Origin of the sequence: Sphingomonas carotinifaciens, from assembly GCF_009789535.1 — a bacterium.
GTDB lineage: Bacteria > Pseudomonadota > Alphaproteobacteria > Sphingomonadales > Sphingomonadaceae > Sphingomonas > Sphingomonas carotinifaciens.
The window spans coordinates 282,088-395,148 of the sequence record NZ_WSUT01000005.1 but is presented as its reverse complement, the minus strand read 5'-3'; the positions used below and the strand labels follow the sequence as shown (position 1 = coordinate 395,148).

Here is a 113,061-nt window from a genome sequence, read left to right as displayed (position 1 = left end):
GCGTGCCGAGGGACGCCGCGCCCTTCGCCCGCGCGCTGACCCATGGCAGCCAGGCGGCGGAGAATTACGAGCGGCTGGAGTTTCTGGGCGACCGGGTACTCGGCCTCGTCATGGCCGAATGGCTGTGGGAACAGTTTCCGGATGAGCCAGAGGGGCAATTGTCCAAGCGGCTGAACGCGCTGGTGACGGGTGCGGTGTGCGCCGACGTGGCGCGCGAACTGGGCGTGCGCGACCATCTGCGGCTGGGCAAGCAGGCGCGCGACGACGGCGCATCGGAAAGCGACAATGTGCTGGGCGACGTGATGGAGGCGCTGATCGGTGCCTGGTACCGCGAAGCCGGGCTGGAGGCGGTGCGCGCCTTCATCCACCAGGCCTGGGGCGACCGGGTGCATGCTCATGCCAAGGCGCCGCAGCATCCCAAATCGGCGTTGCAGGAATGGGCCGCGGCGAGCAATCGCAAGCCGCCCGAATATGAGGTGACCGACCGGTCGGGGCCGCAGCATGCGCCGCGCTTCACGGTGACGGTGCGGGTCGGCAAATCGGCCGAGGCGACGGCGAGCGGAGCGAACAAGCAGGAGGCCGAGACGGCGGCGGCCAAGGCGTTGCTGGCGAAGGTGCGCGGGTAGGTGGGGGAGCGGCGATTTCGTCCTCGGTCGGTTCGTGTCTGGAGCGGGTGAGGAGGCCGCGTTTCGTGCGCCAACCTGTCTCTCGACACACCGTCTCGATACGCGGCGGCGCCGCTACTCGACGGTTACTCGAGACGAACGGATGGATGGGGGGATCACGCCGGTGCCGCTCGGGACGAGCCGCTTATTCTCTCACCGGACGATTTCTGCTAACGGAGCGGCATCTCTTCCCCCGGAAAGCCTAGAATGACCCAACATTGCGGCCTCGTCGCCGTCGTCGGTGCACCCAATGCCGGCAAGTCCACGCTGGTGAATGCGCTGGTCGGCCAGAAGGTCGCGATCGTCAGCCCCAAGGCGCAGACGACGCGCGCCAAGTTGCTGGGTGTCGCGATCGAGGGCGATGCGCAGATCCTGCTGGTCGACACGCCCGGCATCTTCGAGCCGAAGCGGCGGCTGGACCGGGCTATGGTGGCCGCGGCCTGGGGCGGGGCGGAGGGCGCCGACATCCTGGCGCTGGTGGTCGACGGCAAGGGCGGTCTGGGGTCCAAGGTGACCGACATCGCCGAGGCGATCGCCGACCGGCCGGAGCCCAAGCACCTGATCCTGAACAAGGTCGATCTGGCGGACAAGGCCAAGCTGCTGGTCCATGCCGAAAAGCTGAACGCGCTGGTCCCCTTTGCCGAGACATGGTTCGTCAGCGCGGCGACGGGCGACGGCGTGGCCGAGTTGAAGCGTGCATTCGCCAGGCTGGTGCCGGAAGGGCCGTGGCATTATCCGGAGGATCAGGTGTCCGACGCGACCGAGCGCGCGCTGGCCGCGGAGGTGACGCGCGAGCAGCTCTACCTGCAACTCCATGCCGAATTGCCCTATGCCAGCGCGGTCGAGACCGAGGCGTACAAGGAGCGCGAGGACGGGTCGGTCGAGATCCACCAGCAGATCCTGGTCGAGCGACCGACGCAGCGTGCGATCGTGCTGGGCAAGAGCGGCGCCCGGATCAAGGAGATCGGCGCGCGCGCCCGCACCGAACTGGCGCAGTTGCTGGGCCATCCGGTGCATCTGTACCTGCACGTCAAGGTCCGCCCCGGCTGGGACGAGGACCGCGACGTGTATCGCGACCTGGGGCTCGACTGGGTGGAGTGACCCGTCAGCCGAGCAGCGAATCGACCCAGTCGGGGACGAGCACGCTTGCCGGCCCCAATCGGCTTTCGGCGAACCGGTCGCTGCCGGCCGAGCGTTCGAGATTGAGTTCCAGCGTGTCCGCGCCGTACGCGCGGGCAAGCTGGACGAAGCCGGCGGCGGGATAGACCGCGCCCGACGTGCCGATCGACACGAACAGGTCCGCGCCCGCCAGAGCCGCCTCGATCCGGTCCATCGCATAGGGCATCTCGCCAAAGAACACGATGTCGGGCCGCAGCGCGGGGGCGCCGCAGGCGGGGCAGGGGGTGCCGGGTGGCAGATCGCCCTGCCAGTCGCTGCGTTCGTCGCAGGCGGCACATAGCGCCGAGCGCAGCGCGCCGTGCATGTGGACGAGCCGGCGTGTTCCTGCGCGTTCGTGCAGGTCGTCGACATTCTGCGTGACGATGAGCAGGTCGCCCGGCCATGCCGCGTCGAGCCGGGCGAGCGCGCGGTGTGCGGCATTGGGTGCGGCCTCGCCAAGGGCGGCGCGGCGCGCATCGTAGAAGCCGTGCACGAGCGCGGGATCGCGGGCCAGCGCCTCGGGCGTGCAGACCTCCTCGATCGTATAGCTTTGCGGCACGCCGAAGCGGTCGCGCACGTCCCAATAGGTGACGCCGGCGGTGGAGCGGAAGGTGGGAATGCCCGACTCGGCGGACAGCCCGGCCCCGGTCAGGACGACAAGCGATGGCGTGGTCATGGGAGGAGGATATCCAGGTCGCAACCGCGAGGAAAACGCGAATGCGGCCCGATTTCCGTGCATTGTACGATTGCGTACATACCCCTTGGCTGTGCCGCTTTGGTGCAGGGACTGTGACCTGGTTCATTGCTGCACGCCGGTGCGGTGGATAAGCCGGCGCCAGATTTTGCCGCCTTTGTTGCTTGTTCGCGGAGTTTTGCATGAACCCCTATTCCGAAGCGCAGTCGCTGCTGATCCGCGCACGTGAGCTGATGGACGGTGCCGGTGACACGCTGGTCGCCGCACAGATCGAATTGCCGCTGGAGTCGCTGGACCGCCGGCTGGAAGCCGAAGCCGGCGACGTGGCGCGCGGCTGAAAGCCGGCCGGCCGATCCTCTCGCCCCCTTGCGCGGGCGCCGCGTTCTGGCAGAGCGGGGACATGACCGATCATTCCATACCGTCAGTCGCCCGTGCACCCCGGTGGGAGCGTCGGGCATGACCGCGATCGGCATCTATGGCAGCGCCGGGCGGATGGGCCGCGCGATCGCCGACCTGATCGAAGTGGAAGGCGCGACGCTGGCCGGTGGGGCCGATTCGCGTGACGACCCCTTGCCGCTGGCGCGCGCCGCCGACGTGCTGGTCGATTTTTCCACCGCCGGTGCGCTCGACGCGCATCTGGCGGCGGCGCGCACCGCCGGGACCGCGATCGTGATCGGCACGACGGGGCTGAGCGCGCAGCAGCATGCCGCGATCGATGCGGCGGCGGCCGAGATCGCGGTGTTGCAGACCGGCAATACCTCGCTGGGCGTCACGCTGTTGTCGATCCTGGTGCGCGAGGCCGCAGCGCGGCTGGGCGCGGACTGGGATATCGAGGTGCTGGAAATGCACCACCGCCACAAGGTGGATGCGCCGTCGGGTACCGCGCTGTTGCTGGGCGAGGCGGCGGCGGCGGGACGGGGCACGAGCTTGAGCGAACTGCGCGTCGACGGGCGGGCGGGCCTCGTTGGCGCACGGACCGAGGGGACGATCGGCATGGCGTCGTTGCGCGGCGGATCGGTGGTCGGCGATCACAGCGTGATCTTCGCCAGCGAGGGCGAGCGGATCGAATTGAACCACCGTGCCGATGCGCGCTCGATCTTTGCCAAGGGCGCGGTGCGCGCCGCGCTGTGGCTGGCAGGGCAGGCGCCGGGGCGGTATCGCATGGGCGACGTGCTGGGCCTGTGAAAAAGGCCGACGTCGTCGAGTTCTACGCGCGGCTGGCGGAGGCGAACCCGCATCCCGAGACCGAGCTGGAGTTCGTCAATCCCTACACGCTGGTCGTTGCGGTCGCGCTGTCCGCGCAGGCGACCGATGCGGGGGTGAACCGTGCGACGCGCGGCCTGTTCGCCACCGTCGATACGCCGGCCCGGATGCTGGAACTGGGCGAGGCGGGGTTGAAGGAGCAGATCAAGACGATCGGCCTGTTCAACACCAAGGCCAAGAACGTCATCGCGCTGTCGCAGATGCTGGTCGACGAGTATGGCGGCGAGGTGCCGGCGGATCGCGATGCGCTGGAACGGTTGCCCGGCGTCGGGCGCAAGACCGCGAATGTGGTGATGAACGTGGCGTTCGGGGCGGAAACCTTTGCGGTGGACACGCATATCTTTCGCGTCGGCAACCGCACCGGGCTGGCGCGCGGCAAGACGCCGTTGGCGGTGGAGCTGAAGCTGGACAAGGCGACGCCGCAGCCCTTTCGCCTGCACGCGCATCACTGGCTGATCCTGCACGGCCGCTATGTGTGCAAGGCGCGGCGGCCGGAATGCTGGCGCTGCATCGTCGCCGACCTGTGCGCGTACAAGCCCAAGACGCCGACGCCGGAGGCGGCCGGCACGAAATCGGCATGAGCGAGGATGACGGCATGGTGAAGCTGACCCGCCGGGGCTTTCTGGGTGCGGCCGGTGCGGTGGCGGTGCCCGGCTGGGCGCAATCGGTGTCGGCAGGGATCGCCGCGCCCTTGCCGACGGTAGCGGGCGAGGCGATCACCCTGACGGTCGCGCACCAGATGATGCAGGTCGACGGACGCGCCATGCACGGCATCGGCATCAACGGCAGCGTGCCGGCGCCGCTGATCCGGCTGCGGCAGGGGCAGACGGCGCGGCTGACCGTGGACAACCGGCTGGACGAGGAAACCTCGCTGCACTGGCACGGGCTGCTGGTGCCGTTCCAGATGGACGGGGTGCCGGGGATCAGCTTTCCCGGCATTCCGGCCCGCAGCCGCTTCACCTACGAATTTCCCGTCATCCAGGCGGGCACATACTGGTATCACAGCCATTCGGGGTTGCAGGAGCAGATGGGGCTGTACGGCCCGATCGTGATCGATCCCGAGGAGGCGGATCCGGTCGCGTTCGACCGAGAGCATGTGATCGTGCTGTCCGACCATAGCGCGATGCATCCGCACGCGATCTTCGCCAGGCTGAAGGCGCAAGGGGGGTATTTCAACTATCAGAAGCAGACACTGGCCGGGCTGATCGCGGGACGCGACCAGTCGGCGGGCGAGCGGTGGATGTGGGGCGGGATGCGCATGGACCCCAGCGACGTGTCCGACGTGACGGGGTCGACCTACACCTATCTGGTCAACGGCCATGGACCGGCGGACAACTGGACCGCGCTGTTTTCGCGCGGAGAGCGGGTGCGGCTGCGCATCGTGAACGCCAGCGCGATGACGATCTTCAACGTGCGCATTCCCGGGCTGAAGCTGACGGTGGTGCAGGCGGACGGGCAGGATGTGCGCCCCGTCGCGGTGGACGAGTTCCAGATCGCGGTGGCCGAAACCTATGACGTGATCGTCGAGCCGGATGCGGCGATGGCCTATACGCTGGTGGCCGAAGCGTGGGACCGGTCCGGCATGGCGCGGGCGACGCTGGCGCCGCGGGTGGGCATGGCGGCGGCGGTGCCGGCGCTGCGCCGGCGGCCGCTGGCGACGATGAAGGACATGGGGATGGGCATGGATCACGCGGCGTCCGCCGCGCCCTGCGCGCCCGAGCATGCGGCGATGGGGCACTGCGCAGGTGGAAATGGCGCGGGTGGGCATGGCGCCCCCGCGCCGATGCGCCATGCGATGCGCGACTTCGCCAACGCGCCCGAACTGCCGCGCACGCCGACGGTGCAGACGGTGGCGCCGATGCCGGTGGACCGCACGGGCGAGCCGCCGCAAGGGCTGGCGGATGCCGGGCACCGGGTGCTGGTCTATCGCGATCTGGTCGCGCTGGGCCGCAATCCTGACGTGCGGGTGCCGTCGCGCGCGCTGCGCATCCACCTGACCGGCAACATGGAACGCTATATGTGGGCGTTCGACGGGGTGAAGCTTAACAAGGTCAAGGCGCCGATCCCGTTCCGGCATGGCGAACGGGTGCGGGTGACACTGGTCAACGACACGATGATGGCGCACCCCATCCACCTGCACGGCCATTTCTTCGAATTGGTCACGGGGCACGGCGACCATGCTCCGCGCAAGCATACGGTGAATGTGGCGCCGGGGGGCACGGTGACCTTCGACCTGACCGCGGATGCGGTGGGCGACTGGGCGTTCCACTGCCACCTGCTCTACCACATGCATGCCGGCATGATGCAGGTGGTGACGGTCCGGCATGATGCCACGATGGAGCATGGCGCATGAGCCTGGTGCTGCTGGGCCTGCTGATGGCCGTGCCGCAGGACTGCCCGCCGGAACATGCGGCGATGGGGCATTGCAAGGCGGCGCCTGCCACGCCCGCACCGGCCGCGACCGAGCCATGTTCGCCGGAACACGCCGCGATGGGGCATTGCAGGGCGGCACCGGCCGTGCCTGCCCCACCTGCCGCGCCCTGTGCGCCCGAGCATGCGGCGATGGGACATTGCACGCCTGCCCCTGTCCGCTCAGGCGGGCACGGCGCGATGGATCATGGCGCGATGGGGCATGGTGCGAGCGTGGAGGCGCCGCCGGTAGTGGGCGATGCCCCGCCGCCGCCGGTACCGACGACACGCGCGGCGGATGCCTTTTACGATCCCGTCGCGATGGCGCGGGCGGAGCGGCAGATGCGGCGCGAGCATGGCGGCATGGCGATGCATCAGGTGATCCTGAACATCGCCGAAGTGCAGGTGCGGAACGGCCGCGACGGCTATCGCTGGGACGGCGAGGGCTGGTTCGGTGGGGATATCCACCGGCTGGTGGTGAAGAGCGAGGGCGAGGGGGACTTCGGGCGCCGCGTCGATGCGGCCGAGGTGCAGGCGCTGTATGCGCGCGCGGTCGATCCATACTGGAACCTGCAGGCGGGCGTGCGGCAGGATGTCGGCGCGGGGGCACGGCGGACCTATGCGGTGCTGGGGGTCGAGGGGCTGGCGCCCTATTGGTTCGATGTAGAGGGCGCGCTGTTCCTGTCCGATCGGGGCGACGTGCTGGCGCGGGGCGAGGCGTGGGTGGACCAGCGGATCACGCAGCGGCTGATCGCGCAGCCGCGGGTGGAGTTCAACCTGGCGGCGCAGGACGTGCCCGCCAGCCGGATCGGCGCCGGGCTGTCGAGCGCGGAAGCGGGCCTGCGCCTTCGCTACGAGATCGCGCGCGAGTTCGCGCCCTATGTCGGGGTGTCGTGGGAGCGGCGTTACGGGGCGACGGCGCGGTATGCGCGCAGCGATGGCGGCGGCACGGGCGGCTTTGCGCTCGCGCTGGGGGTGCGGGCCTGGTTCTAGGCGCGGTGGCGGCGATCTGCTAAAGGCGGGCCCGGACTCGATCAGCGCGAAGGAGGGCGACGATGACCAATCCGTATCCGTCCATGCCCGGCGTTCGACGCGGCGGGTGTTTCGCACACCCCTGACGCCTGCGGCTCGCGCGCGCGCCGCCATTCCGTTCCGCTGATCCAGGGACCGCGCCGATGGGTGCGGAATTATCATGACCGATGAAGACGATGACCTGTTTCCGCGCGCGTCGGTGTTGCGGCGCGTGCTGGGGTTCACCTTTGCATTGTGGCGGCGGGCGCCGCGGCTGGCGGCGGCATGTGCGCTGGCGATGATGCTGGGCACGCTGACCGAGATATTCGTGCCGCTGTTCGCCGGGCGGATGATCGATGCGGTGGGGCAGGGGGCGCGGGGGGCGGCGATGTCGGCCTTTGCCGCGATCGTCGCGCTGGGCGGGGCGATGGTCGTTTTCCGTCATCTGGGATGGTGGGCGATCACGCCCCTGACGCTGAACATGATGCGCGACGTGACGGTGGAAGCGTTTGCGCGCGTCCAGCGGCTGTCGAGCGACTGGCATGCCAATGCGTTTTCGGGGTCGACGGTGCGGCGGATCACGCGCGGCATGTGGGCGCTGGATACGCTGAACGACGTGCTGCTCCTGTCGCTGCTCCCCTCGGTGACGGTGCTGGCGGGAACGGTGCTGCTGCTGGGGCTGCACTGGCCGGTGCTGGGTGCGGTGATGGGGGTGGGCGCGGTCGCCTATATCGCGCTGACGGTCGGATTGGCGACGCGGGTGCTGGCGCCGATCGCGCGGCTGTCGAACCAGTGGGATACGCGGATCGGCGGCGTGCTGGCTGATGCGATCGGCACCAATGCGGTGGTCAAGGCCTTTGGCGGCGAGGCGCGCGAGGAGGAACGGCTGGCACACACCGTCGCCAAATGGCGGCGGCGGACGCGCCGGACCTGGATGGCGTTCACCTGGGCGGGATCGGGGCAGCTGGCGCTGCTGTGGGTGATCCGCGTCGCGGTGACGGGCGTGGCGCTGTGGCTGTGGGGGCAGGGCCGGGCGAGCGCGGGCGACGTCGCCTATGTGCTGACCAGCTATCTGGTGCTGAACGGCTATCTGCGCGACATCGGCCAGCACATCCATCAGTTGCAACGGTCGGTGAACGAGATGGAGGAACTGGTGCAGCTCCATGACGAGCCCGCAGGCGTTGCCGACCGGGCGGGTGCGCAGCCGATCCGGGTGAGCGACGGCGCGATCCGGTTCGAGGGGGTGACGTTCCGCTATGCCGGGCAGGACAGGCCGCTCTATGCCGCGCTGGACGTGGCGATCCCGGCGGGGCAGCGCGTCGGGCTGGTGGGGCCGTCGGGATCGGGCAAGACCAGCTTCGTCAAGCTGATCCAGCGATTGTACGACGTGGATGCGGGGCGCATCACCATCGACGGGCAGGATATCGCGCACGCCACGCAAAGGTCGCTGCGCGGCCAAGTGGCGATCGTGCCGCAGGAGCCGGTGCTGTTCCACCGGACGCTGGCGGAGAATATCGGTTACGGCCGGCCGGAGGCGAGCATGGCCGAGATCGAGGAGGCGGCGCGGCTGGCCAACGCGCACGACTTCATCATGCGGCTGCCCAAGGGATACCGGACGCCGGTCGGCGAGCGCGGGGTGAAGCTGTCGGGCGGCGAGCGGCAGCGGGTGGCGATCGCCCGCGCCTTTCTGGCGGATGCGCCGATCCTGGTGCTGGACGAGGCGACGTCGAGCCTGGATTCGGAAAGCGAGGCGGCGATCCAGCAGGCGATGGAGCGGCTGATGGTGGGGCGCACCGCGATCGTGATCGCACACCGGCTGTCGACCGTCAGGGCGCTGGACCGCATTCTGGTGTTCGACCACGGGCGGATCGTCGAGGACGGGCCGCATGAGACGCTGATCGCCGCCGAGGACGGGCGGTATCGGCGGTTGTTCGAGCGGCAGGCCGGCGCGGGGGTGGCGGAGATTGTGGGGTAGGGGGGTGTTGGTGGGGGTTCGGCACCCTCTCCCCTCCGGGGAGAGGGAGGGGCCCGCCGCGCGAGCGGTGGGAGGGTGAGGGGCTGCCAGGCAGCGCTGCACTGCTGGTCTGCCCCTCACCCTTCCCACTGCCTTCGGCAGCGGGCCCCTTCCCTCTCCCCGGAGGGGAGAGGGCATTTGAGGTTAGAAGGGGGGATCTTCTTCCGCGGTGGCGGGCTTGGCGGCCGTTTTCTTTGCCGCTGGTTTCTTGGCTGCCGGCTTCTTCTCCGCCGTCTTCTTGGCCGCAGCCTTTTTCGGCGCGGCCTTTTTCTTCTTGGGCGGCGCGGCGGCGGCGCGGGCGTCGATCAGCTGGGCGGCTTCCTCCAGCGTCAGCTGGTCCTTGTCGACGGTCTTGGGGATCGTCGCGTTGGTTTCGCCGTCGGTGACGTAAGGACCGTAGCGGCCCTCCATCAGCTTGATCTCGGCCTCGGTGCGGGGATGCTTGCCTAGGATCTTCACCGGCTCGCGCGCGGCGCCGCGGGCGGGGCGACCGCCACCGGCCGCGGCATCCGCCAGCTTGGCGACGGCGGCGTTCATGCCGGTTTCGAACACCTCGGCGGTGGACTGAAGCCGGGCATATTTGCCGCTGTGCGCCAAATAAGGGCCATAGCGGCCGATCGAGGCGGTGATCGGCTCGCCCGTTTCCGGGTGGTTGCCGATGGTGCGCGGCAAGCTGAGCAGCTTCAGCGCCCATTCCAGATCGAGATCGACATCCTTGGGGATGGAGGCGCGCTTGGCCTCCTTGCCCTCGCCGAGCTGGATATAGGGGCCGAAGCGGCCGGACTTACGCTCCACCGGCAGGCCGGTTTCGGGGTCCTTGCCCAGCGTCTCGGGGCCGGTGTCCTCACCGGCCGCCTCGCCCCCTTGCGCGAAGCGGCGGGTGTATTTGCATTCGGGATAGTTGGAGCAGGCGATGAACGCGCCGAAGCGGCCGCCGCGCAGCGCCAGCTTGCCCTCGCCGCAATTGGGGCAGAGACGCGGGTCCGAGCCGTCCGCCTTTTCCGGAAAGAGGTAGGGGGCGAGGAACTGGTCCAATTCGGCGGTGATCGCCGAGGGCTGCTGCTCCATCACCTCGTTGGTGCGCGGCTTGAAGTCGCGCCAGAACGCTTCCAGCACCGCCTGCCACTGCGCGCGGCCGCCCGAGACGTCGTCGAGTTCCTCTTCAAGTTCGGCGGTATAGTCGAAGCCGACATAACGCTCGAAAAAGCGTTCAAGGAAGGCGGTCACCAGCCGGCCGCTTTCTTCCGCGAAGAAGCGGTTCTTCTCGACGCGCACATAGGCGCGTTCCTTCAGCGTCTTGATGATCGAGGCATAGGTGGAGGGGCGGCCGATGCCGAGTTCCTCCATGCGCTTGACCAGCGAGGCTTCCGAGAAGCGGGGCGGCGGCTGGGTGAAATGCTGCTCGGCCTTTACGTCCTTCTTCGCGGGCGCATCGCCGTCGCGCAGGCGGGGCAGGCGGCGCGATTCCTCGTCCGCGGCATCGTCCTGACCCTCTTCGTAGAGCGCGAGATAGCCGGGGAAGAGCACGACCTGTCCGGTCGCGCGCAGCACGTGGCGGCCGGTGCCGTCGGCCATGTCGATGGTGGTGCGCTCCATCCGGGCCGACGCCATCTGGCTGGCGAGCGCGCGCTTCCAGATCAGGTCGTACAGGCGGCCATGATCGCCCGAGCCGGCCCGGTCGCGGGAGAAGTCGGTGGGGCGGATCGCCTCGTGCGCTTCCTGTGCGTTCTTCGCCTTGGACTGATATTGGCGGGGCTTGTCCGGCACATAGCTGGCGTCGTAGCGCTCGGCGACGGCCTTGCGCGCGGCCGAGATGGCGCTGCCGTCCATCTGCACGCCGTCGGTACGCATATAGGTGATCGCGCCGTCCTCATAGAGTTGTTGCGCGATCCGCATCGTGTGGTCGGCGGAGAAGCCGAGCTTGCGCGCCGCCTCCTGCTGGAGCGTCGAGGTGGTGAAGGGCGGCGGCGGGTTGCGCGTCGCGGGCTTGGTCTCGACCGACTGGACGGAGAAGCGGCCCGCCTCGACATCGGCCTTCGCGCGGGTGGCGTCGCCTTCATTGCCGATCGACAGGCGGTCGAGCTTCCTGCCCTCCCACTGGACCAGCCGCGCGGTGAAGGGGGTGCCGTCCTGCTCCATCTCGGCGGTGACGGACCAGTATTCCTGGGGGCGGAACGCCTCGATCTCGCGCTCGCGCCCGACGATCAGGCGCAGCGCCACCGACTGGACGCGGCCCGCCGACTTGGCGCCGGGCAGCTTGCGCCACAGCACCGGCGACAGGGTGAAGCCGACCAGATAATCGAGCGCGCGGCGGGCGCGATAGGCGTCGATCAGGTCGGTATCGAGTTCGCGCGGATTCTGCATCGCGTGCAGGATCGCGGGCTTGGTGATCGCGTTGAAGGTGACGCGCTCCACCGCCTTGGGCAGCGCCTTGCGGTTCTTCAGCACCTCGCGCACGTGCCACGAAATCGCCTCGCCCTCGCGATCCGGGTCGGTGGCGAGGATCAGGCGGTCGGCCTTCTTCGCCTCGTCGGCGATCGCCTTGAGCTGCTTGGCCTTGTCGGCGTAATTTTCCCATTCCATCGCGAACCCTTCATCGGGGTTCACCGAGCCGTCCTTGGGCGGCAGGTCGCGGACGTGACCATAGCTGGCGAGGACGCGGTAATCGCCGCCGAGATATTTCTCGATGGTTTTCGCCTTGGCGGGGGATTCGACGATGACGAGCTGCATAAGCGGGGCGTGGTGTCCTTACGTGTACGCGCGAGGATGGGGAGGGGGAGACGGTGGCGTCAAGTCGTGGCGGCGCGGGCGGTTCCCGCCATGACCGGACAGGCACCACGCGGAAGTGGACACTACGTCCCCCCGCCCGTGTCCACTTCCGATCGCGGCGGGAGCGGCCCGGACGAAGAGGGGTAGTGCGGACCGGGTTCGTTTCATGCGCACCATATAAGATGAAGCGGGGCGTGTAGGACAGCGCCGATCGATCCGGTGCGGGGCATGACAGATGTGGCGGGGATCGTTAGCGTCCCCGGCATGGCGTATCTTTACCTGTTCATCGCGATCCTGGCGGAGGTGACCGGCACTTCCTTCATGAAGCTGTCGGAAGGATTTACCCGGCCGGTGCCGTCGCTGGTGACGGCCTTGGGCTATGCGATCGCCTTTTACTTCCTGTCGCTGACGCTGAAGACGATCCCGACGGGCATCGCCTATGCGATCTGGTCGGGGGTGGGGATCGTGCTGATCTCGGCGGTGGCGTGGGTGTTCCAGGGGCAGAAGCTGGATGCGCCGGCGATGATCGGCATGGCGCTGATCATCGCCGGGGTGGTGGTGATGAACGCCTTTTCGCGCGCCGGGGGGCATTGAGGAGTTGCCCTCTCCCCCCTTGGGGAGAGGGCGTTTTAGAGTTGCAGGCTGACGCGGGCGCCGGCGTGGCGTTCCAGGCGGCCGGCGAGTTCCAGTTCGAGCAGCACCGTCTGGACGATGGCGGGGGCCGCGTTCGCCTGGCGGATGAGTTCGTCGATCGCGACGGGGACGGGGCCGAGCAGCGCGGTGACGGCGCGGCGGTCGGCGTCGCTGGCGTCCTGCGGGGGCGGGCCGGTGTAGCGGCTGGTGGGTGCCTCCACCATGCGGGGGTCGAGGGGGCGGATCTGTTCGAGGATGTCGGCGGCGGACTGGATGAGGATGGCGCCGTCGCGGATCAGGAGGTTGCAGCCTTGCGCGCGGGGGTCGAGGGGGCTGCCGGGGACGGCCATGACGTCGCGGCCCATCTCGGTAGCGAGGCGGGCAGTGATGAGCGAGCCGGACTTCGGCGCGGCCTCCACGACGACGGTGCCGGTGGCGAGGCCGGCGATGATGCGGTTGCGCGAGGGGAAGTGGCGGGCGCGCGGCTCGGTGCCGGGGGGCTGTTCGGCCAGAAGGAGCCCGCGGGTGGCAACCGCCTGTTGCAGGTCGGCATTTTCGGGCGGGAAGGCGATGTCGATGCCGCTGGCGATGACACCCACGGTGCCGGTGTCGATGCTGCCGGCATGAGCGGCGGTGTCGATGCCGCGGGCGAGGCCGGAGACGATCGTGACACCCTCCTGCCCCAGGGCGAGCGCCAGTTGGCGCGCGAAGCGGCAGGCGGCGGCCGACGCGTTGCGCGCGCCGACGATCGCGACGCAGGGGCGGCGCGCGAGCGACAGGTCGCCGCGGACGATGAGCGCGGGCGGCGCGGTGTCGATATGGGCGAGCAGGCGCGGATAATCTGGGTCGCCGAGGAAGAGGTGGCGCGCGCCGAGCCGGTGGACCTCCGCGATCTCGCGCTCGACCTGCGCCAGCGGGGGCGGGGCGGGGGCGGCACCCCCGCCGCGGCGGGCAAGGGTGGGAAGCGCGTCGAGCGCGGCCTGCGCGGTGCCGAAGCGGGCGATCAGCTGCGCATAGGTGACCGGGCCGATGCCGGCGGTGCGGATGAGGCGAAGGCGGGCCCCGACCTCGTCAGCCACGCGCGCGGCGGCCGATGCGCGGCTCCGTTCCGGCGAGCAGGCGCTCGATATTGGCGCCGTGCTTCCACACGACGATGAGCGCGAGCGCGATCAGCAGCATGACCAGATCGAAGCGACCGAAGATGGCGGCCGCGACCGGCGCGCTGATCGCCGCCGCCATGCCGGCCACCGCGGAGATGCGCAGCGTGGCGAGCAGGCCGAGCCAGACACAGGCGAAGACGAGGCCGATCGGCCAGTGGAGCGCGAGCACGACGCCCATCAGCGTCGCCACGCCCTTGCCCCCGCGAAAGCGCAGCCAGACCGGATAGCAATGGCCGATGAACGCGGCGGCGGCGGCGAGCGGCGCGTCACCGGGCGAGACATGCGCGACGATCGCGACGGCCGCGAACCCCTTGACGAGATCGAGCAGCAGCGTGGCGGCGGCCAGCCCCTTGCGGCCGGTGCGCAGCACGTTGGTGGCGCCGATATTGCCCGATCCTATCTGGCGCAGGTCGCCCGCGCCGGCGAGCCGCGTGAGGATGATTCCAAAGGGGATCGACCCCAGCAGGTAGCCGAACAGCAAGGCCAGCACGGGCGGAGCCCAGACGATTTCGGTTGGCAACGATACCTCTCTTCCGATGCCGGAGCATAAGGGGGGCGGTCGGCGCTGTCCAACAACCTCCATCAGAATGGCGGCGATCTTGCCGGGCGGGCGCGCGAGCCGGTAGGAGCGGCGGCCATGAGCGACGCGCGGCCGATCCTGTTCTTCGATTCCGGTGTGGGCGGATTGTCGGTGGTGGCGCCGACGACCGAGCTGCTGCCGCGTGCGCCGATCGTCTATGCGGCGGATTCGGCGGGCTTTCCGTACGGGACGAAAAGCGAGGCGGAAATCGCGGCGCGCGTGCCCGCGCTGCTGGGGCGGCTGGTGGAGCGGTATCGCCCGCGGCTGGTGGTGATCGCGTGCAACACCGCGTCCACCATCGCGCTCCCCGCGGTGCGCGCCGCGCTCGACGTGCCCGTGGTGGGGACGGTGCCGGCGATCAAGCCGGCCGCGGCGATGAGCGAAAGCCGCGTCATCGGCGTGCTGGGCACCGAGGCGACGGTGCGCCAGCCCTATGTCGACGATCTGGCGGCGCGCTTTGCGGGCGACTGCACGGTGCTGCGCCATGGATCGGCGGCGCTGGTGATGCTGGCGGAGGGGGCGCTGGCGGGCGTGGCGCCGTCCCCCGAAGCGGTGGCGGGCGAGTTGCAGGGCTTGTTCGGGCAGCCCGGCGGCGAGCGGATCGATGTGATCGTCAATGCCTGCACGCACTTCCCGCTGCTGGAAGGGGACATGGCGGCGGTGGCGCCGGCGGGGGTGCGCTTCGTGGATGGCGGGCCGGGAATCGCGCGGCGGATCGCCTATCTGACGGACAGGCAGGACTGGCCGGAGGCGCCGGTGGCGGGACGGCTGGTGTTCACCCGACTCGGGGCGCGCGAGCGGGCGATCGCGGCGACGCTGGCGACCCGTGGTTTTCCCGTGGTGGAGGCGCTGTAACGGCGCCTTGTTGAAAACTCGCGAAAGAGCGAGTTTCAAGGCGGTGCCAGCCCGCTCCCCCACCCGGCCACCCATCAAGGATACTGTGTGGGTGGCCGGGTGGGGGAGCGGGCTGGCGCCGTCAAACGCGCCCCGGCGCGTTTCAAACGACCCCTTGGGACAATTTGTCCATGCGATTCGGGGCGGCTCGATCACTGTGGGCGGGTCTATCCGCTGGCCTTGTTAACCGGCGTCGCTTACATGTCGGTTCATGAGCATCGACGGCACGGACGTGCGCGTGGACTATTCGCGCGTTTTTACCCAGGCAATCGACCGGCTGCACGCCGAGGGCCGCTACCGCGTCTTTATCGACATCCTGCGCAACAAGGGCGCGTTCCCCAATGCGCGCTGCTTTGCCGGGCATAACGGGCCCAAGCCGATCACGGTGTGGTGTTCCAACGACTATCTGGCGATGGGGCAGCACCCCAAGGTGATCGCCGCGATGGAGGAAGCGCTGCACGATGTCGGCGCAGGCTCGGGCGGCACGCGCAACATCGGCGGCAACACCCATTACCATGTCGATCTGGAAGGCGAGCTGGCCGACCTGCACGGCAAGGAGGCCGCGCTTCTGTTCACCAGCGGCTATGTCTCGAACGAGGCGACGCTGGCGACGATCGCCAAGATCCTGCCGGGCTGCATCATCTTTTCGGACGAGCTGAACCACGCATCGATGATCGCGGGCATCCGCAATTCGGGGTGCGAGAAGCGGGTGTTCCGCCACAATGACGTGGCGCATCTGGAAGAATTGCTGCGCGAGGCGGATCCGTCGGTCCCCAAGCTGATCGCGTTCGAGAGCGTCTATTCGATGGAGGGCGATGTCGCCCCGATTGCGGCGATCTGCGACCTGGCGGACCGGTACAACGCGCTGACCTATCTGGACGAGGTGCATGCGGTGGGCATGTACGGCGCGCGCGGCGGCGGCATTTCCGAGCGTGACGAGGTGGCGGACCGGCTGACCATCATCGAGGGAACGCTGGGCAAGGCGTTCGGGGTGATGGGCGGATATATCGCGGCGGACCGGATGATCGTGGACGTGATCCGCTCCTATGCGCCGGGGTTCATCTTCACGACCTCGCTGTCGCCGGTGCTGGTTGCGGGCGTGCTGGCCAGCGTGCGGCACCTGAAATCCTCCAGCGTCGAGCGCGAGGGGCAGCAGGCATCCGCCCGGATGCTGAAGGCGATGATGCGCGAGGCCGGCCTGCCGGTGATGCTGGGCGACACGCATATCGTGCCGGTGATGGTGGGCGATCCGGTCAAGGCCAAGAAGATCAGCGATATCCTGCTGGCCGAATACGGCGTCTATGTGCAGCCGATCAATTATCCGACCGTGCCGCGCGGCACCGAGCGGCTGCGCTTCACCCCCGGGCCGGCGCATACGCCGGCGATGATGCGCGAACTGACCGATGCACTGGTGGAGATCTGGGGGCGGCTGGAATTGCGGATGGCGGCCTGATTCTTCTCGGGCTTGAGAGAAGGTTTTCGCGCGGGGGCGCGGAGGTGTTCCACCGAGGGCAATCATACCGCTACATCGTCGGGTCGTGATGATGGGGGTGCGCTTGCGCGCACGAGACACCTCTGCGCCTCCTGCGCGAACATCATTTCTGCTTCGCGTTGCGCGCCCTCTCCCGCTGGGGCGGGATTGGGTCAGCGGGTCAGCAGCGCCATCAAGATCGTCAGGGTGCCGAGGCCGAGCGACAAGGGGATGCGCAGGCCCATCCAGCCGGTGGGCGCCTCACCCGTGGTCGCCAGATGGCGGTCGACCAGCAGGGTCAGGAACACCGCGCTGCCGAGCAGGACCAGTGGCCATGTCGTCGACAGGCGGAAGACGGCAAGCAGGAACAGCGCAAAGGCGACGAGCGAGGGCGTGACCGCAGCGAGCAGCAGCGGCGTTTGCCGCGTTTCGCGACCGAGCGCGAGCGTCCACCACAGGCCGCCCAGGAAGCTGAAGATCAGCGCCGTATAGGCGAAGGTGACGATCGGCCAGGCGGGGTCGGGGATGACGATCTGCGCCAGCACCAGGGCCAGCGGCGGGAGCAGGCCGGAAAAGCCGAGCAGGCGTGCCGGGGCGGAGACATGCGCCATCAGCCGAGCGTGACCTGTCCATCGGTGCCGGGGACGGGCAGCGGCGCACCGAATCGGACGGTGCGGATGTCCGCATAATCGCCGTCGATCGGCTCGGCATGGATGTGGACAACCGCGCGGGCACCATCGACCACCCAATAAGTGGGGATGCCGGCCGCGGCGTAGAGCAGGCGCTTCAGGCTGAGGTCGCGGGCCTGTGTCGTTTCGGATACCTCGACCACCAGCAGCAGCACATCGGGACGGGTGGGTTCCCTGTCGCCCAGCGGACGGTGCGCCAGGGCGGCATCGCATGCGACAATCGTGCTGTCGTCGACCTGCACGCTGGTTTCGGCCAGAACGGTCAGGCTGCTGCCGCGTGCCGCCTGCCACAAGGCGCCGATCACCATGGCCTGCCGGGTGCTGTGACCGCCCAAAGGAGGATTCATCCGTTCCAACTCTCCCGCGACCAGTTCGACCTTCATGCCCTCGAAGGCGCCGGCTTCGCCCATGCGCAGGAACTCCGCCGCGGTGAAGCGGGCGCGGGTGTCGGGGGCAAGGCGGACGGGCAGGTTCACGGGGCGTGATCCTATCGCAGCAGGCGGACGCGGCAATAGCCTTCACCGGGCTTGACCGTCAGGCATTCCTTTTGCCCGGCAAGCCATTTCAGTCCGGTCGCGTCGCCATCGGTGGGGCGCAGCATCAGATCCTCGCCGTTGCGGGTGAAGGCAATACCATCGTCCTTCGCCACGCCGGCGAACTTGCCCTTGTTGTCGAGGTCCCACTGCATCTCCAGCCGGTATTTGCCGGGCGAGGTGCCGTGGCGGACGACGAGGTACATGCCCTCCACCCCCCTGTAGCGGCCGACCAGATCGGCCTGATGCGTCTCGACGCTGTTGCGCGGCGAGCCGGAGAAGGTGGTGGAGTCGCCTGCCGGCGTGCGCGTCTTGGGCTGAACGGTGCCGGACGCGGTGATGTTGGTGGCGGCTTCGTTGTCCGCGGCGGGGCCGGAACAGGCCGCACCGGCACAGACGACGGGGACCAGCAGGGAAAGGGAAAGCAGACGAAGGATCATGGCGAGGCAACCCGTGACGGGGGTGTGCCGTTCCCGGGCATGACTTCGCGGTGGCAATATGCGCGCGGGGGGCGTAAAGGCGCGCGCATTCCATTTTCGCTGTCGCCCGGAGCCTTTCGACCCATGCGCATCGCCATCGCTTCCGATCATGCCGCTGCCGGGTTGAAGGCGGTGTTGGCGGGATGGTTGCGGGAGCGGGGGCATGACGTGATCGACCTGGGGGCCGATGGCAGGGCCAGCGTGGATTATCCGGATTATGGCTATGCGGTGGCCGAGGCGCTGGCCGAGGGACGGGCCGAGCGCGGGGTCGCGCTGTGCGGGTCGGGCGTCGGCATTTCGATCGCCGCCAACCGGCACCCCGCCTGCCGCTGCGCGCTCGTGTCCGAGCCGCTGACCGCCGCCCTGTCGCGCCAGCATAACGACGCCAACGCGATCGCCATGGGCGCGCGCCTGATCGGCGAGGAGATGGCCAAGGCCTGCCTCGACGCTTTCCTGTCCACCCCCTTCGAGGGTGGACGCCACCAGCACCGTGTCGACAAGCTGTCGAAGGAGTTCGCATGAGCACGCAGCCCCAGGATATCGCCGCCGTCCAGCCTGATGGCTTCTTCACCCGCAGCCTGGCCGAGGCGGATGCCGCGGTGTTCGCCGGCGTGCGCCACGAGCTGGAGCGCGAGCAGACGCAGATCGAGCTGATCGCGTCCGAAAACATCGTCTCCAAGGCGGTGATGGAGGCGCAAGGCTCGGTCTTCACCAACAAATATGCCGAGGGTTACCCGGGCAAGCGCTATTACCAGGGCTGCGCGCCGTCCGACGAGGTCGAGCAACTGGCGATCGACCGCGCCAGGCAGCTGTTCGGCTGCGACTTCGTCAACGTACAGCCGCATTCGGGCGCGCAGGCGAACGGCGCCGTCATGCTGGCGCTGGCCAAGCCCGGCGACACGATCATGGGCCTGAGCCTGGATGCCGGCGGCCACCTGACCCACGGCGCGCGCGCCGCGATGTCGGGCAAGTGGTTCAACGCGGTGCAGTACGGCGTCGACCCCGAGACGCACCTGATCGATTACGAGCAGGTCGCCCGCCTGGCGCGCGAGACGAGCCCCAAGATCATCATCGCAGGCGGCTCCGCCTATCCGCGGGTGATCGACTTTGCGAAGTTCCGCGCGATCGCGGACGAGGTCGGTGCGTATTTCATGGTCGACATGGCGCACTTTGCCGGGATCGTCGCGGGCGGGCTGCACCCGACCCCCTTCGGCCATGCGCATGTGGTGACGACGACCACGCACAAGACGCTGCGGGGACCGCGTGGCGGCATGATCATGACCAATGACGAGGCGACCGCCAAGAAGATCAACTCGGCGGTGTTCCCCGGGCTGCAGGGCGGACCGCTGATGCACGTGATCGCGGCCAAGGCGGTGGCCTTTGGCGAGGCGCTGCGCCCCGATTTCAAGACCTACATCGCCGCGGTGGTGGAGAACGCCAAGGTGCTGGCCGCGACGCTGCAGGAGCGTGGCGCGAACCTGGTGGCGGGGGGCACCGATACGCATCTGGCGCTGGTCGACCTGACGCCGCTGGGCATCACCGGCCGCGACGCGGACGAGGCGCTGGAGCGTGCGGGCATCACCTGCAACAAGAACGGCATTCCCAACGACCCGCTGCCCCCGGTCAAGACCAGCGGTATTCGCGTCGGCAGCCCGGCGGGCACGACGCGCGGCTTCGGTCCGGCCGAGTTCCGCGAGATCGGCCACATGGTCGCCGACGTGCTGGACGGATTGAAGGCCAGGGGCGAACATGGGGACCCGGAGGTCGAGGCGGACGTTCGTACCCGCGTGCGCGCCCTTTGCGCACGGTTCCCGATCTATCAGGGGTAAGAGAATGGCCGATTTCGACAACAAGGCACGTCAGGTTCAGGACCGGGTGAAGAACACGCCGGGCCTGGGCAAGAGCATGGCGAAATGGGGTGCGCTGGGCGCCGTGGTGGCGATCCCGATCCCGTTCGTCGGCCCGCTGTTGGGTGCCGCCGCGGGTGCCGGCTATGCCTATATCAAGGCGACGAAGAAGGGCTGACGATCCGCGATGCGCTGCCCCTTTTGCGGCCATGAAGACAGCCAGGTGAAGGACAGCCGCCCCACCGAAGACGGGGCGGCGATCCGGCGCCGGCGGCAGTGCGAGGGGTGCGCAGCGCGGTTCACCACGTTCGAGCGCATTCAATTACGCGAACTGGCGGTGTTGAAGAGCGAGCATCGGCGCGAACCGTTCGATCGCGAAAAGCTGCTCCGATCGATCTCGATCGCGGCGCGCAAGCGGCCGATCGAGCCGGTGCGGCTGGAAAAGCTGGTATCCGGCATCCAGCGGCAACTGGAGACGAGCGGCGACGGCGAGGTGTCGTCCAAGCGGATCGGCGAGATGGTGATGGAAGGGCTGAAGGGCCTCGATTCGGTCGCCTATATCCGGTTTGCGAGCGTGTACCGCGAGTTTGGCGAGGCGAAGGATTTCGAGGCGTTCGCGGGGACTGTGGAAGAGGTGGCGCGGGGGGAGTGAGGGGACTCCAGCATGTCCTCTGCCTTCGATGAACCATCCCCGTTCGTGCTGAGCCCTTCGACTGGCTGGCAAGCCAGCCGCTCAGGATAAACTTCAGTGCTTCGCGCTGAAGTCGAAGCACAGCCACCGACGCTTGGCCTTCGACTTCGGCGCCAGGTGCCGAAGTTTATCCTGAGCTTGTCGAAGGGCTCAGGCCGAACGGATGTTGCGTCTCATTCCATGCACCACGGACCGAGGTGCATGGAGGGTGGAAGCAGCCGATGACCTTTTGGGCATATCTCCTGCGCTGTAGCGATGGCAGCTATTATGCCGGTCATACGGACGATCTGGAGCGGCGTATCGGGCAGCACCAGAGTGGCGACATGCAGGGATATACGCAAAGGCGCCGCCCCGTGAGGCTTGTTTGGTCGCAGGATTTTGCCCGACGTGATGAGGCGCTGGCTGCCGAGCGACAGATAAAGGGCTGGTCGCGGCGCAAAAAGGAAGCGCTGATCGCCGGTGACTGGGCGGACCTGCACGATGCGGCGATCCCGCCGGGGGAGCGTGCCCTTCGACTTCGCTCAGGGCGAACGGCAGGTGGGGCAGACCGCACGGATCTGGAGAATGATGAACGATGACGGACGAACGGTGATGGGGGTGATGAGGACATGGAATTGAACGTGCAGGATAGGACCACCCCGCCCCCCGTCGTCGTGCTGGTGCGGCCGCAGCTGGGCGAGAATATCGGCAAGGCGGCGCGGGCGATGTTGAATTTCGGGCTCCTGGAGATGCGGCTGGTGGCGCCGCGGGACGGGTGGCCCAACCCGGCGGCCGGGCCGGCGGCGTCGGGGGCGGACGTGGTGCTGGAGCAGGCGCGGGTCTATGAGAGCGTGGCGGACGCAGTGGCGGATTGCTCGCAGGTCTATGCCACCACGGTGCGCAAGCGCGGCGTGACCAAGCCCGTCGTGACGCCGGAGGTCGCGGCCGGGGAAATCCATGCCGGGCCGGGACGCTCGGCGATCCTGTTCGGGCCGGAGCGATCGGGGCTGGAAACCGACGATGTGGCGGTGGCGCGGACGATCATCACCGTGCCGATCAACCCCGAATTCGGCAGCCTCAATCTCGCGCAGGCGGTGATCCTGGTGGCGTATGAGTGGTCGAAGGGCGTGGCGCTGGCGCAGCCGCCGGAGACCGAGTTGCCGCCGGTCGCACCGCAGGGCGAGCTGGACGGGATGATCGGACAGCTGGAGGAGATGCTGGAAGGCGTGGGGTATTTCTTCCCGCCCGACCGGGTGCCCGCGACCAAGCGGACGCTGCGCACACTGCTGACCAAGCCGGGCTGGTCGAGCCAGGAGGTGCGGACGCTGCGCGGGGTGTTGTCGACGCTGGCGCGGCCGCGGGGGCGGTAGAGCCGGATGACATGAGGTTGAACACTCTATCCGTTCGTCTCGAGTAGCCGTCGAGTAGCGGCAAAGCCGCGTATCGAGACGGTGTATCGAGAGATGGGTGGGCGCGCGGGGCGGTCTCTCGATACGTCATCTCGATACGCTGCCTGATGGCAGCTACTCGATGACTACTCGAGACGAACGGGGTGCGTGGGTGGAGGCTATCAGCGGCGGTCGAAGGCGGCGAGTTCGTAGGCGATCGAGGCTTCGACCAGCGTTTCCCACAACTCCGCCACGACCTGTTCGGGAACGCCGAGCCGTACCGCCTCGGCACGGGCCTGGTCGATTACCTGGGCCTTGCGCGCCTCGTCTCGGACATGGCCGCGCTCGGGCTTGATGCGGGCGGCGGCGTCCATATAGGCGAAGCGGCGGGCAAGCAGCGCGACCAGATCGCGGTCGAGCTGGTCCACGCCGGCGCGGACCTCCGCCATGGTGGTGCAGTCGGGGCCGGAAAGGATCGTGGTCATGGCCGCGCGCTGTGAAGCGTGGCGGCGGCGGTGTCCATTCTTGACTCTCGGGCGGCCAGCGGCTAGGCGCGCGCCTTCGCAATCGCCCCCGCACCCCGGTGAAGCGGAGGGCCCGCGCGTGTCTGCATCGTCAGGTTCGTACGGCGCGATCTACCGGGAATACCGTTGTTAGCTGTTGCCAAGGAATACACATGTCGAAGCGTCATAGCGCAAAGTACAAGCTCGACCGCCGGATGGGCGAGAACATCTGGGGTCGCCCGAAGAGCCCGGTCAACAAGCGCGAATACGGCCCCGGCCAGCACGGCCAGCGCCGCAAGGGCAAGATGTCGGACTTCGGCATCCAGCTGCGCGCCAAGCAGAAGCTGAAGGGCTATTACGGCGACGTCACCGAGAAGCAGTTCAAGGCGTCGTACATCGAGGCCGCCCGTATGAAAGGCGACACCGGCCAGAACCTGATCGGCCTGCTGGAGCAGCGCCTGGACATGATCGTGTACCGCGCCAAGTTCGCGCCGACGATCTGGGCCGCGCGCCAGCTGGTCAGCCATGGTCACATCCGCGTCAACGGCGTGAAGTGCAACGTCGCGTCGCGCCGCTGCTTCGTCGGCGACGAGATCACGCTGGGTTCCAAGGCGCAGGAAATGGCGCTGGTGATGGAAGCGCAGCAGCTCGCCGAGCGGGAAGTGCCCGATTACGTCGCCGCCGACGGCACCGCCAAGGTGACCTTGGTTCGCGTGCCGACGCTGGACGAGGTGCCCTATCCGGTGAAGATGGAGCCGAACCTGGTCGTCGAGTTCTACTCGCGCTAAGCTTCGGACAATCCGGACGGAATATGGAAGGGCGGTCCCGCTGGGGCCGCCCTTTTCCTTTGGGCGGAGTGCTGGACGCGTACGCGGCGGGTTGGCAAGAAGGGCGCCGATAATCCGATACGGGGGTCCCGCATGCGCCAAGCCATTCTTGCCACGTTGCTTTTGTCCGCCGCCGGGGTGGCGACCGCGCAGACCAAACCGGCGATTTCGGTGGAAACGCTGAAGACGGTGACGCAGACGCTGGCCTCCGACGCCTATGAGGGCCGCGCCCCGACGACGCCGGGCGAGGACAAGACGGTTGCCTATATCGTCGAGCGCTTCAAGGCGGCGGGGCTGAAGCCGGGCAACAAGGGAAGCTGGTTCCAGGACGTGCCGATGGTGGAGATCACCGCCACCGACGTGCAGCCGATGACCTTTACCGGCGGCGCCACGCCGCTGTCGCTGGCGTATCGCACCGACATGGTGGCCGGCACGTACCGCGTGACGCCGGGAATCGCGGTCAAGGACAGCGAGGTCGTCTTCGTCGGATACGGCATCACCGCGCCGGAAAAGGGCTGGGACGATTATGCCGGCGTCGATGTGCGCGGCAAGACGGTGGTGATCCTGGTCAACGATGCCGACTGGCAGGTGCAAGGGCGCGAGGGGCCGTTCGAGGGTCGCGCGATGACCTGGTACGGGCGCTGGCCGTACAAGTTCGAGAATGCCGCCAAACATGGTGCCGCGGCGGCGATCATCGTTCATCAGACCGAGCCGGCGGCCTACCCCTGGGCGGTGGTGCAATCGTCCTGGACGGGGCCGCAACTGGAACTGGACGAAGCGGGCGACCACATGGACCAGAGCCAGGTGATCGGCTGGATCCAGCAGGCCTCCGCTCAGGCGCTGTTCCGCTCGGCGGGCAAGGATCTGGATGCGCTGACCCGGGCGGCGCAGGCCAAGGGGTTCAGGGCGGTGCCGCTGGGCGTCAAGATGTCGACCGGCTTTGCCAACACGATCCGGCGGCAGGCGTCGAAGAACGTCATCGGCGTGCTGCCGGGGACGACCGCACCGGGCGAGACGGTGCTGTATTCGGGGCATTGGGACCATCTGGGCCGCTGCGACGCGGTGGATGGCGACGATATCTGCAATGGCGCGGCCGACAATGCGACGGGGATCGCCGGGCTGGTCGCGCTGGCCGAGGCGCAAGGGAAGGCGGGGCCGGCGAAGCGGTCGATCGCGTTCCTGGCGGTGACGGCGGAGGAAAGCGGGCTGCTCGGCTCGCGCTATTATGCCGAGCATCCGGTCTTTCCGCTGGGCCGGACCGTGGGCGGGGTGAACATGGACGTGCTGAACGTCGTGGGGCCGGTGAAGGACTTCGTGCTGACGGGTGCGGGCAAGTCCGAGATCGAGGACCTTGCCAAGCCCCTCGTCGCCGCGCAGGGCCGCACGATCAGCCCGGAGGCCAATCCGGAGCGGGGCAGCTATTACCGGTCGGACCATTTCTCCTTCGCCAAGCTGGGCGTGCCGATGCTGTCGGGCGGATCGGGGCAGGATCAGGTGGAGGGCGGGGTCGCCGCCGGCCATGCCGCGCGCGAGGATTATGTCGCCAACCGCTACCACAAGCCGTCGGACGAATATGATCCCAACTGGAACTGGGGTGGTGCGATCCAGGACCTGAACGTCTATTACGCGCTCGGCCGCAAGCTGGCGGACGATACGGGCCTGTGGCCCAACTGGTATCCGACCGCCGAATTCCGCGCCATCCGTGACCAGAGCAGGGCAAAGACCAAGTGACCACCACGACACCGCCACCCGCCGAATGGGCACCGCATGCCGCCGTCTGGATCGGCTTTCCCAGCCATGCCGAGCTTTGGCAGGAGGATCTGGAACAGGCGCGAAAGGAAGTCGTCGCCTTTGCCGCCGCCGTTCATGCCGACGGGCGCGGCGAGACGGTGATCCTGGTCGCCGCGGACGGCGAAGCGGCGGAGGCGGCGCGCGCGCTGGCGCCGTTCGCCGAGGTGGTGGTGCAGCCGTTCGGCGACATCTGGCTGCGCGATACCGGGCCGATCCTGTTGGGCGACGGATCGGCGCGGCTGTTCGGCTTCAACGGCTGGGGCGGCAAGTACGACCTGCCCGGCGACGACACGGTCGGCGAGCGGCTGGCCGAGGATCGCGGGCTTGGCGCCACGCGCTGCGACTGGATTTTGGAGGGCGGTGCGATCGACGGCGACGGCACCGGCACGGTGGTGACCACGCGCCAGTGCCTGCTGAACCCCAATCGCAACCCCGAACTGACGCAGGAGGGCATCGAGCGGCGGCTGGCGGACGATCTGGGCCTGACCCGCGTGGTGTGGCTGGGCGACGGGCTGCTCAACGATCATACCGACGGGCATGTCGACAATCTGGCGCGCTTCGTGGGTGCGAATCGCGTGGCGATCCCGGAAGCGTCGGAGAACGACCCCAACTGGCAGGTGTATAACGCTGCACGTCGCGACGCGGCGGCGGCCGGGCTGGAGGTGGTCGCCGTGCCCTCGGCGGGCCGTGTCCTGCGCGACGGGGAGGTGATCCCGGCGAGCTACATGAACTTCTATATCGGCAATGCCGCGGTGGTGGTGCCGGTCTACGGCACCGAGAACGACGCAGCGGGCGTGGTGGCGATCCAGGCTCTTTTCCCGGACCGCGAGGTCGTGGGGTTGCGGGCAGATGCTATTCTGACCGGGGGTGGCAGCTTCCACTGCATCTCGCAGCAGGTGCCTCGCTAAATTTGTTCACGCGAAGACGCGAAGGCGCGAAGAGGTGGCTGCGCTGGCGAGCGGGAGACATGTTTGCTGCGTTGCTGGAGCCAGGTCGCTCCGCTTTCGCAACCTCTTCGCGGCTTCGCGGCTTCGCGTGAGTCTTCTCCCGTTTTGATCCACGCGGAGACGCGGAGGCGCGGAGGATGTTGCGTGAGCCATGCGGTTTCGCTTTTGCCATTGGTCGGGCTTGTCTTCCGATCGAGAGGGCGCGGGCGGCGAGCGCAACTCTCCGCGTCTCCGCGTCTCCGCGTGAACAAATAGCCGATCGGCACGCGGGCGGATGACGAATCGGGTCGCGGACCCTATGTGGGCGGCCATGACCGAGATCTCCGTCGCTGCGCTGCAGCTCGCCTTCTCCGATGATATCGATGCCAACATCGCCAATGTGTCGCGCCTGGTGCGCGAGGCGGCGGGGCGGGGGGCGCAGGTGATCCTGCCGCCCGAACTGTTCGAGGGCGAATATTTCTGCCGCGTCGAGGACGAGGGGCTGTTCGCCAACGCCAAGCCCGTTGGCGAGCACAAGGCGGTGCTGGCGATGCAGGCGCTGGCGGCCGAACTGAAGGTGCATATCCCGACCAGCTTCTTCGAGGCGGACGGGCCGCATCATTACAACTCGCTGGCGATGATCGGGCCGGACGGCCGTGTCGCGGGTATCTATCGCAAGAGCCATATCCCGGACGGGCCGGGATATGAGGAGAAATTCTATTTCCGCCCCGGCAACACCGGCTTCAAGGTGTGGGACGGGCCGGGCGCGACGCTGGGCGTGGGCGTGTGCTGGGACCAGTGGTATCCCGAAACCGCGCGTGCGATGATGCTGATGGGCGCGCAACTGCTGTTCTACCCCACCGCGATCGGCAGCGAGCCGCATGACACCTCGCTGGATACCGCGCGGCTGTGGCGGCGCGCGATGGTGGGACATGCGGTGTCCAACGTCGTGCCGATCATCGCGGCCAACCGGGTGGGCACGGAACACGGCCAGACTTTTTACGGCACCAGCTTCATCTGCGACGAGCGCGGCGACATTCTGGCCGAACTGGACCGCGAGGAAGAGGGCGTCATCACCGCGACGCTGGATCTGGACCGGGTGAAGCGGCACCGCGCCGCCTTTGGCTTCTTCCGCGACCGGCGGCCCGAACTCTATGGACGGCTGGTTCAGGATATCTGATTTCGGCCGATGTCCACGGCGCGGGCGAACACCGCGTCGAACATTTCGGGGGTCAGGCGGCCGGTATTCTGATTGTACCGGGAGCAGTGATAGCTGTCGATCAGCACCATGCCGCTGGGCATGCGGTGTTCCGCCAGATGCCCGAAGCGGGCCTTGGGCAGGCGGCCGCCGAGTGCCTTGACCGCGGACTGGTGCGCGATCTGGCCGAGCGCGATCACCACGCGCAGCTTGGATAGCGCCGCGACCTGGTCTTCCAGAAAAGTGCGGCAGGTACGGACCTCGTCGGGGGTGGGCTTGTTCTCGGGCGGCAGGCATTTGACCGCGTTGAGGATGATCGCGCCGGTCAGGCCGAAACCGTCATCGACATGGCCGGCAAAGGTGCCGGTCGTCAGCCCGTGCCGGGCCATGGTGTCGTAGAGCAGCGGCCCGGCGCCATCGCCGGTAAAGGGGCGGCCGGTGCGATTGGCACCGTGCTTGCCCGGCGCGAGACCGACCACGCCCAGCCACGCGCCCGGATCGCCGAAGGCGGGGACCGGGGCGTTCCACCAGTCGGGATGTTCGGTGCGAAGGTCTGCGCGCACGCTCACGAGGCGGGGGCAGCGCGGGCAATCGTGCGGCGGCTCGGTCTGCGGGAGTGCGGCGGCGGGCGGGGTGGGATAGGGATCGGACATGGTGACCACAACCTATGCCATCGCGCTCGGCTCCAATCGACCCGGCCGTCACGGAACGCCGGCCGACGAGGTCCGTGCGGCGGTGGCGGCGCTGGGGGATGGTGTGCGCGGCGTGTCGGCGATCATCACCACCGCGCCGCTGGGGCCGTCGATACGCGCTTTTGCCAATGCGGTGGTGCTGGTGGAAAGTGCGATGGCGCCGCCGGCGATGCTGCGGCACCTGAAGGCGATCGAGCGGGCGTTCGGGCGGCGGCGGGGGCGGCGCTGGGGCGCGCGGGTGATCGATCTGGACATCGTGCTGTGGTCGGGGGGGCGCTGGCGGTCGGCGGGGCTGGTGGTGCCGCATGCCGGCTATGCGACGCGGGACTTCGTGCTCAGGCCGCTGGAGCAGGTGGCGGGGGCGTGGCGCGCGCCGGGTACGGGGCGACGCGTCCGCCATCTGGCACATATGGTTGACCGCAGGCGTCCACGCCCCTAACTGCGCTGGCACCCGATGGGGGTCCGTAGCTCAGTCGGTAGAGCAAGCGACTTTTAATCGAGAGGTCCCGGGTTCGAGCCCCGGCGGACCCACCACGGGTAAGGGGTGCATCGGCAGATGGACGGCGAGCGCAACTACGACATCGTGATCGTCGGCGGCGGGCATGGCGGCGCACAGGCCGCGATCGCGCTGCGCCAGGCCAAGTTCGAGGGCAGCATTGCGGTCGTCGGCGACGAGCCCGACCTGCCCTATGAGCGACCGCCGCTGTCCAAGGAATATCTGTCCGGCGAGCGCGCGTTCGAGCGCATGTTGCTGCGCCAGCCGCAATTCTGGGACGAACGCGCGGTGACGATGATGCCGGGGCAGCGGGTCGTCGGCGTCGATGCGGGCGGCCACCGCGTCACCACCGCGGGTGGCGACAGCATCGGTTATGGCCGGCTGATCTGGGCGGCGGGCGGCGCGGCGCGGACGCTGACCTGTCCGGGAGCCGATCTGGCCGGGGTATATGGCATCCGCACGCGCGGGGATGTCGACCGGATCCGGGAGGCGCTGGATGGGGTGACACGCGTCTGCGTCGTGGGCGGCGGCTATATCGGGCTGGAAGCGGCGGCGGCCCTAGTCAAGTTCGGCAAGCAGGTGACGGTGCTGGAGGCGCTGCCCCGCGTGCTGGCGCGGGTGGCCGGCGAGCCGTTGTCGCGCTTCTACGAGGCGGAACACCGCGCGCACGGCGTCGACCTGCGGCTGAACGCGGGCGTGGCGGAGATCGTCGGCGAGAACGGCCGGGTGCGCGGCGTGCGGCTGGCGTCGGGCGAGGCGATCGCGTGCGAGATGGTGATCGTCGGCATCGGCATCGCGCCGGCGGTCGCGCCGCTGCTGGCGGCGGGTGCCGCGGGCGGCAACGGCGTGGATGTGGATGCGACCTGCCACACCACGCTGCCCGATATCTATGCTATCGGAGACTGTGCGGCACATGCCAACGCCTTTGCGGCGGGCGCGCAGATCCGGCTGGAGTCGGTGCAGAATGCCACCGACCAGGCCAATGTCGCGGCGCAGGCGATCATGGGTATGCCGGTCGCGTATCACGCGGTGCCGTGGTTCTGGTCCAACCAATATGATCTGCGGTTGCAGACGGTGGGATTGTCGACCGGATATGATCTGGCGGTGGTGCGCGGCGACACGGCGTCACGCAGCTTCTCGGTCGTCTACTTGCGCGGCGGGCGGGTGATCGCGCTCGACTGCGTCAATGCGACACGGGATTATGTGCAGGGCCGCAAGCTGGTGGCGGCGGGAGCGGCGGTGCCGGCGGCACGACTGGCCGACGCATCATCGCCGCTGAAGGATATCGTCGTCGCCGCGTGACGGCGGCAACCGGACAGGAATTGCGTGGGGCGCGCCAGGCGCGGCCCCCACGGCAATTGGACAGGGTTCAGGCGGCGCGCGAGACGGCGGCGGTACGAACGTCGTCGTTGGCAGCGGTAACGAGTGGCGCGACGGTCGCGACCTGGGTACCCAGAACCGCATTGCGGCGAGCGGCGAAAAGCAGAGCGATCAGGCTGAACATAATGGCCTCCATGGAGAAATGCTGCGATGCAGCGTGCTGCCTCCATGTGGCGCGGGTGGGCGATTGCAGCAAATGCAAGCTTTGCCGGTGCAGTTGCAAGAATCGAAGTTAAGTAGCTGGTAAGGCTGTCGGGGTGCTTGCCGATCGTGCGTGGCACCACGTCGCCCCGTTCGTGTGGAGACAGCGCCGCACGCTCTCGCTCCGCGGCTTTGCCGCTACTCGGCAACTGTTCGGGACGAACGGGGGTGGGTGAGGAACAGCCTTATAGGCTCAGACCCTAGCGCGCGGTGTTGCGGCCTTGCAGCGAAGCGCCGGCCGCCTGCTGATTGGCTTCATCCACGGCGGCCCATTCGGCGGCGGTGCGGCAGACGCGCTTGCTCAAGCGCGATCCGACCGGCGTTTCGCGGCGGCAGATCTTCTTTTCCGCCGGTGCCGGGTCCTTGGCGGGGGGGCGGCATCCTGCGGTGCCGAGAACATGGCGAGGGCCAGAAACATCACGGTCATCATCGATCTCCCATCGAACTGAAGCGGCAGGATCGTTCGCTTTACCTGATTGTGCAACCCGCTGGTCGGCCAGGGCGCCTGCGCACTGATCGCGATCAGTGCATTTGTCGGGAAACGTACAAAGCGTGGGTCGTTACTGCACGATAATAAACGTGGAAGATCAGCATGTTAACCAAGGTAAACGTTGTTCTTGATCCCGACGCCACGCAAGGGGAGGTGGCCTGGTTCTCGCCCGAGCGCCGCGCCGCATTGCTGGCGCTGCTGCGCGCGCTGGACGCGCGTGACTATCGCTTCGTGACGGCGACGCCCGCGACGCATGCCCGCGTGCTGAAGCGCCCGACGCGCCGGATCGCCGGATCGCTGCGCGACATATTGGGCTGGAGCCTGCCATTCACGCGCGACGTGGTAGATGCCGACATGATGGCGCTGCTGGAGGCGGCGGGCGCGGTTCGGCCCCTGGGTGGGGAGCGTTATGCACCGACCCTGCGTGCGTCGACGGTGGAGGGACATCTGTTCCTGCATTCCGCCTATCCGACCCTTGCCGAGGATTCGGTGTTCCTGGGGCCGGACAGCCACCGTTTCGCGCAGTTCATCGCGGCCGGCATGGCGCCCGATGCGCGACGGGTGCTGGATTATGGGGCCGGGGCGGGCGTGGGCGGCATCACCGCCGCGGCGCAGACCCGGGACGGGCATCTGACGCTGGCCGACATCAATCCCAAGGCGCTGTTCCTGGCGGGCATCAATGCGGAGCATGCCGGGTTGCGACATGCCTGCATGCAGGTGCAGGCGCCGCGCGATCTGGATGCCGGATATGACCTGATCGTCACCCATCCGCCGTTCATGATCGACGAAGGCCGACGCGCCTATCGCGATGGCGGCGACCTGTTCGGGGCACGGCTGTCACTGGAATGGGTGATGCAGGGCAGCGCGCTGCTGGCACCGGGCGGGCGCCTGATCCTGCATACCGGCGTGTCGATCGTGGAAGGGCGCGACGTGCTGCTGGATGCGCTGCGCGAGCGCCTGCCGGCGACGGGGTTCGAACTCGACTATCGCGAACTGGACCCGGACATCTTCAGCGAGGATCTGGACCAGCCCGGCTATGGCGAGGTGGAGCGCATCTCGGCGGTCGGGCTGATCCTGTACCGGACGGCGTGACGGCTGCCGCCCTCCCGGATGCGGGAGGGCGGCAACGGGTCAGGCGGTGACGGCGCGCGAGCGGGCGGCGAAGCTCTTGCGCAGCTTCTGCAGCTTGGGCGGGATCACCGCCATGCAATACGGGTTCGAACGGCCCGAGGTTTCCCAATAGTCCTGATGGCAATCCTCCGCCGGATACCACTCGGCCATCGGTTCGATGGTGGTGACGATGGGCTTGGGCTGGTCGGCCTGGTTCCGCTCGATCGCCGCCTTCATCGCCGCTTCCTGTTCGGGCGAGGCGGGGAACATGGCCGAGCGATACTGGGTGCCGACATCATTGCCCTGGCGGTTCAGCTGCGTCGGATCATGGGTGGCGATATAGATGTCGAGCAGATCGTCGAGGGCAAGCTGTTCGGGATCGAAGCCGATGCGGATCGCCTCGGCATGGCCGGTATCACCGCCGCACACCTGCTTGTAGGTCGGGTTGGCGACGCTGCCGCCGATATAGCCGCTTTCGACCGACTCTACGCCGATCACGTCCTTGAACACCGCTTCGGTACACCAGAAACAGCCGCCGGCGAGTGTCACATAGTCGGTCATGGAATAACTCCTTGGTCTTTGCGCTTAGATAAGAAGCCGCTACCGCGAGGCAATCCATGGACGGCCAAGGGAGTGACGGGCGGATGAGCGACACGCGGTTGAGCGGCAAAGTGATGGTCACCGGCGGCGCAGGCTATATCGGCAGCCATGCGGTGCTGGCGCTGGCCGATGCCGGCTACGACGTGGTGGTGGTCGACAATCTGGTCACCGGCTTTGCCTGGGCGGTCGATTCCCGCGCGACGCTGGTCGAGGCCGACGTGTCCGACATCGAGACGATCCGCACCACGATCCGCGAACACGGCGTGCGCGCGATCATGCACTTTGCCGGATCGGTGGTGGTGCCGGAATCGGTCAGCGATCCGCTGAAATATTACCGGAACAACACCGCGGCGAGCCGCGCGCTGATCGAGGCGGCGGTGGCCGAGGGCGTGCCGCACTTCATCTTCTCGTCGACGGCGGCGACGTACGGCACGCCGGAGCGGGTGCCGGTGCAGGAGGGCGATCCCAAGGCGCCGATCAATCCGTACGGCATGTCGAAGCTGATGACCGAGATCATGCTGAAGGACATCGCGGCCGCGCATCCGATCAACTATTGCGCGCTGCGCTACTTCAACGTGGCGGGGGCCGATCCGGCGGGCCGTTCGGGGCAGTCGACGGTGGGGGCGACGCACCTCATCAAGATCGCGGTCGAGGCGGCGACGGGCAAGCGCGGCCATGTCGGCGTGTACGGCACCGATTTTGCCACGCGCGACGGGACGGGCGTGCGCGATTACATCCACGTATCGGACCTGGCGGCGGCGCATGTCGCGGCGCTGGAACTGCTGGTGGCGGAGCCGAGCGAGAGCCATACCCTGAACTGCGGTTATGGTCGCGGCTTCTCGGTGCTGGAGGTGCTGGACGCGGTCGACCGGGTGACCAACATGACGATCGAACGCCGCATGGAAGGGCGCCGCGCGGGCGATCCGGCAGAGCTGGTCGCCGACAACGGCGCGATCCTGGCGGCGCTGCCCTGGCGGCCGGAGCGCGACAATCTGGACGGGATCGTGCGCGATGCGCTGGCTTGGGAGCGCAAGCTGGCCGAGATGGGCAAGTAAGATGCGGCTGCGCTCGCTGTTGTTCGTGCCCGGCGATCGCCCCGATCGCATGGCCAAGGCGTGCAACAGTGGCGCGGACGCGCTGATCCTGGACCTGGAGGATGCGGTCGCCCCCGCCGCCAAGCCGGCGGCGCGGGAGGCGGTGGCGGCGTTCCTGCGCGAACCGCGCGATGGCCGGCCGGCGCTGTTCGTGCGGATCAATCCGCTGGACGGCGAACTGGCGGAGGATGACCTGGCCGCGATTTTGCCGGCGGGGCCGGGCGGGCTGGTGCTGCCCAAGGCGGAGGGTGCGCGAACGCTGGCGGCGCTGGATGCGCGGCTGAGCGGCGAGGTGGCGATCCTGCCCATCGCGACCGAGACGCCGGCGGCGATCTTTCAACTGGGCAGCTATGCCGGGGTGACGCCGCGGCTGGCGGGGCTGACCTGGGGGGCGGAGGACCTGCCCGCCGCGATCGGGGCGGCGACCTCGCGCGAGGCGGATGGCGGCTATACCGCGCCCTATCAGATGGCCCGGTCGCTGACCCTGTTCGGGGCGCATGCCGCGGGCGTGCCGGCGATCGAGACGGTGTATCCGGACTTTCGCGACCTGGACGGGCTGGCGGCCTATGCCGCGCGGGGGCGGCGCGACGGCTTTACCGGCATGATGGCGATCCATCCGGCGCAGGTAGCGGTGATCAACGCCGCCTTTACCCCGAGTGCGGAGGAACTGGCGGCGGCGCAGGCGATCGTCGATCTGTTCGCCGCCAATCCCGGAGCAGGCGCGCTGCAACTGAACGGGCGGATGGTGGATGCGCCGCACCTGAAGGCGGCGCGCGCGCTGCTAGAGCGGTTTCCGACTGATCTGCGTCATCATGATTGCATCAGGAAGGCTGCTGGCTAGGAGCGGCGCGAAGCAGGGGCTGGTCGGCCCCTGCGAGCGTCGCGACGACGTCCAGCGGCCTTCCTGATGCAACCCCTTCGGGGCGGGCCGATTTTTGGCCCAGGGCCACGTCGCTCGTCGGTCACGATGCCCCGGCATCGCTCCGCTACTCGCTTCTTGCCCTGAACCAAAATCGGCTCCGTCACGATGGCGCAGATCGGTCGGAAACCGCTCTAGCGCTCGCCGCCGATTGAGGCGCGGGCGCGCTCGGTCGCCCACCACCAGGCGAGCGCCCACAGCGTGCCGAACGACCAGCCGGCGAGCACGTCGGTCGGCCAGTGGACACCCAGATAGATGCGGCTGAGCCCGATCGCGCCGACCAGCAGCACGGCGACCACGACGGTGTAGGTGCGCGCCGCCGACTGTCGCAGCACCTGTGTCGAGAGGGCGGCGACCGTCAGATAGACAGTGGCGCTGTTGGCGGCGTGGCCGCTGGGGAAGCTGGCATTGGTCACAGTGACGAGATGGTCGACCAGATCGGGGCGGGCGCGACCGGCCCATGCCTTGATCGCATCCACCGCCATGCCGCCACTGATCGAGGCGGCGAGGACCGCAAGGGCGGTCAGCCACAGACGCTGGACGAGCAACAGCCCGGTGACCGCGATCACCACGAGGGTGAGGATCACGCCGCCGCCAAGCGCGGTGACGTCCTTTGCAACGCGCGGCAGCCATGACGGCCCACCCCATGCCCGCAAGGAGACAAGGATCGCGTGATCGAAGGCGAAGGACCAGCGATCCACCGCCAGCCCGACCAGAAGGACGAGGGCGAGCGCGACGGCGGCGGCGGCCATGCCGGCCAGGGCGGGGGGCAGGGTGCGGGCGCGGCGGATCATGCGGCTCCAACCCCCGTTCCGTGCGTTGAGGATGCAATCATGACAGGAGAGCGATCATGGCCGATCCCCAGTTCCCAGCCAATGACGACCAGACCACAGGCGAGAATGTCGCGAGCAAGAACGAGCCCGCTGAGCGCGAAGGCGGCGAATCGCTGGAAGAACAATTGACCGAGGATCTGAGCGTGCAGGGGGGCGAGTGATGGCGCCTCCGACCCGGCCCAACGACGATGACGGCGAACGCGCGGTGACCGGTGCGCCGATCGGCAGCAGCGCGGGATCGCGCGAAGCGGTGACGGGCGACGAACAGGGACCGGGCGAGGTCGGCGGGACGGACGACTATCCCGCGGATGGCAGCACGCCGGCGCGGGGCGACTCGGTGCCGCGGAACGATTGACGATCACGGATGCGCGGCGCGGCGCAGGCGGTCGTTGATCGCCTCGCCGATGCCGTCCATCGGGATGGGCGCAACCGCGATGCGCATCGATGCGGCGGCGTCCGCGCGGTGGAGTGCGGCGAACAGATTGGCCGCGGCCTCCAGCGGGTCGCCGGTGGCCGACAGCGTTTCATCGCCACCGACCGGACCATAGCCGATCAGCCATTCGTCCGCGTCGGCCCCGACCGCATTCAGGCGGAGCGGCTTGGCAGGGGCGTAGTGGCTGGCGAGCTGGCCGGGCGCGGTGATGACGGCGGGATGCTCGGCGCCGCGGCTGACGCTGCCCAGCACGCTTTCCAGCATGGCGGCGGTGACGGGGCCGGGGCGCAGGATGGTGCGACCGGCGACGATGGTGGATTCCAGGCCGGCAGGGGTGGCGCCGTCGTCGAGGATCAGGGCGGCGGCGCCCAGGCTGGCGGCAACGTGTTCGGCGGTGGTGGGGCTGATGCCGCCGCTGGCGTTGGCGGAAGGGGCGGCAAGGGGGACGCCGCAGTGGACGAGCAACGACTGCATCGCGCGGTGGCGGGGGACGCGAAGCGCCACCGTGTCGAGCCCGGCCGTCACCAGTGCGGACAGCGGCCCGCCGGCCCTGAGCGGGCGAACCAGAGTGAGCGGGCCGGGCCAGAAGGCGGTGGCGAGCGCATGCGCCTCTTCATCGAAACCGGCGAGGGTTTCGGCGGTGGCGAGATCGGGGACGTGGACGATCAGCGGGTTGAAGGACGGTCGCCCCTTGGCCGCATAGATGCGCGCGACCGCGGCGCCGTCGGTGGCGTTGGCAGCAAGGCCGTAGACCGTCTCGGTCGGCACCGCGACCAGCCCGCCGGCCGCGACGACTCGGGCGGCCTCGGCCAGGGCGGCCATGCCGTAGGGTAAGATGCTGGGATTTGGAGAGGCCATGGCGGGCGGCTATATCGGGTTCCAACCAGAGCGATAAGAGGATGCCGATGCCCTTCACCCCGATCACCGCCGAGCAGCGGTTCGTGCTGGACCATGTCGTGCGGGTGCGCGAGCTGGCCGCGACCGAGCGGTTCGCGGCGGCGAGCGACGATGTGATCGATGCCGTGCTGGAAGGGGTGGGCGCGTTCGCCGCGGGCGAATGGGCGCCGCTGCTGCGTGCAGGCGACACGGTGGGTGCGCGCTGGACGCCCGAGGGCGTGCGCATGCCGGACGGCTACGCCGAGGCCTACCACGATTATGTGGACGGCGGCTGGGGCACGATCGGAGTGCCCGAAGCGCATGGCGGCCAGGGCCTGCCCTTTGCGATCCAGACCGCGGTGCTGGACACGCTGGGCACCGCCAACATGGCGTTCGCGCTGTGCCCGACGCTGACGGTGGGCGCGATCGAGGCGCTGGCGCATCATGGCAGCGCGGAGCAGCAGCGGCTGTACCTGCCGCATCTGGCGACGGGGGCATGGACGGGAACGATGAACCTGACCGAGCCGCAGGCGGGATCGGACGTGGGCGCGCTGCGCACCACCGCCACCCCGCTGGGCGACGGAACATGGCGCATCAAGGGCACCAAGATCTTCATCTCGTTCGGCGACCACGACATGGCCGAGAACATCGTCCATCTGGTGCTGGCGCGGACGCCCGATGCGCCGGTGGGCACCAAGGGGATCAGCCTGTTCCTGGTGCCCAAGTTCCGGCTGGACGAGGACGGCCGGCCGGGTGCGGCGAACGACGTGCGGGTGGTGTCGATCGAACACAAGATGGGGCTGCATGCATCCCCCACCTGCGTGCTGTCGTTCGGCGACCATGACGATTGCGTGGGCGAGCTGATCGGGCCGGAGCATGGCGGCATGCGCGCGATGTTCACGATGATGAACAATGCGCGGCTGAACGTCGGATTGCAGGGCGTGCAGGCGGCGGAAGCGGCGACGCAGGCCGCCGTCGCCTATGCGCTGGAACGGGTGCAATCGGCCCGCGCGGGCGGCACCTCGCGCGATGCGGTGCGGATCGTGGAGCATCCCGACGTGCGGCGCATGCTGATGCGGATGAAGGCGCAGACGCAGGCCGCCCGCGCGCTGGTCTATTATGCCGCGGGGCAGGTGGACCGGGCGGGATCGGGCGATGCGCGGGCGCGGGGCCGGCTGGAGCTGGTGACGCCGCTGGCCAAGGCGCATGGCACGGACCTGGGCAACGAGGTCGCCTCGCTGGGCATCCAGGTGCATGGCGGCATGGGTTACATCGAGGAAACCGGGGCGGCGCAGTTCTTTCGCGACGTGCGCATCACCTCGATCTACGAGGGCACCAACGGCATCCAGGCAGCGGATCTGGTCGGGCGCAAGCTGGCGCTGGGGCGCGAGGCGAGCGGGGGCGGGGTTTTTGCCGAACTGATCGCCGACATGCGCGACGAGGCGCAGGACGCACGGCTGATCGCCCTGATCGATGCGTGCGAGGCGACGGGGCAGGCGCTGGCCGACGCGTCCACCGACGATCGGCTGGCGGCGAGCTATCCCTTCCTGACCATGGTGTCGGTCGCGACCTGCGGCTGGCTGATGGAGCGGCAGGGGCGGGCGGCGACCGACGATGCGCCGTTCATGCGGATGAAGCGGGCGTGCGTGCGCTTCTATCTGGAGCAGATCGTGCCCGAAGCACTGGGGCTGGTCGCGGCGGCGCAGGCCCCGGCCGATGTGCTTTATGCCGTGGAGGCGGAGCTTTTTGCGGAATAACAGATAGATAGACATCCGAAACTGGGTAAATCTTGATCGAGTTTAGTTCTTAACGGCTAGTCCGGTTGCGCGATTTGGCGGCCGGGTGAAACGGCATAGCGTGGCCCCTGCAAAGGTTTTCGAACCATGGATGCGGGGAGTGCAGATGAAGGTCGTCCTGTTCTGCGGGGGGATGGGCACGCGGATGCGCGATTTCGCGCCGACGACGCCCAAGCCCCTGGTCCATATCGGCGAGCGGCCGCTTCTGTGGTACATCATGAACTATTATGCCCATCACGGGCACCGCGAGTTCGTGTTGTGCCTGGGATATGGCGTCGAGGCGTTCCTGACCTATTTCCGGCAGTCGGGGGCGGTGCCGATGCCGACGGTGGCGGGCGATGCGGTGGGCCATACGTTCCGGCTGGTCGACGAATGGGGCGACGTGCTGACGGTATCGCTGGTCGATACCGGGCCGCTGACCAGCATCGGGCAGCGGCTGAAGGCGGTGCAGCGCTATGTCGCCGGCGAACCGGTGTTCCTGGCCAATTATGCCGATGGCCTGTCGGACGCGCCGTTGCCCGATATCGTGCGGGTGCTGGAGGGGCGCGCGGATACGGTGGGCGTGATGATCGCGGTGCGCCCGACGCAGAGCTTTCATTACCTGCACCACGACCATGACGGCGTGGTGACCGGGATCGAGGCGGGAACCGGCATCGACGTGCGCATCAATGGCGGCTTTTTTGCGTTTCGCGCCGAGATCTTCGATTATCTGGGCGATGACGACGATCTGGTGGAAGGGGCGTTCGACCGGTTGATCGGCGAGCGGCGGCTGCTGGCGTTTCCTTATGACGGTTTCTGGCGGGCGTGCGACACGTTCAAGGACGTGATGGCGCTGGAGGCGGCGCGGCTGCCGGAACCGGCACCCTGGGAGGTGTGGCGCGGGGAAGCGACGGCGGACCGGCGGGAAGCGGTGGGCTGACCATGCTGGGCCTGGCGCTGGGCGCGGACCTGGCCGCACCGTTGCGGGTGCTGTGCCTGGGGGCGCATTCGGACGATATCGAGATCGGTTGCGGCGGCCTGTTGCTGACGCTGGCGGCGCGGCAGCGGGCGCTGGCGGTACGCTGCGTGGTGTTCAGCGGCGGCGACGACCGTGTGGCGGAAGCGCGGGCGAGCATCGGCGACCTGCTGGGCCAAGCCGCCGTGGTGGAGCCGCATGCCTTTGCCGACGGGTTGTTCGCGCACCGGGCGCCCGCGATCAAGGCGGTGTTCGAGGCGATCAAGCGCGAGGCGGCGCCCGACCTGATCCTGACGCATCATGTCGGCGACCTGCACCAGGACCATGCGCTGATCGGCACGATGACGCGCAACACGTTCCGCGATCACCTGATCCTGGGCTATGAAGTGCCGAAATATGATGCCGACCTGCATCCGACCAACGCCTATCTGCCGCTGAGCGCGCAGGTGGCGGAGCGCAAGGCGGCGCATATCCATGCATCCTTCCCCAGCCAGCAGGGCCGGCGATGGTTCCGGCCGGAGACGTTCCTGTCGCTGGCGCGGCTGCGCGGCATCGAGTGCAATGCGCCGGAAGGCTTTGCCGAGGGCTATCATGTGCCGAAGGCGGTGCTGGCGGTGTAGGGCGCGACGGCTGCCGGATTTGCTTTCGACAAGTGCGGCGGGGCGCGCTACCGGCAGGGCATGTTCGATCTCGACGCTTATCTCGCCCGGATCGGCCTGCCTTCGCGGGTCACGCTCGATGTGGAGGGCCTGGCGCGGTTGCAGCGCGCGCATCGCCTGTCGATCCCGTTCGAAAATCTGGACGTCGTGCTGGGCCGCGCAATCGCCATCGACAGCGACGGCGTGTTCGCCAAGCTGGTGACCGGGGGGCGCGGCGGATATTGTTTCGAGCAGAACCGCCTGTTCCTGGATGCGCTGGCGGCGCTGGGCTTTGCCGCCCGGCCGCTGCTGGCGCGGGTGTGGCTGGGCGCGGGAGAGGTGCCGCCGCTGACCCACACGTTCAGCCTGGTGACGATCGGCGAGCAGGAGTGGATCGCCGACCCCGGTTTTGGCGGCAGCTATGCGCCGCCGCTGCCATTGGTGGAAGGCGCGGAAGGGATCGCGCCCGATGGCGCACGGTTCCGGCTGGTGCGCGACGTGCAGCATGGCTGGATGCTGCTGCGCGACGGCGATGCCGCGACCACCGACGGGCGCGGGGGTGGCGAGGGGTTCCAGCCGCAATACAGCTTCACCACCGAGCGGGTGTGGGATGCCGACCTGGCGATGGGCAATCACTGGGCATCGACCGCGCCGGGCAGCCGGTTCACCAGCCTGCGGATCGCCAGCATCGTGCTGCCGCATGGTTTCGCGTCGTTGACCGACCTGCATTATCGGCGGCGGGCGGGCACCGAGCAGGCCGAAGGGGCGATCACCGACCTGCGCGTGTATCGCATGCGGTTGAGCCTGATGTTCGGGATCAACCTGGGTGCCGACGAAGTGGCGGCGCTGTTTCCGGGGTGAGGTTTAAGGCTCCCTCTCCCCGGCCGGGGAGAGGGAAGGGGCCCGCTGCCGCAAGGCAGTGGGAAGGGTGAGGGGCAGACCAGCAGTGCTGCGCTGCTTGGCGCCCCCTCACCCCCCCATCGCTGCGCGACGGGCCCCTCCCTCTCCCCGAGGGGGAGAGGGCGTGTTGGTTTATGCCCGTTCGCGCTCCATCAGATCATTCAGGTCCAGGCCGAGCAGCGTGATGTGGTCGCGGATGCGGGGCCACTGGGTGTTGACAAAGGTGTCGCGCTCGGCGGCGCGCAGGCGCTCGGCCGCGCCCGCCAGCACGAACATGCCGACGCCGCGCCGGACCTCGACATAGCCGTCGTCCTGAAAGCTCTGATAGGCCTTGGCGACGGTGAGCGGGTTCGCGCCATTCGCGGCGGCGAAGGCGCGGACCGAGGGCAACTGGTCCCCCGTGCGATAGGTGCCGTTGAGGATGCCGGCGGCAATGGTGCCGCGCAGGCGGATATAGACCGGGCTGTCCTCGCCGCTAAGTGCTGTCATGCTGAGTTAATACAGCATGCGAGCGGGTGAGTCGATGGTCAATCACCCCATTGTGAGACGAGGCGTTCCATATCGGGGCGGGGGCGTTCGTCGAGCGGGCGGCCGGGGGTGCCGATGAAGAAGAAGCCGACGATGCGCTCGGGCGCCTGGCCGAAGGCGTCGCGCACCACCGCCGAAAAGGCCGGCCAGCCGGTCAGCCAGCCGGCGCCGTAGCCGAGCGCGTTCGCCGCATGGAGCAGGTTCATGCCGACCGCGCCAGCGGACAGCTCCTGTTCCCACATCGGGATATGGCTGTCGGGCCGGGGGGCGGAGAGCAGCACGACCAGCGTGGGTGCCTGATGCGCGAACTGGTCGAGGGCGGCGATTTCGGTGGCGGACGCCTGCGGGCGCTCGGCACGGTAGGCGGTGGTGATGACCTGCGACAGCCGGGCGCGCTGGTCGTCGCCAACGATGACGAAGCGCCAGGGGGCGAGCTTGCCGTGATCGGGGGTGCGTGCGGCGATCGCCAGCATCTGCGCAAGGCCGGCGGCATCGGGACCGGGGCCGATAAGGTCGCGCGGCTTGGCCGAGCGGCGGGTGGCGAGAAAGGCGAGAGGGTGCGAGCGATCGTTGAGCATGTCACATCCTTACCGATCTACGCACGATGTTTACAGGCGCGGCTTTGCCGGCAGGTTTACAGGCGCGGCTTTGCCGCTAGGGTTCGGGCGTCCGGCGCGTGGGGAGCGTGCCACCTGAATGGAGTGATCGCCCGTATGGCGAGTGCGTATGTGGCCGCAAGCCGCGGCAAGACGTTTCTGGGCCACCCACGCGGCCTGTTCCTGCTGTTCTTCACCGAGATGTGGGAGCGCTTTTCCTATTATGGCATGCGCGCCATCCTGGTCTTCTACCTGACCAAGCATTTCCTGTTCACCGACGAACCCGCCTTCGGCATCTACGCGGCCTATACCTCGCTGGTGTACGTCACGCCGGTGATCGGCGGCTATCTGGCGGATCGCTATCTGGGCGCCAGACGTGCGGTGCTGGCGGGCGGGATATTCATCGCCTTTGGCCATATCCTGATCGCGCTGGTCGAAGGGCCGCAGGGCGCGCAAGGGGGCTATCTCAACGGCTTCTACCTGGCGCTCGCCTCGATCGTGGTGGGCACCGGTTTCCTGAAGGCCAATATCTCGGTGCTGGTCGGGCAGCTTTATGCGCGCGACGACGCCAGGCGCGATCCCGCTTTCTCGATCTTCTACATGGGGATCAATGTCGGCGGTTCGCTGGGGCCGATCGTGTGCGGCGTGCTGGGCGAGACGGTGGGCTGGGCCTGGGGCTTCGGTGCCGCGGGTGTCGGCATGGTGCTGGGCCTGGTCGCGTTCATCTCGCTGAAGCACGAACTGCACGGCGCGGGCGAGGCGCCGTCGCTGCCGGTGCTGAAGGAGCGGGCGGTGCTGGGGCTGAGCCGCGAATGGGCGATCTACGCCGTCGGCATCCTGGCGGTGCTCGGGCTGTGGGTGCTGATCCGCTATCAGGAGGCGGTGGGCACGCTGCTGCTGGTGTTCGCGGCCGGCACGGTGGCGTTCATCCTCTACAAGGCGGTGTTCACGCTGGACAAGGTGGACCGCGACCGCATCTTCGGCGCGCTGTTCCTGATCGCGCTGTGTCCGCTGTTCTGGGCGCTGTTCGAGCAGGCGGGGTCGTCGCTGAACGTCTATACCGACCGGTCGGTGGATCGCACGATCCTGGGCTGGGAGGTGCCGGCATCGGCCTTCCAGTCGGTCAACGGCATCTTCATCATCCTGCTGGCGCCGGTCTTCGCCTGGCTGTGGACGGCGCTTGCCAAGCGGCGGCTGGACCCGAGCGCGCCGCTGAAATTCGGTATCGGCCTGATCGGGGTGGGTGCCGGCTTCCTGGTGCTGGTGGCGGGTGCCGCGGCCTATGCGGGCGCGCCGACGCCGGTGATCTTCATCTTCCTGGTCTATCTGATCCACACCATGGCGGAGCTGTGCTTCTCGCCGGTCGGGCTGGCGGCGATGACGCGGCTGTCGCTGCCCAGCATGACCGGGCTGATGATGGGTACCTGGTTCCTGGCGACGGCGGCGGGCAACTTCATCGCCGGCCTGATCGCGCAGGCGAGCGGCGGCGAGGGGGCCGGACCGGAAAAGGTGCTGGAGGTCTACGGTCGGATCGGCTGGTTCTCGATCGGGGTCGGCGTGGTCGTGCTGGTGATCTCGCCGCTGGTCGCGCGGCTGATGCATCTCGATCTGTTGAAGGAGGATGCCGGGCACGGACTGGCCGGCGAGGACGCGCTGGCCGAGCCGGCGGCGGCGGGGATCGATACGCGGGTGGAGAAGGCGCCGCGGCGGTGAGGCATGGGGGTGGGGCATGGCGCCCCACCCCGCGAACCGTCAGAGCCGGGTCATCGACAGGGCTTTTTCGCCGTAGCGCGGGCCCGCGGTGCCGCCGCGGGGGGCGGCCTCTTCGAGGCGTCGCAGGTCTTCGGCCGAGAGCGTGAGTTCGGCGGCGGCCATCGAATCCTCCATCGTCCGGCGCTGCTTGGCGCCGGGAATAGGGACAATGTCGTTACCTTGTGCGAGCAGCCAGGCGAGCGCGACCTGTGCCGGGCTGGCGCCGTGGGCGTCGGCGATGCTGCGCGCGACATCGACGATCTTCAGGTTCTGCCCAAAATTCTCTTCCGAATAGCGGGGGTCGTTACGGCGATAATCCCCCTCGGGCAGGTCGTCGCGCGTCTTGATCTGGCCGGTCAGGAAGCCGCGGCCGAGCGGGCTGTAGGGCACGAACCCGATGCCGAGTTCGCGCAGGACGGGGAGGATGTCGCCCTCCACATCGCGCTCCCACAGCGAATATTCGGACTGGACCGCGGCGATCGGATGGACGGCGGCGGCGCGGCGGATGGTGTCCGCACCCGCCTCCGACAGGCCGAGGCGGCGGACCTTTCCTTCCTCGACCAGCCGCGCCATCGCGCCCACCGTATCCTCGATGGGCACGTTCGGGTCGACGCGGTGCTGGTAGAAGAGATCGATCGTCTCGACGCCGAGGCGGCGCAGCGAGCCTTCGCAGGCGCGGCGGACATTGTCGGGGGTGGAATCGACCCCGGTCATGCCGTTCTCGTCATAGCGGAAGCCGAATTTGGTCGCGATGACGACGCGGTCGCGCCGGCCGCGGACGGCGCGGCCGAGCAGTTCCTCGTTGACGAGGGGGCCGTAGATTTCGGCGGTGTCGAACAGGGTGACGCCGAGATCGATCGCACGCTGGATCGTCGCGATGCCCTCGTCCACATTCGCCTCGCCATACATGCCGCGACCGATGCCGGCCATCGGCATGCAGCCGAGGCCGAGGGCCGACACCTCGAATTCCGGGCCAAGGCTGCGATATTTCATGGATGTCCCTCATGGTCGGTCGTGCCGCTGAGGTGCGAAACGGTTGCGGTGGCGGCGAGGTCCATGCTGACATTGCCGAGCGTGCGGAAGATGTCCGGAAAGGTCTCGATCGCGATGAGCAGCCCCAATGGTGCGATGGGCACGCCAAGCGCCTGACAGACGGGGGCGATCGAGGCGTAAAAGGTGATCTGCGCCGGCAGGCTGACCGAGCCGAGCGAGACCAGCACGCCGACGAACACCGCCGAGGCGAGCGCGCCGGGAGTGATCGCGATGCCGAACCAGTGGGCGATATAGACGGCGATGCCAATATTCATCGCCGGCTGCGTGCCGCGCAGGATCGCGACCGCGAGCGGCAGCACCATGCCCGCGGTGGACTCCGCAATGCCGAGGCGCCGGGCGCCCTGAAGCATCGCCGGCAGGCTGGCGAGGGAAGATTGCGTGCTGATCGCCACCGCCTGCGCCGGCGCCAGCGCACGGGCGAAGCGGACGATACCGATGCGACCGCCGACCAGCGCCAGGGCATAGGCCATCAGCATGACGAGCACACCGATCGCCGAGACGATCAGGACATAGTGCGCCAGCGCGCCGAAGGCGGCGGTGCCGGCGCGGGCGCCGACGACGAGGGCGAGCGCGAAGACGCCGATGGGGGCGAGGCGGAGGACCCATTCGATCAGGATCAGCATGGCGTCGCGGATCGCGGTGAAGAAGTCGATCAGGCGCGCGCGCGGCGCTTCGTCGAGGCGGGTGATCGCAAAGGCGAAGGCGAGGGTGAAGACGATCAGCGACAGAAAGGCGTTGTTCGCCGCGGCGCTGACCACGTTGGTCGGCACGATCGATGCGATGAACTCGCCCAGCGGTGGCGGCGGCGCGACGGAGGCTGCATCGGTGAGAGCGGCGCGCAAGGCTGCGGCGGCGGCCTGCGGCACCGGGAAGAGGTCGAGGAGGAGGGGGCCGGCGAGGGCGGCCATGGTGCCGGTGGCGGTGACGGTCGCGACGAACAGGATGATCGCGCGTGCCGCGATCCGGCAGGCGCGGGCGGCCTGCGCGGTGGCGGCGACGCCGGTGACGAGGAGCGAGACGACAAGGGGGACGACCGTCATCTGAAGCGCGTTGAGCCACAGCGTGCCCAGCGGTTGGCCGATCGCGACGGCATAACCCGCGGCGACGGGTGAGATGCCGGCGATGGCGACGCCCGAAAGCAGGCCGATGACGAGGCAGAGAAGGATCAGGGGGGCTCGCGACATGCTCGCTCTTTGCAGGATTGGCGGCTAACGCACCGCAACGAGGATCAACCCCTAGCTCCGCGGACGGGAGGCGGCATGGCAAGAAAATATTTCGGCACCGATGGTATTCGCGGGGCGACCAACAGCGGCGCGATGACCGCGGCGATGGCGATGAAGGTCGGCATGGCGGCCGGCGCCTATTTTCTGCGCGGCGACCACCGCCACCGGGTGCTGATCGGCAAGGATACGCGCCTGTCCGGCTATATGCTGGAATCCGCGCTGGTCGCGGGCTTCACCAGCGTCGGCATGGACGTGATCATGGTCGGCCCGCTGCCGACCCCTGCGGTCGCGATGCTGACCCAGTCGATGCGCGCGGATATCGGCGTGATGATCTCCGCCAGTCATAACCCCTTTGCCGACAATGGTTTGAAGCTGTTCGGGCCGGACGGCTACAAGCTGTCGGACGAGGCCGAGGAGGCGATCGAGGCGATGATCGACGGCGAGGTGCCGCTGGTGCCGTCGAGCCAGATCGGGCGGGCGCAGCGCATCGACGACGCGCAAGGGCGCTATATCCATTTCGCCAAGTCGACCTTCCCCGAAAAGCTGCGGCTGGACGGTTTGCGCGTCGTGATCGATTGCGCGAACGGTGCGGCGTACAAGGTGGCGCCGGCGGCGCTTTGGGAACTGGGCGCGGACGTGGTGGCGATCGGCGTCAGCCCCAACGGCACCAACATCAATGCCGGCGTCGGATCGACCGCACCCGCGACGCTGGCCGAGACGGTGGTGGCGAGCGGCGCGGACATCGGCATCGCGCTGGACGGCGATGCGGACCGGCTGATCGTGGTGGACGAACAGGGCCGCGTGGTGGACGGCGACCAGTTGATGGCAACGATCGCCACCAGCTATGCGCGCGCCGGGCGGCTGGCCGGCGGCGGGCTGGTCGCCACGGTGATGTCGAACCTGGGACTGGAGCGGCATCTGGCGGCGCAGGGGCTGGGGCTGGTGCGTACCAAGGTCGGCGACCGGCACGTGCTGGAGGCGATGCGCGCGCGTGGCTTCAACGTCGGCGGCGAGCAGTCCGGGCATATCATCCTGTCCGACTATGCGACCACCGGCGACGGGCTGGTCGCGGCGTTGCAGGTGCTGGCCGAGGTGAAGCGCGCGGGCGCGCCGGCAAGCGAGGTGCTGCACCGGTTCGAGCCGTTGCCGCAGCTGTTGAAGAATGTCCGCTTCGCCGGGGGCAAGCCGCTGGAGGCGGACAGCGTGACGGCGGTGATCGCCGAGGCGGAGGCCGAGTTGCAGGGTCGCGGCCGGCTGGTGATCCGGCCGTCGGGCACCGAACCGGTCATCCGCGTGATGGCCGAAGGCGACGACCGTGCGCAGGTGGAGCGCGTGGTGGACCGGATCTGCGATGCGGTGCGCGTGGCGGCGGGCTGAGACGCCTGCCGCTTGCGGGCGGGATGGGGGAAGGGCATGGCGGGAAACATGATCTCCGCTGCGTCCCTTCCCCGCATCCTCGTCGTCGCCGGGTCCGATTCCGGCGGGGGCGCCGGTATTCAGGCGGATATCAAGACGATCACGATGCTGGGCGGTCATGCGATGACCGCGATCACCGCGATCACCGCACAGAATACGGTCGGCGTGCAGGACGTGCATCCCGTGCCCGCCGACATGGTGGTGCGGCAGATGCGGTCGGTGCTGGACGATCTGGGCGCGGATGCGGTGAAGATCGGGATGATCGGGTCGGCTGCGACCGTGCATGCGGTGGCCGATGTGCTGGAGCCGCTGAACCTGCCGGTCGTGTTCGATCCCGTGATGATCGCGACCAGCGGATCGGTGCTGGCCGATGCCGAGACGATCGCGGCGTTCGCGCGCCTGATGCGCCTTGCCGCGCTGGTGACGCCCAACCTGCCCGAACTGGCGGCGCTGGGCGGCGAGGCGGCGGTGCGCGCAAGCGGCGCGGCGTTGCTGGTAAAGGGCGGGCATGGCGAGGGACCGGTGATCGAGGACCGGCTGGTCGCCGCCGATGGCGCGGAGACGCGCTGGACGCACCCGCGGATCGATACGCGGCATACGCACGGCACGGGGTGCACGCTGGCGAGCGGCATCGCGGCCGGGCTGGCGGCGGGGCTGGCGCTGGACCGGGCGTGCGACCGGGCCATCGCCTTTGTGCAGGCGGCGCTGGCCGCGGCACCGGGGCTGGGCGAGGGGCATGGGCCGATGGGACATGCGCTGGGCACCGTACCCTTTGACGCGGTGGGGCCGCGCTGATGCCCAAGCGCAACCATGATGCGGCGTGGGGGCCACTGGTCGCGGGTGTCGACGAGGCCGGGCGCGGGCCGCTGGCTGGGCCGGTGGTGGCGGCGGCGGTGATCCTGCCGGCCAAGGGCGTGCCGCGCGGGCTGGACGATTCCAAGAAGCTGACGGCCAAGGTGCGCGCCGAGCTGAGTGCGCGGCTGCACGAATGTGCGCGGGTGGGGATCGGCATCGTCGAGCCCGAGGAGATCGACCGGCTGAACATCTATTGGGCGACGATGAAGGCGATGACGCTGGCGGTGGACGCGTTGTGCGCGGATGGCGGCTGCGCGCCCGGCCATGTGCTGGTGGATGGCAACCGCCTGCCGCGCTGGAGCTATGTCGCGACCGCGATCGTCGGTGGCGACGCGAAATCGCCGGCGATCGCCGCGGCGTCGATCGTCGCCAAGCACCGGCGCGACACGATCATGATCGCCGCGTCCGAATCACATCCCGAGTATAACTGGCACTCGAACAAGGGGTACGGGTGCCGCCATCACATGGCGGCGCTGCGCGAATATGGGCCGACGCCGCTGCACCGGCGCAGCTTTGCGCCCGTGGCGCAAGCTTCTCTGCCGCTTTGAGTCCGTAGCGACACACCCCCATCCGTTGGGGTGATGGCCAAAGCCTGACTCAACATGTGGCCCCAAACACCTTTCGTTCTGTCGCGACTCGCGGGAATCCGCCGAGTCGCGTATTGAATCAGCGCTTGACGGATGACTCCGCAAAGGTCGATCTGACCCCAGTTGAAAGGGGTAACCATGGGTTTGGTGCAGGCGATCGCACGGCCGAAGAGGCGCGAAGAGGCCGACGTGCAGGTGCTGCCGCTGGACCAGATCCTGATGGGCGACTGCATCGCGGCGATGCGATCGCTGCCGGCGAAGTCGGTCGACATGATCTTCGCCGACCCGCCCTATAACCTGCAACTGGGTGGCGAGCTGTTCCGCCCCGACGGCAGCCATGTCGATGCGGTGACCGACGATTGGGACAAGTTCGACACCTTCGCCGCCTATGACGCGTTCACCCGCGCCTGGCTGGCCGAGGCGCACCGCATCCTGAAGGATAACGGTACGATCTGGGTGATCGGCAGCTATCACAACATCTTCCGCGTCGGCACCGCGGTGCAGGATCTGGGCTACTGGATCCTGAACGACATCGTGTGGCGCAAGGCCAATCCGATGCCCAATTTCAAGGGCACGCGCTTCACCAACGCGCATGAAACGCTGATCTGGGCGTCGAAGGGCGAGAAGGCGAAATACACCTTCAACTATCGCAGCATGAAGACCCTGAACGACGAGATCCAGATGCGGTCGGACTGGGAGTTTCCGATCTGCGGCGGCGGCGAGCGGTTGAAGCGGGACGGGGTGAAGGTGCACCCGACGCAAAAGCCCGAGGCGCTGATCTACCGCATCCTGCTGGCCTGCACCAAGCCGGGCGATGTGGTGCTCGACCCGTTTTTCGGCACCGGCACAACCGGCGCGGTGGCCAAGCGGCTGGGGCGGCGCTGGATCGGGATCGAGCGCGAGCCGGGCTATTGCGCCGCCGCCGTCGCGCGCATCGCGGCGGCGCTGCCGCTGGACGAAAGCGCGCTGGCGACGATGCAAAGCCCCAAGGCCAAGCCGCGCGTGGCGTTCGGCGTGCTGGTCGAGAATGGCTATCTGGCGGCGGGTACGGTGCTGACCGATCACAAGCGGCGGTTCCGCGTGACGGTGCGTGCGGACGGGTCGCTGCTGAGCGCGTGCGGGCGCGAGGGATCGATCCACCGGCTGGGATCGGCGTTGCAGGAGACGCCGGCGTGCAACGGCTGGACCTTCTGGCATTATGAGGACGGCGACGTGCTGAAGCCGATCGACACGCTGCGCCAGACCTATCTGCTGGCGACGCAGCCATAAGTGCGAGGATTGCGCCGGCGACGTTCGCCGGGCAGTATGACCCGATGCAGTCGAGCATGACCTTGCGAATTACCGGGCGGCGATATGGCGCCGACCGTGATGTCGCGCGCCCGGATCGCCGCCGCACCTAGCGTCGCCTCGCATCCCGGCCGTGATTGCCGAACCTTTGCGGGGCCCAGCGTCAAGCTTCTTCAAAGGTCGCTCATGTCCGTTCCGTTATGCGCCGAGCGCGCGTCCCTGCCTGTCCGTTATCCCGACGATACGCTGCTGACGATCACCGGGCTGACTATCGCCTGCCCCTCCACCTTGCTGCGCGTGCTGGACGCGGTCGTCGTGCTGGGCGGGGTGCCGACCGAGATTCGGGTGCGGCGGGGCCGCGCATCCTTCCGGCTTCATCTGCTGGTGGCGATCCATGTCGGTGGCGAGCGGATGCGCGATCGCCTGGCCGCCATTGTCGGCGTCCGCTGCGTCAGCGTGGCGCGAGGTTTTCATTGTTCGCGCTTTGTGGAAAGCGCAAAACCATGACCAGCCTGCACCTGCGCCCCATCCAGTTCGTCGATACGCCGATCGGCCATGACGGCCGGGTGGCGCGTCTGGCCGGTGGATTGCAGTGGTTTGCCGCCTATGAAGTGCGCGAGGGCGGCGGGCGGCGGGTGGTTCCGGTGGCCGACTTCGCGGCCGAATTGGGCGGCGATGCGCGCGCGGCGAGGCTGCATGCCGCGATCACCGCGCCGCGCGCGCCGCTGGTGCTGGGAACACGGACACTGCGTTTCGACCAGCCGCAGGTCGCCGCGATCCTGAACGTCACGCCGGACAGTTTTTCGGATGGGGGTCGGCATCATGACGATCCGGGGGAAGCGGCGGCCAGCGGGGTGGCGATGGCGGCCGCGGGGGCGGCGCTGATCGATCTGGGCGGCGAATCGACGCGGCCGGGGGCGACCACCGTGTGGGAGGGGGACGAGACCCGGCGCGTCGTGCCGGTGGTGGAGCGGCTGGCGCGTGCGGGTACGCTGGTGTCGATCGACACGCGCAAGGCCGGGGTGATGGAGGCGGCGCTGGGGGCGGGGGCGGGGATCGTCAACGACGTGTCGGCGCTGCTCTGGGACGACCGCGCGCTGGAGGTGGTGGCGAAGAGCGGTGCGCCCGTCATCCTGATGCACTCGCCCGATCCGGAAAAGGGCGGGCATGGCCGCCCCGCATACCGCGACGTGGTGACCGAGGTGTTCGACTGGCTGGAGGCGCGGATCGCGGCGGTGGCGGCGGCGGGCGTCGACCGCGCCCGTATCCTGGTCGATCCCGGCATCGGCTTCGGCAAGTCGCTGGTGGAGAATCTGGCGCTGGTGAACGGGCTGGCGATGCTGCACGGACTGGGATGCCCGATCATGCTGGGGGCCAGCCGCAAGCGGATGATCGGCGCGTTGTCGAACGAAGCGCCGGTGACCGAGCGGCTGGGTGGCAGTGTCGCGCTGGCGCTGAAAGGTGCGGAGCTGGGCGCGCAGCTGATCCGGGTGCATGACGTGGCGGAGACGGTTCAGGCCTTGCGCATCTGGCGGGGTTTGCGCGATCAGGCGCTCGTCGGCGGATAAATCGTCGATAACCTGCATCAATTCGGGGTGGCGTGCGTTGCCCCGGCTTCAGCGAAAGGAAACCGCCCTTGATCGTCGATGCCGTTCCACGCGTACGCGTCATCATCACCGAAGTCTGGCGTCCGCTGCTCGGCCTGTTCGTTTGGGACGTGATCGTAACGGCGGCCTATTATCTGATGCCGATCAAGGCGCCGTCGCTACCGTTGACGCTGTTCGGCTCGGCCTTGGCGCTGTTCCTGGGCTTCCGCACCAATTCGGCCTATGCGCGCTGGTGGGAAGGCCGGGGCCTGTGGGGCCTGATGATCAACGCATCGCGCAACATCGCGCGCTCGACCCGCAACTTCATGCCCGATCCCGAGGCGCGCGACCTGAAGCGGTCGATCGTGCTGCGCCAGATCGCCTATGTGAACGCGCTGCGTTGCCAGTTGCGCAAGCAGCCGGTGGACGAGGCGGTGCTGAAATTCCTGTCGCGGGGCGAGGCGGAGCCGGCGCTGGCCCGCGTCAACACGGCCAACGGCCTGCTCGACGGCACCGGCCGCCGCATCGCGGACGCCAGGGCCAAGGGCTGGATCGACACCATCCAGCAGACGCAGATGGAGGCCGTGCTGGTCGACATCGCGAACGCGCAAGGCGGCATGGAGCGGTTGAAGAACACGCCGCTGCCCAATCAGTACCGGTTCATGCCGACCTTCTTCACGCGGCTGTTCTGCGTGCTGTTGCCGATCGGTCTGGTCGAGACGCTGGGCTTCGCCACGCCGATCGGGTCGACGATCGCGGGCCTGATGTTCCTGGCGACGCTGCAGATCGGCGACGATCTGGTCGATCCGTTTGCGGATACCGTCCACGACCTGCCGCTGAACGCGATGTGCCGCACGATCGAGATCGACCTGCTGCAATCCATCGGCGAGGAAGCGCCCGAGCCGATGAAGCCAGTGCACGGCATTCTCTGGTAAGGGACGGCGCCCGAAGCGTCGGGCGCGCTATCCGGCCCACCACCTCCGTTCGCTCAGCGCGAACGGGGAGGGGGCGCATGCCGGCGGGTGAGCAGTCCGCTCAGGCGGCGTGGTCGATGCCGAGTTCGCCGAGCTTGCGGTACAGCGTCGAGCGGCCGATGCCGAGGCGGCGGGCGACCTCGGTCATGCGGCCGCGATAATGGCTGATGGCGAGGCGGATGACATCGGCCTCGATCTCGTCGAGCGGGCGCAGGTTGCCGTCGGGATGGAACAGGCTGACCCCGCCGCTGGTCACCCCGGACTGGGGCGCGGCGGGGCGGCGTTCGCCCAGGCTGGCGATCTGCGGGAAATCGGCGCGAGTGAGCATGTCGCCTTCGCACACCACCGCGGCGCGGAACAACGCGTTCTGCAACTGGCGGACATTGCCGGGCCAGTCATAGCGTGCGAGCAGCGCCAGCGCGTCATCGGTGATGCCGAGCGCGGGCAGACCGGGTTGCTGGGCGATGCGGGCGAGCAGATGGCGGGTAAGCGCCGGAATGTCGTCGACCCGGTCGCGCAGCGGCGGGATGGTGACCTGTACCGCGTTCAGCCGGTAATAAAGATCCTCGCGAAAGCGTGATGCCTCCACCGCGTCGAGCAGGCGCGCATCGGCCGCCGCGATCACCCGGACATCGACGATGCGCGGGTGGCGACCGCCCATCGCATGAACCTCGCCGGTTTGCAGGAAGTGCATCAGCCGCGCCTGCGCCTCCAGCGGCATTTCGCCGATATCGTCCAGGAACAGCGTGCCGCCATCGGCCTCGATGAACTTGCCGATCTTGCGCGAAAAGGCGCCGGTGAACGCGCCTTCCTCATGCCCGAACAGCTCGCTTTCGACCAGATTGGCGGAAATGGCGCCACAGTCGACGGTGATCATCGGCGTGTTCGCACGCGGGCTGGCGGCGTGCACCGCCTCTGCCACCACCGCCTTGCCGACGCCGCTTTCCCCTTCGAGGAGGACTGGGACGCGGGCGCGCGCCGCCTTGGCCGCGATGGCGAGCGCGGCGCGGAATTCGGGCGCGGCGCCGACGATCTCGTCAAAGGCGAGCAGCGCCGGGATCTTCTCGGTCAGCGGACGAAGCTCGCCGCCGGTGGTCGCGGCGACCGCGGCATCGAGCGCGGCCAGCAGCCGTTCGGGGGCAAGCGGCTTGACCAGAAAGTCGGTGGCGCCGGCCCGCATCGCGTCCACCGCCTGCGTAACCGAACCGTTGGCGGTCAGCATCAGGATCGGCAGCGTCGGGCGATGACGGCGCAATTCGGTGATGAAGGGCGCCGCGTCGGCATCGTCCGACCAGTCCATCAGGATCGCATCGAGCTGCATCCCCTCCTGCGTGCCGAGCGTGGCCAGCGCCATGTCGGCATCGGCCGCGAAGATCGCCCGCCAGCCGCGACGCTGGGCAAGGGCCGCCACCAGCCGGCGCTGGGCCGGCTCGTCGTCGATCAGGAGTAGCAGGCGCTGTCCGTTGCGCGTCATGATCGATCCCGTATCCCGTTGGTGGAGCCCCGAACTAGGGGGCAGCCTTTAAAACCGCCTTAAATCGGGACAGTCTACCCTTAAAAAACGCTTGCGGACGTATGGTACGGATATGTGCCGGGTCTTGAGGCGCGGCGATGGTCTGGTTAAGCTGGCCTTCGGCGACATAAAATAACGGGATGAGGCCATGGCCGGCAACGGAGACATGAAGGCGCACGTCGGGACCTATCATGCGATGATCGGCCTGTTGAAATGGGGTTCGGTGGGTGTGGCGATCCTCGTCGCGCTCGTGATCTGGCTGATCTCCTGATGAACGCCCCCGCCGGGGGCTCCCCGAAGATCGCGGTGCTGCGCGAGCGGGCCGAGGGCGAGACGCGCGTGGCCGCGACGCCCGAGACGGTGAAGAAGCTGATCGCGCTTGGCGCACGCGTGGCGGTCGAAACCGGTGCGGGTGCCGGGGCGACCCTGGCCGACACCGCCTATGCCGAGGCCGGGGCGGAGATCGGCGAGGCCGGGGCGGTGGTCGCGGGTGCGGACATCGTGCTGGGCGTGCAGGGCCCCGATCCGGCGCTGCTGACGGGTGCGGCGCCCGGTGCCTGGGTCGTGGCGGCGCATGATCCGTTCGGCGCGCGGGCGCGGCTGGATGGCTATGGCGCGGCCGGGCTGGAGGCGCTAGCGATGGAGTTCATGCCGCGCATCACGCGCGCGCAGTCGATGGATATCCTGTCGTCCCAGTCGAACCTGGCCGGGTACAAGGCGGTGCTGGAGGCGGCGAACGCCTATGGCCGGGCCTTTCCGATGATGATGACCGCGGCGGGCACGGTGGCGGCGGCGCGCGTGTTCGTGATGGGCGTCGGCGTGGCGGGATTGCAGGCGATCGCCACCGCGCGACGGCTGGGCGCGCAGGTGTCCGCCACCGACGTGCGCGCCGCCACGCGCGAGCAGATCCAGTCGCTGGGCGCGAAACCGATCTTCGTCGAGCAGGTGGCCGGGATCGAGGGCGAGGGCACCGGCGGCTATGCCGGCGAGATGAGCCCGGAATATCAGGCCGCCCAGGCCGAACTGGTGTCGGGCCATATCGCCAAGCAGGATGTGGTCATCACCACCGCGCTGATCCCCGGCCGCCCGGCACCCCGGCTGGTCAGCGATGCGCAGGTGGCGAGCATGCGGGCCGGATCGGTGATCGTCGACCTGGCGGTGGAGCAGGGCGGCAATGTCGAGGGCGCGGTCGCCGGCGAGGTGGTGGTGCGCCATGGCGTGTCGATCATCGGCTATCCGGCCCTGGCGCGGCGCCTGCCGGCGGATGCTTCCGCGCTGTTCTCGCGCAACCTGTTCAATTTCCTGTCCGCCTTCTGGGACAAGGAGGCGGGGCGGCCGGTGCTGCCCGATGGCGACGAGATCGGCGACGCGATCCGCCTGACGCGGGGCGGGCGGGTGGTGCACCCGAGGCTGGTGTCGTGATGCCGCGGCACGGCCCGCCATCTCCCATCGCGCATCGTTCCGGGGAGGAATAGTTGGACTTCATCTCGATCGTGTCGGTGTTCGTGCTGGCCTGTTTCGTCGGCTATTATGTGGTGTGGTCGGTCACGCCGGCGCTGCATACGCCGCTGATGGCGGTGACCAACGCCATTTCGTCAGTCATCATCGTCGGCGCGCTGATTGCGGGCGCGGCCGCCGGGTCGCCGGGGGCCAAATGGCTGGGGCTGGCGGCGGTGGTGCTGGCGAGCATCAACATCTTTGGCGGCTTTGCGGTGACGCAACGGATGCTGGCCATGTACCGCAAGAAGGAAAAGGCGGGCGCGAAGTGAGCGGGCTCGGCATGGGGGGCGGCATGGGCGAACGCGCGGTGCACGACCTGGCAGCCAACCCCTGGGTGTCGCTGGCCTATCTGGTCGCCGGGGTCTGCTTCATCCTGGCGCTGCGTGGCCTGTCCAGTCCGGAAACCAGCCGACAGGGCAACCGGCTGGGCATGATCGGCATGGGGATCGCGGTCGTCACCACGCTGGTGACGCACGAACTGGCCAGCCTGCCCGAGATACTGGCGGCGATCGCGATCGGCGGCGGTATCGGCTTCGTGGTGGCGCGGCGCATCGCGATGACGGCGATGCCGCAACTGGTCGCGGCATTTCACTCGCTGGTGGGTCTTGCGGCGGTACTGGTCGCGGCGGCGGCCTATCTGAACCCGCAGGCGTTCGGCATCGCCGATCTGGTGGTGCCGCTGATCGGACAGCCCTTTGCCGTCATCCATCCGGTCAGCCGGATCGAGATGGGGCTGGGCGTGGCGATCGGTGCGATCACCTTTTCGGGCTCGATCATCGCCTTCCTCAAGCTGAACGGCAATATGGGCGGCAAGCCGATCCTGCTGCCCGGCCGGCACGTCATCAACCTGGCGCTGCTGGGCGGGACCCTGGCGCTGATCGCGACCTTTGTCGGCAACCAGAGCCCGTGGATCTTCTGGACGATCACCGCGCTGTCGTTCGTGCTGGGCTTCCTGCTGATCGTGCCGATCGGCGGCGCGGACATGCCGGTGGTGGTGTCGATGCTGAACAGCTATTCGGGCTGGGCGGCGGCCGCGATGGGCTTCACACTGCACAACACCGCGATGATCGTGACGGGCGCGCTGGTCGGGTCGTCGGGCGCGATCCTGTCGTACATCATGTGCCGGGCGATGAACCGCAGCTTCCTCAGCGTGATCGCGGGCGGCTTTGGCGCGACGGCCGCGAGCGGCGGCGATGCGGGCGCGATCGACCGGCCGTGGAAGCGGGGCAGCGCGGAGGATGCGGCCTTCCTGATGGCCCAGGCGGAGCAGGTCATCATCGTGCCCGGATACGGCATGGCGGTGGCGCAGGCGCAGCACGCGCTGCGCGAGATGGGCGATCTGCTGAAAAAGGAGGGGGTGCGCGTCAAATATGCAATCCACCCCGTCGCGGGCCGCATGCCGGGGCATATGAACGTGCTGCTGGCCGAGGCGAACGTGCCCTATGACGAAGTGTTCGAACTGGAGGACATCAACGCCGAGTTCGCGCAGACCGACGTCGCCTTCGTGATCGGTGCGAACGACGTGACCAATCCGGCGGCCAAGACGGACAGGACCTCGCCCATCTACGGCATGCCGGTGCTGGACGTGGAGCGGGCCAAGACGGTGCTGTTCGTGAAGCGGTCGATGGGCGGCGTCGGCTATGCCGGTGTGGACAACGAGGTCTTCTACCGCGACAATACGATGATGCTGCTGGCCGATGCCAAGAAGATGGTTGAGGAGATCGTCAAGGCGCTGGGATAGCAGCGGCACGGACGCGGCATCGTCTCCCGGATGCCAGCGACCGTCAGGCGATGCGCCGGCCCGCGGATCCATGCGGCGGCGTGGGCGAAGGCGCGCGTTTGCGTGGTCGAGCGGGGGTGACGTGCAGGACGAGATGGGGTTTGGCGGCGGGTTTGCCGTGGTGGTGGTGGGCGCGGGTGCGCGCGGGCATGAGATCGAGGAGGCGATCGGGCTGGCGGGCGGGCGGATGCTGCGGCGGATCGCGTGGGAGGCGATGCCGGCCGAGCTGATGCGGCAGGTGGCGCAGCCGGTGCTGGTCGCCGATGCCCGCGGGGTGGGCGAGGACCTGCTGGCCGCGATGCTGCCGCGGCTGGAGGCGACCGCGGCGGCGCTGGACCTGCCGGTGATCGTCTGCCTGGATGTGGCCGAGATCGACGTGGTTGCCGCCGCGCTGCTGGGCGTGCAGGCGCAGTTGCTGTGCGGGCCGAGCGTCGCCGACCTGATCGGCGCGCTGGTGCTGGCGCGCGGATCGGGATCGACGCCGATGCTCAATGCCTATGCGCGCGAGGGCGAAGGCGAGCGGCTGCGGCGCCTGAATGCCGAAGTGGCACGGATCGCCCAGGCGCTGGCCGAGCTTGCCCGGCGCGAGGCGGATGCGCCGGCCGGCGGGGCGGCGGACGTGGAGGATCGCCACAGCGCCTTTCGGGCGGAGCCGGCACGTCCTGCGCCGCGGGCCGATCCGGGGGACGCGGGGGCGGTGCGCGCGATCATCCGGCGGCGGCGGATGCGGGATGCGCTGTTCCCTGGCAATCTGTTCGAAGACCCGGCCTGGGACATGCTGCTGGACCTGTATGCGGCGCGACTCGAGGGGCGGCGCGTGTCGGTATCGAGCCTGTGCATCGCCGCTGCGGTGGCGCCGACCACGGCACTGCGCTGGATCGGCAAGCTGACCGAGGCCGGATTGTTCGTGCGCAAGCCCGATCCTGCGGACCGGCGGCGCGCGTTCATGGCGTTGTCCGACGCGGCGGCGGCGAAGATGCACGATTATCTGGCCGCCGCCAACGGGTCCGATCCGGTCTGATCCCCCCTCCCACGCCGACGAATGACTTGGAGGTGGCTTTGTCGGGGCGGTGACAAGCATGATGTAAACACAACATCACCGCGTCTGTTCTTGTCCAATGTTGTTGTTGAGAGTGTATCGCAGCCATAGTTCTTCTGCTGCAAATTCTTATCAAGAAGAAAGGCTGTGATAGTCATTATCAACTACCATGATAATGGATCGCAACTGTTGATTTTGCTTGTTGCAGGGAACGAAACGGGCGTAACGATCATTTCAGCAACAACGACATCGAGACAGGAGCTTATCATGCCGCTCACCACTGCCGGCGCCGCAGCCTGCGCCAAGTGCAAGTTCTTCGACACCGACTCCGCCCGTTCGGACGCGTCGCTGGGCCTGTGCCGCTACAACCCGCCGATCAGCCAGCCGAGCGGTGAAGCCGCTGGCGTCTGGCCGAAGGTGGAAGCCAGCGACTGGTGCGGTCACTTCGAGGCGGTCGCCGCCTGAACGGCGCGATTACGCTGAAATGATCGACGGATGACGCCGGTCGCGACTTTGGTCGCGGCCGGCGTTGTCGTGTCTGGGGGGCTGACCGGAAATAATGTGGCGGTGTTGCCATGCCGGGGGGGGGGGCAGGAACACCGTGTTCGCGGGATTCTCGTCGGGGCGCCCACCACAACCCGGCATCGGGACAATCCGCATATCGTCGCAGGAACTTGAACAGCGAGGGATGGGGCTTCATGCCCTGCATCCGGACCCGCCCTGCAACGCCGCGTCCGGGGCCGGAACCCAGAGCCTGATGACAATTGTAACCGTTCGCGGCGAATAGAGATTGCGTAGTTCCGCAGGACCGGATCGAAGTGAGCCGGTGAACATGCTGGACTCATCGTATCGAGCTACCGTCCCACGTGCCAACGTGTCTCTCGATACACCGTCTCGATACGCGGCTTTGCCGCTACTCGACGGCTACTCGAGACGAACGGATAAGGGATCGGTCCGATGTCATCGCGGGCTGACGGATCGGCGATCGGATCATCTCTGCGTCCTCCGCGCCTCCGCGCGAGCATCATTCTTCGCGTCTTCGCGTCTTCGCGTGAAACCACGTAATCTGCATTTACGAAACACGGCCCGGCCTTGCCGATCATGCTGCGGGGCAGCATAAACGGCACCATGCGGATCGCGATCATCGATACCAGTACGACTCGCGCCGCGATCATTTCCGATGGCCTGCGCGAGGCGGGGCTGACCGATCTGGCGGTGATCGATCCGCGCGGGCCGCTGGTGGCGCAGGTGGAGGCGGCCCGGCCCGAGGTGGTGCTGATCAACCTGGAAAATCCCAGCCGCGATATGCTGGAGGATTTTTTCGCCATGTCGCGCGCGCTGGCGCGGCCGATCGCGATGTTCGTCGACCAATCCGATGCGGAGGCGACGATGGCGGCGGTGGATGCGGGCGTGTCGGCCTATATCGTCGACGGGCTGGCCAAGGCGCGGATCAAGCCGATCCTGGATCTGGCGGTGCGGCGGTTCCAGGCATTCTCGCGATTGCAGGACGAGTTGGCCGAGGCGAAGAGCGCGCTGGCCGACCGTGCCGCGATCGACAAGGCCAAGGCGATCCTGATGAAGCGGCGCGGGATCGACGAGCCGGCGGCCTATGCGCTGCTGCGTGGGCATGCCATGTCGTCCAACCGGCGCATCGCCGAGGTGGCGGATGCGATCATCACCTCCGACGCGCTGATGGGAGAGTTGCCGTGACGCTGACGCCCGTGCGCATCGGGTTCCTGCCGCTGGTCGATGCCGCACTGCCCATTCTGGCGCGCGAGCGGGGCTTTGCCGAGGCGGAAGGCCTGGCGATCGATCTGGTCCGCGATGCGACCTGGGCGGCGGTGCGCGACCGCTTGCTTTACGGACATAGCGATGCGGCGCATCTGGTCGCGCCGCTCGCCATCGCGACGGCGCTGGGGCGGGACCGGCCGGCGGTGCCGATGGCGGTGCCGTTCGTCCTGGGGCTGAACGGCAATGCGGTGACCTTTTCCACCCGGCTGGCGGAGGAAGTGGAGCTGGGCGACACGCTGGGCGATCCACACGCGATCGGCGCGGCGTTGAAGGTGGTGGCGTTGAAGGTGGCGGGGGGGACGCGGCGACTGCGCTTCGGCGTGGTGCATCGCCATTCCAGTCACAACTACATGCTGCGCTATTGGCTGGCGGGGGTCGGCATCCGGCCGGATACGGATGTGGACATCGTGGTGACCAGCCCGTTGTTCGCCGCCGATGCGCTGGCGGCGGGGGATGTGGACGGCATCTGCGTCGGCGAGCCGTGGAATTCGATCGCGGTGGATCGCGGAGTCGGGCGGATCGCGCTCGCGACGGCGCAGATCTGGCGGCGGGGCGTGGAAAAGGTGCTGGCGATGCGCGCCGATACCGCCGAGCGCGATCCCGACAGGGTGGCGCGGCTGATCCGCGCGCTGCACGGAGCGGCCGAATATTTCGTGCGCGCCGACACGGTGGAAGACACCGCCGCGCTGCTGGCGCAACCGCGCTATCTGGATGCGCCGGCCGATGCGGTGCTGCGCGCGATCACCGATCGCATCCGTCTGTCGCCGGGGGCCGAGCCGGTGCGGTACCCCGACTTCATGTTCCAGCACCGGGAGGCGGCTAACTTCCCGTGGCGCAGCCAGGCGGCGTGGCTCTACAGCCAGATGGTGCGGTGGGAGGGCATCGCGTTCGATGAGGGCGATGCGGCGGTGGCGGCGGGGACGTTCCGGCCGGATCTGTACCGTGCGGCGCTGGCCGGGTCGGGGGCGGTGTTGCCCGGGGCAAGCTCCAAGCTGGAGGGGGCGCTGGCCGAGCCGATCGGGGCGGGCGCGACGCAGGGGCGGTTGATGCTGGGGCGGGACGGCTTCTTTGACGGGCGGGCGTTCGATCCCGACGATGTGGCGGGGTATTTGCGTTCGTTGCCCTGATCGGTCAGCATTGAGGATTTTTGTTCGCGCGGAGGCGCGGAGGACGCGGAGATCATCGTCCAGCCGCTGCGGCTCGCACGTAGCGGGGGTTTGAGTGGGAGCGCGAAGGATGCCTCCTGCGCAACACCCCTGCGTTCTCCGCGCCTCCGCGTAAACATCGTTTCTTCCCTTTTGCGGTTCGGCGCTTGCGAGGCTGTGAACTTCACTTTGATCCGTTCGTGCTCAACCTGTCTCTCGATACGCCGTCTCGGTACGCGGTTTTGCCGCTACTCGACGGCTACTCGAGACGAACGGATAAAGGTTCGACCTTAGCGGCGTTTCATTCTCCGGAAGCGGGACGGCAATGCTGCGACTGCGAAAGGGACTTGCGCTGCCTCGGCGAATCAGGCACCTTCCTGTCGTCCGGCAATGGCGTCGGGCACGAAATTACCACGCGATGTCGCCTCCAGCGTCGGGGGCGCCGCGTGACGGTGGATACGGCATGAGGCCGGTCCACCCTACGGCAACGAAGCCGCCAGGATGCGCCAGCGATGGCCGCCGTCCTGGCGGCTTTTTCTTTGTCCTCGGCACAAGGGGAAGCGCGCATGGCGACGGCATATTGGAAGGACGATCAGGCAAGGCAGGCAGCGGGGGCCGGCGGCTTCTGGGCCAGTGGGCACACGCCGACGCTGATCGCGGCGTTCCTGTATTTCGATCTGGCGTTCATGGTCTGGGTGTTGCTGGGGCCGTTGGCGCCGGAGATTGCGCGGTCGTTGATGCTGACGCCGGCCGAGAAGGGGCTGATGGTGGCGACGCCGACGCTGGCGGGGGCGATCCTGCGGGTGGTGAACGGCCTGTTGGTCGACCGGATCGGGCCGAAGCGGGCGGGCGCGATCAGCCAGGTGATCGTGATCGTCGGGCTGGCAGTGGCCTGGGCCTTTGGCGTGACGAGCTTTGCCGGCACGCTGGCGTTGGGCGTGGTGCTGGGTTTTGCGGGTGCGAGCTTCGCCATCGCCTTGCCGCTGGCCAGCCGCTGGTATCCGCCCGAGCATCAGGGCAAGGCGATGGGGCTGGCGGGCATGGGCAATTCGGGCACGGTGCTGGCCGCGCTGTTCGCGCCCGCGCTGGCCGAGCTGTTCGGCTGGAACGCGGTGCTGGGCCTTGCCTGCATCCCGCTGTCGATCGTGCTGGTCGTCTATCTGCTGATGGCCCGGGATGCGCCGAACGCACCGCCGCCCCGCAGCCTGGTCGAATATATGAGCCCGTTGCGGCAGGCCGATGCGTGGTGGCTGATGGGCTTCTACGCGGTGACGTTCGGCGGGTTCGTGGGACTGGCCGCCAGCCTGCCGATCTACTTCACCGACGCGTTCGGGTTGAGCACGGTGCAGGCTGGCTATGCGACCGCGGGGTGCGTGTTCGCTGGGTCGCTGGTGCGGCCGATGGGCGGGGCGATGGCCGATGCGATCGGCGGCGTGAAGGCGCTGACCGGGGTGTTCGCGGTGGCCGCGCTGGCGCTGGTCGGCGTGGCGCTGGCGGGCAGCTTTACCGCGGCGCTGGCCTGTTTCGTGCTGGGGATGCTGGCGCTGGGCACGGGCAACGGCGCGGTCTTCCAACTGGTGCCGCAGCGCTTTGCCGCGGAGATCGGGGTGATGACCGGGCTGGTCGGCATGGCGGGCGGGGTGGGCGGTTTCTACCTCGCCTCGTCGCTGGGGCTGGCCAAGCAGATGACGGGCAGTTTCGCCCCCGGCTTCCTGATCTTTGCCGCGCTTGCGGTGGCGGCGCTCGCCGGGCTGACGCTGGTCAAGCGCGGATGGCGGGCGAGCTGGGGCACCGCCGCCGGCGTGCGGATCTGACCGACTTTTCGAGGATGGATGCTATGGAATATTCTCCTGTAGTGGCCGCGCCCACCGAATTGCGCGAACGTCTTGTCGTCATTGGCAACGGCATGGCTGGGTGCCGGGCGGTCGAGGAAGTGCTGGCGCGCGATCCGGACCGGTACCGGGTGACGATCTTCGGCGCCGAGCCGCTGGTGAACTATAACCGGATCATGCTGTCTCCGGTGTTGGCGGGCGAGAAGACGTTCGACGAGATTGTCATCAACGGGACCGACTGGTACGCGGATAACGGCATCACACTGATATCGGGCGACCCCGTCACCGCGATCGATCGGGAGGCGCGCACCGTGACCTCGCGAGGCGGCGTGACGGTGGATTATGACCGGTTGCTGATCGCGACCGGATCGGACCCCTTCATCATCCCGGTGCCGGGCCGCGACCTGCCCGGCGTCATCAGCTTCCGCGACATGAAGGATGTGGATCACATGCTGGCGGCCGCTGCGCGCGGCGGCAGTGCGGTGGTGATCGGCGGGGGCTTGCTGGGGCTGGAGGCGGCGCACGGCTTGTCCCTGCGTGGCATGCAGGTGACGGTGCTGCACATCATGCCGACGCTGATGGAGCGGCAGCTGGACGAGGCGGCGGGTTGGCTGCTGAAGCAGGCGCTGGAGGCGCGCGGGCAGGTGGTGCTGACGGGGGCGGATACCGCCGCGATCCTGGGCGATACCCATGTTACCGGCGTCGCGCTGAAGGACGGGACGGAGATCGCGGCCGACCTCGTCGTCATGGCCGTGGGCATTCGGCCGTGCACCGCGCTGGCCCACGAGGCGGGGTTGGACGTGGGTCGTGGGATCCGGGTGGACGACCATATGGTCACATCCGACCCCCGCGTGCTGGCGGTGGGCGAATGCGTCGAGCATGACGGGCAGGTCTATGGCCTGGTCGCGCCCTTGTGGGACATGTGCCGGGCGCTGGCCGACGGGTTGACCGATGCGCATAGCGGCTATCGGCCGTCCGCGACCTCCACCAAGCTGAAGGTGGCCGGGCTGGACGTGTTCTCCGCGGGCGATTTCTCGGGCGGCGACGGGGCGGAGGACATCGTCCTGCGCGATGCGGCGCGCGGTATCTACAAGCGCGTCGTGGTGCGCGACGATCGCATCGTCGGCGCGGTGCTGTACGGCGATACCGCGGACGGGAACTGGTATTTCGACCTGTTGAAGCGGCAAGAGGATGTGGCCGACATCCGCGACGCGCTGATCTTCGGCCAGGCCTTCGCCTCGGGAGGGGGCCAGGCGGACCCTAAGGCGGCCGTTGCGGCGCTTTCCGACGATGCGGAAATCTGCGGCTGCAACGGCGTGACCAAGGGCAAGGTGGTGGCCTGCATCGCGGCCGGTGCGCACAGCGTGGATGCGGTGCGCGGCACCTGCAAGGCGTCGGCAAGCTGCGGATCGTGCACCAACATCGTCGAAAGCCTGCTCGCGCTGACGCTCGGCGAGGGCGCGGTCGAGGCGGGGCCGAAGACCATGTGCAAATGCACCAGCTTCGGCCATGACGATGTGCGGCGCGAGATCGTGGCGCAAGGCATGCGATCGATCCCCGAGGTGATGCACAAGCTGCACTGGTCGACGCCCGATGGCTGTTCGTCGTGCCGGCCGGCGCTGAACTATTATCTGCTCTGTGCGCTGCCGGGTGAATATAAGGACGACCAGCAGAGCCGCTTCGTCAACGAGCGGATGCACGCCAACATCCAGAAGGATGGCACCTATTCGGTGGTGCCGCGCATGTGGGGCGGGCTGACCAACCCCCGCGAGCTGCGCGCGATCGCCGATGTCGTGGAGAAGTACGACGCGCCGATGGTCAAGGTGACCGGCGGGCAGCGGCTCGACATCTTCGGGATCAAGAAGGAGGACCTGCCCGCGGTGTGGGCGGACCTGAATGCGGCGGGGATGGTTTCGGGCCATGCCTATGGCAAGTCGCTGCGCACGGTGAAGACCTGTGTGGGCAGCGAATGGTGCCGGTTCGGCACGCAGGATTCGACCGGCTTCGGCGTGAAGATCGAGCGAGCGACCTGGGGGTCGTGGATGCCGCACAAGTTCAAGATCGCGGTGTCGGGATGCCCGCGCAACTGCGCCGAGGCGACGATCAAGGACTTCGGCGTGGTGTGCGTCGACAGCGGTTACGAATGCCATGTCGGCGGCAATGGCGGGATCAAGGTGCGCGCCACCGACCTGCTGTGCAAGGTCGCGACGGAAGCCGAGGCGATGGAGATGTGCGCCGCCTTTATCCAGCTCTACCGCGAGGAGGCACGCTATCTGGAGCGGACCGCGCCGTGGATCGAACGGGTGGGCCTTGCCTATGTCCAGTCGCGGCTGCTGCCCGATGCAGGCGCGCGCGGCGAACTGGCGGCGCGGTTCTTCTACTCGCAGAGCTTTTCGCAGGACGATCCCTGGGCCGCGCGCGTCGAGGGGGCCGAGCGCGAGATCCATGCGCCGATGGCGCGCTTCACCCCCGTTCCCGTGCTGGAGGAAATGGCATGATTGGCGAATGGCTCGATATCGGCTGGGTCGACGAGATTCCGGTGCGGGGAAGCCGCACCGTGCAGGTGGAGGGCGGCGACGACATCGCGGTGTTCCGCACCAGCGAGGGCAAGGTCTTCGCGCTGCTCGACCGGTGTCCGCACAAGCATGGGCGGCTCTCCCAGGGCATCGTGCATGGCGGGGCGGTGGCGTGTCCGTTGCACAACTGGCGGATTTCGCTGGTGACCGGCGAGGCGCTGGGCGAGGACCGGGGGTGTACGCCGGTCGTGCCGGTGAAGGTTTCCGGGGGGCGGGTTTTGATCTGTCGGGCCGCTACGTTGAAGGCGGCGGCGTGAGCAACCGCCTTGCAGGGTGCCGCCCGTGACGGCCCCTCACCCTCCCATCGCTGACGCGACGGGCCCCTCCCTCTCCCCGGAGGGGAGAGGGGTCAGGACAACCTGTGCTTATTGCGGGGTGGGGTGCGGGATCGTGGCCACCGTTACCGGCGATAGGCAAGTCGCCATTGCGGGCGATCCGGAGCATCCGGCCAATCGCGGGCGGCTGTGTTCCAAGGGGACGCATCTGGGGGAGACGGTGGGGCTGGAGGGGCGGTTGCTCGCGCCGATGATCGGCAGGCGGCGGGCGTCGTGGGACAAGGCGCTGGATCTGGTCGCGCGGCGGTTCCGCGAGACGATCGCGCGGCATGGACCGAACAGCGTCGCCTTCTACGTCTCGGGCCAGTTGCTGACCGAGGATTATTATGTCGCCAACAAGCTGATGAAGGGATTCATCGGATCGGCGAACATCGACACCAATTCCAGGCTGTGCATGTCGAGCGCGGTGGCCGGGCACAGCCGCGCGTTCGGCGAGGACGTGGTGCCGGCCAGCTATGACGATCTGGACGCGGCCGAGCTGATCGTGCTGGTCGGATCGAACACGGCATGGTGCCACCCGATCGTCTATCAACGTATCCGCAGTGCCTGCGAGGCGGGTGCGAAGCTGGTGGTGATCGATCCGCGTCGGACCGAGACGGCGGAGGAGGCGGACCTGCACCTCGCCATCCGGCCGGGCAGCGACGTCGCCTTGATGAACGGCCTGCTCCACTGGTGCCGTGAAGCGGGCGTGGTGGACGCCGCCTATCTGGCCGCGCATGTCTCGGTACCCGAAGATTTCTGGGACCGGACCGGAGAGGGTAGCGACCTGTGGTCGGTGGCGCGCACCTGCGATGTGGCGCCGGCGGACCTTCGGCGTTTCTTCGAGATGTTCGCCGCGACACCGCGGACGGTGACGATGTTCAGCCAGGGGGTGAATCAGGCGCTGGCGGGCACCGATCAGGTGAATGCGATCCTGAACGTACATCTGGCGACGGGGCGGATCGGCAAGCCGGGGGCGGCGCCCTTCTCGATCACCGGCCAGCCCAATGCGATGGGCGGGCGCGAGGTGGGCGGGCTGGCCTCGACGCTGGCGGCACACCGAGACTTTGCGGAGGCGAACCGGGCGGCCGTGCAGCGTTTCTGGGCGTCGCCGACGATTGCGGAGAAGCCGGGGCTGAAGGCGGTCGACCTGTTTCGCGAACTGGGCAATGGCCGGATCAAGGCGTTGTGGGTGATGGCGACCAACCCGGCGGTGTCGATGCCCGATGCGGGTGCGGTGCGCGCGGCGCTGGCGGCGTGCCCGTTCGTGGTGGTGAGCGACGTGGTGGCGGAAACCGACACCAGCGTGCACGCGCAGGTCCGCCTGCCCGCCGCCGCCTGGGGCGAGAAGGATGGCACCGTCACCAATTCGGACCGCACGATCAGCCGGCAACGCGCGCTGTTCCCGCTGCCCGGCGAGGCGAAGCCCGATTGGTGGATCGTCAAGGAGGTCGCGCGGCGCATGGGTTGGGGCACCGCCTTCGCCTATGACCGGCCCGCCGAGATCTGGCGCGAGCATTGCCGGCTGTCGACCTATGCGCCCGATGGCCAGCGGCTGTTCGCGCTGCCGGGGCAGGCGGCGAAGGGCAATGCCGATTACGAGGCGATGGCACCGTTCCGCTGGGGCGGCACGCCCTTTGCCGATGGGCGCTATCCGACGCCGGACGGTCGCGCGCGGCTGGCGCCGGTGGTGCAGAAGGCGGTGGCGCCGCCGCTGAAGGACTGGCCGTTGACGCTCAATACCGGGCGTTACCGGGACCAGTGGCATACGATGACGCGTACGGGGCTGTCGCCGAAGCTGGCGCGGCACCGGGAGGAGCCATTGGTCGAGGTGCATGGCGACGATGCCGCGCGCGAAGGGCTGGTGGATGGCGGGCTGGCGCGCGTCTGCACGCCGCAGGGGGAGAGCCTGTACCGGGTGCGGGTGAGCGAGGCGCAGCGGCCGGGCGAGATCTTCGTGCCGATCCACTGGACCGACCGGACGGCGAGCGGCGGGCGCACCGGGCTGCTGCCGCGACCACTGGTCGATCCGGTGTCGGGGCAGCCGGGGTTCAAGGCGTCGCCGGCGGCGATCGCGGCGGTGGCGTGCCGGTGGCGCGGCTTTCTGATCGTCGCGGGCGAGGGCGAGCGACCGGAGTGTTTGTGGGCGACGCGGGTGGCGGTGCCGGCGGGGGTGCTGTGGGAGTTGGCGGGGGACGGTGATCCGGCCGTGCTGGAGGCGGTGTTGCCGAAGGGGGCGCGGATCGAGGCGGCGGATGCCAGCCGGGGCACGAAGCGGGTCGCGGTGCTGGTCGACGGGCGGTTGGTCGCGGCGCTGTTCGTGACGGAGACCGGGCTGTTGCCGTCGCGCGACTGGCTGATCGAACAACTCGGCGCGGCGCAGGCGGCGCCCACCGTGCTGGCCGGGCGGGCACCGGGCCTGGCGGTCGATCGCGGGCCGATCGTGTGCGCCTGTTTCGACGTGGGATTGAAGACGATCGTCTCGGCGATCGCGGCCCAAGGACTAGGCGATGTCGCCGCGGTCGGCGCGGCGCTGGGCGCGGGCACCAATTGCGGGTCCTGCCGCCCCGCCATCGCCAGGATATTGAGCCAAGGAGCGACGCATGCCGCATGACGATTTCACCCCCGGCACCGTCTGGCTGGTCGGGGCCGGTCCGGGCGATCCGGACCTGTTGACCCGCAAAGCGGAGCGGCTGATCGCACGCGCCGATATCGTCTTCTTCGACGCGCTGGTCGGGCCGGCTGTGCTGGATCTGGTGCCCCCCGGGGTCGAGCGGGTGAGCGTCGGCAAGCGATCGGGGCGGCATTCGAAGGATCAGGGCACGATCGACGAACTGATCGTGGCGGCGGCGCGGGGGGCCAAGCGGGTGGTGCGGCTGAAGGGCGGCGATCCGTCGATCTTCGGACGGTCGACCGAGGAGATCACGGCGTGCCGGGCGGCGGGGATCGCGGTCAGAGTGTGCCCCGGCATCACCGCGGCGAGCGCGGCGGCGGCCTCTGGCGTCGCCTCGCTGACCCTGCGCGGGCTGGCGCGGCAACTGACCTTTGTGACCGCGCATGCAAAGGCTGGCGAGGCGCTGGACCTGGACTGGGCGGGGCTGGCGGGGGCGGACCGGACGCTGGCGGTGTATATGGGGCGTGCGGCGGCGGCCGAGGTGTCACGCTCGCTGATCGCGGCGGGGCGGGCGGCGGACACGCCGGTGATGATCGCGGTGAACGTGTCGCTGCCCGACGAGCGGATCATCCGCGGGCGGCTGGATGCGCTGGCGTTCCTGGCGGCGGCGATCAGTGATCGTGATCCAGCGCTGTTGTTGATCGGGGAGGCGGTGGTGGGAACGGCTGTGGCGACGCACGTGGAATATGAAGTGGCATAGTCGCCCTCACCCTTTCCCTCCCCCGGCGGGAGCATCGGGTGAACAGTGCCCCGCACTGTTCAGGTCATGCCGGGGGCATGACCGACCCGATGCTGGAGGGAGCGGCGAAGCCGCGGACGGGTGAGGGCGGGAGGCTACAGTCCCAATGCCTTCAGTATCTTTTCCCAGCTGACATATTTGAAGTTCTGTGTGTCTGGCGCGTTGTCGCCGTCCTGTGCCACGAACAGGCCGCGGGGATAGTCGGGTCCGAAGTCGCCGAGCGCGAGTTCGATGCCGTCGGTCTCGCTGGTGCCGTCTATGGCGCCGCCGTCGATGCGGAAGCGGCCGGCATAGGTGACGCCCGGCAGGCGGTAGAGCGTATAGGCGTTGTCGCCCTGGCTGGAGGCGACGAGATAGCCGCCGTTGCGCCCCTGCGGTGCCAGCGCCAGCCCCTCGGCATCGGCGAACAGCGTCCTGCCATCGACCTGCGCGATGGGCGTGCCGGTGACGGGGGCCGCCGGATCGGCGGCAAAGCGCCACAGCCCGACATCCTCCTCCGCGACGTAGAGAAGGCCGGTGCGGTCGTCGACGACGCAACCCTCCGCCTGGGTGGCGACCTTCATGCTGCGCACCGTTTTTACCTGGGGGGTGGCGCCGGCGGTGTCGATCGCGACCTGGTCGATGCGGCCATCCTTCAGGACGACGAAGCCGAACAGCGCCTTGTCGCTGGCCCGCGTCCACAGGCACATGCCGTAGGCTTCGCCGGCGCCCACCGGATAGCGGCCCAGCGGTTGCAGGCGGGCGGCGGCGGTGTCGAGCAGGAACAGCGACACATGCGCGGTCGCCACGTCCGCCCGGTCGCTGGCGGCGACGACGACGCGGCCCCCCAGGTCGCGCAGATCGACATTGTTGAGGCGCGCGGCGGGGGTGAAGGACAGGCGTTTGCCCTTCATGTCGTAGACGTGGATACCCGCCTTCTTGTCGGTGCCGATGACCAGGCTTTTCGCCGGATCGGCGGCGTTGCGCCAGATGGCGGGGTCGTCGGCGGCGTCGGCGGCGGTATCGACCGGATCGGTTTCCGCGGTGGCGGGAACGTTCGGAGCGACATCGCTGGCCGGCGGCACGGTGGCGCAGCCGGCAAGCAGCCCGGCGAGCAGCAGCGCCCTCACAGCTTCACCCGCACGCCGCCGAAGATCGTGTAACCGAACTTCTCATATTCATAGACGCGCTGGCGATTGCCGTAATAGCGCACGCCGGGCGAGTTGGTCAGGTTCTTGCCCTCCACGAACAGGTTCAGCGCCTCGTTGAGCTGGATGCTGCCCGTCGCGTCGAGCTGGCCACGACCCTCCCAATAGAGGTCGAGTTCGGGGGCGTCGGCGTTGATCTCGTCCAGATAGTCCGAACGCTTGGTGTAGGCGACGCGCAGGTTGACGGGGCCGCGCTCGTAAAAGAGCGAGGCGTTCCACATGTGTTTGGACTGGCCCGGCAAGCGGAAGACGCGGCGCCCGGCATAGGCCTGCGCCAGTTCCGCCTCGCCCTGGGTATAGGTGTAGTTGGCGAAGATGCCGAAGCCGCCGAGGACGCCGGGGAGGAAGGCGAGCTGCTGCTGCCAGTTGACCTCGACGCCGTAGAGATGGCCGTCGGGCGCGTTTTCCGGGGTGGTGATGAACGCGCTGGGGGCATCGCCGAACGGGCCGCGGCGGGTGACGGTGTAGCGATAGTCGGTCAGGTCCTTGTAGAAGCCGTTGACCGCGATGATGCCGAGCGGGCGGATGTAATATTCGAGGCCGGCATCGATATTGTTGGCGAGGACCGGGCGCAGGTTCGGGTTGCCGGCCTCGACACGCACGGTGTTCCCCTCCGTCTCGTTGAGGAGGCGGGGCGCGATCTCCGGGAAGTTCGGGCGGTTGATCGCGCGGGTGAGCGCGAGGCGGCCGATGACGTTGGGGGTAAAAGCCTGGCGCAGCGTCAGGTTCGGGAAGAAGTCGGTATAGCCGTTCTTGCCGATCGCGGCGCTGGCCGGCGTCGTTGCGCGAAAATCGGTGGTCTCGACGCGCAGGCCGGCGATCAGCGTGGTCGGGCCGAATTCGAACTTGCCCATGCCGAACACGCCCATGATCTTTTCATTGGCGCGGTAGTCGGCCGCGATCGAGTCGGGCAGGCGACGCTGCGAGGCGGCCTTGGTCCGGTCGAAATAGGCGTCGGCGGCGCCGGTATCGATGCGGTTGCCCAGCACATAGTCGAAGTTGCGCGATTCCTCGTCGGACAGGAGGCCGGTCAGCGTCTCGGTCGGGGCGGCCGTGGCGCGGCGGTCGCGGAAGCGTTCCTCGTCGGCACTGATGTTGCGTTCGCGGTACTTGCCGCCGGTGCTGAGCGTCGCGACGCCGTCGCCCATCGGTACCGGCAGGTCGAAGCGGGCCGAGGCGCTGAACTGGTCGTTCTTCGTCGTGTTCGACCGGTAGGTGTTCTCGTAGAAGCTGTAGCGGTCGGTTTGCAGATGCTCGTTCGAGGTGAACAGCGAATAGCTCGGCAGGTCGGCATTGTTGCCGAAATCATAGGAAAGCCGCGGACGCAGCGACGAGCGGAACAGCAGCTCGTCACGGCGCGGATAGGTTTGGGCGGACTCGGTATAGGCCGCGTCGAAGCGGAAGGTGCCGTCGCCCAGCCGCTGTTCGCCGCCGGTGGTGACCGACCAGATCTCGTTCACCTGCACGCGGTGGCGTACCTGCTTGGTCAGGCGCGTGTTGGTGAAGGTGGCGGCGGTGTCGGTCGAGCCGGGCTGGAGCGTGCCATCGGTCCAGATGATGCCCAGGCGATCGCGAAACTCGTCATCCTTGAACCGGGCATAGGAGCCGCGAACCCACAGGCGGGTGGCGTCGGACGGGCGCCATTCGAACGCGCCGGTGCCGGCGATCCGCTCGCGCTTGGTGTCGTAATCCTTGAACAGCGTCTCGGTGACGCGCAGCAGGTCGCCGACATAGTCCCAGCCATTCTCGACATTGTCGGGGCGGCGATGGGTGCGCGAATAGCTGCCCGAGACGAGCACGCCGAACTGCTTGTCCGCGCCGAACCGGTCGCTGACCGATCCGGAGGCGCGGTAGTCGCTGCCCTTGCCGAACTGGTTGTAGCTGGCGCCGGCCATGCCGGTGAGCGCGAAGCCGCGGCGATCGAAGGGCGAACGGGTGGTGATGTTGACCGCGCCGGCGATCGAGTCCGCTTCCTGATCGGGGAGCAGCGACTTGGACACTTCGAGATTGGCGACGATGTCGGAGGGCAGGGTGTCGAGATCGACCGCACGGGTGCTGGGATCGACCGAGGCGATCTGCACGCCGTCCACCGAGATGGCCGACCATTCGCTGGGCGCGCCGCGGACGTTGATGTAGCGGCCCTCGCCCTGATCGCGCTCGATGCCGACGCCGGGGGCGCGTTGCAGCGCCTCGGCGATGTTGGGATCGGGGAAGCGGCCGATCGCGTCCGCCGAGATGATGGTGACGGTGTTGTCGGCCTGACGCTGCTGGTTGAGCGCGCGGGCGGTGTTGTCGAGCAGCGAGGCGCCGACGACGACGATCTCGTTATCAGCGGTGCCGGCGGCGGGCAGCGTGATCTCGACCCGGGCGCCGCGATCGGCGGGGGTGATAAGGCGCGTCTGGCGGGGGCGGCCGAGATAATCGATCAGCAGCGTCACGTCGCCCTCGGCGGGCACGGAGACGGTGAATTCCCCCTGCAGGCTGGTCGTCGCTTCGATCCCGGTGCCCTCCACGACGATGCGCGCGCCGGGCAGGGCGACGCCGGCGGCGTCATAGACACGGCCCGAGATGGTGGGGCCAGCGACGGGCGCGGCGGCGGCGACGGGCGTTGCATCCGGCGCGGCCTGAGCCGGTGCGGCGGCCAGGGTGATGGCGAGAAGCGAGGCACCCGCAAACATGCGGATACCGGGCGTGGCGGCGTTCATGATGTCCCCCCTGGGCGCTTGATCGTGAGTGCCGGCGCATGGGGCGCCGGTCGCTGAAGGAGGGCTTTGGGGGAGCGATGTTACAGGGGCGCGCCAATTTGGTGACGGGTCGGTGATGGATTCGTGACGGGGGTGTTACGGGCGCTCGAAGCCCTCTCCCCCCTCGGGGAGAGAGGACGTCTGGCATCACGCCAGCTTGATCTGGCGGCCTTCGCGGGCGGAGCGGTAGATCGCCTCGATCAGGCGGAGGTCGGCCAGGCCTTCCTCGCCCGCGACGATCGGCTGGCGGCCGGTCAGCGCGCATTCGGACAGGTGATCGAGCTGACCGACGAATTGATTGACCGGGCCGGGGGGCACGTCGCGCACCGCTTCCTTGCCGTCCTTGCGGATGCGCATGCGCTGCCCCTCGTAGGAGGTGGCGGGTTCCAGGTCGATCCAGCCATCGGTGCCGACGACGCGGTAGCGATTATGGTTCGAGCTGTAGCTGGACACGCAATCGGCGATCGCGCCGGAGGGGAAGCGCAGCATGAAGTTGATCTGATCCTCCACGGTGCGGAAGCGTGGATCGCTCTTGTCGGTGGATTCGACCGCGGTTACCGATACGGGTTCCTCGCCGGTGAGGTAGCGCGCGGCGTTCAGGCTGTAGATGCCGATATCCATCAGCGACCCGCCGCCCGCCAGCGCCTTGTCCAGCCGCCATTGGTTCGGCTGGGCGTTGAAGCCGTGTTCGGCGGTGACGATGCGGGTGCGCCCGACATGCGCCTGCCTGGCCAGCTGGATCGCAAGAACGTTGTGCGGCTCGAACCGGGAGCGGTAGCCGATCATCAGCTTGCGGTTGGCGCGTTTGGCGGCGGCGATCATTGCCTCACACTCGGCGGCGCTGACCGCCATCGGCTTTTCGCACATGACGTGCTTGCCCGCCTGGCTGGCGCGGATCGAGTATTCGGCATGCATGTTGTTGGGCAGGACGACATAGACGATGTCGATATCGGGATTGTCGCGGATGCGATCGTAGTTCGCGTAGCTGTAGCGGTGCGTCTTGGGGATGCCGTATTCGTCGCCGTAGCGGGCGAGCTTTTCCGGCGTACCGCTGACCAGGGCGACGAGGCGCGAGGACCGGCAATTCCTGAACTGCGGCATGATCTGGCGCGTGGCATAGCCGCCAAGGCCGACAATGGCGTAACCGAGCTTGCGACCGGGGGCCTGGGCCAGGGCGCCGGATGCCGCGCCCGCCAGGCCGAGGCCCATCAGATTGAGCGCGGTGCGCCGATTAAAATCCTCTCCGATCATGGACTTGTCTCCCATTTTCCCACCCGTGCACAGCCTGCACGGGTGGGGGGAGCTTGTCCATTGGCAAGGGCGGGTCAGTCCAGGTCTTCGACCTGATCCAGATAGTCGCCATACCCTTGCGCCTCCATCTCCTCGCGGGGCACGAAGCGCAGCGCGGCGGAGTTGATGCAGTAGCGCAGGCCGCCCCGGTCGCGCGGGCCGTCGGGGAAGACATGGCCGAGATGGCTGTCGCCATGCGCCGAGCGGACCTCGGTGCGGACCATGCCGTGGCTGCGGTCGTGCAGTTCGGTGACATGGGCGGGCTCGATCGGCCTGGTGAAGCTGGGCCAGCCGCAGCCGGACTCATATTTGTCCGACGAGGCGAAGAGCGGTTCGCCGGACACCACATCGACATAGATGCCGGGCTTCTTGTTGCCCAGCAGCGCGCCGGTGCCGGGGCGTTCGGTGCCGCTCTGCTGGGTGACGTAGAATTCCTCGGGGGTCAGCCGGGCGATCGCCTCTTCGGTGCGGGCATAGCGGGTCATGCGAACGTCTCCTGTTCCTACGGTTCGAGCATCGCGAGCAACGCGGGGCTCAGCCATTCGTCCCATGTCCCGCGCCGCCGCATCACCAACCGCGCGGCAAGCGCGTGGCGGATGGCAAAGGCGGCGCCTGCGTCCGGGCCCAGCACGGTCAGCGCGGTGGCGAACGCATCCGCCTCCATTGCGCTGGGGTGGATCACGCTGGCGGCGGCGACGCCGTGCGCGGCCGGGCGGCCGGTGCGGGGGTCGAGATTATGGTCGCCACGGATGTAGGTGCCCGAGGTGGCGACCGCCAGATCGTGGAGTGCGATGCGCAAGGGGGCAAGGGGGGCGCCGGGCGGGTTTTCGAGATCGACCCACCAGGGGTCGCCATCGGGGCGGATGCCGGTGCCGCGGAGTTCGCCGCCGATTTCGACAAGGGCATGGCCGATCTGGCAGCGGCGCAGGACGTTTGCGAGCGCGTCGACGGCGTGGCCCTTGGCGATGCCGGACAGGTCGAGCGCGAGGCCGCCGGGCTGGCGGAGGCGGCGGGCGGCGGCGTCCCAGGCGAGGTGGTGCCAGCCGTTGCAGGAGCCGGACGCCCGGGTGGGGCCGTGGCCATGGGCGTTGACCAAGTGGCCGATGGCGGGGTCGAAGGCGCCGTCGCTCGACCCGGCGATGCGCAGGGCGGCGGCGATGACATGGGCGAAGTCGGGGGGCAGGTCGATCCAGTGGCCGGCGGGCGCGCGGTTGAAGCGGGACAGGACCGAGTCCGCGTCCCAGTGGCTCATTTCCGCAACGATGCGCGCCAGCGTCTGCGTGATCGCCGCGGCGATCGGGGCGGGGTCGGCACGACCGGCGTAGAGGACGCGCCAGCGGGTGCCCATGGTCGGGCCCTCCAGCGTGACGATCGGTGCGGATGCGTCACGCGTGGCGAAGGCGGCGGGGTCGATACGGGTGGGGAGGGCGATGCGCATGTCGACCGTCGCCCTGCCCCATCCGCGCCTTACGGTGCCATCACTTCCAGCGTGGTGACATAGCCCAGCCGACGCTCGGTGGCGCGCGGCGTGGTGGTGTTGTTGTCGGTCGCGGTGGCGTTCAGCCAGTACATGCCCGCGGCCGGCCAGGTCACGGTCAGCAACCCTTGCGCATCGGTGGTCAGGTCCATCGCGTTTTCGGAGTCGCGGTAGCGCTTGCCGCCGGGAATGACGGTGACCTTGAGGTTGGCGGCCGGCTTGCCGTCGACGAGGAAGCGGAACTTCGCGGGCTCGCCCGCGACCAGCTCGTCCGGGTGGGTGACGGGGGACAGTTCCAGACCCTTGCCCGTCGGCTTGAACACGGTCGTGGTGGGTGCCCCGGCGGTGACGAAGATCTCGTTGCGGTTGACGATCTCCGTCACCTTCACGTCCGTCGCGTTCGCCGGAATGTCGGCGACGGTCAGCGGCGGCGGCATGTCGGGGCGGGGCGGGCCGCGGCGGCCGATGCGCTTTTCCTCGCCATTCACCTTGAAGCTGCCCATGACGGCATTGTTCTCGCTGCCGATCTTCCAGGTGCCGGGCTTGTCCAGCTTCACGTCGAAGACCGAGCGGTAGCGGCCGGTGGCGCCGTTCTGAAGCTGGCCGGGGGTGCCGTCCGGTTGCCAGACCTTCATCGCATCGAGCCGCATCGGCTGGTGATCGAAGAAGAACAGGTCGTTCGACACCGCCGCATCGACCGTCACCCAACTGTCGGTGCCCGAGAAGATGGTGCCCGACGGGAGCAGCCAGCCGCGATGCGCGGACACGGCGGCGGGGATAGACAGGAGCGCGGTGGCGACAAGCAGGAAGCGCTTCATGGGAAACTCCTTTAGCGGGCGGAGAGGGCAACGGTGCCGAGTTCGGACGTGCCGCTTTTCTGCGCGGTGCCGTTCGGTACGGTGACGGGGATGCTGACCAGTTCGCGGCCGCCGGTTTCGCGCGCGGCCTCGACGTTCAGGACATATTGGCCGGGCTTCAGATCGGCGGGCAGCGGGATGCGATACTGGCCGGGGGCGCGGGTGGCACCGCTGACGCCGTTCGCGGGCATCGCCATGCTGCGCCCGCCCTTGCGCCACCAGGACCGCAGGTCGGCGAGCCATTTGGTGCCGGGCTCGTTGCCGCCCTTCTTCACGTCATACCATAGCGCCACCGTGCGCGCGGGGCCGCCGGCGGCCGGCTCCAGCCAGACCGCGACATAGGGCTTGTGATATTCGGCGACGTTCAGGCGCGGAATGGTGACGGTAACCGTACCGGCGGTGGCCGGCGCGGCGACCATGCCGATGCCGAGCAGAAGCGGCGATGGACGCATGGATAAACCCCCTCAGTGAATGAACAGGATGGCGAGAAGTGCCGGCACGATCAGCCCGGCGGCGACCAGCGGCCAGGTGGACGGCCGGTGGCGGGCATGGAGCTGAAGCAGCAGCAGCCCGGTCAGCGTGAACAGGATGCAGGCAACGGCAAAGACATCGATGAACCAGAACCAGGCGGTGCCCGCGTTGCGCCCCTTGTGCAGGTCGTTGAGGTAGGAGATCCAGCCGCGATCGGTGATCTCCGCCGTGATCCGGCCGCTGGCGCGGTCGATCGACAGCCAGGCGTCGCCGCCGGGGCGGGGGAGGGCGACATAGACCTCCGCATCCGACCATTCGGCGGCGTGGCCGGCGGGATCGAGGCCGACCGCGCGCTTGGCGGCAGCAGCGACCTTTGTGGGGAGCGGCGCATCCGGGGCCGGGGGCGGCACCGCCAGCGCGCGCACGATCAGCGGCGGCAGCGGTGCATTCCGGGTGGTGACCACCGGCGTCGCCGCGATCGAGGCGGCATGGTTGAGCGTGATGCCGGTGATCGCGAACAACAGCATCGCAACCAGCGACACGGCAGCGCTGATCCAGTGCCAGGTATGAAGCTGTTTGAGCCACCAGCCGCGCCATTTGCGCTTCGCCGGGCGGGACGCGCGGGCCGCCGGCTGGGGAGCGGCCGGCTGGGGAGCGGCCGAAGGGGAAAGGCGAAGCTGATCCACGCCGCCTGCCTAAGCCGCGGCATGGTGCAATGCAAGGCTAATGCGAGTGATTATCACGGCTATGCAATCGTGGCGCATGTCTGCCCTTCGAAGCCGAAACGGAGCAATTATGCGCTTTCCGCCGGGCCACTACTTGAATGCACCCATGTTGCGGTGCAACATAAGGGATTGTTCGAGGAGGCGTCATGGGCGTGCAGGAAACGATCATGGCGGTGGCATTGGTATCGGTGGGCAGCATGCTGATGTGGCTGGAAGCCGCGTGGCGCAAGCGTTCGTAACATTCGCAACAGTAAAGAGGCTGGACTTCCGACTTGATTCAGGTCATGAGCGACACTCGCATTTTGGGAGTTCTAATCATGTTCGGTAAGATCCTTACCGCTGCTGCCGCAACCGTGCTCGTCGCGGCTCCGGTTGCAGCCGCTCCGGCCAACTCGGCCGCCAGCCTGTCGGTTGCCAAGTCGGCTCGCGCCGCTGCTCCGGCTGCCAAGAAGAACGAGCTCGCCGGTGGTGGCGTGATCGTTGCCGTGCTCGCCGCTGCTGCGGTCGTTGCCGGCATCGTGATCGTTGCCGACAGCGACGACGACTCGGACAGCAACTGAGCTGTTCCGCGCGGGCGGGCCTCCCGCTTCCAAGACGCTGAGCCGCCGCGCGGTCGATGGGGAGTCCTTCGGGGCTCCCCATTTTCGTTTGGGGGCGGGCTCGCGGCGTTGTCGCCTAATGGGATGGTTGGGCCGGGTGCTTCGGCACGAGCGGAGGTGGTGGGCTGGGTATGACACGCAACGCTTCAACCCTGATCCACATCCACCCCGTCCGTTCGCCTCGAGTAAGGATCGAGCTTGTCGAGAGCCTGTATCGAGAGGTGCCTGCTTGTGGCGAGGGTCTCTCGATACGCCGTCTCGATACGCAGCTTTGCTGCTACTCGACGACTACTCGAGACGAACGGATAGAGGGACAGTTGATGGCATTCCGCGTCAGCGCGTCGCGACCAGTCTGATCGGCTCTGCACGCCTCGGCACAGGCGGAGTCGCCGCCTGACCAAGCTGGAAGCGGGCGACCTCGCGGGCCAGTGCGTCGGCTTCGGCGGCGAGATCGCGGGCGGCGGCGGCGTGTTCGACCATCGCCGCATTCTGCTGGGTGACGCCGTCCATCTCCGCCACCGCGGTGTTCACCTGGGCCAGTCCCTGCGCCTGTTGTCCCGCCGCCTCGGTGATCTGGGCGACCAGCGCGTCGACATCGGCGATATGCGCGATGATGCGCTCCAGCGCCTCGCCGGTGCTGTTGACCCGGTCGACGCCGACACGCACCTGTGCCGAGGCGCCGGTGATCCGTGCCTTTACGTCCTTGGCCGCGTCGGCCGAGCGTTGTGCCAGCGCGCGCACCTCCGATGCCACCACCGCAAAGCCGCGGCCGGCCTCTCCGGCGCGTGCCGCCTCGACTCCGGCGTTGAGCGCGAGCAGATTGGTCTGAAAGGCGATGCCGTCGATCACCGCGATGATGTCGACGATCTCGGTCGAGGCGCGGGCGATGCCGTCCATCGCGGCCATCGCCTCGCGCACGATCGTGCCGCTGGTCTGTGCCTCACCGCGGGCCTGGCCGACCGCGCCGTTGGCGCGCGCGGCGTCCTCGGCGGTGCGGCGGACGGTGCTGGTGATCTGGTCCATCGCCGCGGCGGTTTCCTCCAGGCTGGCGGCCTGTTGCTCGGTGCGCTGGGACAGCGTGTCGGATGCGCCGCTGACCCCGGAGGAGCCGGTGTTGATGCGGGCGGCGGCATCCGCGACCTGGCCGAGCGTTGCGGAAAAGCGGGTGCGCATCGATTCGAAATCGGCGGCGAGCGCTTCGTAGCCGGGGGGCAGGTCATCCAGCGTGGCGGTGAAATCGCCGCCCGCCAGCCGTTCCAGCACGCGGCCGACCTGTGCGATCACCGCCTCGCGCCGGGCTTCCTCGGCCTGGAAATAGGCGGACAGGGCGACGTCCATGTCGAGCAGCGACGCCTTCACCAGCGTGGTCGCGGTGCGCGACGCGGCAAGCGGATTGAGCATGCCGCGGCGCAGGATCCTGGGCAGGATGTCTTCGAGGATGCGGGCATAGCCGCTGATGTACCAGGTGGGGGACAGGCCGATGCGGGCGTGGACGCTGCCGATGCGTTCGGCGCGGATGCGGTACTGGTCGTCCAGTGGGCCGGAGAAGAGGGTGAGCCAGTGGTCGAGCTGCTTGTCGCGGGCATGGTCCATCGCGGCGGGCGAGCCGAAAAAGGCGGCTGCCCTGGGCGTTGCGCGGATATGGTCATACAGGCGGCGCAGCGCGGCGGGGGCGTGGCGCGCGACGATCTTGCGGACCGCCGGAAAGGCGCGGTAGCTGCCCGGCGTATAGCCGAAGGCGGCGAGTTTTTCCGTAAAGCTGGTGATCGGCTCGGACATGGTTCCTCCTGCCCGCATCGCTAGGCGCAAGAGGTGAAATCCAAGATAATAGAGCGCGTTGTTCCGGTTCTATCGGACCAGAGACGCACCCATTTCGGATCGATGGGCCATGGGTAGCGGGCGGCGCCACCGCGGGCGTGCGGCCGCGGCCCGGGCCTGGAAGATCGTGTAGCCGCACAGGAAACCGTAAAGGCCCAGCCCCTCCACCTGCCAGAAGGGCATGGTCGCCATGTTGAGGAGGAAGAAGGCGAAGTGCGCGGCGACCAGCTTGATGCGCTCACCCGCGGCGCGAAAGGCGGCGGCGGCCATGACGATCCACAGCAGCACCATCGCGGCGACCCCGAACAGGCCGAGTTCGTAGAGCGTGCCGACCAGCGTGTTGTGCGGATAGACCTTGAACAGCCCTTCCCAGCTTTCCGGGCCGAAGCCGACCAGTGTCTGGACGGCGCCGCCCTCCTTCCACGCGTACAGATAGCTGCTCCAGATCAGCGGGCGGGCCGACATGACCTGGCGATCGGCATAGTCGAATTCGCGGGGGGGTTTGATGAGCTGGCCGGGGTGGGAGAGGAAGGTGACGAGGTCGGCGAACTTGTCGGCATAGAGGATGGCGGCGAGGGACAGGACGACGGTGCCGCCGACGAGTGCGCTCGTCGCCATGAAGGCGCGCTGTTCGCGCCGGACGCTGACCGTCATGCCCATGAAGAAGGTGGCGGCGGCGAGCGGGGCGAGGGCGAGGATCGAGGTGCGGTATCCGGCGAGCTGGATGCCGATCAGGGTGACAAAGAGGAAGGCGATGCGGATGGCGGGGCGGACCGAGCGGGCGAAGCAGCCGACGGTGAAGCCCGCCACCAGTGCGACCGAGAAGGCGCCTTCGTGGTTATAGCCGCCGATCCAGACCAGACCGTCGCCGGTTTCCGACCCCTTGGGCAGATGCAGCACCACTGACAGCGCCTGGAAGACGAGCAGCGGCAGGAAGGCGACCAGCGCCCAGCCGATGAAGCGCCCCTCCGGATCGAGGCGCAGCGCCTGGAACACGGCAACCGCGATGACGATCAGATAGGCGTATTTGACCGCGGTGTTGATGCCGCCGGCGGGATCGTGGTTGAGCACCGCGCTGACCATCGCGACGGCGATGATGAGATAGATCGGCAGCAATTGCCGGATGGCGAGATTGGCGGGGCGGACGATGAAGGCGAGCCCGATCGCGGTGACGCCGATCGACAGGAGCGCATTGCCCGACAGCCCGGCGCCGAGCCGCTTGAACATGTAGATGTGATAGGCGCCCGCGATGTAGCGGAGCCAGAGCGCGATGATGACGAACTTGCCCGGCACGCTGGCCGTGTTGCGGATCGCCATGACCAGCGGCACGATGAGCAGCAGCGTGACGGGGACGAGGACGCCGAGGCCGAAGGCGGGGCCGTAGCTGGAGAGGGTGGCGTTCATTTGTACCGCCCCTCCCCTTCAGGGGAGGGGTTGGGGGTGGGGCCTGTCCGCAGGCGCAGCGTTTGGGGGGGCGCCCCACCCCAACCCCTCCCCTGAAGGGGAGGGGCTTTTTCGTGCCTACCCCGCATAATAGCTGCTGTATTCGCGCAGATAGTAGCTGGCGTCGCCGAAGCCGGAGCGGGCGTGGTCGCGCATGTCGATCAGGGTCATGGCGACGCCCAGGACGTTGGCCTGGACGTCGTGGAGTTGGCGCAGCGCGATGCCGGCGGCCTTGGCGGGGGTATTGCGCCAGCGGACGAGGAAGACGACGCCATCGGCCATGCTGGCCAGGACGCGGGCCTCGTCGACCGGCAGGACGGGGGGCGTGTCGAGCAGGATGAGGTCGTAGCGTTCGCGCAAGTGTTCGAGCAGGTCCGCGAAGCGGGTGGTGTCCGACAGGCTGATGCCATCGGCGTTCGGGCGCTGCGGCAGCAGGTCGGCGTTGGTCAGCGCATCCTTGATGATCGCCTGATCCAGCGTGGCATTGCCGTCGATCACCTCGTCCAGCCCGACCTCGACCCGCTCGGCGAATTCGCGGCTGAAGGCGCGGCGGCGGGCGTCGCAGTCGATGAGGAGGACGCGTGCGCCGGCACTGGCGGCCGCGCGGGCGAGCGCCATGGCGGTGGTCGTCTTGCCCTCGCCCGGCACCGAGGAGGTGATCGCGACGACGCGCATCGGCGAGCCGGACTGCGCGAACTGGATCGAGGTGCGCAGCGTCCGGAACGCCTCGGCAAAGACCGATTGCGGGCGTTTCAGCAGCAATTCCGCCGGCGGCGCGGGCAGGCCGCCCTTGCGATAGGCGGGCAGCGTGCGCGCATCGGGGATGGAGGCGAGCGTGGGCAGGCCCAGCGTCCGTTCGACCGCCTCGCCGGTTTCCAGCCCGCGTTCGAGCAGTTGCAGGAGAAGAACGAGCAGGGCGGCGACACCGAGGCCGCCGACGATCGCCATGGCGGCATACATCAGCGCCTTGGGGCTGCTGGGCCCACCGGGAACGCGCGCCTTGCTGACCACATAGGAGTCGGAGCGTTCGAGGCCTGCCTGCGCCACCGTCTGGCGATACCGGTCGAGAAAGGCCTGGTAAAGCGTGCGGGCGGATTCGGCGTTGCGCTCCAGCTCGTTCAGCCGGACCGAGGCTTCGTTGTCGCCGGCCAGGCGGCCGCGCGCCGCGGCGATCGATCCGGACAGCGAGGCGGCGCGCTGTGCCGCGATCGTTGCCTGGTTCGAGACGTTGGCGACGACGCGGCCGACCTCCGCCTTGATCTGTTCGTCGGTGGAGGCGAGTTCGCCGCGCGCCCGCACCAGTTCGGGATGGATCGGGCCATAACGCTTTTCCAGCGCGGCGACCTCGCGCGCGGCCTGGGCGCGTTGCGAGCGAAGGGCACTGACCACGGGCGAATCGAGCGACTCGCCCAGTTCCTCGCCGCTGCGGCCGCGCGCCAGTTGCGCGCGCGCGGTGGACAGGCGCGCCTGGGCGGCGGCGTTCTCGGCCTGTGCCTGGGCGAGTTGGGTGGACAGGTTGGACATCTCCTCCTGCGTCACCGTGCTGGCGCTGGAGAGGGCGAACAGGTTGTGCGAGGCGCGGTAGTCGGCGACCGCGCGTTCGGCGCCGAGCACCTGGACGCGCAGTTGCTGGAGCCGCTGTTCGAGGAAGGTGCGGGCGCGGGCGGTGGCCTGGGTCTTCACCCCGGTCTGGCCGGCGACATATTCCTCGATGATCGCGTTCGTCACCTTGGCGGTCTGGATCGCCTCGTCCCCCTCGAAGGTGACGCTGATCGCGTAGGACAGGCCGTCCCGCTTCACCAGCAGGTTGCCGAGGATGGTGCCGATCGCGCGCTGGCGGCCGATCAGGTCGGGCTGGCCGGCGGGGGGCGCGGGCTGATCCTCCAGCGCCTTGTTGAAATTGGGGTCGCGTTCGAGATGCAGCCGGTCGACGACGCGGCCGATCAGCTCGGGCGAGCGCAGGATCTGCACCTCGGTATCCACCGCCGCCGAGTCGGGATCGACCGTGGGGGTGATCGCATCGACGTTGATGACCTTTTCACGGCTGCGATCCAGCGCCACCTGCGCGGTGGCGGTGTAGCGCGGCTCCGCCGTCAGATAGGCGGCGGTGGCAAGGACGATGGCCGCCAGCACCGAGGCTGCGATCACCATCCAGCGGCGCCGGATGATGCCGAAGATGCGATGCAGGTCGATCAGCGCGGCCCGATCCACCTGCGGATCGGGGGCGTCGTGGCGGGGACCCTGGGGCCGGCGGACCATCGCGTCCATGGGGCCTTACGCCGCCGTCGCCATGAAGGCGCGGACCGCAGGCGCGATATCCGGCCGCTGGAGCGCCAGCGCGATCGTCGCGGTCACGAAACCGGCCTTGTCGCCGCAATCATAGCGCGTGCCGCGAAAGGTGACGCCGTGAAATGCCTGTTGCCCGATCAGGCGGGCGAGCGCGTCGGTCAGCTGGATCTCGCCGCCCGCACCCTCTTCCTGGCCGGCGAGGATATCCATGACCTCGGGCTGGAGGATGTAGCGGCCGATGACGCCGAGATTGGAGGGCGCATCGGCAGGGGCGGGCTTTTCGACCAGCCCCTTCACCTCGGTCACCGCGCCGAAGCGCTCGCCCGGCGTGACGATGCCGTATTTGGCGGTATCCTGGGGTGCGACCTCCTCGGTGCAGATCAGGTTGCCGCCGCGTTCGTTATACGCCTCCACCATCTGCTTCAGGCAGCCGGGGCGACCGACCATGAGATCGTCGGGGAGCAGCACCGCGAACGGCTCGTCGCCGACGACACGGCGGGCGCACCAGACGGCGTGGCCGAGGCCGAGCGGTTCCTGTTGCCGGATGACGGTGATGTCGCCGGGCGAGATGCGGGTATCGTCCAGCACGCCAAGCGACTTGCCGCGGCGGCTCATCGTTTCCTCAAGCTCGAAGGCATGGTCGAAATGATCCTCGATCATCCCCTTGCCGCGGCTGGTGACGAAGATGAACTGTTCGATCCCCGCCTCGCGCGCCTCGTCCACCGCATATTGGATCAGCGGGCGATCGACGACGGGCAGCATCTCCTTGGGCATCGACTTGGTCGCAGGCAGGAAGCGCGTTCCCATTCCGCCGATCGGGAAGACCGCCTTGCGTAGCTTTCGCATGTTCCACCCTCTTCATGATTGCGCCGTGCCCGAGCGCCAAGGGCGCGGGGGCACGGGCGGGAAACCAGCGTCGGAAACGGGGAGATGACTGACGTGGACACCGGGCCGGATCGGCGCGCGGCAACCGCTCTTCATGCCATGTCCTCGTCTGACACGGCCATGCTGCGCCGCTGCGCTGCATCGCAGCAAGATGCCGGCGTTGAACTGTGTGCAAAGCGCGCCCGGAAGAATAATCTTCAGGTAATTCAAAGGCGAGGCGGCGCACCGGCAAATTGAATGCCACCGGCGACACCGGCTTTACCCTGACGACGGACCAGTGGCGTACCCTTTGGCACCTGAATATCATGCGTGCCGATGACGAGGCGGACCGGTCCGTCATGCACGTCGAAAATGGGGTACCCCGTCGTGCTGCGCACCACCAGATGGTCGATACGGATCACCGGCGGCTCGGCACCGGGCGACTTGGCGCCCATCAGCATGAAGTGGACGGTGTCGCCGATGCCGCCGGTCTTACGCGGTTCGATGCTGGTCAGCCGGGTGGCATGGATGCTGGACCACAGCCGGTAGTTGCGCGCGTTGCGCCCGCTGACGCAGTCGTCGAGCAGGGTTTCGGTCGATTTCAGGTCGAAGCCGCCATCGCTATTGTCCCAGGCGGCGCATTTGCGGAAGATCAGCCGGGCATTGCCCCGTTCCGACGAAAAGCCGTCGCCGTTCCAGTAGCGCTTCTCGCCACGCTGCCAGCAAAAGCCGCGCATCGTGCAGCGTTCGAGCCGGAAATCATGCGCTTCGCCCATGAACGCGATGCCGACGGGCAGGTCGTGCGCGCCGGTGGTGCGGATGCCGCTGGCGTGCACATCCTCGAACACGCCGTGATGGCTGTTGTAACGGATCCGCGCGAAGCTGCGCGTCAGGCCGGTGGCGCGGGCGCCGCGGACGTGGAGGCCGACGCAATCGGCACGCGCATCGCGGCTGATGGCGCCGTTTTCGATGACGCGGTAGCCGCCGGTGACCGCGATATCCTCGATCCGGACATTGCTGACGGGATCGCGAAAGACGAACAGGCCGTTGCCGACATCGCTGGCATGGGTGCCGACGAACCGCTGGCCGGAGCGGACGATATAAACGGGTTCGCCGTCCGCCATGATGCGGGGGCCGGAGCTGCGGCGAAGGACCGGATCGGGCATGACTGGCGCCTCATCATGGCATAGCCGTGCGATGCCAGTGGCTTGCGCCGAGCCGTGGATGGATCAGGGCAGGGCGGGCTGACCCCCGAACCCCATATCCTCGCGCGCGCGCGCGATATCCAGAAGCGGCGGGCGGCAGACGCGGCGGGTCTGGCTCATCCGGCGGAATGCCGCCTCGCCATGCTCGCCCGCCAGCGTCAGGCCGACGGCGGCAGCGACGCGGCCGGGCAGGGCGGGGCCGTTGATCGCGATCGCCGACGATATGGTGCGCGCGAGCACCTGCTGCCGCTCGGCGGCGTCGCGGCCGAAATAGCAGATGGCGAGCGGCTGGCGCCTTTGCGTCTCGGCGATCGCCTCGTCGATCGGGGCATAGTTGCGCATCGGCAGGACGGGGCCGGCAATCTCTTCGCGCAGGATCGCCATGTCGTCGCTGGCATGGCGGACGATGTGGAGCGGCGCGCGGCCCGCGCGGGGGGCGGGCACGGTCAGCACGTCGCCGCCGCGGGCGCGGGCATCCGCCAGCAGCGCATCGATGCGGGCGGTTTCCGCAGGGGTGAGCCGGCTGTCGCCGGCCTGGTCGCCGATGCGCGGGAACAGGTGGGCGGCGGCCCGGAACAGCCAGTTGCCGACCATCTCCTCCTGTTCCGCCGGCACGAGCAGGTAATCGGGGGTGAGCGGCACGCGGCCGGCCCGGACCAGCTTGGCCGCGACGATCCGCTCGGCCGCGCGGGCGAAGTCGGTGGAGCGGCCGAGGATCACCGGCGTCTTGCCCGACCGGTGGATGGTGACGGCGTCGGCGCCGTCATGCCCGGCGCCATGACCGTGCCGACTCGCCGGGCTGCTGACCACCAGTCTGTCGAAGCGCATCGCGGCAAAGGCATCGGCACCGGCGGCGATCGTCAGTTCGGCCGGGTCGAAGGCGGTTGCGACCGCGGTCGCGACCCGTTGCGCCAGATGCGGCGTGGCCGGGTCGAACCGGATCACGACGCGGTTGCCCGCCGCCAGCGCACCGGCGAGCAGGCCCGTGGTGCGGCTGAGCGGCAGCGTATGCGACGCGGCGAGGCCGACCACCCCCAAAGGCTGATAGGCGATATAGTCGTCGCCGCGCGTCATCCGGCCGAGCCAGCCGCCGGCACGCGCGGGCCGCATCCAGTCGCCGACCGAGCGTGCGGCATCCCGCAGCGTGGCGAGGGCGGGCGCGACATCGGCATGCAGCGCGGCGGTGACGTCGGGGTGGCGGCCATCGGCGACCAGCGCGTGGCACAAGGCCTCCGCCTGTCCCTCCACGATGGCGGCGGCACGGGCGAGCCGGTCCTGTCGCATGGCCAGCGACACGGGCAATTCGGCAAGAAATGCAGCACGTTGTGCAAGGGTCATGATGGATGCCGACGAGAGTGCACGCTTCTTTTACCTTAACGGCCGAACGAGGCAACATCGGGACGAGCCGTTGCACATCCTTGCCATGTTGCGTCGCAACGTTCATCTTCCCGCAAGGATTACTCCGCCGGGTTGTTGCTGACCCGGCGGTCAATAGTGTGGTTGCGTTCTCAACATCTTGAGTAATTGAGTAAAAACTTCGTTTCGCCGCCGGATTCACTCGGCTCGAAGCTACTACGTTGACGGTACGGCCCGGCACGCCGACTGTTCGCAAGCGCAGCAGAGAATACCATCTCCGAACGAGGGAGCAGACGATATGCGGATCGTGATGATCGGATCGGGTTATGTGGGCCTGGTGTCCGGCGCGTGCTTTGCCGATTTCGGCCACGACGTGGTGTGCGTCGACAAGGACGCGGCCAAGATCATGAAGCTGAAGGCCGGTGGCATTCCCATCTACGAGCCCGGCCTGGAGGATCTGGTATCCAAGAACGTGGCGGCGGGCCGGCTGTCCTTCACCACCGAACTGGCCGCCCCGGTGGCGGCGGCGGACGTGGTGTTCATCGGCGTCGGCACCCCCAGCCGCCGCGGTGACGGCCATGCCGACCTGTCCTATGTCTATGCCGCGGCGCGCGAGATCGCCGGCGCGCTGCACGGCTTCACCGTGATCGTCACCAAGTCGACCGTGCCGGTCGGCACCGGCGACGAGGTGGAGCGGATCATCCGCGAGGTGAACCCGGTCGCCGAGTTCGCCGTCGCCTCAAACCCCGAATTCCTGCGCGAAGGTGCGGCGATCGAGGACTTCAAGCGGCCCGACCGCATCGTCATCGGCATTGAGGACGAGCGCGCACGCGGACCGATGGAGGAGGTGTACCGCCCCCTTTATCTGAACAAGGCACCGGTGCTGTTCACGCGTCGCCGGACCAGCGAACTGATCAAGTACGCCGCCAACGCGTTCCTGGCGATGAAGATCACCTTCATCAACGAGATCGCCGACCTGTGCGAAAAGGTGGGCGCGGACGTGCAGGACATCAGCCGCGGCATCGGGCTGGACAACCGGATCGGGTCCAAATTCCTCCATGCCGGCCCCGGCTATGGCGGATCATGCTTCCCCAAGGATACACTGGCCCTGATGAAGACCGCGCAGGACCATGAATCGCCGGTGCGCCTGATCGAGGCGACGGTGGCGATCAACGACCGCCGCAAGCGTGCCATGGCGCGCAAGGTGCTGAACGCGCTGGACGGCGATGTGCGTGGCAAGACGATCGGCGTGCTGGGCCTGACCTTCAAGCCCAACACCGACGACATGCGCGATGCGCCGTCGCTGTCGATCATCCAGGCGCTGCAGGATGCCGGCGCCACGGTGCGTGCCTATGATCCCGAGGGGATGGAGGCCGCGGCGACGATGCTGACCGGCGTCGAATATGGCCGCTCCGCCTATGACGTGGCTGAAGGCGCGTCGGCGGTGGTGCTGGTGACCGAATGGGACGCGTTCCGCGCGCTCGACTTCAAGCGGTTGAAGGAGGTCATGGCCGAGCCGGTGCTGGTCGACCTGCGCAACGTCTATCCGCCCAAGCAGATGGAGGCGCTCGGCATCCGCTATTCTAGCGTCGGGCGGCCGAGCGACAGCGAACTGGCCCGCGACGCCGAAGAGACGCTGGCAGCGGCATGACGAACCCCATCCTCGTCACGGGCGCGGCAGGCTTTGTCGGCCACGCGGTCTGCGAACGCCTCCTCGCACGCGGCGAGGCGGTGATCGGCCTCGACAATTTCAACAGCTATTACGAGGTCGCGCTGAAACAGGCGCGGGCCGCGCGACTGGAGGGGCGTGCGGGGTTCGAAATGGTGCGCGGCGACGTGTCCGACCCGGACACGGTGTCGGCGCTGGTCAGGCGGCACGGCATCCGCCGCATCGTCCACCTGGCGGCACAGGCGGGCGTCCGGTACAGCCTGGAGAACCCGTTCGCCTATGAACAGAGCAACCTGAAGGGGCATCTGACGATCCTGGAGGCGGCGCGCCATGCGCCGGATTTCGAGCATCTCGTCTATGCCTCGTCCAGCTCTGTTTACGGCGACCGGCCGATCGGCGGTGAGGGTTTCCGCGAGGATGAGCCGTGCACCGCGCCCGTCTCGCTCTATGCCGCGACCAAACGTTCGTGCGAGCTGATGAGCCAGTCCTACGCCAAGCTTTACGGTTTTCCGCAGAGCGGGTTGCGCTTCTTCACCGTCTATGGCCCCTGGGGCCGGCCGGACATGGCCTATTTCGGCTTCACCCGAAAGATACTGGCGGGCGAGCCGATCGAGGTGTTCGGCGAGGGGAAGATGGCACGCGACTTCACCTATATCGACGACATCGTCGACGGGGTGGTGGGCGTGCTGGACCGGCCGGCGGCGCGCGGTGAGAACCGGCTGCTCAACATCGGCGACTGCAATCCGGTCGGCCTGATGGAGATGATCGCCACGCTGGAGAATGCACTCGGCGTGCCGGCGATCAAGCAGATGCGACCGATGCAGCCGGGCGACGTGACCGCGACCTATGCCGACATCTCGGCGATCGCGGCGCTGACCGGATACAGTCCCAAGGTGCCGCTGGCGCAAGGGATCGCCCGCTTCGCCGACTGGTATCTGAACACCTATGATCGTTGGGAAAGGCCGCCGGTGGCTGCCGTCGCCTGATCCCCGAACAATGCAATCTGGGGGCAGGTGCGATGGGGCGGGAACCGATGCAGGAGTTTGACCATGGTGCAGCGTGCAAGCGCGCATAGCGGTGATGCGACCGAACCGACGATCTGCGTGACGGGCCTGCGTGGCTTCCCGAACGTGATGGGCGGGGTGGAAAGCCATTGCGAGGAATTGCTGCCGCGGATCAAGGCGTTGTGGCCGGCGCACACCTCCGTCGTGCTGGGGCGCGCCGGATATCTGCCCGAGAAGCGCAGCGTGTTCAAAGGCGTGGAGATGGTCGGCGTGCCGTGCCCGCGCCAGAAGCATCTGGAAGCGATACTGGCGACGCTGGTCGCGGTCGTCATGGCATGGCGGCAGGGTGCCAGCCTGGTGCATATCCACGCGATCGGGCCGGGGCTGATGGCGCCGCTGGCGCGCCTGCTGGGCCTGCGCGTGGTGGTGACGCATCACGGCACCGATTATCACCGGGCCAAATGGGGCATCGTCGCCAAGACGGCCTTGCGCTTCGGCGAGTGGCTGGCGCTGACCTTTGCGCACCGGATTATCGCGGTGTCGCCATCGCTGGCGCGGCAGTTGCGCGAAACCTTTCCGGCGCGGGCCGACGACATCCATTATATCCCCAACGGCGCGCCCGAGCTGCCGCGCGATGCAGACCCGAAGCTGGTGCTGGAGCGGCTGGGCATCGACGCGCCGTTCCTGCTGGCGGTGGGCCGGCTGGTACCCGAAAAGGGGCTGCACGACCTGATCGAGGCGTTCGAGCGGTCGTCCTGCACAGCCAAGCTGGTGATCGTCGGTGCAGCGGATCATCAGGACCAGTATGCGAAGTCGCTGCTGGCCCGCGCCGGCGAGCGGGTGGTGTTCGCCGGCGTCCAGTCTCGCGCCACGCTGCGATGCCTGTACGAGCGGTGCACCCTGTTCGTCATGCCCTCCTATCATGAAGGCCTGCCGATCGCCGCGCTGGAGGCGGCGAGTTGCGGGGCCAAGATGCTACTGAGCGATATTCCGGCGTGCCGGGATATCGGGCTGTCGGCGCGCAACTATTTCCCGACCGGCGACGTGGATGTGCTGACCGAGCGGCTGAGCGAGGATTGCGAGCCGCTGGCGATCGACCGTGGCCAGATCCGGCGCCGCTTTTCATGGGACAAGGCGGCGCAGGAGACGATGACAGTATATCGGGCGGCGCTGAGCGCCGATGCCGAGCCGAACGCGGCGCCCGAGGCGGCGCGGGCCGAATGGGACGAGCGCCCCGCACGGACCTGAGTATCGGCGCGGTGTGGTCTTGGGCGTGACGGTCCTCGACGCGTCCGCCTGTTCCGGTGAGATCACAGCGAGGCGATGAAACTTTCCGCCATCGCAGAAGGACATCGACGTTCACCAGGCGGGCAATTGGGAAAAGCATGGCAGGTGATATCACCTGATTGCAAGCACATCGCTTGCGTATTTAACAGCCGCTGGCAAACACCTGCGGCTATCACATTAGATGACGGTAAATTGAAACTCCGGCCCCGACCCTTGAGTCGAGGCCGGAGCCTGTGATGTTTCCCGCTTTGGAAGCATGGAAGATTAGATGCTATGCAGGCCATCGAACGATGGCAAGATTGCTGTCTGCAGAAACCGTAAAAAGAATTTCTTGCAAGATAATATGCTTAGAAAACATATAATTACTATACGAGTATAGGAGCTAAGTGGTTGTGTAAGAGGCGCGTTGTTGTGGCTTTATGCTTCCATTAACTGGCGGGACATAGACAGATCATCGCTTTCCGGGGGTTTCCGGCCAAGCTGAACGCTGATGATCTTGAAACTGGAGCCAGTCATGCAAGCACTTCGTGCTTTTCTGAAGAACAACAAGGGTGCGACCGCCATCGAATATGGCCTGATTGCCGCCCTGATCGCCGTTGCGGCTATCGCCACGATGACGACGCTGGGCAGCAACCTCAACAAGACGTTTTCGAACGTCGCGTCCAACATCGATAAGGCTGGATAAGCGACAGAAGGCACTTGTGCCTTGGATTGGTGCGAACGTTGGACGGATGTTCAACGTTCGCACGATTACTTAAATACCCTGCTATTACGCGTGATGTCGCGTGAGACCTTCGTGAATTGCGGCATAGTCGCTCTGCGCTACACGGCCATCAATCTGAATATCGTCGGCGACAAGCCGCGCTCGTGCGATCAGCGGCCGCCAAGTACCGTCCGAACATTCCCAGCTGCGAATTTTCCACCCTGCTCCTTCCGGCACGATATCTAAAGGCGGACCTTCGCTCATGATCTCGGCCGCTGCCGCTTTGTCGAGCGTCACACTACCGGTAAGCGCAACGCTGCCGGCGAGCAGCGTACGGCGGTTCATCATTGCGGCCTCCACGATCCATATAGGTTAACGCGTTGAAATCCATGCGCATATACTCGCCCGAAAGAGCTATGATCTAGATCAGGCTTCGGGGGTGGGCAGCAGTGTCATCGCGCATCGGCAACGAGCGCGCCATGGGGCCGCGGCTGACCGGCTTGTCCGCGCGACCGATCGCCAGAACAGAACAGCAGCATCGAGCGGCGGCGGGACGAGCCTTTCATGTCTCATGCACGCACGGGGTCTGTTGAAGTCATGGCTAATTTCTACGTCTCGCCGACCGGGGCCGGCGACAGGAGCGGCAAGGATATCGCCAATGCCGCATCGATCGGATCGATGAACACGCTGATCGGCAAGGCAGGCCCGGGCGGGCAGGTGCTGATGATCGCGGACCAGGGGGCCTATAAACCCGCCGGCATCATCGGCATTTCCAAGGGAGGCGCCGATGGTGCGCCGGTGACGATCCGCGGGATCGATTCCAAGGGCGCGGCGATGGAAGCGCATATCGTGGGTACCCGCGATACGAGCTGGACCGCAGGCGATGCGCAAGGGGCCGAGATCTTCAAGCTGGGCGCCGGTGCCAGCCATCTGGTGTTCGAGGATCTGCAGATCGACCATGCCGGCACCGCGTTCCGGGTGACCGCGGATATCGCGAACCTAACCATCCAGCGGGTGGATGCGGCCAATGTCGGTCGCTTCTTCGAAAATCTGGCGAGCGGATCGAGCGCGACCGCGACGATCGCGGGGCTGACCATTCGCGACGTCGATGTGACGGGCTTCTCGCGCACGGCGATCCGCCTGCAATATGACACGCATGACGTGGACGTGGCGGGCGTCACCATCGACATGGCCGGGCAGACGGGGGACGGCATGCCGGCCGGCATCCATCTGGACGGCACCGTGCACGGGGTGACGGTGCGCGGCGTGACGGTGCAGAATGTGCTGAGCACCACCGGCGGCTATCTGAACGGCGACGGCTTTGCGTCGGAGCGCGGCGTGTACGATGTGGCGTTCATCGACACGGTGGCGCGCGGCAACAGCGATGGCGGCTATGATCTGAAGTCGGAGAACACCACGCTGCTGCGTACCCTGTCGGAGGAGAATGGCCGCAACTACCGGCTATGGGGATCGGCGACGCTGACCGATGCGGTGGGGCGCAATCCGGTGTGGCGCGGGGGATCGTCGGAGCAGAACCAGCTGTGGCTGGACAGCGCGGCCAAGGTGACGGTGAACGGCGGCAGCTTCGAGGATGCGGGATCGCGTACCAAGGTGATCTCGTCCACCGGGCAACTGGTGCTGAAGGACGTGGCGATCACGCATTCGGACCTGGCGACGGTGATGACCAAGGCTAGCGAGGCGGGGCTGTCCGGCTGGGACAGCGTGACCGAGACGGTGGTCGCCGATGCGGGCCCTGCCTCGGCGGGGCGGACGACCTTCGAGCCGGCGCAAGGCGCGGTGGTCGCGCCGCCACCCCCGGTCGCCGACGCTCTGGTCGGCACGCTGGGCAGCGATGTGTTCCGGATCGATCACGACGGCGACCGCATCACCGAAGGGGCCGGTGGTGGGCATGACCGGGTCGAGGTGACGCTAAATGCCTACACGCTGGGCGCGAATCTGGAGGATATGGCGCGGATTGGTGGGGGGGCGTTTGCGGGTACGGGCAATGCGCTGGCCAATGTGCTGACCGGGGGAGGGGGCGACGACCGGTTGAGCGGGCTGGAGGGCAATGATGTGCTGGAAGGGGGCGAGGGGCGGGACACGTTGCTGGGCGGCAATGGGGTCGACGTACTGAACGGGGGGAGGGGCGACGATGCGCTGACCGGGGGATGGCAGGGGGATACGCTGGCCGGCGGGGCGGATAACGACGTGCTGATCGGTGACGTCGACTGGGTGAACGGCAAGGGGGCGAACGACGTGCTGGACGGCGGCGCGGGCGACGACCGGGTGATGGGCGATGCCGTGACGCTGTATGGCAGCGGCAAGGGGGGTAATGATCAGGTGGAGGGCGGCGCAGGGGACGACGTGCTGTTCGGCGATGCGGTCACGATGAAGGACAAGGCGGCGGGCGGCGCGGACGTGCTGAGCGGTGGCGATGGCGACGACTGGCTGTACGGCGACGCGCAGTTCTGGACGGCGGGCACGAAGGGCGGCGCGGACCGGCTGGACGGGGGCGCCGGTGACGATCACCTGATCGGCGGGGGCGGCGACGACCGGCTGACCGGCGGCGCGGGGGCGGACTGGTTCGTCTTTGCGCCGGGATCGGGCAAGGACGTGGTGACCGACTTTGCGCACGGCGATGGCGACCGCATCGACCTGGCGGCGTTCCACACCGGTTTCGACCGGTTGCACTGGACCGATACCGCCGATGGCGTGCGCCTGACCCTGGGCGGCGACACCGTGCTGTTGCAGGGGGTGCACACGCTGACCGCTGGAGACCTGTTCTTCGGTTGAGCTGCAACCCCTTGGTATCGATGGCGATTAGGTGAACCGCCCCGTTGCGGCGGTGGAACGGGTTAGCCGTGGTGCACCGCAGCATCGGCGCGTGATAGGCTTGCAAGATCGGCGGCCCCCGGGCCCCGCTTGCGAGGAGGCACGATGCCGGAAAAGAAACGGGTCCTGTTCGTCATCAACTCGCTGGCCGGGGGCGGGGCGGAGCGGGTGCTGACCACGCTGCTTGCCGGGTCGGCCGCCTGGGCGGAACGCTACGACCTGCATCTGGCGCTGCTGGATGACGATCCGCGTGCGTACGGCGTACCCGACTGGGTGCGGGTGACGCAGCTCGATGCGCGGCATGGATTGAAGGCGAGCCTGACGCAGCTTCGTGCGGCGGTGGGGCGGATCGATCCGGCGGTGTCGTTGAGCTTTCTGACCCGCGCCAATGTCGCCAACGCCTTTGCGATGGCGGGCCGGCGGCGGCCATGGCTGATCAGCGAGCGGGTGAATACCTCGGCCCATCTGGGGCGGGGCGCGGGCGCGCTGGCGGCGCGGGCGATGGTGCGGCTGTCCTATCCGCGGGCGCGGCATGTGATCGCGGTGTCGGACGGGGTGGCGGACGATCTGGTCGCCAATTTCGGGGTGAGGCGCGACCGGGTATCGGCGATCGCCAACCCGGTGGATCACGACACGATCCTGGCGCGCGCAGGCGAGGCGGCGGGCTTCGTCCCCGCCGGGCCCTATGTGGTCGCGGTCGGGCGGCTGATGCCGAACAAGAATTTCGCGATGCTGCTGGACGCCTATGCCCGCGCCGCCATTCCGGCACGGCTGGTGATCCTGGGCGAAGGGCCGGAGCGCGCGGCCCTGGAGGCGCAGGCCGCGCGGCTGGGCATCGCCGACCGGGTGGACATGCCCGGCTTCGTCGCCAATCCGTTCGCGATCCTGGCGCGCGCAGAGATGTTCGCGTTGCCGTCCAATGCAGAAGGGTTCCCCAACGGGCTGGTCGAGGCGATGGCGTGCGGGTTGCCGGTGGTGGCGACCAACTGCGCGTCCGGGCCGTCCGAGATTCTGGCGAACCGTGCGCGGAGCGCGGTGACGGGGCCGATGGACGTGCCCGCCGGCGCGCTGGTGCCGACCGACGATGCGGCGGCCTTCGGTGCGGCCTTGCAGGCGGTGTTCGCCGAGCCGCGGCGGCGTGCGGCGGGTGCGGCGGCGCGGACGCGGTCGCAGGATTACGGCGTGGCGCAGGCGACGGCGCGCTACTGGGCGCGGATCGAGGCGGCACTGGTGCCGCGCGGACGACCGGTGCCCGCCCCCTCTGGAGAAATGATCTTGCGTTCGGGAGTGTCGCGATGACGCGTGCGATGGTGATGATGGCGGCGGCGCTGATGATGCTGCCGGCCTGTTCGGGACAGCGGCCGGTGGCGGGGGCGGGCACCGCGCCGCCGCCCGCAACCGCCTTCACCCTGTCGCCGGGCGACAAGGTGAAGATCGCGACCTATGGCGAGGCGTCGCTGACCGGGGATTACGAGGTTTCGCCGGCGGGCACGATCGCCTTTCCGTTGATCGGCGACGTGAAGGCCGCGGGGCTGGGACCGGAGGCCCTGTCGCAGGCGATCCAGGCGCGATTGAAGGCGGGATACCTGCTGGAGCCCAAGGTGTCGGTGCAGGTCGCCAGCTATCGCCCGATCTACATCCTGGGCGAGGTGAAGAAGCCGGGCGAATATCCCTTCACCCAGGGACTGACGATCCGCGGCGCCGTCGCCAAGGCGGACGGCTTCACCTACCGCGCGAACGAGAAGCGCGTGTTCCTGAAGCGCGCGGGCGACGCCGGGGAGACCATCTATCCGCTGTCCGCCGACTTCCCCGTGTTGCCGGGCGACACCATCCGTTTTGCAGAAAGGTATTTCTGATGGACGCGACGATAGGTACGCTGGACCGCGATGTCGTGCTGGGTACGCCAGCCGGGGCGGTGGACAGCAACGAGACGGGCAAGCCGCACAATCGCGGCTGCATCGTCAGCTTCGCCAAGCTGCGCGCGGTGCTGGCCGCGGACCTGTACCGCTATGCGGGGCGCACGTCGGCGGGCGCGTTCGCGAAGCATTACCTGTTCACGCCGGGATTCAAATATACCGTGCTGATGCGCACCGCCGGCTGGCTGCGACTGAAGCCGGCCAAGGCGCTGGGCCTGTATCCGCTGGCCAAGCTGATGCTGCTGCGCGCGCGCTACAAATACGGCTTTGCGATCCCCGAATATACCGAGATCGGGCCGGGGCTGTTCCTGAACCGGTTCGGCGGCTTCTACTTTCACGGCGACGCGAAGGTGGGCAGCAACGTCAACGTGACGCACGGCGTGGTGCTGGGCTTCATGAACCGGGGGCGCGGTGCGGGCGCGCCGGTGGTGGGCGACCGGACATTCATCGGGTCGGGCGCCAAGATCATCGGCGGCCTGGCGATCGGCGCGGATGCCGCGGTCGGCGCGAATGCGGTGGTGACCAAGGACGTGCCGGAGCGCGGCGTGGTCGGCGGGATACCGGCCAAGCTTTTGTCCACGCAAGGGTCGGAGGGGTATATCAACCGGATGGCGCCGGCCGCGATGCTGGCGCGGTGCGAGGGGGCGTTTCGGGGGTTTTAGCCCCTCCCCTTCAGGGGAGGGGTTGGGGTGGGGCCTATCCACGAACGCACCGTATGAGGAAGCGCCCCACCCCCAACCCCTCCCCTGAAGGGGAGGGGCTTGGAAGGGCTTAGCCGAAGAAGAGGTCGCCCTGAGTCAGCGTCGATACGCCGCGCAGGAAGATGGTGTCGGTGTCGCTTAGCGATATGGTCAGGCCGGCAGACGATACGGTGTAGTTCAAGGTATCGAAGCTCAAGCCGTGGCCGCTGAGGTCGATCACGTCGCCATCGCTGCGCGTGAAGTCGGTGATCGTGTCGCGGCCGAAGCTGCCGGCGAAGACGAAGCGGTCGGCCCCGGTGCCGCCGGTCAGCGTATCGGCGCCGCCGCGCGAGCCCGCCGCCATGGTGACCGCGTCGCCATAAAGGATGTCATCGCCCGCGCCGCCGTCGAGCGTGTCCCCGCCACCGATCGCGCCGGTGGCAAAGGTCTCGCCATCGCCGATCAGCACGTCGTTGCCGGCGCCGCCCGTCAACCGGTCGTCCGCGCCGCGGCCCGAGGCGGTAAAGGCGGTGCCGTCGCCGACCAGCCAGTCGTCGCCGTCGCCACCATCGAGCACATCCTTGGCCGCCAGCGAGGATATCCAGTCGGTATCGCCGATCAGCCGGTCGTTGCCCGCGCCTCCATAGAGACGATCGGCCTGCTGGCCGCCCATCAGCCAGTCGTCGCCGGCGTCGCCGTATAGCGCATCCTCGTTCTTGCCGCCGTCGAGCCGGTCCTGGCCGTCGCCGCCGTACAGCGTATCATTGCCATCGTCGCCGAACAGCGTGTCGTTGCCGGCCGCGCCCGACAGGATGTTGGCGGCGGCGCTGCCGTTCAGCACGTCGGACTGCGCGCCGCCGGTGGCGTTTTCGATGCTGACCAGCCGGTCCCCCTCCGCATCGCCGCCGCTGGCGGTGGCATAGCGCAGGTTGATCGTGACGGCGCCGAGCGAGCCGGTATAGTCGGCGGTGTCGAGGCCGGTGCCGCCGTCGAGCAGGTCGGCACCGGCCGCGCCGCGCAGGATGTCGTTGCCGGCGCCACCGGACAGCGTATCGCCGCCGGTGCGGCCGACGATCAGGTTGTTTTCGGCGTTGCCGGTCAGGGTGGCCGCGACGGTGCCGGTATAGACCAGCTCCTCGACATGGTCGGGGAGCAGATAGGTGGCCGCCGCCGTGCGCACCCGGTCGGTGCCGCCGCCGGCCAGTTCGATCACCTGATCGCCGGCCTCGTAGACGACATATTGGTCGTTGCCGGCGCCGCCGGTCATGATGTCGTTGCCCGCACCGCCATCGAGCAGGTCGTCGCCGGCGCCGCCGACCAGCGTGTCGTTGCCGCCGCGCCCGTAGAGCGTGTCGGCGACCAGCGGATCGTCGTTGCCGGTGATGGTGTCGGCATAGTTGGAGCCGACCACGGTTTCGATGCCAAAGAGCCGGTCGCCCTCCGCCTCGCCGCCGGTGTTGACGTTGGTCTGCAGGTTGACGGTGATCGCGGACGACTTGGTGTAATCCGCCTGGTCGCGGCCGCCGCCGCCGACGAGCAGGTCCGCGCCGAGGCCGCCGACCAGCTTGTCGTCCCCGTCCAGCCCGTACAGCGCATCGTCGCCGGTGCTGCCATAGATCGCATTGTCGAGGGCGTTGCCGATGCCGGTGAAGCTGCCCCATGCGGTGTAGCTGAGATCCTCGACATGGTCGGCCAGCGTCAGCGCGTTGAGCGTGGTGCGGACGATATCGGTGCCGCCGCCCTCTGCCTCCATCACCTGGTCTTCGGGCGTATCGACGACATAGGCGTCGTTGCCGGTGCCGCCGATCATGACATCGGCACCCGCCCCGCCATCCAGCGTGTCGTTGCCGGCGCCGCCCTCCAGCCGGTTGGCACCCGCGTCGCCGACCAGCGTGTCGGCAAGGGCGCTGCCGATCACCGCCTCCATTCCGGTCAGGCTGTCGCCGGCCGCATCGCCGCCCGTATGGACGTTGGTGGCGAGATTGATGCGCACTGCCGCGGCGCTGGCGCTGTAATCGGCGGTGTCGAAGCCGGCGCCGCCGTTCAGCAGGTCGGCGCCGGCGCCGCCGGTGAACCACTGGTCGTTGGCATCGCCGGTCAGCGTGTCGGCGAACTGCGTGCCGATAAAGCGTTCGATGCCGGAGAAGCGGTCGCCCGCCGCCTCGCCGCCAGTGCTGGTGCCGGTGGCGAGATCGATGGCGATGGCGACGGCGTTGCGGGAATAGTCGACGGTATCAAAGCCGGCGCCGCCGGTCAGCGTGTCCGCGCCGGCGCCGCCATCCAGCAGGTCGTCGCCGTCGCGCCCGTCGATCAGGTCGTCGCCGTCGCCACCGTGCAGCGCATCGGCGCCGAGGCCGCCCGCCAGCGTGTCGGCGAAGACCGAGCCGCGGACCGCCTCGATACCGACCAACCGGTCGCCCTGCGCATCGCCGCCGCCTTGCGTGTCGAGCGCGAGGTCGATCTGCACCGCGGTGGCGGCGGTGCCGTAATCGGCGGTGTCGAAGCCGTCGCCGCCATCGAGCAGATCGGCACCGGCGCCGCCGGTCAGCGTGTTGGCACCGGCATCGCCGTAGAACGCGTCGTCGTGCGCCGAGCCGATCAGGTCCTCGATACCGATCAGCGTATCGCCATCGGAGGCGGTGCCCGTGCGCAGGTCGACGGTCATGCCGGTGGCGCTGTCCGAATAGTCGGCGGTGTCGCGGCCGGCACCGCCATCGAGCCGGTCGGCGCCACCGCGGCCGGCAAGGCGATCGTCGCCCGCGCCGCCGAACAGCGCGTTGTCGAACGCGTCGCCGGCCAGCATATCGGTGCCGGTGGTGCCGATCACATTCTCGATGCCCGCAAGCGTGTCGCCATCGCCGCCGGTGCCGGTGGCGAGATCGACGGCGACGGCGGCATCGCTGCTGTAATTCACCGTGTCGATGCCGTCGCCACCGGTGATGCTGTCCGCGCCGGCGCCGCCGACGAACCAGTTGGCGCCCGCGTCGCCGGTGAGCGTGTCGGCGAAGGCGGAGCCGACAAGCCGCTCGATGCCAAGGAGACGGTCGCCTTCGGCATCGCCGCCAAGGCCGGTGCCGGCGGACAGGTCGACGGCGACGCCGGTAAAGCTGTCCGAATAGTCGGCGGTGTCGAGGCCGTCGCCGCCGATCAGCGTGTCGGCGCCGGCCCCGCCGACCAGCATGTCGTCGCCGCCACGCCCGTCGATCAGGTCGTCGCCGCCAGCGCCGTCCAGCGTGTCGCCGCCGGCCCCGCCGAGCAGCGCATCGCCAAAGGCGGAGCCGGCGATCGCCTCGATCCCCAGAAGCGTGTCGCCGGCCGCATCGCCGCCGGTGGCGGTGCCGGCGGCAAGGTCGATCGCGATGGCGGCCGCGCTGTCGCGGTACTCCGCCAGGTCGTAGCCGGCACCGCCGTCGAGAAGGTCGGCGCCGGCACCGCCAGCCAGGATGTCGTCCCCTGCGCCGCCCGACAGCCGGTCGTCGCCGGCATTGCCATGGAGGCGGTTGGCGGCGGCGTCGCCGGTCAGGGTGTCGGCGAATGCGGAGCCCTCCACATCCTCGAACCCGTCATACAGGTCGCCGTAAGCGTCGCCGCCGCGGGCCGACAGGTGCGACAGGTCGATGGTCACGCCGGCCGCGCTGTTCGCATAGCTCAGCCGATCGCGGCCGGCGCCGCCGACCAGAATGTCCTCGCCCGCACCACCCTCGATCACGTCGTCGCCGGCATCGCCGACCAGCATGTCGTCGCCCGCGCCGCCGTCGATCCGGTCGTCGCCTGCCCCGCCTAGTGCCATGTCGTCGCCGTCGCCGGTGGACAGGGTATCGGCGGTGGCAGTGCCGGTGACGAGGTCGGCAGCGGGGGTGCCGGTAGCGGCCGGGGCGCGGGAGTCGGTCTGGGTCAGGGTGGCGCCGGTGCCGCGCTTGACCAGGGTGGAGCCGGGGCCGGTGGAGAGGCCGGCATCGATGACGGTCAGGCGGCCGCCCCGCTCGGCGAGGTTGAAGACGGTGGGGGAGCCGGGATCGCCGATCAGCGCGCCGTCGATGGAGGCGCTGGCGTTCGCGCCGAGCCAGACATGCTCGCGATTGCCGCCGGGGGTGGGGGCGCCGGCGTCGAGGCTGACGATGTCGCTCAGTTGCGCATTCGTGCCCCAGAGGCGGATGTTGCGCCCGTTGCCCGAGACGATCGCGCCGTCGACGACGATATTGTCGGTTTTGAGGTCGAGGCCGCCGTCAGAGTTGCCGGTGGCGATGATGTCGCGAAGGGAAATGTTGTAGGTGCCGCGTTCGGTGGCGAAGCCGTCGCCGTTGCGATAGTCGTTCACCGTGTCGAGGGCGTTGCGCATCGCGACGCGCTCCACCGTCACGTCGTGCGCGGTGCCGTCGAGATGGAGGCCGATCGCGAAATTGTCGCCGTCCTGAAACCCGCTGTCGGCGCGGACATCCTGGATGAGGATGTTGGAACTGTCATACTGGACGCGGATCGCGCCCTTGGAATAGCCGGCGATGTCGACGTCGCGGATGGTGAGCGTATCGATCGTCGCGCTGGTGTTCGCGCCCGAGGCGATGTCGTCGAAGAAGCGCGCGACGTTGGTGGCGGCGATCCCCTGCACGGTCAGGTCGGCGATGTCGGCACCGACGCGAAAGGCGGTACCGACATTGTCGAAGGCGAGGTCGCGGAAGACGAGATGGTCGGCTCCGTCCAGCAGGCGCATCACCTCCTCGCCACTGGGGTTGGCGGGGTCGAAGGGGGCGGGGCGGCTGCCGGTGATGGTGGCGTCCATCGGGTTGCCCGCCGAGTCGACGCCGCGAATGGTGACGGGCAGCCCCTCGCGGCCGCCCGCGACGATGGAGAGCGCGTCGGCGGGCGCGGTGTAGGCGCCCTGGTCCGCGATCAACCGCACCTCGCCACCGGGGCCGGCGGCGGCGATCAGCTTTGGCAGGTCGGCGAGCGTGGCGGCGTCGGCGGCGCTCGACCCGTTGCCCGAACCGCTGCCCGTGGGCGAGATGTAGAGTACCGGCATGCCCGTTATCCTCTTATAATCCCAGGAAGGTTACCCCCACGGAGATGCGATTGTCGGCGAAGTTGCGGCCGGCGTTGAGGCCGCTGCTCGATTGGGTGCGGCGTTGCACGTCGGCGCGCAGTTGCAGGCGGTGGTTGACCGAATAGGTGGCGCTGGTGCGCAGCGTCCAGCGGTCGTCATCCCGCTCGATGCCCGAAAAGTCGCGCTTTTCCAGCTCGGCCCCGGCGGACAGGATCAGGCTGCGCAGCAGTTCGTAATCGGCGCGCAGCGACGTGGTGGTCTTGAGATAGGCGGTGGCGCCGATGATCCCCGTCTCGCTGACGCTGCGATCGACCGCGCCGGTGATCGTGACCAGCGAGGACAGGAAATAGGCCAGCTCGCCGCGGATCAGGAAGCCCGAGACGTCCTGGAAGAAGGGATCGTCGTAATCCTGTTGCAGATAGCCGGCGCGCAGCGAGCCGCGCATCTTGCGGCCCAGTTCGAAGCTGGAGCCGGCGGCGAGTTCCCAGCCGGTGGAACTGCGCGCAGGCACGGGGCCGAGGCGGGTGCGGTAATCGCGGACATTGTACGATCCGGCGATGAACAGCGCGACACTGGGGTTCAGCGCATATTCGCCGATGCCGGTGCCGGTATAGGTGGTGCGGTCGCGGAAATCCTGGTCGACCACGTCGCCCAGCGTGTTCACCTCGTCGCGGTAGTCGCGCCGCTCGATACTGCCGATCCCCTGGAGGCGCAGGCGGTTGAAGCTGCGGGTATAGGCGGCAGTCCCCTCCGTCACGGTGAAGCGGACGGGGCGGATCACCTGTTCGGGACTGTCGGGCGAGACGCGTTCCTGAAGAAAACGGCCATGCGCCAGCGACAGGTTCAGCCGGTTGTCGCGGCTGATCGTGTAGTTTGCCGAGGCGCCGAGATTATACTGGGTGGCGTTTTCGGTGGTGCGGTCGGCGTAGCGGAGCAGGTCGAGCTCGCCCGACAGGTTGAGGCGCAGCGTTTCCGATGGCCGCGTGACCGAGACGCGCGGGCGGATGCGGACATAGGCGTCGCCGATCTCGCGCCCGGACGGCTGCGCGTAGATATTGTCGTCATAGCCCGCGCCGATCGCGATGCGGGGCAGCACCTCCAGCGCGCCGATGCGCGCGGGCTGGGGCGTATATTCGGGGTGGTTGCGCTCCAGCACGCTGGTGTTGCGATCACGGCCGAAGGGGTTTTCGGCGGCGACCGAGCCGAGCCCGTCGGTGGCGTCGGACTGCTGCGCGTGCGCGGGGAGCGCGACCGCGATGCAGGATAGGGCGAGCCAGCGCTTCATCGGCGGCCGATCCGAACCAGCAGGGGATAATGGTCCGAGCCGGTGGCGGGCAGGCGGCGGGCATCGGCGAGACCCCAGTCGGGCCCGGCATAAAGATGGTCGATGGGCAGCACCGGCACCGGCCGGCGCCAGCTCGCCAGGCTGCGGGTGAAGCGGGTGAGGGGGGCCAGCGCGGCGTCCTGTTCCCGCATCGCCGCGGCCCAGGGGGTCAGGTTCATGTCGCCCGCGACGATCCAGTCGTCATGCGGCACCCCGGCCAGGGCCAGCGCGAGTTCGGCGCGGCGTTTCGCCTGTTCGGGGCCGGGATGCACGTAATGGAGGGTGGCGACGGTGAAGGCGGGGGCGCCCGGCGGCTGGATGCGCGCCCAGAGCAGCGGCGGGCCGAAGCTTTGGCCGGCATGATCCTTCAGGAAATAGTCGCGTTCGCCGATCGGCCAGCGCGACAGGATGGCGAGTTCGCAATCGGCCGGGCAATCGGTGGCGTAGGGCAGGCTCTGGCGCAACGCGGCGAGCATCGGGCGGAAGGTGCCGTTCGCCTCCTGCAACAGCACCACGTCCGGATGCGCATCGAGGATCGTCTGCGCGGTTTCGGCCGGATCGGGATTGTCGTGCCAGACATTGTGGGTGACGATGCGGACCTGTGCCGCGCGGGCCGCGGGGATGGGGCGCGTCCATTCGGGCAGCACCGCGACCCCGACCGGGATCAGCGCCAGTACCGACAGGGCGAGGGCGGCGCGGGTGCGGGCCAGCAGCAGGCCGAGCAGCACCGCCACCCCGAAGAGCGGCATGAACGACGCGAAGGTGTCGAGCGCGAGCACCCAACGGCCGGCAAAGGCGGTGCAGGCGGCCAGCAGGCCAGCCGCGACCAGCAGCAGCCCGATCAAACGCATGATCCTCACGCGCGGGCGAGCAACCGGTTGCGCAGCGCATGGCCGCCCTGGCGAAGTCCCGCGGGCAGGTGGCGCGCCGCCAGCACCAGTCCGGCGGTCCTCCACCCCTCCGGCAGGCAAAGGTCGCCAAGGCCGATGTCGATCCGGCCGGGCGTCTTCATCGCATAGCGCGCGTAATGGGCGATTTCCTGATTCACCAGGCGGCGGAGCAGCGCGACCTCATGCGCGGGGGCCATGCGCATCAGGCGGTGCGCGGTTTCCACCAGACAGGGAACGCCCAGGGTGGTGGTCGACTTGCTGACCTTGTTTTCCGAATCGCGGTGGAACGTCGCGCTGGGGGTGGGATCGTAGCGCAGGGGGCCACGCGCGACGACGCGCAGCCACAGATCCTTGTCGCCGCCGCGGACCGCCCGCCCGTCCGGGAACAGCCCGGCGGCGATCAGCGCGTCGCGGCGGATGGCGATCGCCCCGGTCCACATCGGACATTCGCGCACCGCCAGCCAGGCCGACAGGAAGCCGGCAAGGTCGAGCGTTACGGGCGCATGGAGCGCAGGGGCGATCTTCTGCGGCTGGCTGCGCGTGTCGAACACATGGTCGAAGCGGGTGGCGGCGGCATGCACCTCCGGCGCGTCGGCGATGCAGGTGGCGAGCGACGCCAGGTGGTTCGGCGCCCACAGGTCGTCGGCATCGAGAAAGGCGATCCAGTCGCCGGTCGCCGCCTCTATGCCCATATTGCGGCCGGCATAGCCGCCGGGGCCGGGGCGGGCGAGATCGAGCAGGCGGATGCGCGGATCGGCAATGGCGGCGACGATGCCGCGGCCGCCATCGGTCGATCCGTTGTCGACGACGATCACTTCGTGCGGGGCATGAGCCTGCGCGAACACACTGTCGATCGAGGCGCGGACATGGCTGGCCTTGTTGAACAAGGGCATGACCACAGAAAAGCGGGGGGAGGGCGTGGTCATCAGTCGCGCGCCGCCTTGCGACCGGCGGCGAGCGCCAGATATTCGCTGGTGGCGATGCCGGCCAGTTCCAGCGTCAATTTCATCACCGCGGCGCGGCGCTTCAGCGACAGGCCGGGCGAGATCGCGGCGCGGCGCAGGCGGCGGGCGGTATCGACCGCGGTGACGCCGAGCACGCGGGCAAGACGCGGGGTTGCGCGGGTACGGTCCCAGCGGCCGCCGCTGAGGCGCTGGCGCTTGCGCACCAGTTCGGCGCGGCTGGCGCGCACCGGATGGCGCACGATCATCGCAGGGGTGTAGATGAGCGGGCGCCCGGCGGCCTTGATGCGCAGTGCCATCTGGCGGTCGCCGCCCGACTTCACCCCGGCATCGAAGCCGCCGAGTTCGCGCAGCAGCGCGGTTTCGCTCGCCCAGTTGGCGGTGGCGCAATTGCCGCGCGCGGCATGCGCCTGCGGGAAGCTGAACAGGCGTTCGTAGTCGCCGAACACCTCGCCCTCCTGCTCGCCTTCGTCGAACAGTTCGATCCGGCCGGCGAGGACGCCAAAGCCGGGATTGGCGGCGGCGGCCTCCAGCACGCGGACCAGCCAGTCGGGATCGGGAACGCAATCGGCATCGGTAAAGGCGGTGATGGGTGCCCGCACATGGGCCAGCGCGGTGTTGCGCGCGGCATAGGAGCCGGGGGTCGGCTCCTCCAGCACGGTGACGTTCGCATAACCGCGCGCGATGTCGGCGGTGCCGTCGGTCGAGCCATTGTCGACGACGATGATGTCGAAGCGATCGCGCGGCAGCGTCTGGCGCTCCAGCGCGTCCAGGCAGCGGCCGAGGATGGTGCGGCCGTTCCAAACGGGAATGACAACAGCGACTTGGGACATGCGGATGGGTGCCTTGTTTCGCAATCGTTCCGTCGCACCATCCGCCGCTGGCGTCGCGCGTCAACCTTATGCTGCGACTGCGAAGACGAAGCGCCCGACGATCGCGGTGACCCGAACGGGCACGGACTTCGCGGCCGCATCATTCGCAGCTACCAAGAAAAGGCCAACCAATCCCGCGTGTTGCAAGGACGTGAACCTTGCACCGCCCAAGAGCAGGAGGTGCCGGACCTTGGGCCAAGCCTTGCCCGAATCGGCCAACACGGCCGAGATCGTCGTGGTATCTCTGGCATCGGCCGATGTTCGGCGTGCCGGCTTTGCCGCGCGTGCCGATACATGTTTGCCGTGGCGCTTCTTTGATGCGTGCACCGGGCTTGCGCCGGGCATGACGCTGGACGAACTGGCGGTCGCGCGCGCCAAGGGGCGGGCGATGACCGGCGGCGAGATCGGTTGCTATGCCAGCCACTGGTCGATCTGGCAGGACATGGTGGCGCGTGGCGTACACCAAGCCATCGTGCTGGAGGACGATGTGGTGGTCGACTGGCGCTATCTGGAGCGGCTGGCGGCGACCGACCTGCATGCACAGGGCATCGATTATCTGCGGCTCTACGCCAAGCGGCCGACCTGGAGCCGGCCGGTGCACAAGGATTTCCTGCAACATTCGCGCACCGTGGTGGAGCTGATCGGGCTGGCCTACGGCACGCAGGGCTATGCGATCACGCTGGCGGGCGCGAAGCGGCTGGTGGAGCATTGCCGCACCGTGCGTCGGCCGATCGACGATGCGATGGACCGATCCTGGGCGCATGGCCTGCCCAATCTGGCGCTGTTCCCCGCCCCGATCCTGGAGGCGACGGTGGCGTCCGACATCGGCGCGGCGCGGTTCCAGCCGAAAATGGACCCGGCCTATCACTCGCTGCGCCAGAAGACGTGGCGGCATGTCGAGCGCGCGCGGATGCGGCTGCTGAAGGCGAGGCGCGGTCTTGGCCAGTGATGGCGCCAGCCAGGGGAGCGCCCGCTTCGACGCGACGCTGCGCAAGCGCAGTCGCAGTTCCATTTCGTGGACGGTCACGCGCTTCCTGTCGGATCAGGTCTTCTCGTTCATCGTCTTCGTCGCGCTGGCGCGGCTGTTGTCGCGCGCGGATATCGGCGCCTTCTCGGTCATGGCGTTCACCGCCGAGGCATTCCGGATCGTCGCCACCGCCGGGCTGGTCCAGACGATCGCGCGGCGGGGCGATCTGTCGCCGGGGTTTCTGGACACCATCTACCGCTCGCAACAGGCATTTTCCTTTGCGTCGGCGGTAACGATCGCGCTGCTGGCGCGGCCGATCGCTGCATGGATGGACGCGCCGGGGATCGCGCTGCCGCTGGCGGTGATGAGCCTGGTGCTGCCGATCTCGTCGTTCGGGGGGACGCACATGGCGTTGCGGCTGCGCGAGTTCGGGCATCGCACCACCGCGATCCGGTCGGTGATCGGCGGGCTGCTGGGGGGCGGATGCGCGATCGTGGCGGCGCTGATGGGCGCGGGGCTGTGGGCGCTGGTGATCCAGCGGCTGGTGACCGAGATCGTCGGCGTGGTGCTGGCGCGCACCTCCTACGACTGGAAGCCGGGCTGGGCGTTCGAATGGCCCGAGTTACGCGCCAATCTCGCGCTGAACGGCAGTCTGATCTATGTGCAGCTCGTTTTTCTCGCGACGGTGCGGGTGCAGGAGATGGCGATCGGCGCGGGGATCGGTCTGGCGGCGGTCGGCATCTATCGCACCGCGTGGCGGACGGTGGAGCTGATCGGGCGCGGGGCGATCCAGCCGTTCACGCAGGTGGCGGTGCAGACGCTGTCGCGGGTGAAGGACGATCCCGTCGAACTGCGCCGCGCCTACCAATGGATGATCGGGCAGGCCTCCGCGCTGTCCTTTCCCGCGCTGGTCGGCTTCGGGTCGCTGGCGCCGCTGGCGGTGCCCACCGTATTCGGCGACAAATGGGTGGAGGCGGGGCAACTGGCGCAGATCTTCGCGTTCATGGCCTTGCCCTTCACGCTCAACTTCTTTGCTTCGCCGTCGCTCAGCGCGCTTGGCCAGTCGCGCAGCCTGATCTGGCTGTCGACGACCCAACTGGTGCTGGGGCTGGTGCTGACGCTGATGGCGCTGCCCTTCGGCCTGTTCGCGGTCGCCGTCTCCTATGTGGTGCGCGCCTATCTGACCGTGCCGCTCCAGGTGTGGCTGCTGGCGCGGGCGTCGGGCATCCGGCCGGCGCACAGCATCCGGGCGATCGCAGCGCCCCTGGCCGCGTCCACCATCATGGGGCTGCTGCTTGCCATCGTGATGCGGATGACGGCCGGGCTGCTGCACGGCTGGGCGGCGCTCCTGTTTCTCACCGCACTCGGCGCGCTCGTCTATGCCGCCGTGCTGATCGGCCTGTCGCCCCTGTGGCGCGGGCGTCTTCAATCCACCGTTCACCGCTTGCGAAAGGGCCGGGCATGACCGTTTCCCCCCAATCTGCCGATCACATCGTCGCCGAACTCGGCCGCCGCTTTGCCAGAACGGTGGATGCCATACTGCCGCCGGGCGACATCGCGCTGGTCGATTATCCCGACCATAGCAATGTCGGCGACAGCGCAATCTGGCTGGGCGAGATGGCGTATCTGCGCGAGCGGAACCGGCTGCCGGCCTATTATTCGGCGATGAACGACCTGGACGATGCGGCGCTGGCCCGCGCGATCGGCGACGGGCCGATCCTGATCCATGGCGGCGGCAATCTGGGCACGTTGTGGCCCAAGCACGAGCAACTGCGCATCCATCTGCTCAACACCCATCGCAACCGGCCGATCGTGCAGATGCCGCAGTCGATCCATTATGCCGATCCCGCCGCGGCCAAGCCGCTGGCCGATGCGATCCGCGCGCATGGCCGCTTCACGCTGCTGGTGCGCGACCAGAAGTCGCTGGCGTTCGCGCGCGCTCATTTCGACTGCCCGGTGCATCTGTGCCCGGATGCCGCGCTGATGCTGGGGCGGCAGCGGCGGGCGGCGGCCAAGGTGCCGGTCTTCGGCCTGTTGCGGACCGATCACGAGCGCGCGGCAGGCGCGGATGCGGCGCCGGCGGGGGCGATGGTCGACGACTGGTTGATCGAGGACCCGGCACAGCTGCGCTACCTGCGGCTGTCGCTGAAGCTGTCCCGGCTGGTGATGCGCGATCCGATGGCGATGCGCGCGCTGCGCCAGCGGCGGCTGGCGGAATGGCGGCTGAAGCGCGGGCTGGCGATGCTGGCGCAGGGGCAGGTGGTGGTGACCGACCGGCTGCACGCGCATATCCTGTCGCTGCTGCTGGATATCCCGCATGTCCTGCTCGACAACAGCTATGGCAAGGTCGCCGGGTTCGCCGACCAGTGGACGGCCGGCTATGCCGGGTTGATGCGTGCCGAAACGCGCGCCGCCGCCTTCGACCGCGCCTTTGCCCATGGACAGGCACCCGCAGGACGCCGCGTCGCGGGCGGATGACGCCGGTCATGCAATTTTAACGACGTTCGGACGGCAAGCCTTAAACCTCCTCACCGCAGTCGTGAAAACGATTTCAGTGAGGTGATTCCGCCGTGTTCAATCATTTGCGTATTCCCGGCAAGCTGCTTGCCTGTTTTTCCGTGCTGGTCCTGGCGATGCTGTGCCTGGCCGGATTGTCGATGAGCAGGCTGAGCACGATGAACGCGGTGGCGCAGGAGATGGGCGGCGACCGGCGCGAGCAACTGGATGCGATCGCGGTCATCAACGCCTCGACCGCCACCTACCGCGCCAATGTGTCGCAGCATCTGCTCGCGCGCAGTGCCGCGGACAAGGCACAGGCGCAGGAGCGGCTCGACGGGTTGAAGGCCAGGGTGCAGGACCGGTTGGACTGGCTGCGTCCGCGCATGGCGACGCCCGAACTCCGCCGCGCGCTGGATCATTTCGCGGACCGGTGGGAGGCGTATCGGACGCGGGCCGAGCGCACCGCAGTGGCGTCGAACGCCGACAACTATGATGCGGCGCTGGCCTTTTTTCGGGCGGCGGGGCCGTATTTCGTGACGGCGAACGCGGCGGCGGATGCGATGCGGCAGGAGCAGGTGCGGGTGATCGACGCGCGTCTGGCGGAGGCGGCGCAGACCTATGCGACGAGCCGGGCGATCATGGTGGGCACGGTGGTGGCGGTGCTGGCGCTGACGCTGGTGATGCTGCTGGCGCTGGTGCGGTCGATCGCGCGGCCGGTGGCGTCGATGACCGGCACGCTGGCCCGGCTGGCGGCGGGCGACCGGTCGGTGGAGATCCCGGCCACGACGGCGCGCGACGAGATCGGCGACATGACGCAGGCGGCGGCGACGCTGAGGGATCAGCTGGCGGCAGCGGACCGGGCGCGCGAAAGCCAGGCGCAGGAGATCGTCGGGAGTATAGGGGCGGGGCTGGAATCGCTGGCGGGCGGCGACCTGACGGCGCGGGTTTCCGCCGAACTGACCGGTCCGTTCGCCAAGTTGAAGATCGATTTCAACCGGGCGATGGAGGCGGTGGAGGAGACGGTGTGCGCGCTGGGGCGTGTGTCGGGGGGCGTGCGGGTGGCGTCGGGGGAGATCCGGTCGGCGTCGGAAAATCTGTCGCAACGCACGGAGCAGCAGGCGGCGAGCCTGGAGCAGACGGCGGCGTCGATGGACGAGATCACCGTTACGGTGCGGGCGACGGCCGAGGGGGCGGCGCGGGTACGGGTCGAGGTGGAGGATGCGCAGCGCGCCGCCGAGCAGGGCGGCGAGGTGGTACGCGAGGCGGTCACCGCGATGGGCGGGATCGAGCGGGCCAGCCACGAGATTTCCGAGATCATCTCGGTCATCGACGGCATCGCGTTCCAGACCAACCTTTTGGCGCTGAACGCCGGTGTGGAGGCGGCGCGCGCGGGTGACGCCGGCAAGGGCTTTGCCGTGGTCGCATCCGAGGTACGCGCGCTGGCCCAGCGATCGGCGGATGCGGCCAAGGACGTGAAAACCCGGATCGGGGCGAGCGGCGAGCAGGTGGAGGCCGGGGTGGCGCTGGTCCGCTCCTCCGGCCAGTCGCTGGTCCAGATCATCGAGCGGATCGGCACGATCAGCACCCTGACCGAGACGATCGCGGCATCCGCGCAGCAACAGGCGCTGGGGCTGGCGCAGGTGAACACCGCGGTCGGCGAGATGGACAGCATGACGCAGCAGAATGCCGCAATGGTGGAGGAAAGCACCGCCGCCGCGCGCAGCCTGGCGGCGGAGGCGGACGAGCTGGCGCATCATGTCGGGCGCTTCCAGACGCGCAGCGAGCCGGGCGCGGAGATCGCCATGGTGGCGGAGCGCGCGACCCCGCGGCTGCGCGTCGCCGCCCGTCGCTGAGGGCCGGTGCCGCCCCGGAATCCGCCCCGGCGGATTTCGGGGGGAGGCCGTTCAGTCCTGTGACGCGCCCAGGACGAGGCGGCGATATTCGCGTTCGGGCGGGCCATAGGTGTCGCCGGCCAGTTCGGCGAGCTTGGCCCGGTCGCGCACCACGACGCGGCCGCGCAGGCCGCGTACCGCCTGTTCGGCCTCCAGCCGGTGCAGCGCGTCGGTCACGCTGGACCGGCGCACGCCGAGCATCAGGCGAAATTCCTCATGCGTCAGGCAGATCTCGTCGCCGCTGACCCGGTCGTGATAAAGCAGGATCCAGCGTGCCATGCGACGCTCGACCGGATGGATGAGCGAGGACACGATGGTCCGGCCCATCTGCGTCATGAACACGGTGACGAAGCGGAGCAGGGCGGCGCGCAGCGATGGGTGATCCTCGATCGCGGCAAGGAGGCGATCGGCATCGATGCGCAGCGCCGTGCCCTTTTCGGCGCGCATCACGACATC

The 113,061-nt window shown here is 68.4% G+C and carries 104 protein-coding genes, 1 tRNA gene and 1 pseudogene (2 of these 106 cut by a window edge); 67 read left to right on the top strand and 39 right to left on the bottom strand.

Going from position 1 to position 113,061, the window contains the following annotated elements; translation table 11 throughout:
- A protein-coding gene (gene rnc, locus GQR91_RS03845; protein WP_149681229.1) for a ribonuclease III crosses the window boundary here: on the top strand, positions 1-626 show its 3' portion. The gene continues 88 nt to the left of window position 1, outside the view; 626 of the gene's 714 nt are visible here — the last part of the coding sequence; its start codon lies off the left edge, out of view; the stop codon is at positions 624-626.
- Positions 627-872: 246 nt separating this feature from the next.
- A complete protein-coding gene (era, locus tag GQR91_RS03840) occupies positions 873-1,766 on the top strand; it encodes a GTPase Era (RefSeq protein ID WP_149681228.1) in 894 nt (297 codons plus the stop codon).
- 4 nt (positions 1,767-1,770) lie between these two features.
- On the opposite strand, the gene GQR91_RS03835 is transcribed toward era, so the two are convergent.
- The gene (locus GQR91_RS03835) at positions 1,771-2,499 is read right to left on the bottom strand and encodes an NAD-dependent deacylase (RefSeq protein ID WP_149681227.1); all 729 of its coding nucleotides are present in this window, start codon (positions 2,497-2,499) and stop codon (positions 1,771-1,773) included.
- A gap of 200 nt (positions 2,500-2,699) precedes the next feature.
- Here GQR91_RS03835 and GQR91_RS03830 point away from each other — a divergent pair, with 200 nt between their 5' ends.
- The 6 genes from GQR91_RS03830 (at position 2,700) to GQR91_RS03805 (ending at position 9,175) form a co-directional block, all read left to right on the top strand.
- Positions 2,700-2,855: a hypothetical protein gene (locus tag GQR91_RS03830; protein ID WP_160146731.1), complete on the top strand. Its 156-nt coding sequence runs from the start codon at positions 2,700-2,702 to the stop codon at positions 2,853-2,855.
- Positions 2,856-2,973: 118 nt separating this feature from the next.
- Positions 2,974-3,702 carry a 4-hydroxy-tetrahydrodipicolinate reductase gene (dapB, locus tag GQR91_RS03825; RefSeq protein WP_112381801.1) on the top strand — a complete coding sequence of 243 codons (729 nt, stop codon included), beginning with the start codon at positions 2,974-2,976 and terminating at the stop codon, positions 3,700-3,702.
- The gene (gene nth, locus GQR91_RS03820) at positions 3,699-4,361 is read left to right on the top strand and encodes an endonuclease III (RefSeq protein WP_149681226.1); all 663 of its coding nucleotides are present in this window, start codon (positions 3,699-3,701) and stop codon (positions 4,359-4,361) included. Before dapB ends, nth begins: the two co-directional genes overlap by 4 nt.
- A 14-nt stretch (positions 4,362-4,375) precedes the next feature.
- Complete coding sequence (locus GQR91_RS03815) at positions 4,376-6,133, top strand: copper resistance system multicopper oxidase (RefSeq protein ID WP_149681483.1); 1,758 nt, start codon at positions 4,376-4,378, stop codon at positions 6,131-6,133.
- Entirely contained in the window at positions 6,130-7,182 is a 1,053-nt protein-coding gene (locus GQR91_RS03810) for a copper resistance protein B (RefSeq protein WP_149681225.1), read from the top strand. Before GQR91_RS03815 ends, GQR91_RS03810 begins: the two co-directional genes overlap by 4 nt.
- A gap of 199 nt (positions 7,183-7,381) precedes the next feature.
- Entirely contained in the window at positions 7,382-9,175 is a 1,794-nt protein-coding gene (locus tag GQR91_RS03805) for an ABC transporter ATP-binding protein (protein WP_149681224.1), read from the top strand.
- 183 nt (positions 9,176-9,358) lie between these two features.
- Here the strand turns inward: GQR91_RS03805 and topA are convergent, their stop codons facing one another.
- On the bottom strand, positions 9,359-11,944 hold the full coding sequence (gene topA, locus GQR91_RS03800) for a type I DNA topoisomerase (protein WP_149681223.1): 2,586 nt from the start codon (positions 11,942-11,944) through the stop codon (positions 9,359-9,361).
- 303 nt (positions 11,945-12,247) lie between these two features.
- On the opposite strand from topA, the gene GQR91_RS03795 reads away from it, so the two are divergent.
- Positions 12,248-12,577 carry a DMT family transporter gene (locus tag GQR91_RS03795; protein ID WP_112381550.1) on the top strand — a complete coding sequence of 110 codons (330 nt, stop codon included), beginning with the start codon at positions 12,248-12,250 and terminating at the stop codon, positions 12,575-12,577.
- A 35-nt stretch (positions 12,578-12,612) separates the two neighbouring features.
- Here the strand turns inward: GQR91_RS03795 and dprA are convergent, their stop codons facing one another.
- Together dprA and plsY are read right to left on the bottom strand one after the other, a co-directional pair.
- Positions 12,613-13,695 (bottom strand): DNA-processing protein DprA, encoded by a 1,083-nt coding sequence (gene dprA, locus GQR91_RS03790; protein WP_149681222.1) that lies wholly within the window; start codon positions 13,693-13,695, stop codon positions 12,613-12,615.
- Entirely contained in the window at positions 13,688-14,296 is a 609-nt protein-coding gene (gene plsY, locus GQR91_RS03785) for a glycerol-3-phosphate 1-O-acyltransferase PlsY (protein ID WP_240313384.1), read from the bottom strand. The genes dprA and plsY overlap by 8 nt, the downstream gene beginning before the upstream one ends.
- 117 nt (positions 14,297-14,413) lie before the next feature.
- Here plsY and murI point away from each other — a divergent pair, with 117 nt between their 5' ends.
- A complete protein-coding gene (murI, locus tag GQR91_RS03780; RefSeq protein ID WP_149681220.1) occupies positions 14,414-15,211 on the top strand; it encodes a glutamate racemase in 798 nt (265 codons plus the stop codon).
- A 250-nt stretch (positions 15,212-15,461) separates the two neighbouring features.
- Positions 15,462-16,703, top strand: a complete 1,242-nt coding sequence (gene hemA, locus GQR91_RS03775) for a 5-aminolevulinate synthase (RefSeq protein ID WP_112381546.1) — start codon at positions 15,462-15,464, stop codon at positions 16,701-16,703.
- Between the two features lie 191 nt (positions 16,704-16,894).
- On the opposite strand, the gene GQR91_RS03770 is transcribed toward hemA, so the two are convergent.
- From GQR91_RS03770 to GQR91_RS03760, 3 genes are read right to left on the bottom strand one after another with little or no spacing between them, the layout of a single operon-like run.
- Positions 16,895-17,332: a DUF3429 domain-containing protein gene (locus GQR91_RS03770; RefSeq protein WP_112381545.1), complete on the bottom strand. Its 438-nt coding sequence runs from the start codon at positions 17,330-17,332 to the stop codon at positions 16,895-16,897.
- Positions 17,332-17,886, bottom strand: coding sequence for a Uma2 family endonuclease (locus tag GQR91_RS03765; RefSeq protein WP_149681219.1), 555 nt, complete (start codon positions 17,884-17,886; stop codon positions 17,332-17,334). The genes GQR91_RS03770 and GQR91_RS03765 overlap by 1 nt, the downstream gene beginning before the upstream one ends.
- Positions 17,887-17,897: 11 nt before the next feature.
- Positions 17,898-18,383: a hypothetical protein gene (locus tag GQR91_RS03760; protein WP_149681218.1), complete on the bottom strand. Its 486-nt coding sequence runs from the start codon at positions 18,381-18,383 to the stop codon at positions 17,898-17,900.
- 123 nt (positions 18,384-18,506) lie between these two features.
- Here GQR91_RS03760 and rpiB point away from each other — a divergent pair, with 123 nt between their 5' ends.
- The 6 genes and pseudogenes from rpiB to GQR91_RS19470 all read left to right on the top strand — a co-directional run bounded on the left by rpiB (position 18,507) and on the right by GQR91_RS19470 (position 22,309).
- Entirely contained in the window at positions 18,507-18,944 is a 438-nt protein-coding gene (gene rpiB, locus GQR91_RS03755; protein WP_112381542.1) for a ribose 5-phosphate isomerase B, read from the top strand.
- Positions 18,941-20,251: a serine hydroxymethyltransferase gene (gene glyA, locus GQR91_RS03750; protein ID WP_149681217.1), complete on the top strand. Its 1,311-nt coding sequence runs from the start codon at positions 18,941-18,943 to the stop codon at positions 20,249-20,251. The genes rpiB and glyA overlap by 4 nt, the downstream gene beginning before the upstream one ends.
- A 4-nt stretch (positions 20,252-20,255) precedes the next feature.
- Positions 20,256-20,447: a hypothetical protein gene (locus GQR91_RS03745; protein ID WP_112381540.1), complete on the top strand. Its 192-nt coding sequence runs from the start codon at positions 20,256-20,258 to the stop codon at positions 20,445-20,447.
- Positions 20,448-20,456: 9 nt separating this feature from the next.
- On the top strand, positions 20,457-20,921 hold the full coding sequence (gene nrdR / locus GQR91_RS03740) for a transcriptional regulator NrdR (RefSeq protein WP_112381539.1): 465 nt from the start codon (positions 20,457-20,459) through the stop codon (positions 20,919-20,921).
- 260 nt (positions 20,922-21,181) lie between these two features.
- Positions 21,182-21,431 (top strand): annotated as a pseudogene (locus GQR91_RS19475) (GIY-YIG nuclease family protein); the annotation flags it as partial.
- A gap of 149 nt (positions 21,432-21,580) precedes the next feature.
- Positions 21,581-22,309 carry an RNA methyltransferase gene (locus tag GQR91_RS19470; protein WP_235903857.1) on the top strand — a complete coding sequence of 243 codons (729 nt, stop codon included), beginning with the start codon at positions 21,581-21,583 and terminating at the stop codon, positions 22,307-22,309.
- A 200-nt stretch (positions 22,310-22,509) separates the two neighbouring features.
- On the opposite strand, the gene GQR91_RS03730 is transcribed toward GQR91_RS19470, so the two are convergent.
- Complete coding sequence (locus GQR91_RS03730) at positions 22,510-22,812, bottom strand: chorismate mutase (RefSeq protein ID WP_149681216.1); 303 nt, start codon at positions 22,810-22,812, stop codon at positions 22,510-22,512.
- A 191-nt stretch (positions 22,813-23,003) separates the two neighbouring features.
- On the opposite strand from GQR91_RS03730, the gene rpsD reads away from it, so the two are divergent.
- The 4 genes from rpsD (at position 23,004) to aguB (ending at position 27,554) form a co-directional block, all read left to right on the top strand.
- Positions 23,004-23,618, top strand: coding sequence for a 30S ribosomal protein S4 (gene rpsD, locus GQR91_RS03725; RefSeq protein ID WP_149681215.1), 615 nt, complete (start codon positions 23,004-23,006; stop codon positions 23,616-23,618).
- Positions 23,619-23,750: 132 nt separating this feature from the next.
- Positions 23,751-25,388 (top strand): M28 family peptidase, encoded by a 1,638-nt coding sequence (locus tag GQR91_RS03720; RefSeq protein ID WP_149681214.1) that lies wholly within the window; start codon positions 23,751-23,753, stop codon positions 25,386-25,388.
- Entirely contained in the window at positions 25,385-26,356 is a 972-nt protein-coding gene (locus GQR91_RS03715) for an agmatine deiminase family protein (protein ID WP_149681213.1), read from the top strand. Before GQR91_RS03720 ends, GQR91_RS03715 begins: the two co-directional genes overlap by 4 nt.
- Before the next feature lie 349 nt (positions 26,357-26,705).
- Positions 26,706-27,554, top strand: a complete 849-nt coding sequence (gene aguB, locus GQR91_RS03710) for an N-carbamoylputrescine amidase (RefSeq protein WP_112381799.1) — start codon at positions 26,706-26,708, stop codon at positions 27,552-27,554.
- Here aguB and GQR91_RS03705 read toward each other — a convergent pair.
- Positions 27,542-28,225 (bottom strand): uracil-DNA glycosylase, encoded by a 684-nt coding sequence (locus GQR91_RS03705; protein ID WP_149681212.1) that lies wholly within the window; start codon positions 28,223-28,225, stop codon positions 27,542-27,544. The two genes, aguB and GQR91_RS03705, sit on opposite strands and share 13 nt — an antisense overlap.
- Between GQR91_RS03705 and folK the strand changes: the two genes are divergently transcribed.
- The 3 genes from folK (at position 28,224) to GQR91_RS03690 (ending at position 30,062) form a co-directional block, all read left to right on the top strand.
- On the top strand, positions 28,224-28,703 hold the full coding sequence (gene folK, locus GQR91_RS03700; protein ID WP_149681211.1) for a 2-amino-4-hydroxy-6-hydroxymethyldihydropteridine diphosphokinase: 480 nt from the start codon (positions 28,224-28,226) through the stop codon (positions 28,701-28,703). The two genes, GQR91_RS03705 and folK, sit on opposite strands and share 2 nt — an antisense overlap.
- A 19-nt stretch (positions 28,704-28,722) precedes the next feature.
- Positions 28,723-28,798: transfer RNA gene (locus tag GQR91_RS03695), tRNA-Lys, on the top strand.
- A 22-nt stretch (positions 28,799-28,820) separates the two neighbouring features.
- A complete protein-coding gene (locus GQR91_RS03690) occupies positions 28,821-30,062 on the top strand; it encodes an NAD(P)/FAD-dependent oxidoreductase (protein ID WP_149681210.1) in 1,242 nt (413 codons plus the stop codon).
- A 67-nt stretch (positions 30,063-30,129) separates the two neighbouring features.
- Here GQR91_RS03690 and GQR91_RS19740 read toward each other — a convergent pair whose 3' ends face one another.
- On the bottom strand, positions 30,130-30,264 hold the full coding sequence (locus GQR91_RS19740; protein ID WP_260173177.1) for a hypothetical protein: 135 nt from the start codon (positions 30,262-30,264) through the stop codon (positions 30,130-30,132).
- Between the two features lie 669 nt (positions 30,265-30,933).
- Between GQR91_RS19740 and GQR91_RS03685 the strand changes: the two genes are divergently transcribed.
- Positions 30,934-31,923 carry a methyltransferase gene (locus tag GQR91_RS03685; RefSeq protein WP_149681209.1) on the top strand — a complete coding sequence of 330 codons (990 nt, stop codon included), beginning with the start codon at positions 30,934-30,936 and terminating at the stop codon, positions 31,921-31,923.
- A gap of 39 nt (positions 31,924-31,962) precedes the next feature.
- Here the strand turns inward: GQR91_RS03685 and msrA are convergent, their stop codons facing one another.
- Positions 31,963-32,502 (bottom strand): peptide-methionine (S)-S-oxide reductase MsrA, encoded by a 540-nt coding sequence (msrA, locus tag GQR91_RS03680; RefSeq protein ID WP_149681208.1) that lies wholly within the window; start codon positions 32,500-32,502, stop codon positions 31,963-31,965.
- Positions 32,503-32,585: 83 nt separating this feature from the next.
- Between msrA and galE the strand changes: the two genes are divergently transcribed.
- Positions 32,586-33,596, top strand: a complete 1,011-nt coding sequence (gene galE / locus GQR91_RS03675) for a UDP-glucose 4-epimerase GalE (protein ID WP_149681207.1) — start codon at positions 32,586-32,588, stop codon at positions 33,594-33,596.
- Position 33,597: 1 nt separating this feature from the next.
- On the top strand, positions 33,598-34,476 hold the full coding sequence (locus GQR91_RS03670) for an HpcH/HpaI aldolase/citrate lyase family protein (RefSeq protein ID WP_149681206.1): 879 nt from the start codon (positions 33,598-33,600) through the stop codon (positions 34,474-34,476).
- A 212-nt stretch (positions 34,477-34,688) separates the two neighbouring features.
- On the opposite strand, the gene GQR91_RS03665 is transcribed toward GQR91_RS03670, so the two are convergent.
- Positions 34,689-35,348: a phosphatase PAP2 family protein gene (locus GQR91_RS03665; RefSeq protein ID WP_149681205.1), complete on the bottom strand. Its 660-nt coding sequence runs from the start codon at positions 35,346-35,348 to the stop codon at positions 34,689-34,691.
- Between the two features lie 56 nt (positions 35,349-35,404).
- Between GQR91_RS03665 and GQR91_RS03660 the strand changes: the two genes are divergently transcribed.
- The gene (locus GQR91_RS03660) at positions 35,405-35,548 is read left to right on the top strand and encodes a hypothetical protein (RefSeq protein ID WP_160146730.1); all 144 of its coding nucleotides are present in this window, start codon (positions 35,405-35,407) and stop codon (positions 35,546-35,548) included.
- Positions 35,548-35,742 carry a hypothetical protein gene (locus tag GQR91_RS03655; RefSeq protein WP_149681204.1) on the top strand — a complete coding sequence of 65 codons (195 nt, stop codon included), beginning with the start codon at positions 35,548-35,550 and terminating at the stop codon, positions 35,740-35,742. Before GQR91_RS03660 ends, GQR91_RS03655 begins: the two co-directional genes overlap by 1 nt.
- Before the next feature lie 3 nt (positions 35,743-35,745).
- On the opposite strand, the gene GQR91_RS03650 is transcribed toward GQR91_RS03655, so the two are convergent.
- Positions 35,746-36,642, bottom strand: a complete 897-nt coding sequence (locus GQR91_RS03650) for an L-threonylcarbamoyladenylate synthase (protein ID WP_149681203.1) — start codon at positions 36,640-36,642, stop codon at positions 35,746-35,748.
- A gap of 77 nt (positions 36,643-36,719) precedes the next feature.
- Here GQR91_RS03650 and GQR91_RS03645 point away from each other — a divergent pair, with 77 nt between their 5' ends.
- The 4 genes from GQR91_RS03645 (at position 36,720) to GQR91_RS03630 (ending at position 40,946) form a co-directional block, all read left to right on the top strand.
- Positions 36,720-38,453: an acyl-CoA dehydrogenase family protein gene (locus GQR91_RS03645; RefSeq protein WP_149681202.1), complete on the top strand. Its 1,734-nt coding sequence runs from the start codon at positions 36,720-36,722 to the stop codon at positions 38,451-38,453.
- 145 nt (positions 38,454-38,598) lie between these two features.
- Entirely contained in the window at positions 38,599-39,411 is an 813-nt protein-coding gene (locus GQR91_RS03640) for a sugar phosphate nucleotidyltransferase (RefSeq protein ID WP_160146729.1), read from the top strand.
- Complete coding sequence (locus GQR91_RS03635; RefSeq protein ID WP_235903856.1) at positions 39,366-40,067, top strand: PIG-L deacetylase family protein; 702 nt, start codon at positions 39,366-39,368, stop codon at positions 40,065-40,067. The genes GQR91_RS03640 and GQR91_RS03635 overlap by 46 nt, the downstream gene beginning before the upstream one ends.
- Positions 40,068-40,127: 60 nt before the next feature.
- Positions 40,128-40,946: an arylamine N-acetyltransferase family protein gene (locus GQR91_RS03630; protein WP_112381519.1), complete on the top strand. Its 819-nt coding sequence runs from the start codon at positions 40,128-40,130 to the stop codon at positions 40,944-40,946.
- Positions 40,947-41,117: 171 nt separating this feature from the next.
- Here the strand turns inward: GQR91_RS03630 and GQR91_RS03625 are convergent, their stop codons facing one another.
- Entirely contained in the window at positions 41,118-41,474 is a 357-nt protein-coding gene (locus tag GQR91_RS03625; RefSeq protein ID WP_112381518.1) for a GntR family transcriptional regulator, read from the bottom strand.
- 38 nt (positions 41,475-41,512) lie between these two features.
- On the bottom strand, positions 41,513-42,091 hold the full coding sequence (locus GQR91_RS03620; RefSeq protein WP_149681200.1) for a nitroreductase family protein: 579 nt from the start codon (positions 42,089-42,091) through the stop codon (positions 41,513-41,515).
- 135 nt (positions 42,092-42,226) lie between these two features.
- On the opposite strand from GQR91_RS03620, the gene GQR91_RS03615 reads away from it, so the two are divergent.
- Positions 42,227-43,822: a peptide MFS transporter gene (locus GQR91_RS03615; RefSeq protein ID WP_112381516.1), complete on the top strand. Its 1,596-nt coding sequence runs from the start codon at positions 42,227-42,229 to the stop codon at positions 43,820-43,822.
- Positions 43,823-43,861: 39 nt separating this feature from the next.
- Here GQR91_RS03615 and GQR91_RS03610 read toward each other — a convergent pair whose 3' ends face one another.
- Positions 43,862-44,854, bottom strand: a complete 993-nt coding sequence (locus GQR91_RS03610; RefSeq protein WP_149681199.1) for an aldo/keto reductase — start codon at positions 44,852-44,854, stop codon at positions 43,862-43,864.
- Positions 44,851-46,098, bottom strand: coding sequence for a dicarboxylate/amino acid:cation symporter (locus tag GQR91_RS03605; RefSeq protein WP_149681198.1), 1,248 nt, complete (start codon positions 46,096-46,098; stop codon positions 44,851-44,853). Before GQR91_RS03605 ends, GQR91_RS03610 begins: the two co-directional genes overlap by 4 nt.
- A 75-nt stretch (positions 46,099-46,173) precedes the next feature.
- On the opposite strand from GQR91_RS03605, the gene glmM reads away from it, so the two are divergent.
- The 7 genes from glmM to GQR91_RS03570 all read left to right on the top strand — a co-directional run bounded on the left by glmM (position 46,174) and on the right by GQR91_RS03570 (position 52,803).
- Positions 46,174-47,514 carry a phosphoglucosamine mutase gene (glmM, locus tag GQR91_RS03600; RefSeq protein WP_149681197.1) on the top strand — a complete coding sequence of 447 codons (1,341 nt, stop codon included), beginning with the start codon at positions 46,174-46,176 and terminating at the stop codon, positions 47,512-47,514.
- A 48-nt stretch (positions 47,515-47,562) separates the two neighbouring features.
- Positions 47,563-48,348: a bifunctional hydroxymethylpyrimidine kinase/phosphomethylpyrimidine kinase gene (thiD, locus tag GQR91_RS03595; RefSeq protein WP_149681196.1), complete on the top strand. Its 786-nt coding sequence runs from the start codon at positions 47,563-47,565 to the stop codon at positions 48,346-48,348.
- The gene (locus tag GQR91_RS03590; RefSeq protein WP_149681195.1) at positions 48,348-48,956 is read left to right on the top strand and encodes a ribonuclease HII; all 609 of its coding nucleotides are present in this window, start codon (positions 48,348-48,350) and stop codon (positions 48,954-48,956) included. The genes thiD and GQR91_RS03590 overlap by 1 nt, the downstream gene beginning before the upstream one ends.
- Before the next feature lie 177 nt (positions 48,957-49,133).
- Positions 49,134-50,264, top strand: coding sequence for a site-specific DNA-methyltransferase (locus GQR91_RS03585; RefSeq protein WP_112381510.1), 1,131 nt, complete (start codon positions 49,134-49,136; stop codon positions 50,262-50,264).
- Positions 50,265-50,468: 204 nt separating this feature from the next.
- Positions 50,469-50,789, top strand: coding sequence for a hypothetical protein (locus GQR91_RS03580; protein ID WP_149681194.1), 321 nt, complete (start codon positions 50,469-50,471; stop codon positions 50,787-50,789).
- Positions 50,786-51,850, top strand: coding sequence for a dihydropteroate synthase (gene folP, locus GQR91_RS03575; protein ID WP_149681193.1), 1,065 nt, complete (start codon positions 50,786-50,788; stop codon positions 51,848-51,850). The genes GQR91_RS03580 and folP overlap by 4 nt, the downstream gene beginning before the upstream one ends.
- A 68-nt stretch (positions 51,851-51,918) precedes the next feature.
- Positions 51,919-52,803 (top strand): bestrophin family protein, encoded by an 885-nt coding sequence (locus GQR91_RS03570; protein ID WP_149681192.1) that lies wholly within the window; start codon positions 51,919-51,921, stop codon positions 52,801-52,803.
- Positions 52,804-52,903: 100 nt separating this feature from the next.
- Here GQR91_RS03570 and GQR91_RS03565 read toward each other — a convergent pair whose 3' ends face one another.
- Complete coding sequence (locus GQR91_RS03565) at positions 52,904-54,316, bottom strand: sigma-54-dependent transcriptional regulator (RefSeq protein WP_149681191.1); 1,413 nt, start codon at positions 54,314-54,316, stop codon at positions 52,904-52,906.
- Positions 54,317-54,503: 187 nt separating this feature from the next.
- Between GQR91_RS03565 and GQR91_RS03560 the strand changes: the two genes are divergently transcribed.
- The 13 genes from GQR91_RS03560 (at position 54,504) to cobA (ending at position 69,706) form a co-directional block, all read left to right on the top strand.
- Positions 54,504-54,626 (top strand): aa3-type cytochrome c oxidase subunit IV, encoded by a 123-nt coding sequence (locus tag GQR91_RS03560; protein ID WP_235903855.1) that lies wholly within the window; start codon positions 54,504-54,506, stop codon positions 54,624-54,626.
- On the top strand, positions 54,626-55,777 hold the full coding sequence (locus tag GQR91_RS03555) for an NAD(P) transhydrogenase subunit alpha (protein ID WP_149681190.1): 1,152 nt from the start codon (positions 54,626-54,628) through the stop codon (positions 55,775-55,777). Before GQR91_RS03560 ends, GQR91_RS03555 begins: the two co-directional genes overlap by 1 nt.
- Before the next feature lie 53 nt (positions 55,778-55,830).
- Positions 55,831-56,124 carry a proton-translocating transhydrogenase family protein gene (locus GQR91_RS03550; RefSeq protein ID WP_112381504.1) on the top strand — a complete coding sequence of 98 codons (294 nt, stop codon included), beginning with the start codon at positions 55,831-55,833 and terminating at the stop codon, positions 56,122-56,124.
- Between the two features lie 23 nt (positions 56,125-56,147).
- Positions 56,148-57,596 (top strand): NAD(P)(+) transhydrogenase (Re/Si-specific) subunit beta, encoded by a 1,449-nt coding sequence (locus GQR91_RS03545; RefSeq protein ID WP_149681482.1) that lies wholly within the window; start codon positions 56,148-56,150, stop codon positions 57,594-57,596.
- 121 nt (positions 57,597-57,717) lie between these two features.
- On the top strand, positions 57,718-58,656 hold the full coding sequence (locus GQR91_RS19875) for a winged helix DNA-binding protein (protein WP_149681189.1): 939 nt from the start codon (positions 57,718-57,720) through the stop codon (positions 58,654-58,656).
- Positions 58,657-58,941: 285 nt separating this feature from the next.
- Entirely contained in the window at positions 58,942-59,139 is a 198-nt protein-coding gene (locus tag GQR91_RS03535; RefSeq protein WP_112381502.1) for a hypothetical protein, read from the top strand.
- A gap of 663 nt (positions 59,140-59,802) precedes the next feature.
- Positions 59,803-60,384, top strand: coding sequence for an ANTAR domain-containing response regulator (locus GQR91_RS03530; protein ID WP_112381501.1), 582 nt, complete (start codon positions 59,803-59,805; stop codon positions 60,382-60,384).
- Positions 60,381-61,592 carry a CmpA/NrtA family ABC transporter substrate-binding protein gene (locus GQR91_RS03525; protein WP_149681188.1) on the top strand — a complete coding sequence of 404 codons (1,212 nt, stop codon included), beginning with the start codon at positions 60,381-60,383 and terminating at the stop codon, positions 61,590-61,592. The genes GQR91_RS03530 and GQR91_RS03525 overlap by 4 nt, the downstream gene beginning before the upstream one ends.
- A gap of 584 nt (positions 61,593-62,176) precedes the next feature.
- Positions 62,177-63,424 carry a nitrate/nitrite transporter gene (locus GQR91_RS03520; protein ID WP_149681187.1) on the top strand — a complete coding sequence of 416 codons (1,248 nt, stop codon included), beginning with the start codon at positions 62,177-62,179 and terminating at the stop codon, positions 63,422-63,424.
- 14 nt (positions 63,425-63,438) lie between these two features.
- Entirely contained in the window at positions 63,439-65,940 is a 2,502-nt protein-coding gene (gene nirB / locus GQR91_RS03515) for a nitrite reductase large subunit NirB (RefSeq protein WP_149681186.1), read from the top strand.
- On the top strand, positions 65,937-66,275 hold the full coding sequence (gene nirD / locus GQR91_RS03510; RefSeq protein ID WP_112381497.1) for a nitrite reductase small subunit NirD: 339 nt from the start codon (positions 65,937-65,939) through the stop codon (positions 66,273-66,275). The genes nirB and nirD overlap by 4 nt, the downstream gene beginning before the upstream one ends.
- Positions 66,276-66,321: 46 nt before the next feature.
- On the top strand, positions 66,322-68,946 hold the full coding sequence (locus tag GQR91_RS03505) for a molybdopterin-dependent oxidoreductase (RefSeq protein WP_149681481.1): 2,625 nt from the start codon (positions 66,322-66,324) through the stop codon (positions 68,944-68,946).
- Positions 68,936-69,706 carry a uroporphyrinogen-III C-methyltransferase gene (gene cobA / locus GQR91_RS03500; RefSeq protein WP_149681185.1) on the top strand — a complete coding sequence of 257 codons (771 nt, stop codon included), beginning with the start codon at positions 68,936-68,938 and terminating at the stop codon, positions 69,704-69,706. Before GQR91_RS03505 ends, cobA begins: the two co-directional genes overlap by 11 nt.
- Positions 69,707-69,840: 134 nt before the next feature.
- Here the strand turns inward: cobA and GQR91_RS03495 are convergent, their stop codons facing one another.
- From GQR91_RS03495 to GQR91_RS03460, 8 genes are all read right to left on the bottom strand, one after another.
- Positions 69,841-70,854, bottom strand: a complete 1,014-nt coding sequence (locus tag GQR91_RS03495) for a phytase (RefSeq protein WP_149681184.1) — start codon at positions 70,852-70,854, stop codon at positions 69,841-69,843.
- Positions 70,851-73,637, bottom strand: a complete 2,787-nt coding sequence (locus GQR91_RS03490; RefSeq protein WP_211368562.1) for a TonB-dependent receptor — start codon at positions 73,635-73,637, stop codon at positions 70,851-70,853. Before GQR91_RS03490 ends, GQR91_RS03495 begins: the two co-directional genes overlap by 4 nt.
- Positions 73,638-73,823: 186 nt before the next feature.
- Complete coding sequence (locus GQR91_RS03485) at positions 73,824-74,885, bottom strand: Gfo/Idh/MocA family protein (protein ID WP_375781592.1); 1,062 nt, start codon at positions 74,883-74,885, stop codon at positions 73,824-73,826.
- A 116-nt stretch (positions 74,886-75,001) separates the two neighbouring features.
- Positions 75,002-75,451 (bottom strand): peptide-methionine (R)-S-oxide reductase MsrB, encoded by a 450-nt coding sequence (gene msrB, locus GQR91_RS03480; protein ID WP_149681183.1) that lies wholly within the window; start codon positions 75,449-75,451, stop codon positions 75,002-75,004.
- A gap of 17 nt (positions 75,452-75,468) precedes the next feature.
- The gene (locus tag GQR91_RS03475; RefSeq protein ID WP_235903853.1) at positions 75,469-76,404 is read right to left on the bottom strand and encodes an FAD:protein FMN transferase; all 936 of its coding nucleotides are present in this window, start codon (positions 76,402-76,404) and stop codon (positions 75,469-75,471) included.
- Between the two features lie 29 nt (positions 76,405-76,433).
- Positions 76,434-77,261, bottom strand: coding sequence for a DUF4198 domain-containing protein (locus tag GQR91_RS03470; protein ID WP_149681182.1), 828 nt, complete (start codon positions 77,259-77,261; stop codon positions 76,434-76,436).
- An 11-nt stretch (positions 77,262-77,272) separates the two neighbouring features.
- A complete protein-coding gene (locus GQR91_RS03465) occupies positions 77,273-77,752 on the bottom strand; it encodes a DUF2271 domain-containing protein (RefSeq protein WP_112381491.1) in 480 nt (159 codons plus the stop codon).
- A gap of 12 nt (positions 77,753-77,764) precedes the next feature.
- The gene (locus GQR91_RS03460) at positions 77,765-78,457 is read right to left on the bottom strand and encodes a PepSY-associated TM helix domain-containing protein (protein ID WP_149681181.1); all 693 of its coding nucleotides are present in this window, start codon (positions 78,455-78,457) and stop codon (positions 77,765-77,767) included.
- Between the two features lie 356 nt (positions 78,458-78,813).
- Between GQR91_RS03460 and GQR91_RS03455 the strand changes: the two genes are divergently transcribed.
- Positions 78,814-79,056 carry a hypothetical protein gene (locus GQR91_RS03455; RefSeq protein ID WP_112381793.1) on the top strand — a complete coding sequence of 81 codons (243 nt, stop codon included), beginning with the start codon at positions 78,814-78,816 and terminating at the stop codon, positions 79,054-79,056.
- A 372-nt stretch (positions 79,057-79,428) separates the two neighbouring features.
- Here the strand turns inward: GQR91_RS03455 and GQR91_RS03450 are convergent, their stop codons facing one another.
- The 6 genes from GQR91_RS03450 to GQR91_RS03425 all read right to left on the bottom strand — a co-directional run bounded on the left by GQR91_RS03450 (position 79,429) and on the right by GQR91_RS03425 (position 88,052).
- Positions 79,429-80,874, bottom strand: coding sequence for a globin-coupled sensor protein (locus GQR91_RS03450; RefSeq protein ID WP_211368561.1), 1,446 nt, complete (start codon positions 80,872-80,874; stop codon positions 79,429-79,431).
- 69 nt (positions 80,875-80,943) lie between these two features.
- Entirely contained in the window at positions 80,944-82,317 is a 1,374-nt protein-coding gene (locus GQR91_RS03445) for a hypothetical protein (RefSeq protein WP_149681179.1), read from the bottom strand.
- Positions 82,318-82,434: 117 nt separating this feature from the next.
- Positions 82,435-84,615 carry a GumC family protein gene (locus GQR91_RS03440; protein ID WP_160146728.1) on the bottom strand — a complete coding sequence of 727 codons (2,181 nt, stop codon included), beginning with the start codon at positions 84,613-84,615 and terminating at the stop codon, positions 82,435-82,437.
- A 15-nt stretch (positions 84,616-84,630) separates the two neighbouring features.
- Positions 84,631-85,491: a UTP--glucose-1-phosphate uridylyltransferase gene (locus GQR91_RS03435; RefSeq protein WP_112381486.1), complete on the bottom strand. Its 861-nt coding sequence runs from the start codon at positions 85,489-85,491 to the stop codon at positions 84,631-84,633.
- Positions 85,492-85,736: 245 nt separating this feature from the next.
- A complete protein-coding gene (locus tag GQR91_RS03430) occupies positions 85,737-86,675 on the bottom strand; it encodes a hypothetical protein (protein ID WP_149681177.1) in 939 nt (312 codons plus the stop codon).
- 63 nt (positions 86,676-86,738) lie between these two features.
- Positions 86,739-88,052, bottom strand: a complete 1,314-nt coding sequence (locus tag GQR91_RS03425) for an aldehyde dehydrogenase family protein (RefSeq protein WP_149681176.1) — start codon at positions 88,050-88,052, stop codon at positions 86,739-86,741.
- Between the two features lie 316 nt (positions 88,053-88,368).
- Between GQR91_RS03425 and GQR91_RS03420 the strand changes: the two genes are divergently transcribed.
- From GQR91_RS03420 to GQR91_RS03405, 4 genes are all read left to right on the top strand, one after another.
- A complete protein-coding gene (locus GQR91_RS03420; RefSeq protein ID WP_149681175.1) occupies positions 88,369-89,721 on the top strand; it encodes a UDP-glucose dehydrogenase family protein in 1,353 nt (450 codons plus the stop codon).
- Positions 89,718-90,725, top strand: a complete 1,008-nt coding sequence (locus GQR91_RS03415) for an SDR family NAD(P)-dependent oxidoreductase (protein WP_149681174.1) — start codon at positions 89,718-89,720, stop codon at positions 90,723-90,725. Before GQR91_RS03420 ends, GQR91_RS03415 begins: the two co-directional genes overlap by 4 nt.
- Before the next feature lie 63 nt (positions 90,726-90,788).
- Positions 90,789-91,991, top strand: a complete 1,203-nt coding sequence (locus GQR91_RS03410) for a glycosyltransferase family 4 protein (protein WP_149681173.1) — start codon at positions 90,789-90,791, stop codon at positions 91,989-91,991.
- 553 nt (positions 91,992-92,544) lie between these two features.
- The gene (locus GQR91_RS03405; protein WP_149681477.1) at positions 92,545-92,715 is read left to right on the top strand and encodes a Flp family type IVb pilin; all 171 of its coding nucleotides are present in this window, start codon (positions 92,545-92,547) and stop codon (positions 92,713-92,715) included.
- A gap of 84 nt (positions 92,716-92,799) precedes the next feature.
- On the opposite strand, the gene GQR91_RS03400 is transcribed toward GQR91_RS03405, so the two are convergent.
- Positions 92,800-93,081, bottom strand: coding sequence for a hypothetical protein (locus GQR91_RS03400; protein ID WP_149681172.1), 282 nt, complete (start codon positions 93,079-93,081; stop codon positions 92,800-92,802).
- Between the two features lie 249 nt (positions 93,082-93,330).
- On the opposite strand from GQR91_RS03400, the gene GQR91_RS03395 reads away from it, so the two are divergent.
- From GQR91_RS03395 to GQR91_RS03380, 4 genes are all read left to right on the top strand, one after another.
- A complete protein-coding gene (locus GQR91_RS03395) occupies positions 93,331-95,526 on the top strand; it encodes a calcium-binding protein (RefSeq protein WP_149681171.1) in 2,196 nt (731 codons plus the stop codon).
- Positions 95,527-95,670: 144 nt separating this feature from the next.
- Complete coding sequence (locus GQR91_RS03390) at positions 95,671-96,864, top strand: glycosyltransferase (protein ID WP_149681170.1); 1,194 nt, start codon at positions 95,671-95,673, stop codon at positions 96,862-96,864.
- On the top strand, positions 96,861-97,421 hold the full coding sequence (locus GQR91_RS03385) for a polysaccharide biosynthesis/export family protein (protein WP_112381478.1): 561 nt from the start codon (positions 96,861-96,863) through the stop codon (positions 97,419-97,421). The genes GQR91_RS03390 and GQR91_RS03385 overlap by 4 nt, the downstream gene beginning before the upstream one ends.
- A complete protein-coding gene (locus GQR91_RS03380; protein WP_149681169.1) occupies positions 97,421-98,143 on the top strand; it encodes a serine O-acetyltransferase in 723 nt (240 codons plus the stop codon). The genes GQR91_RS03385 and GQR91_RS03380 overlap by 1 nt, the downstream gene beginning before the upstream one ends.
- Before the next feature lie 109 nt (positions 98,144-98,252).
- Here the strand turns inward: GQR91_RS03380 and GQR91_RS19460 are convergent, their stop codons facing one another.
- Genes GQR91_RS19460 through GQR91_RS03355 form a run of 5 tightly spaced genes read right to left on the bottom strand, consistent with a single transcriptional unit; the run spans position 98,253 to position 107,208 of the window.
- Entirely contained in the window at positions 98,253-103,178 is a 4,926-nt protein-coding gene (locus tag GQR91_RS19460; protein WP_149681168.1) for a beta strand repeat-containing protein, read from the bottom strand.
- Positions 103,179-103,191: 13 nt separating this feature from the next.
- Positions 103,192-104,484, bottom strand: a complete 1,293-nt coding sequence (locus GQR91_RS03370; protein ID WP_149681167.1) for an outer membrane beta-barrel protein — start codon at positions 104,482-104,484, stop codon at positions 103,192-103,194.
- A complete protein-coding gene (locus GQR91_RS03365) occupies positions 104,481-105,374 on the bottom strand; it encodes an endonuclease/exonuclease/phosphatase family protein (RefSeq protein ID WP_149681166.1) in 894 nt (297 codons plus the stop codon). Before GQR91_RS03365 ends, GQR91_RS03370 begins: the two co-directional genes overlap by 4 nt.
- 5 nt (positions 105,375-105,379) lie before the next feature.
- Complete coding sequence (locus GQR91_RS03360) at positions 105,380-106,339, bottom strand: glycosyltransferase family 2 protein (RefSeq protein WP_149681165.1); 960 nt, start codon at positions 106,337-106,339, stop codon at positions 105,380-105,382.
- Entirely contained in the window at positions 106,339-107,208 is an 870-nt protein-coding gene (locus tag GQR91_RS03355; protein WP_149681164.1) for a glycosyltransferase family 2 protein, read from the bottom strand. The genes GQR91_RS03360 and GQR91_RS03355 overlap by 1 nt, the downstream gene beginning before the upstream one ends.
- A 229-nt stretch (positions 107,209-107,437) precedes the next feature.
- On the opposite strand from GQR91_RS03355, the gene GQR91_RS03350 reads away from it, so the two are divergent.
- The 4 genes from GQR91_RS03350 (at position 107,438) to GQR91_RS03335 (ending at position 112,566) form a co-directional block, all read left to right on the top strand.
- The gene (locus tag GQR91_RS03350) at positions 107,438-108,196 is read left to right on the top strand and encodes a glycosyltransferase family 25 protein (RefSeq protein WP_235903852.1); all 759 of its coding nucleotides are present in this window, start codon (positions 107,438-107,440) and stop codon (positions 108,194-108,196) included.
- Entirely contained in the window at positions 108,186-109,679 is a 1,494-nt protein-coding gene (locus tag GQR91_RS03345; RefSeq protein ID WP_149681162.1) for an oligosaccharide flippase family protein, read from the top strand. Before GQR91_RS03350 ends, GQR91_RS03345 begins: the two co-directional genes overlap by 11 nt.
- Complete coding sequence (locus tag GQR91_RS03340) at positions 109,676-110,692, top strand: polysaccharide pyruvyl transferase family protein (protein ID WP_149681161.1); 1,017 nt, start codon at positions 109,676-109,678, stop codon at positions 110,690-110,692. Before GQR91_RS03345 ends, GQR91_RS03340 begins: the two co-directional genes overlap by 4 nt.
- Positions 110,693-110,784: 92 nt before the next feature.
- A complete protein-coding gene (locus GQR91_RS03335) occupies positions 110,785-112,566 on the top strand; it encodes a methyl-accepting chemotaxis protein (protein WP_149681160.1) in 1,782 nt (593 codons plus the stop codon).
- 51 nt (positions 112,567-112,617) lie between these two features.
- Here the strand turns inward: GQR91_RS03335 and GQR91_RS03330 are convergent, their stop codons facing one another.
- Positions 112,618-113,061 carry the 3' portion of a Crp/Fnr family transcriptional regulator gene (locus tag GQR91_RS03330; protein WP_160146727.1) on the bottom strand. Its footprint extends 291 nt past the window's final position, so only the last 444 of its 735 coding nucleotides appear in the window; its start codon lies beyond the right edge, outside the window — the gene reads right to left on this strand; its stop codon occupies positions 112,618-112,620.

What these genes read in the sequence shown, in the direction of transcription:
- era (WP_149681228.1), top strand. Translation starts at nt 873, where the DNA reads ATGACCCAACATTGCGGCCTCGTCGCCGTCGTCGGTGCACCCAATGCC.
- GQR91_RS03835 (WP_149681227.1), bottom strand. Translation starts at nt 2,499, where the DNA reads ATGACCACGCCATCGCTTGTCGTCCTGACCGGGGCCGGGCTGTCCGCC.
- GQR91_RS03830 (WP_160146731.1), top strand. Translation starts at nt 2,700, where the DNA reads ATGAACCCCTATTCCGAAGCGCAGTCGCTGCTGATCCGCGCACGTGAG.
- dapB (WP_112381801.1), top strand. Translation starts at nt 2,974, where the DNA reads ATGACCGCGATCGGCATCTATGGCAGCGCCGGGCGGATGGGCCGCGCG.
- GQR91_RS03815 (WP_149681483.1), top strand. Translation starts at nt 4,376, where the DNA reads ATGGTGAAGCTGACCCGCCGGGGCTTTCTGGGTGCGGCCGGTGCGGTG.
- GQR91_RS03810 (WP_149681225.1), top strand. Translation starts at nt 6,130, where the DNA reads ATGAGCCTGGTGCTGCTGGGCCTGCTGATGGCCGTGCCGCAGGACTGC.
- GQR91_RS03805 (WP_149681224.1), top strand. Translation starts at nt 7,382, where the DNA reads ATGACCGATGAAGACGATGACCTGTTTCCGCGCGCGTCGGTGTTGCGG.
- topA (WP_149681223.1), bottom strand. Translation starts at nt 11,944, where the DNA reads ATGCAGCTCGTCATCGTCGAATCCCCCGCCAAGGCGAAAACCATCGAG.
- GQR91_RS03795 (WP_112381550.1), top strand. Translation starts at nt 12,248, where the DNA reads ATGGCGTATCTTTACCTGTTCATCGCGATCCTGGCGGAGGTGACCGGC.
- murI (WP_149681220.1), top strand. Translation starts at nt 14,414, where the DNA reads ATGAGCGACGCGCGGCCGATCCTGTTCTTCGATTCCGGTGTGGGCGGA.
- hemA (WP_112381546.1), top strand. Translation starts at nt 15,462, where the DNA reads ATGAGCATCGACGGCACGGACGTGCGCGTGGACTATTCGCGCGTTTTT.
- GQR91_RS03770 (WP_112381545.1), bottom strand. Translation starts at nt 17,332, where the DNA reads ATGGCGCATGTCTCCGCCCCGGCACGCCTGCTCGGCTTTTCCGGCCTG.
- GQR91_RS03760 (WP_149681218.1), bottom strand. Translation starts at nt 18,383, where the DNA reads ATGATCCTTCGTCTGCTTTCCCTTTCCCTGCTGGTCCCCGTCGTCTGT.
- rpiB (WP_112381542.1), top strand. Translation starts at nt 18,507, where the DNA reads ATGCGCATCGCCATCGCTTCCGATCATGCCGCTGCCGGGTTGAAGGCG.
- glyA (WP_149681217.1), top strand. Translation starts at nt 18,941, where the DNA reads ATGAGCACGCAGCCCCAGGATATCGCCGCCGTCCAGCCTGATGGCTTC.
- GQR91_RS03745 (WP_112381540.1), top strand. Translation starts at nt 20,256, where the DNA reads ATGGCCGATTTCGACAACAAGGCACGTCAGGTTCAGGACCGGGTGAAG.
- nrdR (WP_112381539.1), top strand. Translation starts at nt 20,457, where the DNA reads ATGCGCTGCCCCTTTTGCGGCCATGAAGACAGCCAGGTGAAGGACAGC.
- GQR91_RS03730 (WP_149681216.1), bottom strand. Translation starts at nt 22,812, where the DNA reads ATGACCACGATCCTTTCCGGCCCCGACTGCACCACCATGGCGGAGGTC.
- rpsD (WP_149681215.1), top strand. Translation starts at nt 23,004, where the DNA reads ATGTCGAAGCGTCATAGCGCAAAGTACAAGCTCGACCGCCGGATGGGC.
- GQR91_RS03720 (WP_149681214.1), top strand. Translation starts at nt 23,751, where the DNA reads ATGCGCCAAGCCATTCTTGCCACGTTGCTTTTGTCCGCCGCCGGGGTG.
- aguB (WP_112381799.1), top strand. Translation starts at nt 26,706, where the DNA reads ATGACCGAGATCTCCGTCGCTGCGCTGCAGCTCGCCTTCTCCGATGAT.
- folK (WP_149681211.1), top strand. Translation starts at nt 28,224, where the DNA reads ATGGTGACCACAACCTATGCCATCGCGCTCGGCTCCAATCGACCCGGC.
- GQR91_RS03705 (WP_149681212.1), bottom strand. Translation starts at nt 28,225, where the DNA reads ATGTCCGATCCCTATCCCACCCCGCCCGCCGCCGCACTCCCGCAGACC.
- GQR91_RS03690 (WP_149681210.1), top strand. Translation starts at nt 28,821, where the DNA reads ATGGACGGCGAGCGCAACTACGACATCGTGATCGTCGGCGGCGGGCAT.
- GQR91_RS19740 (WP_260173177.1), bottom strand. Translation starts at nt 30,264, where the DNA reads ATGTTCAGCCTGATCGCTCTGCTTTTCGCCGCTCGCCGCAATGCGGTT.
- GQR91_RS03685 (WP_149681209.1), top strand. Translation starts at nt 30,934, where the DNA reads ATGTTAACCAAGGTAAACGTTGTTCTTGATCCCGACGCCACGCAAGGG.
- msrA (WP_149681208.1), bottom strand. Translation starts at nt 32,502, where the DNA reads ATGACCGACTATGTGACACTCGCCGGCGGCTGTTTCTGGTGTACCGAA.
- galE (WP_149681207.1), top strand. Translation starts at nt 32,586, where the DNA reads ATGAGCGACACGCGGTTGAGCGGCAAAGTGATGGTCACCGGCGGCGCA.
- GQR91_RS03670 (WP_149681206.1), top strand. Translation starts at nt 33,598, where the DNA reads ATGCGGCTGCGCTCGCTGTTGTTCGTGCCCGGCGATCGCCCCGATCGC.
- GQR91_RS03665 (WP_149681205.1), bottom strand. Translation starts at nt 35,348, where the DNA reads ATGATCCGCCGCGCCCGCACCCTGCCCCCCGCCCTGGCCGGCATGGCC.
- GQR91_RS03660 (WP_160146730.1), top strand. Translation starts at nt 35,405, where the DNA reads ATGGCCGATCCCCAGTTCCCAGCCAATGACGACCAGACCACAGGCGAG.
- GQR91_RS03655 (WP_149681204.1), top strand. Translation starts at nt 35,548, where the DNA reads ATGGCGCCTCCGACCCGGCCCAACGACGATGACGGCGAACGCGCGGTG.
- GQR91_RS03650 (WP_149681203.1), bottom strand. Translation starts at nt 36,642, where the DNA reads ATGGCCGCCCTGGCCGAGGCCGCCCGAGTCGTCGCGGCCGGCGGGCTG.
- GQR91_RS03645 (WP_149681202.1), top strand. Translation starts at nt 36,720, where the DNA reads ATGCCGATGCCCTTCACCCCGATCACCGCCGAGCAGCGGTTCGTGCTG.
- GQR91_RS03640 (WP_160146729.1), top strand. Translation starts at nt 38,599, where the DNA reads ATGAAGGTCGTCCTGTTCTGCGGGGGGATGGGCACGCGGATGCGCGAT.
- GQR91_RS03630 (WP_112381519.1), top strand. Translation starts at nt 40,128, where the DNA reads ATGTTCGATCTCGACGCTTATCTCGCCCGGATCGGCCTGCCTTCGCGG.
- GQR91_RS03625 (WP_112381518.1), bottom strand. Translation starts at nt 41,474, where the DNA reads ATGACAGCACTTAGCGGCGAGGACAGCCCGGTCTATATCCGCCTGCGC.
- GQR91_RS03620 (WP_149681200.1), bottom strand. Translation starts at nt 42,091, where the DNA reads ATGCTCAACGATCGCTCGCACCCTCTCGCCTTTCTCGCCACCCGCCGC.
- GQR91_RS03615 (WP_112381516.1), top strand. Translation starts at nt 42,227, where the DNA reads ATGGCGAGTGCGTATGTGGCCGCAAGCCGCGGCAAGACGTTTCTGGGC.
- GQR91_RS03610 (WP_149681199.1), bottom strand. Translation starts at nt 44,854, where the DNA reads ATGAAATATCGCAGCCTTGGCCCGGAATTCGAGGTGTCGGCCCTCGGC.
- GQR91_RS03605 (WP_149681198.1), bottom strand. Translation starts at nt 46,098, where the DNA reads ATGTCGCGAGCCCCCCTGATCCTTCTCTGCCTCGTCATCGGCCTGCTT.
- glmM (WP_149681197.1), top strand. Translation starts at nt 46,174, where the DNA reads ATGGCAAGAAAATATTTCGGCACCGATGGTATTCGCGGGGCGACCAAC.
- thiD (WP_149681196.1), top strand. Translation starts at nt 47,563, where the DNA reads ATGATCTCCGCTGCGTCCCTTCCCCGCATCCTCGTCGTCGCCGGGTCC.
- GQR91_RS03590 (WP_149681195.1), top strand. Translation starts at nt 48,348, where the DNA reads ATGCCCAAGCGCAACCATGATGCGGCGTGGGGGCCACTGGTCGCGGGT.
- GQR91_RS03585 (WP_112381510.1), top strand. Translation starts at nt 49,134, where the DNA reads ATGGGTTTGGTGCAGGCGATCGCACGGCCGAAGAGGCGCGAAGAGGCC.
- GQR91_RS03580 (WP_149681194.1), top strand. Translation starts at nt 50,469, where the DNA reads ATGTCCGTTCCGTTATGCGCCGAGCGCGCGTCCCTGCCTGTCCGTTAT.
- folP (WP_149681193.1), top strand. Translation starts at nt 50,786, where the DNA reads ATGACCAGCCTGCACCTGCGCCCCATCCAGTTCGTCGATACGCCGATC.
- GQR91_RS03565 (WP_149681191.1), bottom strand. Translation starts at nt 54,316, where the DNA reads ATGACGCGCAACGGACAGCGCCTGCTACTCCTGATCGACGACGAGCCG.
- GQR91_RS03560 (WP_235903855.1), top strand. Translation starts at nt 54,504, where the DNA reads ATGGCCGGCAACGGAGACATGAAGGCGCACGTCGGGACCTATCATGCG.
- GQR91_RS03555 (WP_149681190.1), top strand. Translation starts at nt 54,626, where the DNA reads ATGAACGCCCCCGCCGGGGGCTCCCCGAAGATCGCGGTGCTGCGCGAG.
- GQR91_RS03545 (WP_149681482.1), top strand. Translation starts at nt 56,148, where the DNA reads ATGGGCGAACGCGCGGTGCACGACCTGGCAGCCAACCCCTGGGTGTCG.
- GQR91_RS03535 (WP_112381502.1), top strand. Translation starts at nt 58,942, where the DNA reads ATGCCGCTCACCACTGCCGGCGCCGCAGCCTGCGCCAAGTGCAAGTTC.
- GQR91_RS03530 (WP_112381501.1), top strand. Translation starts at nt 59,803, where the DNA reads ATGCGGATCGCGATCATCGATACCAGTACGACTCGCGCCGCGATCATT.
- GQR91_RS03520 (WP_149681187.1), top strand. Translation starts at nt 62,177, where the DNA reads ATGGCGACGGCATATTGGAAGGACGATCAGGCAAGGCAGGCAGCGGGG.
- nirB (WP_149681186.1), top strand. Translation starts at nt 63,439, where the DNA reads ATGGATGCTATGGAATATTCTCCTGTAGTGGCCGCGCCCACCGAATTG.
- nirD (WP_112381497.1), top strand. Translation starts at nt 65,937, where the DNA reads ATGATTGGCGAATGGCTCGATATCGGCTGGGTCGACGAGATTCCGGTG.
- cobA (WP_149681185.1), top strand. Translation starts at nt 68,936, where the DNA reads ATGCCGCATGACGATTTCACCCCCGGCACCGTCTGGCTGGTCGGGGCC.
- GQR91_RS03490 (WP_211368562.1), bottom strand. Translation starts at nt 73,637, where the DNA reads ATGAACGCCGCCACGCCCGGTATCCGCATGTTTGCGGGTGCCTCGCTT.
- GQR91_RS03485 (WP_375781592.1), bottom strand. Translation starts at nt 74,885, where the DNA reads ATGGGCCTCGGCCTGGCGGGCGCGGCATCCGGCGCCCTGGCCCAGGCC.
- msrB (WP_149681183.1), bottom strand. Translation starts at nt 75,451, where the DNA reads ATGACCCGCTATGCCCGCACCGAAGAGGCGATCGCCCGGCTGACCCCC.
- GQR91_RS03475 (WP_235903853.1), bottom strand. Translation starts at nt 76,404, where the DNA reads ATGCGCATCGCCCTCCCCACCCGTATCGACCCCGCCGCCTTCGCCACG.
- GQR91_RS03470 (WP_149681182.1), bottom strand. Translation starts at nt 77,261, where the DNA reads ATGAAGCGCTTCCTGCTTGTCGCCACCGCGCTCCTGTCTATCCCCGCC.
- GQR91_RS03465 (WP_112381491.1), bottom strand. Translation starts at nt 77,752, where the DNA reads ATGCGTCCATCGCCGCTTCTGCTCGGCATCGGCATGGTCGCCGCGCCG.
- GQR91_RS03455 (WP_112381793.1), top strand. Translation starts at nt 78,814, where the DNA reads ATGTTCGGTAAGATCCTTACCGCTGCTGCCGCAACCGTGCTCGTCGCG.
- GQR91_RS03450 (WP_211368561.1), bottom strand. Translation starts at nt 80,874, where the DNA reads ATGTCCGAGCCGATCACCAGCTTTACGGAAAAACTCGCCGCCTTCGGC.
- GQR91_RS03445 (WP_149681179.1), bottom strand. Translation starts at nt 82,317, where the DNA reads ATGAACGCCACCCTCTCCAGCTACGGCCCCGCCTTCGGCCTCGGCGTC.
- GQR91_RS03440 (WP_160146728.1), bottom strand. Translation starts at nt 84,615, where the DNA reads ATGGTCCGCCGGCCCCAGGGTCCCCGCCACGACGCCCCCGATCCGCAG.
- GQR91_RS03435 (WP_112381486.1), bottom strand. Translation starts at nt 85,491, where the DNA reads ATGCGAAAGCTACGCAAGGCGGTCTTCCCGATCGGCGGAATGGGAACG.
- GQR91_RS03430 (WP_149681177.1), bottom strand. Translation starts at nt 86,675, where the DNA reads ATGCCCGATCCGGTCCTTCGCCGCAGCTCCGGCCCCCGCATCATGGCG.
- GQR91_RS03425 (WP_149681176.1), bottom strand. Translation starts at nt 88,052, where the DNA reads ATGACCCTTGCACAACGTGCTGCATTTCTTGCCGAATTGCCCGTGTCG.
- GQR91_RS03420 (WP_149681175.1), top strand. Translation starts at nt 88,369, where the DNA reads ATGCGGATCGTGATGATCGGATCGGGTTATGTGGGCCTGGTGTCCGGC.
- GQR91_RS03415 (WP_149681174.1), top strand. Translation starts at nt 89,718, where the DNA reads ATGACGAACCCCATCCTCGTCACGGGCGCGGCAGGCTTTGTCGGCCAC.
- GQR91_RS03410 (WP_149681173.1), top strand. Translation starts at nt 90,789, where the DNA reads ATGGTGCAGCGTGCAAGCGCGCATAGCGGTGATGCGACCGAACCGACG.
- GQR91_RS03405 (WP_149681477.1), top strand. Translation starts at nt 92,545, where the DNA reads ATGCAAGCACTTCGTGCTTTTCTGAAGAACAACAAGGGTGCGACCGCC.
- GQR91_RS03400 (WP_149681172.1), bottom strand. Translation starts at nt 93,081, where the DNA reads ATGATGAACCGCCGTACGCTGCTCGCCGGCAGCGTTGCGCTTACCGGT.
- GQR91_RS03395 (WP_149681171.1), top strand. Translation starts at nt 93,331, where the DNA reads ATGGCTAATTTCTACGTCTCGCCGACCGGGGCCGGCGACAGGAGCGGC.
- GQR91_RS03390 (WP_149681170.1), top strand. Translation starts at nt 95,671, where the DNA reads ATGCCGGAAAAGAAACGGGTCCTGTTCGTCATCAACTCGCTGGCCGGG.
- GQR91_RS03385 (WP_112381478.1), top strand. Translation starts at nt 96,861, where the DNA reads ATGACGCGTGCGATGGTGATGATGGCGGCGGCGCTGATGATGCTGCCG.
- GQR91_RS03380 (WP_149681169.1), top strand. Translation starts at nt 97,421, where the DNA reads ATGGACGCGACGATAGGTACGCTGGACCGCGATGTCGTGCTGGGTACG.
- GQR91_RS19460 (WP_149681168.1), bottom strand. Translation starts at nt 103,178, where the DNA reads ATGCCGGTACTCTACATCTCGCCCACGGGCAGCGGTTCGGGCAACGGG.
- GQR91_RS03370 (WP_149681167.1), bottom strand. Translation starts at nt 104,484, where the DNA reads ATGAAGCGCTGGCTCGCCCTATCCTGCATCGCGGTCGCGCTCCCCGCG.
- GQR91_RS03365 (WP_149681166.1), bottom strand. Translation starts at nt 105,374, where the DNA reads ATGCGTTTGATCGGGCTGCTGCTGGTCGCGGCTGGCCTGCTGGCCGCC.
- GQR91_RS03360 (WP_149681165.1), bottom strand. Translation starts at nt 106,339, where the DNA reads ATGACCACGCCCTCCCCCCGCTTTTCTGTGGTCATGCCCTTGTTCAAC.
- GQR91_RS03355 (WP_149681164.1), bottom strand. Translation starts at nt 107,208, where the DNA reads ATGTCCCAAGTCGCTGTTGTCATTCCCGTTTGGAACGGCCGCACCATC.
- GQR91_RS03340 (WP_149681161.1), top strand. Translation starts at nt 109,676, where the DNA reads ATGACCGTTTCCCCCCAATCTGCCGATCACATCGTCGCCGAACTCGGC.